Source organism: Chitinilyticum piscinae (assembly GCF_015223195.1).
GTDB lineage: Bacteria > Pseudomonadota > Gammaproteobacteria > Burkholderiales > Chitinibacteraceae > Chitinilyticum > Chitinilyticum piscinae.
In genome coordinates, this window is the sequence record NZ_JADFUA010000002.1 from 1 (window position 1) to 112,892 (window position 112,892).

Annotated in this window: 114 protein-coding genes and 2 tRNA genes (1 of these 116 running past the window's edge); 75 read left to right on the top strand and 41 right to left on the bottom strand. The window is 59.9% G+C overall.

From position 1 onward, the window contains the following. Positions 1-100: 100 nt before the first annotated feature. Positions 101-799, bottom strand: a complete 699-nt coding sequence (locus tag INR99_RS03820; protein ID WP_194114987.1) for a pirin family protein — start codon at positions 797-799, stop codon at positions 101-103. Positions 800-910: 111 nt separating this feature from the next. On the opposite strand from INR99_RS03820, the gene INR99_RS03825 reads away from it, so the two are divergent. Beyond that, a complete protein-coding gene (locus tag INR99_RS03825) occupies positions 911-1,819 on the top strand; it encodes a LysR family transcriptional regulator (protein WP_194114988.1) in 909 nt (302 codons plus the stop codon). After that, entirely contained in the window at positions 1,819-2,247 is a 429-nt protein-coding gene (locus INR99_RS03830) for a hypothetical protein (RefSeq protein WP_194114989.1), read from the top strand. The genes INR99_RS03825 and INR99_RS03830 overlap by 1 nt, the downstream gene beginning before the upstream one ends. A gap of 104 nt (positions 2,248-2,351) precedes the next feature. On the opposite strand, the gene INR99_RS03835 is transcribed toward INR99_RS03830, so the two are convergent. The 3 genes from INR99_RS03835 to INR99_RS03845 form a co-directional block, all read right to left on the bottom strand. After that, positions 2,352-2,924: a YceI family protein gene (locus INR99_RS03835; RefSeq protein WP_194114990.1), complete on the bottom strand. Its 573-nt coding sequence runs from the start codon at positions 2,922-2,924 to the stop codon at positions 2,352-2,354. A 76-nt stretch (positions 2,925-3,000) separates the two neighbouring features. Continuing rightward, positions 3,001-3,558 (bottom strand): YceI family protein, encoded by a 558-nt coding sequence (locus tag INR99_RS03840; protein WP_194114991.1) that lies wholly within the window; start codon positions 3,556-3,558, stop codon positions 3,001-3,003. A gap of 65 nt (positions 3,559-3,623) precedes the next feature. Continuing rightward, complete coding sequence (locus INR99_RS03845; protein ID WP_194114992.1) at positions 3,624-4,181, bottom strand: cytochrome b; 558 nt, start codon at positions 4,179-4,181, stop codon at positions 3,624-3,626. A 266-nt stretch (positions 4,182-4,447) separates the two neighbouring features. Here INR99_RS03845 and INR99_RS03850 point away from each other — a divergent pair, with 266 nt between their 5' ends. Continuing rightward, positions 4,448-5,092 carry a carbonic anhydrase gene (locus INR99_RS03850; RefSeq protein WP_194114993.1) on the top strand — a complete coding sequence of 215 codons (645 nt, stop codon included), beginning with the start codon at positions 4,448-4,450 and terminating at the stop codon, positions 5,090-5,092. Between the two features lie 167 nt (positions 5,093-5,259). Here INR99_RS03850 and INR99_RS03855 read toward each other — a convergent pair whose 3' ends face one another. The 6 genes from INR99_RS03855 to pstS all read right to left on the bottom strand — a co-directional run bounded on the left by INR99_RS03855 (position 5,260) and on the right by pstS (position 11,858). After that, positions 5,260-6,066: a Cof-type HAD-IIB family hydrolase gene (locus INR99_RS03855; protein WP_194114994.1), complete on the bottom strand. Its 807-nt coding sequence runs from the start codon at positions 6,064-6,066 to the stop codon at positions 5,260-5,262. Between the two features lie 175 nt (positions 6,067-6,241). Continuing rightward, positions 6,242-7,861, bottom strand: coding sequence for a methyl-accepting chemotaxis protein (locus INR99_RS03860; RefSeq protein WP_194114995.1), 1,620 nt, complete (start codon positions 7,859-7,861; stop codon positions 6,242-6,244). A gap of 95 nt (positions 7,862-7,956) precedes the next feature. After that, a complete protein-coding gene (gene pstB, locus INR99_RS03865) occupies positions 7,957-8,724 on the bottom strand; it encodes a phosphate ABC transporter ATP-binding protein PstB (RefSeq protein WP_194114996.1) in 768 nt (255 codons plus the stop codon). Positions 8,725-8,751: 27 nt separating this feature from the next. Continuing rightward, positions 8,752-9,591 carry a phosphate ABC transporter permease PstA gene (gene pstA, locus INR99_RS03870; RefSeq protein ID WP_194114997.1) on the bottom strand — a complete coding sequence of 280 codons (840 nt, stop codon included), beginning with the start codon at positions 9,589-9,591 and terminating at the stop codon, positions 8,752-8,754. 19 nt (positions 9,592-9,610) lie between these two features. Continuing rightward, on the bottom strand, positions 9,611-10,714 hold the full coding sequence (locus INR99_RS03875) for an ABC transporter permease subunit (RefSeq protein WP_194114998.1): 1,104 nt from the start codon (positions 10,712-10,714) through the stop codon (positions 9,611-9,613). A gap of 106 nt (positions 10,715-10,820) precedes the next feature. After that, positions 10,821-11,858, bottom strand: coding sequence for a phosphate ABC transporter substrate-binding protein PstS (gene pstS, locus INR99_RS03880; RefSeq protein ID WP_194114999.1), 1,038 nt, complete (start codon positions 11,856-11,858; stop codon positions 10,821-10,823). 194 nt (positions 11,859-12,052) lie between these two features. On the opposite strand from pstS, the gene tpiA reads away from it, so the two are divergent. From tpiA to INR99_RS04015, 27 genes are all read left to right on the top strand, one after another. Beyond that, positions 12,053-12,763 (top strand): triose-phosphate isomerase, encoded by a 711-nt coding sequence (tpiA, locus tag INR99_RS03885; protein ID WP_194115000.1) that lies wholly within the window; start codon positions 12,053-12,055, stop codon positions 12,761-12,763. Positions 12,764-12,799: 36 nt separating this feature from the next. Beyond that, the gene (secG, locus tag INR99_RS03890) at positions 12,800-13,141 is read left to right on the top strand and encodes a preprotein translocase subunit SecG (RefSeq protein WP_194115001.1); all 342 of its coding nucleotides are present in this window, start codon (positions 12,800-12,802) and stop codon (positions 13,139-13,141) included. Positions 13,142-13,173: 32 nt separating this feature from the next. Further along, positions 13,174-13,259: transfer RNA gene (locus INR99_RS03895), tRNA-Leu, on the top strand. 159 nt (positions 13,260-13,418) lie between these two features. Further along, positions 13,419-13,787 carry an NADH-quinone oxidoreductase subunit A gene (gene ndhC, locus INR99_RS03900; RefSeq protein ID WP_194115002.1) on the top strand — a complete coding sequence of 123 codons (369 nt, stop codon included), beginning with the start codon at positions 13,419-13,421 and terminating at the stop codon, positions 13,785-13,787. Positions 13,788-13,790: 3 nt separating this feature from the next. Continuing rightward, positions 13,791-14,267 carry a NuoB/complex I 20 kDa subunit family protein gene (locus INR99_RS03905; protein ID WP_194115003.1) on the top strand — a complete coding sequence of 159 codons (477 nt, stop codon included), beginning with the start codon at positions 13,791-13,793 and terminating at the stop codon, positions 14,265-14,267. Positions 14,268-14,275: 8 nt separating this feature from the next. Beyond that, positions 14,276-14,875, top strand: coding sequence for an NADH-quinone oxidoreductase subunit C (locus INR99_RS03910; RefSeq protein ID WP_194115004.1), 600 nt, complete (start codon positions 14,276-14,278; stop codon positions 14,873-14,875). After that, a complete protein-coding gene (locus INR99_RS03915) occupies positions 14,865-16,121 on the top strand; it encodes an NADH-quinone oxidoreductase subunit D (RefSeq protein ID WP_194115005.1) in 1,257 nt (418 codons plus the stop codon). The genes INR99_RS03910 and INR99_RS03915 overlap by 11 nt, the downstream gene beginning before the upstream one ends. Beyond that, a complete protein-coding gene (gene nuoE / locus INR99_RS03920) occupies positions 16,121-16,594 on the top strand; it encodes an NADH-quinone oxidoreductase subunit NuoE (protein WP_194115006.1) in 474 nt (157 codons plus the stop codon). The genes INR99_RS03915 and nuoE overlap by 1 nt, the downstream gene beginning before the upstream one ends. Position 16,595: 1 nt before the next feature. Beyond that, the gene (gene nuoF, locus INR99_RS03925) at positions 16,596-17,888 is read left to right on the top strand and encodes an NADH-quinone oxidoreductase subunit NuoF (RefSeq protein ID WP_194115007.1); all 1,293 of its coding nucleotides are present in this window, start codon (positions 16,596-16,598) and stop codon (positions 17,886-17,888) included. A gap of 41 nt (positions 17,889-17,929) precedes the next feature. Further along, a complete protein-coding gene (nuoG, locus tag INR99_RS03930; protein ID WP_194115008.1) occupies positions 17,930-20,239 on the top strand; it encodes an NADH-quinone oxidoreductase subunit NuoG in 2,310 nt (769 codons plus the stop codon). A gap of 15 nt (positions 20,240-20,254) precedes the next feature. Beyond that, positions 20,255-21,322, top strand: a complete 1,068-nt coding sequence (gene nuoH, locus INR99_RS03935; RefSeq protein ID WP_444542133.1) for an NADH-quinone oxidoreductase subunit NuoH — start codon at positions 20,255-20,257, stop codon at positions 21,320-21,322. 21 nt (positions 21,323-21,343) lie between these two features. After that, a complete protein-coding gene (nuoI, locus tag INR99_RS03940; RefSeq protein WP_194115009.1) occupies positions 21,344-21,832 on the top strand; it encodes an NADH-quinone oxidoreductase subunit NuoI in 489 nt (162 codons plus the stop codon). Positions 21,833-21,841: 9 nt separating this feature from the next. After that, positions 21,842-22,474 (top strand): NADH-quinone oxidoreductase subunit J, encoded by a 633-nt coding sequence (locus INR99_RS03945; protein ID WP_194115010.1) that lies wholly within the window; start codon positions 21,842-21,844, stop codon positions 22,472-22,474. A 20-nt stretch (positions 22,475-22,494) separates the two neighbouring features. Beyond that, the gene (nuoK, locus tag INR99_RS03950; protein WP_194115011.1) at positions 22,495-22,800 is read left to right on the top strand and encodes an NADH-quinone oxidoreductase subunit NuoK; all 306 of its coding nucleotides are present in this window, start codon (positions 22,495-22,497) and stop codon (positions 22,798-22,800) included. Positions 22,801-22,840: 40 nt separating this feature from the next. Then, positions 22,841-24,907 (top strand): NADH-quinone oxidoreductase subunit L, encoded by a 2,067-nt coding sequence (nuoL, locus tag INR99_RS03955; RefSeq protein WP_194115012.1) that lies wholly within the window; start codon positions 22,841-22,843, stop codon positions 24,905-24,907. 51 nt (positions 24,908-24,958) lie between these two features. Beyond that, positions 24,959-26,452 (top strand): NADH-quinone oxidoreductase subunit M, encoded by a 1,494-nt coding sequence (locus INR99_RS03960; RefSeq protein WP_194115013.1) that lies wholly within the window; start codon positions 24,959-24,961, stop codon positions 26,450-26,452. 33 nt (positions 26,453-26,485) lie between these two features. Continuing rightward, complete coding sequence (gene nuoN, locus INR99_RS03965) at positions 26,486-27,991, top strand: NADH-quinone oxidoreductase subunit NuoN (protein ID WP_194115014.1); 1,506 nt, start codon at positions 26,486-26,488, stop codon at positions 27,989-27,991. After that, positions 27,991-28,293, top strand: a complete 303-nt coding sequence (locus tag INR99_RS03970) for a DUF2818 family protein (protein ID WP_194115015.1) — start codon at positions 27,991-27,993, stop codon at positions 28,291-28,293. Before nuoN ends, INR99_RS03970 begins: the two co-directional genes overlap by 1 nt. 51 nt (positions 28,294-28,344) lie before the next feature. After that, positions 28,345-28,421 (top strand) — tRNA-Val (locus INR99_RS03975). 166 nt (positions 28,422-28,587) lie between these two features. Next, complete coding sequence (gene thrS, locus INR99_RS03980) at positions 28,588-30,492, top strand: threonine--tRNA ligase (RefSeq protein WP_194115016.1); 1,905 nt, start codon at positions 28,588-28,590, stop codon at positions 30,490-30,492. Positions 30,493-30,537: 45 nt separating this feature from the next. Continuing rightward, on the top strand, positions 30,538-31,062 hold the full coding sequence (gene infC / locus INR99_RS03985; protein WP_194115388.1) for a translation initiation factor IF-3: 525 nt from the start codon (positions 30,538-30,540) through the stop codon (positions 31,060-31,062). Between the two features lie 147 nt (positions 31,063-31,209). Further along, positions 31,210-31,407: a 50S ribosomal protein L35 gene (gene rpmI / locus INR99_RS03990; protein WP_028452289.1), complete on the top strand. Its 198-nt coding sequence runs from the start codon at positions 31,210-31,212 to the stop codon at positions 31,405-31,407. A 16-nt stretch (positions 31,408-31,423) separates the two neighbouring features. Then, a complete protein-coding gene (gene rplT, locus INR99_RS03995) occupies positions 31,424-31,780 on the top strand; it encodes a 50S ribosomal protein L20 (RefSeq protein ID WP_194115017.1) in 357 nt (118 codons plus the stop codon). A gap of 187 nt (positions 31,781-31,967) precedes the next feature. After that, positions 31,968-32,963 (top strand): phenylalanine--tRNA ligase subunit alpha, encoded by a 996-nt coding sequence (gene pheS, locus INR99_RS04000; protein ID WP_194115019.1) that lies wholly within the window; start codon positions 31,968-31,970, stop codon positions 32,961-32,963. A gap of 19 nt (positions 32,964-32,982) precedes the next feature. Next, entirely contained in the window at positions 32,983-35,337 is a 2,355-nt protein-coding gene (gene pheT, locus INR99_RS04005; RefSeq protein ID WP_194115020.1) for a phenylalanine--tRNA ligase subunit beta, read from the top strand. Positions 35,338-35,346: 9 nt separating this feature from the next. Then, a complete protein-coding gene (locus INR99_RS04010; protein ID WP_194115021.1) occupies positions 35,347-35,682 on the top strand; it encodes an integration host factor subunit alpha in 336 nt (111 codons plus the stop codon). Positions 35,683-35,686: 4 nt separating this feature from the next. After that, a complete protein-coding gene (locus INR99_RS04015; protein ID WP_228098080.1) occupies positions 35,687-36,028 on the top strand; it encodes a MerR family transcriptional regulator in 342 nt (113 codons plus the stop codon). A gap of 213 nt (positions 36,029-36,241) precedes the next feature. Here INR99_RS04015 and xseA read toward each other — a convergent pair whose 3' ends face one another. Next, positions 36,242-37,627 (bottom strand): exodeoxyribonuclease VII large subunit, encoded by a 1,386-nt coding sequence (gene xseA, locus INR99_RS04020; RefSeq protein WP_308431438.1) that lies wholly within the window; start codon positions 37,625-37,627, stop codon positions 36,242-36,244. A 315-nt stretch (positions 37,628-37,942) separates the two neighbouring features. Between xseA and INR99_RS04025 the strand changes: the two genes are divergently transcribed. The 11 genes from INR99_RS04025 (at position 37,943) to INR99_RS04075 (ending at position 45,575) form a co-directional block, all read left to right on the top strand. Continuing rightward, positions 37,943-38,560, top strand: a complete 618-nt coding sequence (locus tag INR99_RS04025) for a MotA/TolQ/ExbB proton channel family protein (protein ID WP_308431439.1) — start codon at positions 37,943-37,945, stop codon at positions 38,558-38,560. A 13-nt stretch (positions 38,561-38,573) separates the two neighbouring features. Beyond that, positions 38,574-38,996, top strand: coding sequence for an ExbD/TolR family protein (locus INR99_RS04030; protein WP_194115025.1), 423 nt, complete (start codon positions 38,574-38,576; stop codon positions 38,994-38,996). Positions 38,997-39,057: 61 nt separating this feature from the next. Continuing rightward, complete coding sequence (locus INR99_RS04035) at positions 39,058-39,459, top strand: hypothetical protein (RefSeq protein ID WP_194115026.1); 402 nt, start codon at positions 39,058-39,060, stop codon at positions 39,457-39,459. Positions 39,460-39,569: 110 nt separating this feature from the next. Next, the gene (gene lpxK / locus INR99_RS04040) at positions 39,570-40,592 is read left to right on the top strand and encodes a tetraacyldisaccharide 4'-kinase (RefSeq protein ID WP_308431440.1); all 1,023 of its coding nucleotides are present in this window, start codon (positions 39,570-39,572) and stop codon (positions 40,590-40,592) included. 123 nt (positions 40,593-40,715) lie between these two features. After that, a complete protein-coding gene (locus INR99_RS04045) occupies positions 40,716-40,895 on the top strand; it encodes a Trm112 family protein (protein ID WP_194115027.1) in 180 nt (59 codons plus the stop codon). A 2-nt stretch (positions 40,896-40,897) separates the two neighbouring features. Then, positions 40,898-41,683 (top strand): 3-deoxy-manno-octulosonate cytidylyltransferase, encoded by a 786-nt coding sequence (kdsB, locus tag INR99_RS04050; protein ID WP_194115028.1) that lies wholly within the window; start codon positions 40,898-40,900, stop codon positions 41,681-41,683. A 61-nt stretch (positions 41,684-41,744) separates the two neighbouring features. After that, a complete protein-coding gene (gene adk / locus INR99_RS04055) occupies positions 41,745-42,401 on the top strand; it encodes an adenylate kinase (RefSeq protein ID WP_194115029.1) in 657 nt (218 codons plus the stop codon). A gap of 126 nt (positions 42,402-42,527) precedes the next feature. Then, positions 42,528-43,412, top strand: coding sequence for a hypothetical protein (locus tag INR99_RS04060; protein ID WP_194115030.1), 885 nt, complete (start codon positions 42,528-42,530; stop codon positions 43,410-43,412). Positions 43,413-43,500: 88 nt separating this feature from the next. Continuing rightward, the gene (gene ypfJ / locus INR99_RS04065; protein ID WP_194115031.1) at positions 43,501-44,400 is read left to right on the top strand and encodes a KPN_02809 family neutral zinc metallopeptidase; all 900 of its coding nucleotides are present in this window, start codon (positions 43,501-43,503) and stop codon (positions 44,398-44,400) included. Between the two features lie 10 nt (positions 44,401-44,410). Next, positions 44,411-44,767 (top strand): hypothetical protein, encoded by a 357-nt coding sequence (locus INR99_RS04070; protein ID WP_194115032.1) that lies wholly within the window; start codon positions 44,411-44,413, stop codon positions 44,765-44,767. 16 nt (positions 44,768-44,783) lie between these two features. Further along, complete coding sequence (locus tag INR99_RS04075) at positions 44,784-45,575, top strand: phytanoyl-CoA dioxygenase family protein (protein ID WP_194115033.1); 792 nt, start codon at positions 44,784-44,786, stop codon at positions 45,573-45,575. Between the two features lie 7 nt (positions 45,576-45,582). Here INR99_RS04075 and INR99_RS04080 read toward each other — a convergent pair whose 3' ends face one another. The 7 genes from INR99_RS04080 to INR99_RS04110 form a co-directional block, all read right to left on the bottom strand. Further along, a complete protein-coding gene (locus tag INR99_RS04080; RefSeq protein WP_194115034.1) occupies positions 45,583-46,032 on the bottom strand; it encodes a BLUF domain-containing protein in 450 nt (149 codons plus the stop codon). A 41-nt stretch (positions 46,033-46,073) separates the two neighbouring features. Continuing rightward, positions 46,074-46,679, bottom strand: coding sequence for a hypothetical protein (locus tag INR99_RS04085; protein ID WP_194115035.1), 606 nt, complete (start codon positions 46,677-46,679; stop codon positions 46,074-46,076). A 38-nt stretch (positions 46,680-46,717) separates the two neighbouring features. Then, positions 46,718-47,497, bottom strand: a complete 780-nt coding sequence (locus INR99_RS04090) for a hypothetical protein (RefSeq protein WP_194115036.1) — start codon at positions 47,495-47,497, stop codon at positions 46,718-46,720. Positions 47,498-47,568: 71 nt separating this feature from the next. Further along, positions 47,569-49,023 (bottom strand): methyl-accepting chemotaxis protein, encoded by a 1,455-nt coding sequence (locus INR99_RS04095; RefSeq protein ID WP_194115037.1) that lies wholly within the window; start codon positions 49,021-49,023, stop codon positions 47,569-47,571. Next, positions 48,998-49,516, bottom strand: coding sequence for a PAS domain-containing protein (locus INR99_RS04100; protein ID WP_194115038.1), 519 nt, complete (start codon positions 49,514-49,516; stop codon positions 48,998-49,000). The genes INR99_RS04095 and INR99_RS04100 overlap by 26 nt, the downstream gene beginning before the upstream one ends. Next, positions 49,513-50,847 carry an HD domain-containing phosphohydrolase gene (locus tag INR99_RS04105; RefSeq protein WP_194115039.1) on the bottom strand — a complete coding sequence of 445 codons (1,335 nt, stop codon included), beginning with the start codon at positions 50,845-50,847 and terminating at the stop codon, positions 49,513-49,515. The genes INR99_RS04100 and INR99_RS04105 overlap by 4 nt, the downstream gene beginning before the upstream one ends. Before the next feature lie 102 nt (positions 50,848-50,949). Continuing rightward, entirely contained in the window at positions 50,950-51,543 is a 594-nt protein-coding gene (locus INR99_RS04110; RefSeq protein WP_194115040.1) for a superoxide dismutase, read from the bottom strand. Between the two features lie 194 nt (positions 51,544-51,737). Here INR99_RS04110 and INR99_RS04115 point away from each other — a divergent pair, with 194 nt between their 5' ends. Together INR99_RS04115 and INR99_RS04120 are read left to right on the top strand one after the other, a co-directional pair. Next, positions 51,738-52,658, top strand: a complete 921-nt coding sequence (locus INR99_RS04115; protein ID WP_194115041.1) for a CobD/CbiB family protein — start codon at positions 51,738-51,740, stop codon at positions 52,656-52,658. A 9-nt stretch (positions 52,659-52,667) separates the two neighbouring features. Further along, entirely contained in the window at positions 52,668-53,318 is a 651-nt protein-coding gene (locus INR99_RS04120; protein ID WP_194115042.1) for a fumarylacetoacetate hydrolase family protein, read from the top strand. A gap of 107 nt (positions 53,319-53,425) precedes the next feature. On the opposite strand, the gene tsaD is transcribed toward INR99_RS04120, so the two are convergent. Continuing rightward, positions 53,426-54,439, bottom strand: coding sequence for a tRNA (adenosine(37)-N6)-threonylcarbamoyltransferase complex transferase subunit TsaD (tsaD, locus tag INR99_RS04125; RefSeq protein WP_194115043.1), 1,014 nt, complete (start codon positions 54,437-54,439; stop codon positions 53,426-53,428). 165 nt (positions 54,440-54,604) lie between these two features. On the opposite strand from tsaD, the gene rpsU reads away from it, so the two are divergent. The 14 genes from rpsU (at position 54,605) to chrA (ending at position 69,595) form a co-directional block, all read left to right on the top strand. Next, on the top strand, positions 54,605-54,817 hold the full coding sequence (gene rpsU, locus INR99_RS04130; RefSeq protein ID WP_028453256.1) for a 30S ribosomal protein S21: 213 nt from the start codon (positions 54,605-54,607) through the stop codon (positions 54,815-54,817). An 81-nt stretch (positions 54,818-54,898) separates the two neighbouring features. Next, positions 54,899-55,339, top strand: coding sequence for a GatB/YqeY domain-containing protein (locus INR99_RS04135; RefSeq protein WP_308431441.1), 441 nt, complete (start codon positions 54,899-54,901; stop codon positions 55,337-55,339). A gap of 22 nt (positions 55,340-55,361) precedes the next feature. After that, positions 55,362-57,335, top strand: a complete 1,974-nt coding sequence (dnaG, locus tag INR99_RS04140; protein WP_194115045.1) for a DNA primase — start codon at positions 55,362-55,364, stop codon at positions 57,333-57,335. 99 nt (positions 57,336-57,434) lie between these two features. Beyond that, positions 57,435-59,375, top strand: coding sequence for an RNA polymerase sigma factor RpoD (gene rpoD / locus INR99_RS04145; protein WP_194115046.1), 1,941 nt, complete (start codon positions 57,435-57,437; stop codon positions 59,373-59,375). A 282-nt stretch (positions 59,376-59,657) separates the two neighbouring features. After that, the gene (locus INR99_RS04150) at positions 59,658-60,659 is read left to right on the top strand and encodes a sulfate ABC transporter substrate-binding protein (RefSeq protein ID WP_194115047.1); all 1,002 of its coding nucleotides are present in this window, start codon (positions 59,658-59,660) and stop codon (positions 60,657-60,659) included. 26 nt (positions 60,660-60,685) lie between these two features. Continuing rightward, complete coding sequence (locus INR99_RS04155) at positions 60,686-61,537, top strand: EAL domain-containing protein (RefSeq protein ID WP_194115048.1); 852 nt, start codon at positions 60,686-60,688, stop codon at positions 61,535-61,537. Next, a complete protein-coding gene (locus INR99_RS04160; protein ID WP_228098081.1) occupies positions 61,534-62,139 on the top strand; it encodes an RBBP9/YdeN family alpha/beta hydrolase in 606 nt (201 codons plus the stop codon). The genes INR99_RS04155 and INR99_RS04160 overlap by 4 nt, the downstream gene beginning before the upstream one ends. Positions 62,140-62,227: 88 nt before the next feature. Further along, positions 62,228-62,983 carry an oligogalacturonate-specific porin KdgM family protein gene (locus tag INR99_RS04165; protein WP_194115049.1) on the top strand — a complete coding sequence of 252 codons (756 nt, stop codon included), beginning with the start codon at positions 62,228-62,230 and terminating at the stop codon, positions 62,981-62,983. A 166-nt stretch (positions 62,984-63,149) separates the two neighbouring features. After that, complete coding sequence (locus INR99_RS04170; RefSeq protein ID WP_194115050.1) at positions 63,150-64,151, top strand: sulfate ABC transporter substrate-binding protein; 1,002 nt, start codon at positions 63,150-63,152, stop codon at positions 64,149-64,151. 65 nt (positions 64,152-64,216) lie between these two features. Further along, positions 64,217-65,080, top strand: a complete 864-nt coding sequence (cysT, locus tag INR99_RS04175) for a sulfate ABC transporter permease subunit CysT (RefSeq protein WP_194115051.1) — start codon at positions 64,217-64,219, stop codon at positions 65,078-65,080. 1 nt (position 65,081) lies between these two features. Beyond that, positions 65,082-65,957 carry a sulfate ABC transporter permease subunit CysW gene (gene cysW / locus INR99_RS04180; protein ID WP_194115052.1) on the top strand — a complete coding sequence of 292 codons (876 nt, stop codon included), beginning with the start codon at positions 65,082-65,084 and terminating at the stop codon, positions 65,955-65,957. Positions 65,958-65,968: 11 nt separating this feature from the next. Further along, complete coding sequence (locus INR99_RS04185; RefSeq protein WP_194115053.1) at positions 65,969-67,018, top strand: sulfate/molybdate ABC transporter ATP-binding protein; 1,050 nt, start codon at positions 65,969-65,971, stop codon at positions 67,016-67,018. Positions 67,019-67,061: 43 nt separating this feature from the next. Continuing rightward, the gene (locus INR99_RS04190; RefSeq protein WP_194115054.1) at positions 67,062-68,192 is read left to right on the top strand and encodes a MalY/PatB family protein; all 1,131 of its coding nucleotides are present in this window, start codon (positions 67,062-67,064) and stop codon (positions 68,190-68,192) included. Between the two features lie 59 nt (positions 68,193-68,251). Next, on the top strand, positions 68,252-69,595 hold the full coding sequence (chrA, locus tag INR99_RS04195) for a chromate efflux transporter (protein ID WP_194115055.1): 1,344 nt from the start codon (positions 68,252-68,254) through the stop codon (positions 69,593-69,595). 50 nt (positions 69,596-69,645) lie between these two features. On the opposite strand, the gene INR99_RS04200 is transcribed toward chrA, so the two are convergent. From INR99_RS04200 to INR99_RS04225, 6 genes are all read right to left on the bottom strand, one after another. Next, complete coding sequence (locus INR99_RS04200; protein ID WP_194115056.1) at positions 69,646-71,139, bottom strand: hypothetical protein; 1,494 nt, start codon at positions 71,137-71,139, stop codon at positions 69,646-69,648. Next, positions 71,136-73,265 carry a TonB-dependent receptor family protein gene (locus INR99_RS04205; protein WP_194115057.1) on the bottom strand — a complete coding sequence of 710 codons (2,130 nt, stop codon included), beginning with the start codon at positions 73,263-73,265 and terminating at the stop codon, positions 71,136-71,138. Before INR99_RS04205 ends, INR99_RS04200 begins: the two co-directional genes overlap by 4 nt. A gap of 93 nt (positions 73,266-73,358) precedes the next feature. Then, entirely contained in the window at positions 73,359-73,745 is a 387-nt protein-coding gene (locus INR99_RS04210; protein ID WP_194115058.1) for a DUF2946 domain-containing protein, read from the bottom strand. Between the two features lie 209 nt (positions 73,746-73,954). After that, positions 73,955-75,532 (bottom strand): lytic polysaccharide monooxygenase, encoded by a 1,578-nt coding sequence (locus INR99_RS04215; RefSeq protein ID WP_194115059.1) that lies wholly within the window; start codon positions 75,530-75,532, stop codon positions 73,955-73,957. A 176-nt stretch (positions 75,533-75,708) separates the two neighbouring features. After that, entirely contained in the window at positions 75,709-76,425 is a 717-nt protein-coding gene (rph, locus tag INR99_RS04220; protein ID WP_194115060.1) for a ribonuclease PH, read from the bottom strand. Positions 76,426-76,576: 151 nt separating this feature from the next. Further along, positions 76,577-77,245: a serine/threonine protein kinase gene (locus INR99_RS04225; RefSeq protein ID WP_194115061.1), complete on the bottom strand. Its 669-nt coding sequence runs from the start codon at positions 77,243-77,245 to the stop codon at positions 76,577-76,579. 89 nt (positions 77,246-77,334) lie between these two features. Between INR99_RS04225 and hisC the strand changes: the two genes are divergently transcribed. Beyond that, positions 77,335-78,396, top strand: a complete 1,062-nt coding sequence (gene hisC, locus INR99_RS04230) for a histidinol-phosphate transaminase (protein ID WP_194115062.1) — start codon at positions 77,335-77,337, stop codon at positions 78,394-78,396. Continuing rightward, the gene (locus tag INR99_RS04235; RefSeq protein WP_194115063.1) at positions 78,393-79,124 is read left to right on the top strand and encodes a pyridoxine 5'-phosphate synthase; all 732 of its coding nucleotides are present in this window, start codon (positions 78,393-78,395) and stop codon (positions 79,122-79,124) included. The genes hisC and INR99_RS04235 overlap by 4 nt, the downstream gene beginning before the upstream one ends. Here the strand turns inward: INR99_RS04235 and INR99_RS04240 are convergent. From INR99_RS04240 to INR99_RS04250, 3 genes are all read right to left on the bottom strand, one after another. Continuing rightward, positions 79,091-81,400, bottom strand: a complete 2,310-nt coding sequence (locus INR99_RS04240; RefSeq protein WP_194115064.1) for an ATP-binding protein — start codon at positions 81,398-81,400, stop codon at positions 79,091-79,093. The two genes, INR99_RS04235 and INR99_RS04240, sit on opposite strands and share 34 nt — an antisense overlap. Before the next feature lie 58 nt (positions 81,401-81,458). Next, positions 81,459-81,728 carry a hypothetical protein gene (locus tag INR99_RS04245; protein ID WP_194115065.1) on the bottom strand — a complete coding sequence of 90 codons (270 nt, stop codon included), beginning with the start codon at positions 81,726-81,728 and terminating at the stop codon, positions 81,459-81,461. A gap of 92 nt (positions 81,729-81,820) precedes the next feature. Then, positions 81,821-82,774, bottom strand: a complete 954-nt coding sequence (locus INR99_RS04250; RefSeq protein WP_194115066.1) for a DMT family transporter — start codon at positions 82,772-82,774, stop codon at positions 81,821-81,823. Positions 82,775-82,901: 127 nt separating this feature from the next. Here INR99_RS04250 and INR99_RS04255 point away from each other — a divergent pair, with 127 nt between their 5' ends. Then, positions 82,902-83,399, top strand: coding sequence for a hypothetical protein (locus INR99_RS04255; RefSeq protein WP_194115067.1), 498 nt, complete (start codon positions 82,902-82,904; stop codon positions 83,397-83,399). 64 nt (positions 83,400-83,463) lie between these two features. On the opposite strand, the gene INR99_RS04260 is transcribed toward INR99_RS04255, so the two are convergent. From INR99_RS04260 to INR99_RS04275, 4 genes are all read right to left on the bottom strand, one after another. Then, complete coding sequence (locus INR99_RS04260) at positions 83,464-84,264, bottom strand: amino acid ABC transporter permease (protein ID WP_194115068.1); 801 nt, start codon at positions 84,262-84,264, stop codon at positions 83,464-83,466. A 71-nt stretch (positions 84,265-84,335) separates the two neighbouring features. Beyond that, a complete protein-coding gene (locus INR99_RS04265) occupies positions 84,336-85,079 on the bottom strand; it encodes a basic amino acid ABC transporter substrate-binding protein (protein WP_194115069.1) in 744 nt (247 codons plus the stop codon). A gap of 105 nt (positions 85,080-85,184) precedes the next feature. Further along, complete coding sequence (locus INR99_RS04270; RefSeq protein WP_194115070.1) at positions 85,185-86,000, bottom strand: HDOD domain-containing protein; 816 nt, start codon at positions 85,998-86,000, stop codon at positions 85,185-85,187. Between the two features lie 114 nt (positions 86,001-86,114). Beyond that, positions 86,115-89,105, bottom strand: coding sequence for an Rne/Rng family ribonuclease (locus INR99_RS04275; RefSeq protein ID WP_194115071.1), 2,991 nt, complete (start codon positions 89,103-89,105; stop codon positions 86,115-86,117). Between the two features lie 616 nt (positions 89,106-89,721). Between INR99_RS04275 and INR99_RS04280 the strand changes: the two genes are divergently transcribed. The 9 genes from INR99_RS04280 (at position 89,722) to INR99_RS04320 (ending at position 97,293) form a co-directional block, all read left to right on the top strand. Beyond that, a complete protein-coding gene (locus INR99_RS04280) occupies positions 89,722-90,681 on the top strand; it encodes an RluA family pseudouridine synthase (RefSeq protein WP_194115072.1) in 960 nt (319 codons plus the stop codon). Positions 90,682-90,793: 112 nt separating this feature from the next. Next, a complete protein-coding gene (locus tag INR99_RS04285) occupies positions 90,794-91,450 on the top strand; it encodes an HAD-IA family hydrolase (protein ID WP_194115073.1) in 657 nt (218 codons plus the stop codon). Next, on the top strand, positions 91,443-91,796 hold the full coding sequence (locus INR99_RS04290; protein WP_194115074.1) for a Rieske (2Fe-2S) protein: 354 nt from the start codon (positions 91,443-91,445) through the stop codon (positions 91,794-91,796). Before INR99_RS04285 ends, INR99_RS04290 begins: the two co-directional genes overlap by 8 nt. Then, positions 91,793-92,734: a S49 family peptidase gene (locus INR99_RS04295; protein WP_194115075.1), complete on the top strand. Its 942-nt coding sequence runs from the start codon at positions 91,793-91,795 to the stop codon at positions 92,732-92,734. Before INR99_RS04290 ends, INR99_RS04295 begins: the two co-directional genes overlap by 4 nt. A gap of 24 nt (positions 92,735-92,758) precedes the next feature. Further along, positions 92,759-93,559 carry a flagellar motor protein MotD gene (motD, locus tag INR99_RS04300; protein ID WP_194115076.1) on the top strand — a complete coding sequence of 267 codons (801 nt, stop codon included), beginning with the start codon at positions 92,759-92,761 and terminating at the stop codon, positions 93,557-93,559. A 9-nt stretch (positions 93,560-93,568) separates the two neighbouring features. Then, the gene (locus tag INR99_RS04305) at positions 93,569-93,802 is read left to right on the top strand and encodes a hypothetical protein (protein ID WP_194115077.1); all 234 of its coding nucleotides are present in this window, start codon (positions 93,569-93,571) and stop codon (positions 93,800-93,802) included. A 578-nt stretch (positions 93,803-94,380) separates the two neighbouring features. Beyond that, a complete protein-coding gene (locus INR99_RS04310; protein WP_194115078.1) occupies positions 94,381-96,480 on the top strand; it encodes a Cache 3/Cache 2 fusion domain-containing protein in 2,100 nt (699 codons plus the stop codon). Then, complete coding sequence (locus INR99_RS04315; protein WP_194115079.1) at positions 96,477-96,842, top strand: response regulator transcription factor; 366 nt, start codon at positions 96,477-96,479, stop codon at positions 96,840-96,842. Before INR99_RS04310 ends, INR99_RS04315 begins: the two co-directional genes overlap by 4 nt. Positions 96,843-96,846: 4 nt before the next feature. After that, the gene (locus tag INR99_RS04320) at positions 96,847-97,293 is read left to right on the top strand and encodes a chemotaxis protein CheX (RefSeq protein ID WP_194115080.1); all 447 of its coding nucleotides are present in this window, start codon (positions 96,847-96,849) and stop codon (positions 97,291-97,293) included. Positions 97,294-97,308: 15 nt separating this feature from the next. On the opposite strand, the gene INR99_RS04325 is transcribed toward INR99_RS04320, so the two are convergent. Beyond that, positions 97,309-98,160, bottom strand: a complete 852-nt coding sequence (locus tag INR99_RS04325; RefSeq protein WP_194115081.1) for a carbohydrate ABC transporter permease — start codon at positions 98,158-98,160, stop codon at positions 97,309-97,311. Continuing rightward, positions 98,157-99,053 (bottom strand): carbohydrate ABC transporter permease, encoded by an 897-nt coding sequence (locus tag INR99_RS04330; RefSeq protein WP_194115082.1) that lies wholly within the window; start codon positions 99,051-99,053, stop codon positions 98,157-98,159. The genes INR99_RS04325 and INR99_RS04330 overlap by 4 nt, the downstream gene beginning before the upstream one ends. Positions 99,054-99,239: 186 nt before the next feature. Between INR99_RS04330 and INR99_RS04335 the strand changes: the two genes are divergently transcribed. Next, a complete protein-coding gene (locus tag INR99_RS04335) occupies positions 99,240-100,112 on the top strand; it encodes a polysaccharide deacetylase family protein (protein WP_194115083.1) in 873 nt (290 codons plus the stop codon). A gap of 148 nt (positions 100,113-100,260) precedes the next feature. Here INR99_RS04335 and INR99_RS04340 read toward each other — a convergent pair whose 3' ends face one another. From INR99_RS04340 to INR99_RS04350, 3 genes are all read right to left on the bottom strand, one after another. Continuing rightward, complete coding sequence (locus INR99_RS04340) at positions 100,261-100,476, bottom strand: hypothetical protein (protein ID WP_194115084.1); 216 nt, start codon at positions 100,474-100,476, stop codon at positions 100,261-100,263. 246 nt (positions 100,477-100,722) lie between these two features. Further along, entirely contained in the window at positions 100,723-101,568 is an 846-nt protein-coding gene (locus INR99_RS04345; protein WP_194115085.1) for a 23S rRNA (adenine(2030)-N(6))-methyltransferase RlmJ, read from the bottom strand. A gap of 158 nt (positions 101,569-101,726) precedes the next feature. Then, the gene (locus tag INR99_RS04350) at positions 101,727-104,534 is read right to left on the bottom strand and encodes a M16 family metallopeptidase (protein ID WP_194115086.1); all 2,808 of its coding nucleotides are present in this window, start codon (positions 104,532-104,534) and stop codon (positions 101,727-101,729) included. A 113-nt stretch (positions 104,535-104,647) separates the two neighbouring features. Here INR99_RS04350 and INR99_RS04355 point away from each other — a divergent pair, with 113 nt between their 5' ends. Then, positions 104,648-105,523, top strand: coding sequence for a LysR family transcriptional regulator (locus tag INR99_RS04355; RefSeq protein ID WP_194115087.1), 876 nt, complete (start codon positions 104,648-104,650; stop codon positions 105,521-105,523). A 3-nt stretch (positions 105,524-105,526) separates the two neighbouring features. On the opposite strand, the gene INR99_RS04360 is transcribed toward INR99_RS04355, so the two are convergent. The 4 genes from INR99_RS04360 to INR99_RS04375 form a co-directional block, all read right to left on the bottom strand. Further along, positions 105,527-106,531: a cytochrome d ubiquinol oxidase subunit II gene (locus tag INR99_RS04360; protein ID WP_194115088.1), complete on the bottom strand. Its 1,005-nt coding sequence runs from the start codon at positions 106,529-106,531 to the stop codon at positions 105,527-105,529. 1 nt (position 106,532) lies between these two features. Continuing rightward, entirely contained in the window at positions 106,533-107,852 is a 1,320-nt protein-coding gene (locus INR99_RS04365) for a cytochrome ubiquinol oxidase subunit I (RefSeq protein ID WP_194115089.1), read from the bottom strand. Position 107,853: 1 nt separating this feature from the next. Next, positions 107,854-108,405 (bottom strand): GbsR/MarR family transcriptional regulator, encoded by a 552-nt coding sequence (locus tag INR99_RS04370; protein ID WP_194115090.1) that lies wholly within the window; start codon positions 108,403-108,405, stop codon positions 107,854-107,856. 583 nt (positions 108,406-108,988) lie between these two features. Further along, positions 108,989-109,231 carry a hypothetical protein gene (locus INR99_RS04375; protein ID WP_194115091.1) on the bottom strand — a complete coding sequence of 81 codons (243 nt, stop codon included), beginning with the start codon at positions 109,229-109,231 and terminating at the stop codon, positions 108,989-108,991. Positions 109,232-109,418: 187 nt separating this feature from the next. Between INR99_RS04375 and INR99_RS04380 the strand changes: the two genes are divergently transcribed. The 4 genes in view from INR99_RS04380 to INR99_RS04395 are tightly spaced (at most 36 nt apart) and all read left to right on the top strand, a layout consistent with a single transcriptional unit that may run on beyond the window. After that, positions 109,419-110,168, top strand: coding sequence for a response regulator (locus INR99_RS04380; protein ID WP_194115092.1), 750 nt, complete (start codon positions 109,419-109,421; stop codon positions 110,166-110,168). A 36-nt stretch (positions 110,169-110,204) separates the two neighbouring features. Continuing rightward, a complete protein-coding gene (locus tag INR99_RS04385; protein WP_194115093.1) occupies positions 110,205-110,564 on the top strand; it encodes a response regulator transcription factor in 360 nt (119 codons plus the stop codon). Between the two features lie 12 nt (positions 110,565-110,576). After that, entirely contained in the window at positions 110,577-111,053 is a 477-nt protein-coding gene (locus INR99_RS04390) for a chemotaxis protein CheW (RefSeq protein ID WP_194115094.1), read from the top strand. Positions 111,054-111,065: 12 nt separating this feature from the next. Then, positions 111,066-112,892, top strand: the 5' portion of a protein-coding gene (locus tag INR99_RS04395; RefSeq protein WP_194115095.1) for a methyl-accepting chemotaxis protein. The gene runs 285 nt beyond the window's last position; 1,827 of the gene's 2,112 nt are visible here — the first part of the coding sequence; its start codon is at positions 111,066-111,068; its stop codon lies beyond the right edge, outside the window.

Below are 112,892 nucleotides of genomic sequence, written 5' to 3' on the forward strand. Positions count from 1 at the left end.
TCAGCGCAACCCAACACCTCCACGACAATTTTGGCCTGGTGCTGCGGCAGTAGCGGCACGGCCAGTATTGGCAAACGGGTCAGCGTGACTCGATAAACGCTCACGCCAAATCAAATACCAGTACTTCCGCATTCACCCCATTGGCCAACTGGAGCAAGGCTTCGTCCTTCAGCATCAGCGCATCGCCCCCGGCAAGCCTTTCACCGTTGACGGTGAGCTCGCCGCGCGCGAGGTGGACGTAGATTTTCCGGCCCGCCGCGAACGCGTGCTCAACGGTTTCCGAACCGTCGAACAAGCCCAGATACAGGCGGGCATCCTGATGGATGGTGACACTGCCATCGGCGCCATCCGGGCTGGCGGCGAGCCGTAGTCGACCGCGCTTTTCGCTTTCCGGAAATTCGGCTTCCTCGTAGCTCGGCGTCACGTTTTTCACGTTCGGCATGATCCAGATCTGCAGCAGGTGGGTATCTGCATCGTTCTGCGGATTGAATTCGCTATGCAGAATGCCGGTGCCGGCGCTCATTCTCTGTACATTGCCGGGGCGGATGGTTGAGCCATTGCCCATGCTGTCCTGATGCGCGATCGCACCGTCGAGCACGTAGGTGATGATTTCCATGTCGCGGTGCGGGTGCATCGGGAAGCCGGCACCTGCGGCGATGCGGTCGTCGTTGATGACGCGCAATGCGCCGAAATGCATGTGTGCCGGATCGTAGTATTCGGCAAAGGAAAAGCTGAAGCGACTATCGAGCCAGCCGTGGTTGGCGTGGCCGCGTTCGTTGGCAGGGCGGCGGATCAGCATGGCGGTCTCCTTGCAAAAAATTGAACTGATGGACAAATCATAAGGGTTGCCAAGCCGCTAGCCAGCGAAATATATTGATCTTCATCGTCAAAAAAATTGCAGGCTACCTTGATGCTGCGCCTCAATCTTGATTCACTGGAAGTGATCGATGCCATCGCGCGCCGCGGCAGTTTTGCGGCAGCCGCCGAAGAAGTGCATCGCGTGCCTTCGGCTGTGACCTATCTGGTGCGCAAGCTTGAGGATGACCTTGGTGTGCAGCTCTTCGATCGCAGCGGACACCGCGCCAGGCTGACCCCGGCCGGTGCCGCGCTGCTGGAAGACGGCCGCCGGCTGCTGCGGGCGGCCGGTGAACTGGAATGCCGGGTGAAGCGGGTCGCGACCGGCTGGGAAACCGAGCTGCTGATTGCCGTGGATGTCATCCTGCCACTGGAACCCCTGTATCCCCTGATTGCCGAATTCGATGCACTGGGGAGTGGTACGCGGCTGCGACTCAGTCGCGAATCGCTGGGTGGCAGCTGGGATGCGCTGCACGAGCGGCGCGCCGATCTGCTGATCGGTGCCACACAGGACGGTGCCGCCAGCGGCGGCTACATCAGCCGGCCACTTGGTGAGATACCGATGGTGTTTGCCGTGGCACCGCGCCATCCGCTGGCGGCGCATGCCGAGCCGATCCCGGCATCCGTGGTGCAGCAGTACCGGGCGGTCGTGGTCAGCGACAGTTCGCGCAGCCTGTTGCCACGTACGGTCGGTTTGCTTGATGGGCAGGAAAAGCTGAATGTGCCCGACATGCCGGCCAAACTCGCCGCGCAGATTGCCGGGCTGGGCTGCGGCAATTTGCCGTTGCCGCTGGCACGGGCGGCGCTGCAATCCGGCCAGCTGGTGCAAAAGCAGCTTGAATCCCCGCTGGGCCCCGCCCGCAGCTGTCTGGCCTGGCGCAATGATGGCGCCGGGCAGGCCTTGCAGTGGTGGATCCGGCGGCTGGAACAGTTCGAAGGCTACCGCTGCTGGATGGTGAGCTGATGCGAACCTGGGGATTGCTGCTGGTGACGCAGTTGAGCGCCTGCCATCCGGCAGAAACGCCGGTGCAGGAGCCCGCCGGCATCGAGTTGCGCTGGCTGCCGGGCGATCACGGTGCCGTCATCGACCTGGCGCCGCTGGGAGGCACGGCACGCATCGTGACGCTTACCCTGGGGAGAACGGATGAACGCGGGCAGTTCCATGGCTGGCGTGCCGAGGGGATTGCGGGATGCTCCGCTGCCGCTGCGGGGGCAGTCCGCGGCCTGAGGTATGGTGAAGCGGCGGCCTGCCTGCGCACCATTCAGCTGGATCCGTGGCGGCCGGATGCGGACTGGCAGCTGGACGTGCAGTACGACGTCGAGCCCGGCGTGCGCCCGGCAATGATTCGCCGCTGTCCCGATGTGGCCGCCTGTCCGCAGCTCGGGTTCTGATACTGCCGGGTATCTGCCAAAAGCACTGAATAAATCGATATCCCGTGCATATACCCCATTAGAAAGCCGGCTTGCGCCGGCTTTCTAATGAGGGTCGGTGCGGCTTATTTGCCACCCATCGCTTCGATCTGGATGGTCAGCTTCACCTCGTCGCCCACCGCCGGTACGTAGGTCTTCATGCCGAACTCGCTGCGCTTGATGGTGGCTGTGGCGTCGGCGCCGCACCATGGCTTCTTGGCCATCGGGTGGGAGTCCACGCACTTGAAGTTGTTCACGGTCAGCGTGAGCGGCTTGGTCACGCCCAGCAGGGTGAAGTCACCGGAAACAGCGACCAGCTTGTCGCCATCGAACTTCAGATTTTTGCTCTTGAAGGTCATGGCCGGGTACTTGGCGACGTTGAAGAAGTCTTCACTCTTCAGGTGGGCATCGCGCTTTTCCCAGCCGGTATCGATGCTGCCGGTGTCGATGCTGATGTCAATATTCCCGCTTTTGGCCGCCAGATCGAGCACGATGCTGCCGGTGGTCTTGTCGAAACGGCCGTGCTGGGTTGAGAAACCCAGGTGGTCCACTTCGAATTGCGGGAAGGTATGCGACTGGTCGATGGTGTAGCTCATCGGTGCGGCGGTGGCGAATGCGCTTGCGCCCAGCAGGGCTGCGATCAGCAGGGTGTGCTTCATGAGAGTGTCTCCGGGTATGAGTCTGCGCCTGTCAGTCACAACGGGCTGCGCAGTCTGCCCGCTGCCATCGAAATAATTAATCGGCCTTGCCGATGAGTACCAGCTTGTAGCGGATGGTGACGTCGTCACCGACTGTGTCCGTGTCTGCCCAGGCCCCTTCGCCGAGCTGGAAGGCCAGGCGTTTGACGGCTACGCTGCCCTTGAGTTCGAGCTGGTCGCCGCTTTGGGTCGCCGTCAACGGGCCACCAACGTCGCGGCTGATACCCTTAATGGTGAGCTTGCCTTTCACGTCGAATTTGCCGCTGCCCAGTGCCTTCACGCTGGTGGCGGTAAAGGTGGCCTTTGGAAAGGCCGCGACGTTGAACCAGGCTTTCTTCTTGGCCTCGGCATTGCCGTCAGCTCCGCCAACATCGATCGTATTGAGGTCAACCTCGAGCTGTGCCTGCGCTTTCTCCGGTTTGGCCGGGTCAAAGTTGATCTTGCCGGTGTAGCCCTTGAAATTGCCGTCGACCTTGCCGCCCATCTGACTGAACGTGAATTCAAGGCTGCTCTTTCCGGGGGCAAGTGTCTGTGCCGCGGCGGACGTACCGGCCGCACCCAGCAATAGCGTGGCCAGAACAAGTGGTTTGATCATGGTGATTCTCCAGTGTTTGTGCGCTTCACCGGACTGACCGGTGAGCTCGCTGTTTTCGGTTTTGCTCAGGATGTCTTGCGGCGCAGGAAGGGCAGCATGCGCGCCAGCGTCGTGTCTTTGTCGATGACGTGATGCTTGATGGCCGCGGCGGCGTGCAGTGCAACCAGCACCAGCAGTGTCCAGGCCATCAGTTCATGCGCTTCCTTGAGCAGGTGTCCCAGTGCCTCGTCCTTGCCGACCAGATCCGGCAGCGGGATCTTGCCGAAGAGCACCACGCTGTAACCCTTGGCCGAGCTCATCAGCCAGCCCGCCAGTGGCAGCGCGATCATCAGCAGGTAGAGCAGGTGATGCACGCCGGTGGCCAGTCCGCGTTGCCAGGCCGGCAGGCTGGTGTCAGCGGCCGGCGCGCCCCGGATGCCGCGCCATGCCAGTCGCAGCACAGCCAGTGCCAGTACGGTGATGCCGAGCCATTTGTGCCAGCTGATCAGGCCGAACTTCGCCGGTGACAGTGGCATGTCGTCAAAGATCAGCGCCAGGCTGAATACGCCGGCAATGAGCAGGGCTACGCCCCAGTGCAAGAGGATCTGCAGGCCATCGTAGTGTTCCGGGCGGGTACGGCTCATGCGCAACTCCTTGTCCAAAATTACTGAATATGGTGGGTATTTTATGAGGGAGTTTGCCAGCAAAAAATCGGAATTATTTGCCTGGATCATTCAAAAAAAATGAACGTGCGGTGATCTGCAAATGAACACCCCCGCTGTATTTTTGACCAAAGTCCCCGCTATCCCAAGAAAACGGTAAAATCCCGACTCGACTACAGACGGCATGAAGCCGCAGAAGTTGCGTCGCACATCACGCTGGCGCAGTCCAGCACGGCAGGGAGTGAGCAGTGCAAGAAATCGAAAAATTCATCGGCGGTTTCCGTCGGTTCCAGCACAAGTATTTTGGCGAGCATTCATCCGACCTGTTTGACGAGCTCAAGCGAGGCCAGCATCCGAAAACGCTGGTAATCGGCTGCTCGGATTCCCGCGTTGATCCGGCCTTGCTGACCGACTCCGATCCGGGTGACCTTTTCGTTGTACGCAATGTGGCCAATCTGGTGCCGCCGTACGAAGTGGATGGTGCCTACCACGGGGTTTCGTCCGCAATCGAATATGCCGTGTGCGAACTGCAGGTTCGACATATCGTCATCCTGGGGCACTCCGGTTGTGGCGGTATCGGCGCGCTGATGAAAGGCTACGAGCCCAAGACCGCAGCCAACTTCGTCGGCCGCTGGGTGCAGATTGCCCAGAGTGCCCGTGACCAGATCAAGGCCGAACTGGCGCACAAGAGCGAAGCGCAGCAACTGCGCGCCTGTGAAATGGCATCCATCATTGTCTCGCTGGACAATCTGATGTCCTTCCCCTTCATTGCCCAGCGCGTCGAGGCTGGCAAGCTCAGCCTGATTGGCTGGTATTTCGATATCCAGAAGGGGGCGCTCTACGACTTCAAACAGGACAGCAATGCCTTTCAGCCACTGGTGACCGCGCTGTAAATTGCGTACGGTTCGGTCAAAGAGCGGGAGCCCCGGCTCCCGTTTTGCACGCCTTGTTGAGCTGTCGCGGATCCATGCTGTCGGGAGTGGGCGTGCTGTACGTGTAAACGCATGCAGGTATGTGCCGGTGGATCTGATACGTCAAAGCCTGCAGGGCGATACCCGTATTACATTGCGGGCAAGCCAAACAGTTTGCGCAGCTGCACGGCTACACCATGTTCGGCATTGCTGCCAATGACGGGCATTTCCGGGTGAGCGGCTTTCAGTTTGGGGCTGGCATTGGCCATGATGTAGCCCTGGCCGGCGACTTCCAGCAAGGTGATGTCATTCTGGCCGTCGCCAAAAGCCACGCAATGTTCGCGGTCGACGCGCAGCCGTGCTAGCACTTCGGTCAAGGCATGTCCCTTGGAGACGGTGGGGGCCATCACTTCCAAACAATCGGCCGCCGAGAAGGTCACGTATACCTCATCGCCAAAACGCTCCAGGATCAGCGCCTCGGTCCTGAGCAGGGTCTCATGCTCGGCAATATAGAGCACCTTGGCGACACCTTCGCCGGAGTGATTCTGCAGGTCGGCGACCTGATAGCTGAAGCCGGAATCCTGGTAGTAAACACCGATCAATTCAGGGCATTCGCGTTCGACGAGCCAGCCCTCATCGATATACAGGTTGGCAAGCGTACCGGCAGTGAATTCGGGTTGCAGCAAGGCGCGCACGATGTCTGGCTCGACATTTTCGGCGAAAATCTCCACGTCAGCGCCGTCATGTACCCGTGCGCCGTTGGATGTAATCAGATAGGCATCCACGCCGATGACTTCACGGATGCCGCGTACATCCAGAAAATGTCGCCCGGTAGCGATGATGAACTTGACGCCCTGTGAGCTCAGTTCGCGCAGCGTTTGCTTGGTCGGTTCGGACAGGCTGTGGTCGGCACCGAGCAGGGTGCCGTCCAGATCGGTGGCGATGGCGTGCAGCATGAAGGCAAACTCCGATTTGGATGGCTGGAATGGCAAATTGTACTGCCTCCAGTCTCGCCTGCCTGCGCAATTAATGCCATTGTCAGAACACCGTACCTGCAGCAGTGCTAAATACATTGCTGGGTATGTTGTTCAGACTCATTGCATATATGGGATGTGGGTTGATACATCATGATTAGTGGCTGAGCCGGAAGGCTCGCATCCCGTGCTCAAGCTGGTCGGCCAGTTGCAGCAGGCCGCCCATTTCACTGCGCATGGCCTCACTGTCGCTGGCCGTGATGTGGATGCCGTCAGCCATGCTGCTGACCTGTTCGGCAATACCGGTTGCGGCGGCGGTCTGTTCATCGACGGTGCTGGCGATGGCGGCCATGCGTTCGCTGACGACGCTGATCATGCTGTGAATGCTGCCGATCGCCCGACTGACCGTTTCACCATCGCGATTGCAGGTGGCCAGCAGCTCGCCGACCGTGCTGATGCGAGTGGTGGTGTCGCGGGTAATCGAATGGGTTTCGGCCAGAATCCGCTGAATGTTCTGGGCCGATTCGGCCGTGGTCTGCGAGAGCTTGCGGACTTCATCGGCCACGACTGCAAAGCCACGCCCGGCTTCACCGGCACGGGCAGCCTCGATGGCGGCATTCAGAGCCAGCAGATTGGTCTGGTCAGTGATGTCCTTGATGCTGTCGCTGACCGCGACAATTCGCTGGAAGGCTGCACCGAGTTGCTGCATGCTGGCTTCGACATGCCGGAATTCCTGCGACAGGACGCCAAGGTTACCTGTTGTAGCCTGTCCGGCAGAAAGGGCCGCTCCAGCGGCGTGATTGGCCTCGTTCGAGGCCTGGGAGGTCTGTTCAGCCTGGGTGCCGACATGGGCGATCGCTTCACGCAATGTGCCGCAGGCGGCGCGAATATCGTCGATCTGGATCTGCTGGCGGTGGGCGTATTCGGAGACTTCCCCCGCCAGTCGATTGACACTGCCGGCATCGTCGCGCATGGCTCGGCTGGCCTCGCTGGTGCTGGCGAGAATACTCTCGAGTCGTCCGATGAAGGTGTTGATGGCCTCGCCCAGCGCGCCCAGTTCATCCGCCGGTGTCGGCATGCGGCGGGTCAGATTGCCTTCGCGCAGCCCTTCGACGACAGCGGCCATCTCGCCAAGCTGGCGTCGCAGGCGGCGGGCAAAGCCCAGCTGGGACAGGATGATCAGGACTGCGGCGCCACTGAGCGGGATCAGCACGCCGAGCATGACGTGCGTGATGCGGCGGTCAATTTCCTGATCCAGGCTCTGTGCACGGCGGGTTTCACTGCTGATGATCTGGTCGAATTCAGCCAGCAAGGGGCGCAATTCGCTGCCGTAAATCTGCTCGGGAATCGCCAGTGCATCCTGCGGGCTGGTTTCGGCGATGCTGACCGCAGAGTGGAACTGCTTGAGATAGTTGCTCCAGCGGCCAGTCAGCAATTGCTGCATAGGGGCAAATTGTGCCGCGGGCAGCAATTGCTGCAGCTGTTGTGCATTGCTGCTGACCAGTTGGGCGGTCCGATCGAGTCGCTGAGCCGTTTCAGCCAGAATCGGATCCGCACGGGATACGTCCAGCATCTCGGCCTTCATCGCCAGCAGCAGTCGGGCGCTTTGCTGGCTGGCCCGATAGTCGGAAAAATCGTGTTCGAGCTGATAGAGCTTCCAGCCACCCAGGAGCAGGGCAGTACCGAGGGCGAGAATGCTGGTGATGGTGACGAGCTGTAATTGGCGGGCAATGCGCATTGGCGGGTATTTCAGAAAATGCTGATGACTTGGCAGCATACCCACCGCGGATGACGGATTTGTTGCAACTCCGGCCTTTCAGCCAAGAAAAAGACGGCCTTTCGGGCCGTCTTTTTTGGGGGGGAGGGGGCTGCCTAGCCGAACTTGCCGGTGATGTAGTCTTCAGTCGCTTTCTGGCGCGGTGTTGTGAAGATGGTGTCGGTTTCGCCCACTTCGATCAGCTCGCCCAGATACATATAAGCCGTGAAATCCGATACACGCGCGGCCTGCTGCATGTTGTGGGTCACGATGGCGATGGTGTAGTCCTGCTTGAGTTCATGCACCAGCTCCTCGACATGCGCGGTCGAGATCGGGTCGAGCGCGGAGGTCGGTTCGTCCAGCAGCAGGACTTCGGGCTTTACGGCAACGGCGCGCGCGATGCACAGGCGTTGCTGCTGGCCACCGGAGAGGCCCAGGCCAGACTGGCGCAGCTTGTCTTTCACTTCGTTCCACAGTGCCGCCTTTTTAAGAGCCCATTCGACACGATCATCCATCTCGGATTTGCTCAGGCTTTCGTACAGCTTCACACCGAATGCAATGTTGTCGTAGATCGACATCGGAAACGGGGTCGGCTTCTGGAATACCATGCCCACCTTGGCGCGCAGCATGTTCAGGTCGACGCTGCCTGCCAGGATGTTCTGGCCATTGAGCAGAATTTCACCTTCGGCACGCAGTTTCGGGTACAGGTCGTACATGCGGTTGAACGTGCGCAGCAGGGTCGATTTGCCGCAACCGGACGGGCCGATGAAGGCAGTAACATGGCCTTCCGGGATCTCAAGATTGATGTTTTTCAGGGCGTGGAAATTGCCGTAGTAAAAGTTCAGATTCTTGACGGCAAGTTTGGGCTTCAGTTCGGTGGTCATTGCAGTGTCTCGGATAGCAGTATTCGGTTAGTTCGAGCCTTGCTGGCGGGTCAGGATACGCGCCAGGACATTCAGGCCGAGTACGATCAGGCCGATCAGCAGGGAGCCGGCCCAGGCCAGTGCATGCCAGTCCTCGAAGGGGCTCATTGCATACTGGAAAATCACCATCGGCAGGTTGGCCATCGGCTGGTTGAGGTTCGAGTAGAACTGGTTGTTCAGCGCAGTAAACAGGAGTGGTGCCGTTTCGCCCAGAATCCGCGCCACAGCGAGCAGTACGCCGGTAATCACGCCCGCTTTGGCGGCACGCAGCGTGATGAACAGGGTCATTTTCCATTGCGGGCAGCCCAGTGCGTAGGCGGCCTCACGCATGGCAGTGGGGATCAGCTTTAGCATGTTCTCGGTCGTGCGCAGCACGACCGGAATCACCAGCAGCGCCAGTGCCGCGATGCCGGCCCAGCCGGAAAAGTGCCCCATATGAACGACCACTGCTCCATAGACGAACAGGCCGATCACGATCGACGGCGCTGACAGCAGGATGTCGTTGATGAATCGAGTGGCCGGAGCAACCCAGCCCTTGCTGCCGAATTCAGCCAGATACACGCCGGCCAGAATGCCGATGGGTGTGCCAATCAGTGTGCCGCCCAGAGCCATGGTCAGGCTGCCGATGATGGCGTTGGACAGGCCGCCCTGGCTACCAGGGGCCGGGGTGGTCTTGGTGAACAGGTCCAGGGAGATGGCCGGTGCACCTTCATGCAGCAGGGTGTACAGAATCCAGCATAGCCAGAACAAGCCGAACCCCATGGCAAGGAGCGAGAGTGTCAGGCTGGCCTTGTTGATGATGCGGCGGCGGGTATAAAGCGAAATCATGTGGGAAATCCTATGCCGATCAGGAGTGGGCGCCTTCATTGCGCTGCAGGCGCAGCAGCATGATCTTGGAGGCGACGAGCACGAAGAAAGTGATGACAAACAGCAGCAGACCCAGATAGATCAGCGACGCGATGTGCATCGGATTGGCTGCTTCGGCAAACTCGTTCGCCAGGGTGGCGGCAATCGAGGTGGTCGGATCGAACAGGCTGCCCGGGATACGGTGGGCATTGCCGATGACGAAGGTGACCGCCATGGTTTCGCCCAGTGCGCGACCGAGGCCAAGCATGACGCCGCCAATGATCCCGTTCTTGGTGTAGGGCAGTACCACGTTCCATACCACTTCCCAGGTGGTGGCACCCAGTCCGTAGGCCGATTCTTTCAGCATGGCCGGGGTGACCTCGAACACGTCACGCATCACGGAAGAAATGTAGGGAATGATCATGACCGACAGAATCAGGCTGGCGGTGAAGAGGCCGATGCCCATCGGGGGAGCATTGAAAATCCAGCCGATATAGGGCAGCTCGACAACTTGGCTCCCCATCAGGCTGGAAGGAACGGGCAGCGTGAAGAGCCATGCGATGGCGTAGCCGATCTTGGACAGTACCAGCGCTAGCGGGGCCCACAGGGCTTCACTGCCGAGAATATTGCTCGCGACGGTTTCCGGAATTTGCTCGATGGGCATCATGAACAGGAACTGGATGTTATCGGCAAACCAAGGGGCAAATACGAACAAGCCCCACATCCCGTAGATGATGGAGGGAACGCCGGCCAGCAATTCGATGGCAATGCCGAAGGGGCGGCGCAGCCAGGTCGGGGCCAGTTCGGTCAGAAAAACCGCGATGCCGAAGCTGACCGGCACCGCAATGATTAGCGCAATGAACGACGTAAGCAGCGTGCCGAAAATGGAATCCCAGCCGCCATAGGAGCTGGTTACGGGGTTCCATTCAACGGTAGTGATGAATGGCAGGCCGTAGGTCGTAATGGCAGGCCATGCGCCATAGATCAGCGAGCCGATGATCCCGGCCAGCAAGGCTAAAACCAGCACGGCAAACATGCGGGTCGAGCCGCGAAACAATGCATCCTGCTGTTTCTGCTTTTTCAGGCGTAGTTCTTGCGCAGTCATGGAAAATACTCAGGGTGAAAAAAGTTCAGCAACAGAAGCTTCGCTTCTGTTGCTGTTGCCGCCAGAGGCGGGCAGGATTGTAAAGTTTCCCGCCCGGCTTGGCGAATTACTTCCAGATCGGCGAATTGTTGGTGCCGGTGATCTGCTTCCAGCTGCTGCGGATTTCGTTCTTCACGTTATCCGGCATCGGAACGTAATCCATATCCAGGGCCGTCTTGTCGCCGTTCTTGTAGGCCCAGTCGAAGAACTTCAATACTTCGCTGCCCTGTTCCGGCTTGTCCTGTTTGGCCTGCATCAAGATGAAGGTGGCCCCCGTGATCGGCCAGGCATCCTTGCCGGCTTGGTCGGTCAGAACCACACCGTAGCCAGGAGTTCCCTTCCAGTCAGCCGAAGCAGCGGCCGCCTTGAAGCTGGTGTCGTCCGGGAGTACAAAACTGCCAGCCTTGTTCTGCAGCTGGGTGAAGTCCATCTTGTTCTGCTTGGCGTACGCGTATTCCACGTAACCGATGGAGCCCTTAATGCGGCCAACGTACTGCGATACGCCTTCGTTGCCCTTGCCGCCTACGCCAGTCGGCCATTGTACGGAAGCTTCGTTGCCAACCTTGTCCTTCCATTCGGTCGATACTTTCGACAGATAGTTGGTGAAAATCCAGGTAGTGCCGGAGCCATCTGCACGGTAGACAACGGTAATCGCCTGATCCGGCAGCTTGATGCTCGGGTTCAGGGCGGCGATAGCCGGGTCATTCCACTTCTTGATCTTGCCGAGGTAGATGTCAGCCAGTACCGCCGGGTTCAGCTTCAGTTCACCGCCCTTGACCACATCCAGATTTACAACCGGTACCACGCCGCCCATGACGGTCGGGAATTGCACCAGACCGGACTTGTCCAGTTCGTCCTTCTTCAGCGGCTTGTCGGAGGCGCCGAAATCAACGGTCTTGGCCTGGATCTGCTTGATGCCGCCGCCGGAGCCGATGGATTGGTAGTTCAGACCAACCTTGGAGGCTGCCTTGTACTGTTCCGCCCACTTCGCATACAGAGGGAACGGGAAGGTGGCGCCTGCGCCGGTGATGTCGGCTGCGAATACGTTGGTGAACAGGCCGGCAGACAGACCGACAGTAACAAGCAGTTTGTGACCCAGGGTCATGGTTTTCTCCGTTTGCAGATTGAATGCACCTGGTGCGGTGCGGTTTTTCGATCGGAGGCCATCATAGCGGGCGAGTATTTCCGAAATATTACAACTCCGTCGCAATGCTGCACCAGGTCGGCTTGCCGGTTTGACCCTGCTGGAGGTGGTTGCTAGTATCCGCCTTTACCCTTGAAGAGCCATAGAGTGTGGGCATGCCAAGACAGCTGGTGATTGCGAACTGGAAACTGCACGGCAGTATTGGGCAGGTGAAATCGGTGCTGGGCGAGGTGGCCAAGGCGGATCTGGGTGCGAATGTGGGGGTATGCGTTCCTTTCCCTTATCTGATGCTGGCCAAGCAGATATTACACCCCACCCGTATCCAGTGCGGTGCACAGAATGTCAGTCAGTATCATATCGGCGCCTACACAGGCGAGGTGTCTGCCGGCATGCTGGCCGATGTGGGCTGTGAGCTGGTCATTATTGGCCATTCCGAGCGGCGCAGGCTGTTTGGCGAAACGACGGAAAGTGCAGGCATCAAAATGCGTGCAGCACTGGATGCCGGGTTGATGGGGATCTATTGCGTTGGCGAATCTGCCGATGAGCGTCGGGAGGGGCGCGCTGAGCAGGTGGTGATCGAGCAGTTGCAGGTGCTCAAGGGCTTGCCGTTGGGCTTGTTTGCGGTGGCCTACGAGCCGTCCTGGGCAGTGGGTAGTGGCATGGTGGCGTCGGAAGAGCAGATCGCGCCAATACATGCTCTGATCAAGAATGAGCTGGATCCTCGCGTTCGTGTGCTTTATGGCGGTAGCGTCAAGGCCAACAATGCCGCGTCAATTTTGGCGGTCGAGCATGTGGATGGTGTACTGGTTGGAGGTGCGGCGCTCTCCAGTTTTGAATTTATCGAGATATGCAAAGCAGCGCGCTGATGCTAAAATGTTGGCCGCTGTTTGGATGGGATAACCATGGAACTTTCACCGCTTACCGTATTTGCTCTCGTCATCAATGTGCTGGCTGCTGCGTCCGTGATCGTGCTTGTGCTGCTGCAGCACGGCAAGGGTGCCGACATGGGGGCTGCGTTTGGTAGCGGCTCTGCAGGCAGCCTTTTTGGCTCCGCTGGTTCGGCCAACTTCCTGAGCCGCATGACCGCTGTTTCTGCAACCGTTTTCTTTGCCAGTGCCCTCGCGCTGGTGATGCTGACCTCGCCCGCGAAAAGCGAGCTGGGTGTCATGAAAGATCTGAAGCAAGGCTCGATTACGGTACCGGCTGCGCCGGCCAGCGCCCCAAAGGGCGAAATTTCGAACTGATCGTGTTGACAGTTGCTTAACTGTCAGCTTGTGCCGACATGGTGAAATTGGTAGACACGCTATCTTGAGGGGGTAGTGGCCTTAGGCTGTGTGAGTTCGAGTCTCACTGTCGGCACCACCGGTTTTGATCCGCATTTGTCGCGGGTTCAATAGCACACAAAGCGGCAATGCCGCTTTGTGTGCTATTGAAAATGGGAAAAATAAAAAAATAATAATAAACAAAAGCTTACAGAATTCTGTTTTGACTTTTTGATAACGCACTGAACTGGGGAATCGCATGTTGGAAAGCTATTTCCCCGTACTTCTGTTCCTTGTGGTTGGTGTGCTGGTGGGTGTTGCCCCGCTGGTGCTCGGCTGGGGGGTGGGGAAAGTACTGGGAACCGTTCGTCCTGATCCTGAAAAACTCTCGCCATATGAGTGTGGCTTCGAGCCTTCCGGGGATTCCCGGATGCAGTTCGATGTTCGCTACTATCTGGTGGCCATCCTGTTCATCCTGTTCGACCTGGAAGTTGCCTTCCTGGTTCCCTGGGCTGTTGTGCTCAAGGAAATTGGTCTTTTCGGCTTCATCTCCATGATGATTTTCCTCGCCATTCTGGTTGTGGGTTTTGTCTATGAGTGGATGAAGGGCGCGCTGGAGTGGGAGTAAGGAATGGAAGCGCAATCCCTTGAAAAAGGTTTCATCACCACCTCGATCGATACGGTGGTGAACTGGACCCGTACCGGTTCGCTTTGGCCGATGACCTTTGGTCTGGCCTGTTGTGCGGTGGAAATGATGCAGGCAGGTGCCGCGCGTTATGACCTCGACCGCTTTGGTGTGGTCTTTCGTCCGAGTCCCCGTCAGTCCGATCTGATGATTGTTGCCGGTACCCTGTGCAACAAGATGGCTCCCGCCTTGCGCAAGGTCTATGACCAGATGCCCGAGCCGCGCTGGGTTATCTCGATGGGTTCCTGTGCCAACGGTGGTGGTTATTATCACTACTCCTATTCGGTAGTGCGTGGCTGTGACCGCATTGTTCCGGTGGATGTCTATGTTCCGGGCTGTCCACCGACAGCTGAAGCGCTGCTTTACGGCATCATCCAGCTACAGAACAAGATCAAGCGCACCAATACGATTGCGCGCGGTTGAGGTGAGTCATGGCAAACAAGCTTGAAACCCTGATGGATAGCCTGCGCGTCGCGCTGGGCGATGAGCGCATCGCCAGCATGAAGTGCGAGCTCAACGAAGTAACCATCGAAGTCCCGGCAGCAAAGTGGCATGAAACCGCGCTGCTGCTACGTGATACTCCCGCCCTGCATTTCGAATCCTGTATCGATTGCTGTGGCATGGACTACAGTGCCTACGGCGATGGCGCCTGGCAAGGCCTGCGCTTTGCGGCGGTTTATCACCTGACCTCGTACAAGCACAATATCCGTTTGCGCGTACGCGTGTTCTGCGCTGACGACGATTTCCCGCTGCTTGATTCCGTAGTGGATGTCTGGAATGGCATCAACTGGTTCGAGCGTGAGGCGTTCGACCTGTATGGCATTCTGTTCCAGGGGCACCCGGATCTTCGCCGTATTCTGACTGACTACGGTTTTGTCGGTCATCCCTTCCGCAAGGATTTCCCGCTGTCGGGCTACGTCGAAATGCGTTACGACGCCGAGCAAAAGCGTGTGATCTATCAACCTGTCACCATCGAGCCGCGCGAAATCACTCCGCGCATCATCCGCGAGGAGAATTACGGTGGCTGCTGAAATTCGCAACTACACCCTTAACTTTGGTCCGCAACACCCGGCAGCTCACGGCGTACTTCGTCTGGTACTGGAGCTGGATGGTGAAGTCGTCGAGCGTGCCGACCCGCACATCGGCCTGCTGCATCGCGGCACCGAAAAGCTGGCCGAGAGCAAAACCTTCATCCAGTCGCTGCCGTACATGGATCGTCTCGACTATGTGTCGATGATGGCCAACGAGCACGCATACTGCATGGCGATCGAAAAGATGTTGGGTCTGGAAGTGCCGCTGCGCGCCCAGTACATCCGTGTCATGTTCGATGAAATCACCCGTATCCTGAACCACTTGCTGTGGCTGGGCGCGCACGCGTTGGATTGCGGTGCGATGACCATGTTTCTGTACTGCTTCCGTGAACGTGAAGACCTGATGGATTGTTACGAGGCTGTATCCGGCGCCCGCCTGCATGCCGCGTATTACCGTCCGGGTGGCGTCTATCGCGATTTGCCGGATGCAATGCCGAAGTACGAGGCATCGAAGCTGCGCAATGCCGAAGCCATCAAGAAGATGAACTACAACCGCGAAGGCTCGCTGCTGGACTTCATCGAGGACTTTACCAACCGTTTCCCGACCTATGTCGATGAATACGAAACCCTGCTGACCGACAACCGTGTCTGGAAGCAGCGTACTGTCGGTATTGGTGTGGTGTCCCCGGAGCGCGCGCTGCAGCTGGGCATGACCGGTGCAATGCTGCGTGGCTCGGGTATCGCCTGGGATCTGCGCAAGAAGCAGCCTTACGAAGTCTATGACAAGCTGGATTTCGATATTCCGGTTGGCGTGAATGGTGACTGTTACGACCGTTATCTGGTTCGTATCGAGGAAATGCGCCAGTCCAACCGCATCATCAAGCAGTGCGTGGCGTGGCTGAAGGGCAACAAGGGCCCGGTGATTGTCGACAATCACAAGGTTGCTCCGCCTTCGCGCGAAGCGATGAAGTCGAATATGGAAGAGCTGATTCACCACTTCAAGCTCTTTACCGAAGGCATGCACGTGCCGGCCAGCGAGGCTTATGCTGCTGTCGAGCACCCGAAGGGCGAATTCGGCATCTATCTGGTGAGCGACGGTGCTAACAAGCCGTATCGCCTGAAGATTCGTGCGCCGGGTTATGCGCATCTGTCTTCGCTCGACGAAATGTCGCGTGGCCACATGATCTCCGACGTTGTCGCGATCATCGGTACCCAGGATATTGTATTTGGTGAGGTGGACCGCTAATGCTGTCGCAAGAATCCCTCGCGCAGATTGACCGCGAACTGGCCAAGTATCCCGCTGACCAGCGTCGTTCGGCGATCATGGGCGCACTGCGCATTGCGCAAACCGAGAAGCGCTATCTGACCAATGAACTGATTGAGTTTGTTGCCAGCTATGTGCGCATTCCGCCGGTGGCTGCTTATGAAGTGGCAACCTTCTACAACATGTATGACCGCAAGCCGGTGGGCAAGTACAAACTGACCGTCTGTACCAATCTGCCCTGTGCACTTTCCGGTGGTTATACCACGGCTGATTATCTGAAGCAGAAGCTCGGAATCGGCTTTGGTGAAACAACTGCTGATGGCAAGTTTACCCTGGCGGAAGGGGAGTGCATGGGCGCCTGTGGCTATGCACCGGTGATGCTGGTGAACAACCACAGCATGTGCAATCACATGACCCCGGACGCGATCGACAAGAAACTGGCGGAGCTCGAATAAGATGACGATTTATGCAAAAGGCGTCGTGTTCGAGGGCGTCGATTTCGACAATCCGAATCACTGGCGGCTCGAAGAGTACGTCAAGCGTGGCGGCTATGCTGCGCTGAAGAAAATCCTGAACGAGAAGATCACCCAGGATGAAGTCATTGCCGAGGTGAAAACCTCGTCGCTGCGGGGTCGTGGCGGCGCAGGCTTCCCCACTGGTCTGAAGTGGTCTTTCATGCCGCGTAATTTTCCGGGCCAGAAGTACCTCGTCTGCAATACCGACGAAGGCGAGCCGGGCACCTTCAAGGATCTGGATATCATCGTATCCAATCCGCATGCGCTGATCGAAGGGATGATCATCGGCGGTTACGCCATGGGCATCACTGTTGGCTACAACTACATCCACGGGGAAGTCTTCGAAGCCTACGAGCGCTTTGAAGAGGCTCTGGAAGAGGCCCGCAAGGCTGGCTTCCTGGGTGACAACATCCTCGGTACCGATTTCTGTTTCCAGCTGCACGCCCACCATGGTTATGGCGCGTACATCTGTGGTGAAGAAACTGCACTGCTTGAGTCGCTGGAAGGCAAGAAAGGCCAGCCGCGCTTCAAGCCGCCGTTCCCGGCCTCCTTCGGTCTGTATGGCAAGCCCACAACCATCAACAATACCGAGACGTTTGCCTCCGTACCGTACATCATCCGTGAAGGCGGGCAGAAATTCCTTGAGCTGGGTAAACCCAATAACGGTGGCACCAAGCTCTTCTCGGTCTCCGGTCACGTCAATCGTCCTGGCAACTATGAAATCCCGCTGGGCACCCCGTTCGCAGACCTGCTGGAAATGTGCGGCGGCATGCGTGGCGGCAAGAAACTGAAGGCAGTGATCCCCGGTGGTTCGTCCGCTCCGGTGCTGCCGGCCGAGATCATGATGCAGTGCACGATGGACTATGACTCGATCGCCAAGGCGGGCTCGATGCTCGGTTCCGGCGCCGTGATCGTGATGGACGAAACCGTGTGCATGGTCAGTGCGCTCGAGCGCCTTTCCTATTTCTATCACGAAGAGTCCTGTGGCCAGTGTACGCCGTGCCGTGAAGGTACGGGCTGGTTGTATCGCATCGTGCATCGGATCGCACACGGCGAAGGCCGCCCGGAAGATCTGGAGCTGCTTGCCAGCATCGGCGACAACATTGCCGGCCGCACCATCTGTGCGCTGGGTGATGCTGCCGTGTTCCCGGTGCGCGGAATGCTCAAGCACTTCCGTAGCGAATTCGAATACATGATCGAACACAAGAAGAGCCAGTTCGCTGCGCTGTCCTGAGTGTTGGATCCCAAGAATTAATACATTGAATCGAGTCGATCATGCTGGAAATCGAAATCGACGGCAAAAAACTGACAGTGCCTTCCGGTAGCACCGTGATGGACGCAGCCAATTCGATTGGCGTGCACATCCCGCACTTCTGCTATCACAAGAAGCTGTCCATTGCCGCAAACTGCCGTATGTGCCTCGTTCAGGTCGAAAAGGCTCCCAAGCCGCTGCCGGCCTGTGCCACGCCCGTTACTGACGGGATGAAGGTATTTACCCACTCCGATCAGGCCGTGACTGCCCAGAAGGGCGTCATGGAATTCCTGTTGATCAACCACCCGCTGGACTGCCCGATCTGCGATCAGGGTGGCGAATGCCAGCTGCAGGATCTGGCTGTTGGTTATGGCCAGTCCGGCTCGCGCTATCAGGAAGAGAAGCGCGTGGTGGCCAACAAGGATCTGGGGCCGCTGATCTCCACCGACATGACGCGCTGCATTCACTGCAGTCGTTGCGTGCGCTTTACCGAAGAAATCGCTGGCTACCAGGAACTGGGTATGGCCAACCGCGGTGAATTCACTGAAGTACTGCCGTTTATCGGCAAGACGGTGAATTCGGAAATCTCCGGTAATGTGATTGATCTGTGTCCGGTTGGCGCGCTGACGTCTAAGCCGTTCCGCTACAGCGCCCGTACCTGGGAGCTGTCCCGCCGCAAGAGCGTGAGCCCGCACGATGGTCTGGGCGCCAATCTGGTGGTGCAGGTCAAGAACCACAAGGTCATGCGCGTGCTGCCGCTGGAAAACGAAGCCATCAACGAATGCTGGCTGGCTGACCGCGATCGCTTCTCCTACGAAGCGCTGAACAGCGAAGAGCGCATCACCAAGCCGATGATCAAGCAGGGTGGCGTCTGGCAGGAAGCCGACTGGCAGACTGCGCTGGAATTCGTTGCCAATGGTCTCAAGGGTGTGATCGCCGAGCATGGTCGTGATAGCGTTGCTGCTGTCGCAACTGCCCACAGCACTGTGGAAGAACTGTTCCTGCTGCGCAAGCTGATGTCCGGTCTGGGTGTTGATGCCGTTGAAACCCGCCTGCGTGCTGCTGACTTCTCGCTGAAGACCGCAGGTGCGACCTGGCTGGGTCAGCCGATCGCCGAACTGGCCAGCAATGAAGCCGTACTGCTGATCGGCTCGACACTGCGCAAAGAGCAGCCGCTGCTGGCGCAACGCCTGCGTCAGGGTGTCAAGAAGGGTCTCAAGCTGGCCGCGATCAATCCGCATGCGGATGATCTGCTGACCACCAAGGCCGCCGAACTGGTCGTTCGTCCGGATCAACTGGTCGAAGGTGTACTGCAAGTACTCAAGGCTGTCGCCGAGATCAAGGGTATTGCTCTGCCGACCAATGTGGATGCTGCTTCTATTGATATACCTGCTGAGGCTCGTGCTGTTGCTGCCGTGCTGGATGGCAAGGCAAAGGCTGCAATCCTGCTGGGTAATCTGGCTCAGCAGCATCCGCGTTATGCCGAAGTGTATGCTGCTGCTGCCGCAATTGCGGAGGCGACCGGGGCCAAGCTGGGTGTGCTCGCCGAGGCGGCCAACAGTGTTGGTGCGCAACTGATCGGAACTGATGCCGGTGGCGACGTGTTTGCCAAGCCGCGTCAGGCCTACTTCATGCTGAATACCGAAGCCGAGTTTGATGTGCAGAACGGGGCCCAGGCGCTGGCGGCGGTGCAAAACGCCAAGCTGGTGGTGGCGCTGTCGAGCTTCTCGTCCTGCGCGCTGGAGCATGCCGATGTCATCCTGCCAGTTGCACCGTTCAGCGAAACGTCCGGTACCTTCGTCAATATGGAAGGCCGTGCTCAGAGCTTCAACGGCGTCGTGCGTCCGTTGGGCGACACTCGTCCGGCCTGGAAGGTATTGCGTGTATTAGGCAATCTGCTGGGCTTTGTCGGTTTTGACTACACCTCGTCCGAAGAAATCCGCGACGAAGCACTAGCTGGCGACATCGCTCCGCGCCTGTCGAACGTCCTTGCTGCTCCGGTTGCCGTCAAGGCGCAAGCTGCGAGCGGTTTGGTTCGCTTGGGTGAGGTATCGCTCTATCAGGCTGATATGCTCAGCCGCCGTGCTCCGAGCCTGCAAAAGACCGCCGATGCGGCAGTGGCTGCGCAGTTGCGTGCCAGCGCGGCAACGCTGGCCAAGCTGGGTCTGGCTGTCGGTGATCGTGCCCGCGTCACTCAGGGCAATGGCGTAGCTGAACTGGAAGTGGCTGTGGATGCGGCGTTGCTGGATGAAGTAATCCGTGTATCCGCCAACCACCCGCTGACTCGCGCGCTGGCTGCCCATGTGGGTGCCATCAGCGTGGTCAAGGCATAAGGGGAGGGGAGAGAGATGGCTACCAATGAAACTATCCAGATGATCCCGGATTTCCTCAATGGCCTGCTGGGCAATGAAATCGGATTCGTTGCCTGGACCTTGCTGAAGATCGTCTGCATTGTCGCACCGATCATGGGTGCCGTTGCCTACGCCACGCTCGCCGAGCGTAAGGTGATTGGTTACATGCAGATCCGTATCGGCCCCAACCGTGTTGGTCCGTTCGGTCTGTTGCAGCCGGTTGCCGACGGCGTGAAGCTGCTGCTGAAGGAAATCATTACCCCCTCCGCATCCAGCAAGGGCCTGTTCTTCCTGGCGCCGATCTGGGTGTTAGTGCCGGCCTTGGCCGCATGGGCTGTGGTTCCGTTCTACCCAGGCTTCGTGCTGGCGGATCTGAACGTCGGCCTGCTGTATGTGATGGCAATTACCTCGATTGGCGTTTATGGCGTGATCCTGGCTGGCTGGGCGTCGAACTCCAAGTACGCGTTCCTCGGTGCCATGCGTGCCGCTGCCCAGGTCGTGTCCTACGAACTGGCGATGGGTTTTGCGCTGGTTGGCGTGATGATGGTGTCTTCCAGCCTGAACATGACCGAGATCGTTGCCAAACAGGCAGGTGCTTACGGTCTGGCGAGCTGGAACCTGCTGCCGCTGCTGCCGTTGTTTGTCGTGTACTTCATCTCGGGTGTGGCCGAAACCAACCGTGCCCCGTTCGACGTGGTCGAGGGCGAATCGGAAATCGTTGCCGGTCACATGATTGAATACTCGGGCATGAGCTTCGCGCTGTTCTTCTTGGCCGAATACGCCAACATGTGGCTGATCGCTGCCATGGCCTCGGTCATGTTCCTGGGGGGCTGGCTGTCGCCGTTCCCGGAAACCTGGCCGATCCTCGGCGCGCCCTCCTTCCTGTGGTGGGTGGCCAAGGTTGCCTTCATGATGTTCTGTTTCCTGTGGTTCCGCGCCACCTTCCCGCGCTATCGCTATGACCAGCTGATGCGTCTGGGCTGGAAGATCTTCATCCCGGTTACCCTGGTGTGGATCATCGTCGTGGCTGCCTGGATGCAGACCCCGTTCTCCCTCTGGAACTAAGAGCGACAAGGAATAAAGACCATGGAGAAAATCTCGCAATTCTTCAAGACCTTCCTGCTCGTCGAGCTGGTTAAGGGCTTGATGCTGACTGGACGGTATTTCTTCGCACCGAAGATTACCGTGCAGTTCCCGGAAGAAAAGACCCCGCTCAGCCCGCGTTTCCGCGGTTTGCATGCACAGCGCCGTTACGCCAATGGCGAAGAACGCTGCATTGCCTGCAAACTGTGTGAAGCCGTGTGCCCGGCGATGGCCATCACCATCGAATCCGAGCAGCGCGATGACGGTACGCGTCGTACTACCCGCTATGACATCGATCTGACCAAGTGCATCTTCTGCGGTTTCTGCGAAGAAGCCTGTCCGGTCGACGCCATCGTGGAAACCCACATTTTCGAGTATCACGGCGAAAAGCGTGGCGACCTGTACTACACCAAGCCGATGCTGCTGGCTGTGGGTGACAAATACGAAGCCGAAATTGCCAAGCGCAAGGCGGCTGACGCCAAGTATCGCTAAGGGGGCCACATGACTCTGGCTTTGTTCTACATCTTCGCGGCGGTACTGGTGTTTGGTGCGCTGCGTGTGATCACCGCCAAGAACCCGGTTCACGCCGTGCTCTGGCTGATCCTGTCGTTCTTTACCAGTGCCTGTCTGTGGATTCTGCTGAAGGCAGAATTCCTGGCGGTATCGCTCGTCGTCATCTACGTCGGGGCGGTGATGGTGCTGTTCCTGTTCGTGGTCATGATGCTGGATCTGAACTTCGAAGAGCTCCGCAAGGGGTTCTGGAAGTTCTTCCCGGTGGCCGCCGTGGTGGCAGCCATCATGCTGGTCGAAATGATCCTGGTGCTGACCAATCGCTATGCGCAGATTCCCGGCGCGCAGCTGGTTGAAACCGGTCCGACCGTGCGTGAACTGGGCTTGCAGATCTATACCACTTACTTCCTGCCGTTCCAGCTGTCGGCGGTTCTGCTGCTGGTGGGCATGATAGCCGCCATCGGTCTGACCATCCGCAAGCGCAAGAACACCAAGTACCAGCAGCCGGGCGAGCAGATTGCCGTCAAGGCCGCAGATCGTGTGCGCGTGCTGAAGATGGATGCCGAGGCACGTCTGGAAGCGCCGCAGCCCAAGCCGGCGGATGATCAGCAGGCTCAAGGCTAAGGGCAGGGGAGAGATACGACGTGATTACACTGACTCATTTTCTGGTGCTGGGCGCGATCCTGTTCGCACTGTCCGTATTCGGCATCTTCATGAACCGCAAGAACCTCATCGTCATGCTGATGGCGATCGAGCTGATGTTGCTTGCCGTGAACATGAACTTCATCGCCTTCTCGCAGTTCCTCGGGGACTCGGCTGGGCAGATTTTCGTGTTCTTCATCCTGACGGTCGCAGCCGCCGAATCGGCGATTGGTCTGGCGATCCTCGTGGTGCTGTTCCGTAACCTGCGCTCCATTGCCGTCGAAGACCTCGGCACAATGAAGGGCTAAGGGACCAAACACAGAATCGACAGAGATACGGATATTCGCAATGGACATGAAAACAATCTATCTGCTGATTCCACTGGCGCCCTTGTTCGGGGCGCTGGTGGCCGGCCTGTTTGGCTGGGCGATCGGCCGCAAGGCCGCGCATACCGTCACCATTGGTGGCGTGGCAGCTTCCTTCCTGCTGTCTGCATACGTGCTGCAGTATCTGCTTGGAGGCGGCGAAGCGTATAACGGGAACGTCTATACCTTCATTTCTATCAATGGCGTTGATTTCAACGTCGGCTTCCTGGTCGATACCCTGACCGCGATGATGATGTGCGTAGTGACCTTCGTGTCGCTGATGGTGCACATCTACACCATCGGCTACATGCAGGAAGACCCGGGTTACCAGCGCTTCTTCAGCTACATCTCGCTGTTCACCTTCTCGATGCTGATGCTCGTGATGAGCAACAACTTCGTGCAGCTGTTCTTCGGCTGGGAAGCGGTGGGTCTGGTTTCCTACCTGCTGATCGGCTTCTGGTTCAAGCGTCCGACAGCGACATTTGCCAACCTGAAGGCCTTTCTGGTGAACCGCGTCGGTGACTTCGGCTTCCTGCTGGGTATCGGTCTGGTGCTGTATCACTTCGGTTCGCTGGATTACGCGACCGTCTTTGCCAAGCTCAATGCCGATACGGCTGCCTGGCAAGCCAAGACCATCAGCTTGTTTGCCGGTACCGAGTGGAACTTGCTCGCTGTTACCTGCATTTTGCTGTTTGTTGGTGCGATGGGTAAGTCCGCGCAGTTCCCGCTGCATGTGTGGCTGCCGGATTCCATGGAAGGCCCGACGCCGATTTCCGCACTGATTCACGCCGCAACCATGGTGACCGCCGGTATCTTCATGGTGTCGCGCATGAGCCCGATGTTCGAGCTGTCGGATACTGCGCTGAACTTCGTGATGGTGATCGGTGCGATTACCGCGCTGTTCATGGGTTTCCTCGGCATCATCCAGAACGACATCAAGCGCGTGGTCGCCTATTCCACGCTGTCGCAGCTGGGGTACATGACCGTGGCGCTCGGTGCTTCGGCCTACTCGGTTGCTGTCTTCCACCTGATGACCCACGCCTTCTTCAAGGCGCTGCTGTTCCTGGCTGCAGGTTCGGTCATCATCGGCATGCATCACGATCAGGACATCCGCAACATGGGCGGCCTGAAGAAATACATGCCGATTACCTGGATTACGTCCCTGATCGGTTCGCTGGCTTTGATCGGCACCCCGTTCCTGTCCGGTTTCTATTCCAAGGACTCGATCATTCTGGCGGTCGAGCACAGCAATCTGCCGGGTGCCGGCTTTGCGACCTTCGCGGTGCTGGCTGGTGTGTTTGTAACAGCCTTCTACTCCTTCCGCATGTACTTCCTGGTCTTCCACGGCAAGGAGCGCTGGATGGAGGCAGGTCATGGCGATCATCACGGTGATCATCATGATGAAGAAGAGTCCCATGATCACCATCATGGCCTGGGCCCGAACGACAAGCCGCACGAGTCGCCGTGGGTAGTCACCCTGCCGCTGGTACTGCTGGCCATTCCGTCGGTCGTGATCGGCTTCATCGCCATCGGTCCGATGATTGCAGGCAGCTTCTTCGACAAGGTGATCTTCACCAATCTGGAAGCTCACCCCGCCCTGGAAGCCGTGAAGCACCACGCCCACGATGCCGTGGCCATGGGCCTGCATGCCTTCGCGACCCTGCCGTTCTGGCTGGCAGCAGCCGGTGTTGCCACTGCTTATCTGTTCTACATGGTCAAGCCGCAACTGGCTGATGCCTGCGACCGCTTCTTCACTGCCATCCGCGTGAAGAAGGTGATGGAAGAGAAGTACTACATGGATCATCTCTACATCAACGGTTTTGCTGCTGCCGGTCGTGCAATCGGAACGCTGTTGTGGAAGGTGGGTGACACCCTGCTGATCGATGGGCTGATCGTCAATGGTGCTGCGCGGGTAGTCGGTTTCGTCTCCGGCCTCGTGCGCAAGATCCAGACCGGTTACATCTATCACTACGCGTTTGCGATGATTCTGGGCGCAATCCTCATGCTGAGCATCTGGATCTACTTCCTGAATTTGCACGGTGTGCTCTGAACCTGATGCTCATCGGATAACCGAATCCAATACATTACAAGTAGGTTGACTATGACGGGTAATCTTCTGAACCTCGCGATCTGGGTGCCGATTCTGGCAGGCCTGATCGTGCTGGCCACCGGCGGCGATCAGCGTGCCGGTCTGGCCCGATGGCTGGCTCTTGCCGGCTCACTGGCCGGCTTCCTCGTGACCATTCCGCTGTATACCCAGTTCGATTTGACATCGGCTGGCATGCAGTTCGAAGTGCTTGCTCCCTGGATCGAGAGCTACAACATCAATTACCACCTGGGAGTTGATGGACTGTCGGTGCTGTTCGTGATCCTGAACAGCTTCACCACGCTGCTGGTGGTAATTGCCGGCTGGGAAGTGATCAAGGAGCGTGTTGCGCAATACATGGCTGCATTCCTGATCATGTCCGGCCTGATCAATGGTGCCTTTGCCGCGCTGGATGCGATTCTGTTTTACGTATTCTTCGAAGCGATGCTGATCCCGATGTATCTGATCATCGGTGTCTGGGGGGGGCCGCGCCGCGTGTATGCGTCGATCAAGTTCTTCCTGTATACGCTGATGGGTTCGCTGCTGACGCTGATTGCGTTCATCTACCTGTTCATGCAGACCGGCAGTTTCGAAATTCTGGCCTTCTACCGCGTACCGCTGGGCATGTCCGCACAAGTGCTGCTGCTGGTGGCTTTCTTCTTCGCCTTTGCGGTGAAGGTGCCAATGTGGCCGGTGCATACCTGGTTGCCGGATGCGCACGTTGAGGCGCCGACCGGTGGTTCGATGGTACTGGCTGCGATCACGCTAAAGCTGGGTGCCTACGGTTTCCTGCGATTTGCCTTGCCGATCGCGCCGGATGCATCGCGTGAATATGCGTGGGTATTCGTGCTGCTGTCGCTGGTTGCGGTGGTCTACATTGGTGCGGTGGCGCTGGTACAGAGCGACATGAAGAAACTGGTGGCGTACTCGTCCATCTCCCACATGGGCTTCGTAACGCTGGGCTTCTTCATGTTCGCCAATGGCTATCTGAATCAGTACGCCGTTGTCGGTGCGATTGCCCTCATGGTCAGTCACGGTTTCGTGTCCGCCGCGATGTTCTTCTGTATCGGTGTGATGTATGACCGTGTACATAGCCGCAAGATCGCCGATTACGGTGGCGTGGCAAACAAGATGCCGATTTTTGCGAGCTTCTTCATGCTGTTTGCGATGGCCAATGCCGGCCTGCCGGGTACTGCCGGTTTCGTGGGCGAGTTTTTCGTGGTGCTGGGGGCCGTGCAGGTGAATTTCTGGGTTGCCTTTGCTGCTGCGTCAACGCTGATCTTTGGCGCCGCCTACACCCTGTGGATGTACAAGCGCGTGATCTTCGGTGAAGTGGCCAACGAGAATGTGGCCGAGCTGCAGGATGTGAACAAGCGCGAATTTCTGGTGCTGGCCATTCTGGCGGTTGCGGTGCTCGGCATGGGTCTGTATCCGAAGCCGTTGACCGATGTGACGCTGCAATCGGTGAACCACCTGATCGAACTGGCTGCGCAGACCAAGCTGCAGTAAGACTTCTCGCGAATATCTGACATAGGTTTCATCATGATTCCAACCAGTCTCAATGCATGGGTCGCGACGCCGGAAATCTTCCTGCTTTGCTCCGCGTGTATCGTTCTTCTTTTCGATCTGTTTGTCTCGGAATCGAGAAAGCAGGTTACCTATCTGCTGACGCTGCTGGTGCTGGCACTGACTGCCGTGCTGACCATTCAGAGCCTGCAGCAGGGGCTGATGCTGGCCGCGAATGGTGCTTCGCCGGCTCGCTATGCTTTCAGCAATATGTATGTCGCAGATCCGGTCGCTGATTTTGCCAAGATCGGCATGGTGCTTGGTGTTGCGCTGGTGCTGATTTATGGTCGCGGCTATGCGCAGGAGCGTGGCATCTTCAAGGGCGAACTATTTACCCTGACGCTGTTCTCCTTGCTGGGCATGATGGTGATGGCTTCGGCGACCAACTTCCTCACACTGTATGTGGGTCTGGAGCTGTTGTCGCTGGCGATCTATGCGCTGGTTGCCATGCCGCGCAACAATGTTCGCTCCACTGAAGCCGCGATGAAGTACTTCGTACTTGGCGCGCTGGCGTCCGGCATGCTGCTCTACGGTCTGTCGATGCTCTATGGTGCAACCGGTTCGCTGGATATCTACGAAGTGGCCAGCCGCATCATCCGTGGTGAAGCCAATCCGATGCTGGTGACTTTCGGTACGGTGTTCGTCGTGACCGGTATCGGCTTCAAGCTGGGTGCTGTGCCTTTCCACATGTGGGTGCCGGACGTCTACGAGGGCGCGCCGACTCTGCTGGCCCAGCTGATCGGTTCTGCTCCCAAACTGGCGGCGTTTGTCTTCGTTCTGCGCTTGCTCGGTCATGGTCTGGCTGCGCTGGGTCCGGATTGGGGGGCAATGCTGATCATCATGGCGGTGCTGTCGCTGGTGATTGGCAATCTCGCTGCGATTGCCCAGAAAAACATCAAGCGGATGCTGGCGTATTCCACCATTTCGCACATGGGCTTCGTGCTGCTGGGCTTTCTGGTTTATAACGCAGTGGGTTATGCCGCGTCGTTCTTCTATGTAATGACCTACGTGATCACGGCTGCAGCTTCCTTCGGTCTGCTGATGCTGATGTCCCGCAGCGGTTTCGAATGCGAAAACATCGATGACTTCAAGGGGCTGAACAAGCGTAATCCTTGGTATGCGCTGATGATGCTGATGGTGATGTTCTCGATGGCCGGCATTCCTGCCTTCGTTGGCTTCTTTGCCAAGCTCTCGGTTCTGCGGGCGCTGGTTGGCTCTGGCTTCACGTGGTTGGCCATCGTGGCGGTGGTTTTCTCGTTGATCGGTGCGTTCTACTACCTGCGAGTGGTCAAGGTCATGTATTTCGACGAGCCTGAGGCGGACGCCCCGGTTGCGGTTGGCAATCTGGATGCACAGCTTATCCTGTCGGCAAATTGCCTCTTGCTGCTGGCGCTTGGTGTATTCCCGAACCAATTGCTCACTGCGCTGTCGTATGCGGTGAAACTGTCAATGGCCAGTGCGGCCGGGATGATGCTCCAGTAATGAATGCCGAAGTATTGGTGTTTGGCGGATTGGCGGCGGTAGCCGCCAATTTGCCATTTATGACCGACCGGATTGCCGGTTTTTATTCCTCAGCCAACGGCAGGAAGCCATTTTATTGCCGCTTGCTGGAGTGGTTGCTGCTGTATGTAGTGTTGGGCGGCATTGCCTACTGGCTGGAAGGGCGTACTTCGCCGGTGCATCCGCAGCAATGGCCGTTTTATGTCACGACGCTTTGCCTGTTTCTGGTTTTTGCCTGGCCGGGCTTTGTGTGGCGCTATTTCTGGCGTAAACCGGGAATCTGAACAAAAGCACTTGTCAGCTGCTGCGGATGTAGGTAATATTCGCAGCTCTTCAGGCACGTAGCTCAGCTGGTTAGAGCACCACCTTGACATGGTGGGGGTCGTTGGTTCGAGTCCAATCGTGCCTACCAAACAAATGGAGTCAAGCCCATGTTTCGAACTTGCACAACTACCTGGTGTTAAGCAACCGGTAGCCGTGCATTGGGCTTGATCAGAAAAAGTGCGGCAATTGCCGCACTTTTTTTTTGTCCGGCGCAGCCGGGTCATCGAATTCAAATATTGCAAAGGGCGCATACCATGCCAGTCATTACCCTTCCGGATGGTTCTCAACGACAATTTGATGCCGCGGTAACGGTGGCGGGTGTTGCTGCCAGTATCGGTGCAGGCCTTGCACGGGCTGCTCTGGCCGGCAAGGTGGATGGCAAGCTGGTCGATACCAGTTATCTGATTGACCGCGATGCTCAGCTGGCTATCGTTACCGACAAGGATGCAGATGGGCTGGAGGTAATCCGCCACTCCACCGCCCACTTGCTGGCGTATGCAGTCAAGCAGCTGTTCCCGTCTGCGCAGGTGACAATCGGGCCGGTGATCGACAACGGCTTCTACTACGACTTCAGCTTCGAGCGTCCGTTTACCCCGGAAGATCTACAGCTGATTGAAAAGAAAATGCAGGAACTGGCCAAGGCCGATATTCCCGTCGAACGCTACGAGCTCGAGCGCGACGAAGCGGTGGCCTACTTCAAGGGCATTGGCGAGCACTACAAGGCCGAGATCATCGCCAGTATTCCGAGTAACGAGCCGCTGTCGCTGTACCGCGAGGGCGAGTTCACTGATCTGTGTCGCGGCCCGCACGTACCGTCCACCGGCAAGCTGAAAGTGTTCAAGCTGATGAAGGTGGCTGGCGCCTACTGGCGTGGTGATAGCAATAACGAGATGCTCACCCGGGTATATGGCACTGCGTGGGCGAAGAAGGAGGATATGGAGCAATACCTCCATATGCTCGAAGAGGCCGAAAAGCGCGATCACCGCAAGATTGGCAAGCAGCTTGATCTCTTTCACATGCAGGAAGAAGCGCCGGGCATGGTGTTCTGGCATCCGAAAGGGTGGTCGATCTGGCAAACCATCGAGCAGTACATGCGTCGCCAGCTGTCCAAGCATGGTTACCAGGAGATTCGTACCCCGACCGTGATGGATCGCAGTCTGTGGGAAAAGTCCGGTCACTGGGATAATTACCACGACAATATGTTTACCACCCAGTCGGAAAAGCGCGACTATGCAGTCAAGCCGATGAACTGTCCGGGGCATATCCAGGTATTCAATCAGGGTTTGCGTTCGTATCGCGACCTGCCGCTGCGCTATGCCGAATTCGGTTCCTGTCACCGTAATGAGCCATCCGGTTCGTTGCACGGCATGATGCGTGTGCGTGGCTTTACCCAGGATGATGCGCATATTTTCTGTACCGAAGATCAGGTGCAGGCCGAAGCGGCCGAGTTCATTGATCTGCTGCAGGCGGTGTACAAGGACTTCGGCTTTGACGATATTCAGGTCAAGCTGTCCACCCGTCCCGCCAAGCGTGTAGGTACCGAGGAGAGTTGGGATAAGGCGGAAGGCAGTCTGGCTGCGGCGCTCGATTCCAAGTCGCTGGCATTTGAATACCAGCCGGGCGAGGGGGCCTTCTATGGCCCAAAGATCGAATTTTCGCTCAAGGATTGTCTGGGGCGCGTGTGGCAGTGCGGTACGCTGCAGATTGACCCGAACCTGCCGGAGCGCCTAGGTGCCGAGTATGTCGGTGAGGATAACAGCAAGCATCGCCCGATCATGCTGCACCGTGCCGTCCTGGGTTCCATGGAGCGCTTCATCGGGATTCTGATCGAACACCACGCTGGCGCATTCCCGTTGTGGCTAGCGCCGGTGCAGTTGGTTATTGCGAATATTTCCGACGCGCAGCGTGAATATGTGGAAAGCGTGGCGGCAAAACTGACAGCTGCCGGCTTCCGTGTGCACGCCGACTTGAGAAACGAGAAGATTACCTATAAAATCCGCGAACATAGCTTGCAAAAGGTTCCTTACCAGCTCATCGTGGGCGATAAGGAGCGCGATGCGGGCCTGGTAGCCGTGCGTAGCCGCAGTGGTGAAGATCTGGGGCAGCTCAGCGTGGATGCGCTGATTGAACGCCTCAAGGCGGAGCTCCCGCAGGTCTGATGCGACAGGACGCGCGGTTTTTCTTTTATTGACGGAGATAAGACAATAGCTGCTCAGGAAAAAGAGCCGCGGATCAATGGTGAGATTACCGCGCGCGAAGTTCGTCTGCAGGGCGAGGAAGGTGAACAGCTCGGCGTAGTCAGCCTGCGTGAAGCGCTGGAAAAGGCCGAAGAGCTGGAAGTGGATCTGGTCGAGATTGCGCCCAATGCGCAACCCCCAGTATGCCGCCTGATGGACTATGGCAAGTTCAAGTACCAGAAGTCCAAGAAAGAGCACGCCGCCAAGCTGAAGCAGAAGCAGATCCAGGTCAAGGAAGTGAAGCTGCGTCCGGGGACGGACGAGAATGACTACCAGGTCAAGCTGCGTAATCTGATCCGCTTCCTCGAGGATGGTGACAAGGCCAAAGTGACATTGCGTTTCCGCGGTCGCGAAATGGCTCACCAGGATATCGGCATGGCTCAGCTGAAACGGATTGAAGCCGATCTGGCCGAGTTGGCCGTGGTCGAACAGTTCCCCAAGCTGGAAGGTCGCCAGATGATCATGATGCTGGCGCCGAAAAAGAAGATCTGACCGGTCTCAGGGTTTAAGGGAGTGGCAACCGGCTCCCTGGCAGGGTTTTCCTGCACCGGTTGCACAAGTGGGGTGGCGGGCTTAAGTGCTGCAGGCAACTGCAGCCGCCTGTTGCCGAATCAAAAAGCAAACTTGGAGAGCATTTCAATGCCCAAGATGAAGACCAAGAGCGGCGCAGCCAAGCGCCTGAAAGTGCTTGGTGGCGGTGGTGTTAAGCGCAGCAAAGCGTTCAAGCGCCACATCCTGACCAAGAAGACCACCAAGAACAAGCGCCAACTGCGCGGCACATGCATGGTCGATGCGACCAACATGGGTCACGTACGTGCCATGTTGCCCTACGCTTAATTCAAGGAGATAAGTCATGCCTCGCGTTAAACGTGGTGTAACCGCCCGTGCTCGTCACAAAAAAGTTCTCGCTCTGGCCAAGGGCTATCGCGGTCGTCGTAAAAACGTCTACCGTGTAGCCAAGCAAGCTGTCATGAAGGCTGGTCAATATGCCTACCGTGACCGTCGTCAGCGCAAGCGTCAATTCCGCCAGCTGTGGATCACCCGTATCAACGCCGCTGCGCGTGAACTGGGTCTGGCCTACAGCCGCTTCATGAACGGCCTGAAGAAGGCTGGCATCGAAGTGGACCGCAAGGTACTGGCTGACCTGGCTGTATTCGACAAGCCGGCATTCGCCGCCTTCGTTGAAAAGGCCAAGGCTAGCCTCGCCTAAGCGGAATCGCTGCATGAAAGGGAGGCGCAAGCCTCCCTTTTTTATTCACTCCGCCAATATTGGTGTGGGGTATTTGCGTGAAGCTTGCTTTCTTTATGGTCTACGAGGCAATACACATAGTGGTATTGCGGTGGATGATCCGGAAAGTCAGTTTCCTCCTTATCCAGCCTATAGGCGATAGAAGATCATGGTAGCCAATGTGAACGAACTGCTGGCTGAAGGCATTGCGGCGCTGAACGCCGCGGCCGACAGTCAGGAACTGGAAAACACCAAGGCACGATATGTCGGCAAGGAAGGCGCCATTACCGCGCTGCTGAAGCAACTGGGCAGCCTGCCTCCGGAAGAAAAGAAAACCTTTGGTGCCACGGTCAATCAGGCCAAGCAGGCCTTTGAGGGCGCGCTCAATGCCCGCCGTGAAGCGCTGGCCGCCGAAAAACTGGCGAAGCAGCTGGCCGCCGAAGCGCTGGATATTACCCTTCCCGGTCGTGGACACCGCGGCGGTGGTCTGCATCCGGTGACATTGGTGCAGCAACGCATCGAATCGCTGTTCCGTTCGATCGGTTTTGCCGTGGCCGATGGCCCGGAAATCGAAAACGACTTCCATAACTTCGAAGCGCTGAACATTCCGAAGAATCACCCCGCACGGGCGATGCAGGATACTTTCTACGTCGAATCCGATGGCGAGCCGCTGGTGCTGCGCACCCACACCAGCCCGATCCAGGTGCGCTACATGCTCAACAACGAGCCGCCAATCAAGATCGTCGCCCCCGGCCGCGTGTTTCGCGTCGATTCCGATGCCACGCATTCGCCGATGTTCCACCAGATGGAAGGCCTGTGGGTGGAGGAGGGCGTGTCCTTCGCCGATTTGAAGAGCGTGATTGTTGATTTTCTGCGCCGCTTTTTCGAGCGTGACGACCTGCAAGTGCGCTTCCGTCCGTCCTTCTTTCCGTTTACCGAGCCGTCAGCCGAAATCGATGTGCTGGGCGCGCGAGGCTGGCTGGAGGTCGGAGGCTGCGGCATGGTCCACCCGAATGTGCTGCGCAATGTGAATATCGATCCGGAGAAGTACACCGGCTTTGCCTTCGGCATCGGTCTGGACCGCTTTGCGATGCTGTATTACGGCGTGAATGACCTGCGTCTGTTCTTCGAGAACGACCAGTCCTTCCTGCAGCAATTCCGTTAATCGATCAAAGGGCAAAACCATGCAATTTTCTGAACAGTGGCTGCGCACCTGGGTCAACCCTGCGCTGAATTCTGACGAGCTGGCTCACCTGCTGACCATGGCCGGGCTGGAAGTCGAAGAAAACGAACCCGCCGCACCGGCCTTCAACGACGTGTTTGTTGCCGAAGTACTATCGATTGCCAAACACCCGGATGCGGATCGCCTGAACGTCTGTCAGGTGAACGTCGGCGAAGCCGAGCCGCTGACCATCGTCTGCGGCGCACCCAATGTAGCGCCGGGGCTGAAAGTGCCGTGCGCGCGCATTGGCGCTAATCTGCCAGGCGATTTCAAGATCAAGCGCGCCAAGGTGCGCGGCGTCGAATCCTTCGGCATGCTGTGCTCGGGTGACGAGCTGGGCATTCCCGATGGCGTCGATGGCCTGCTGATCCTGCCGGCGGATGCGCCGGTGGGCACGCCGCTGCGCGACTATCTGCAGCTGGATGATCGCCTGCTGACGCTCAAGCTCACGCCCAACCGTACCGACTGCCTGTCCATCAAGGGTATTGCCCGTGAAGTCGCTGCCCTTGTGGCTTGCGAGCAGACACCCGTTGCTGTATCCGAAGCGGCCGTGAGCACGGACGTGACCCGCGCTGTGGTGCTGGGCGATGCCGCGGCCTGCCCTCGTTACGCCGGCCGCGTGATCCGTGGCGTGAACGCCAGGGCGGCAACGCCGATGTGGATGAAGCAGCGCCTCGAGCGTTCCGGCGTGCGCAGCATTTCGGCGCTGGTTGATGTGACCAACTACGTGCTGCTCGAACAGGGTCAGCCGATGCACGCGTTCGACAACGCCAAGCTGTCCGGCACGATCACGGCACGCATGGCGCAGGCCGGCGAAAAAATCGTGCTGCTCAACGACAAGGAGTTGGCGCTGGACGCCGACATGCTGGTGATTGCCGACGCGCACAAGCCCGTCGCGCTGGCCGGCATCATGGGTGGCGCTGCGACCGCGGTTGATGATGACACGACCGAAATTTTCCTCGAATCCGCCTTCTTTGCGCCAAACGTGATCGCTGGCAAGTCCCGCCGCATCGGCTTTGGTTCGGATTCGAGCTACCGCTTCGAGCGCGGTGTCGATTTCACCGCGACCCGTATTGCGCTGGAACGCGCCACGCAGCTGGTGCTGGAAATCTGCGGCGGTGAAGCTGGCCCGGTGGTCGAGCAGATCGCGGAGCTGCCGGCTCGTCCGGCAGTGAATCTGCGTTTGGCGCGCGTCGCGCGTGTTCTGGGTGTCGATCTGCCGCGCGAGCGTATCATCACTATCCTCGAAAGCCTGGGGCTGGGCGTGGCCGATCAGGGCGAGGTGCTGGCGGTCACGCCGCCGTCCTTCCGCTTCGATATCGAAATCGAGGAAGACCTGATCGAAGAAATCGCCCGCGTTTACGGCTACGACAATGTGCCGGTGGCGCCGTCTGCCGCCAGGCTGGCCATGCTGCCGCAGCCAGGCAATCTGCGCGGCAAGTCCCTGCTGAAAAACCTGCTGGTTGCCCGCGACTATTTCGAGGCGATCAATTACGCTTTCGTTGAAGAACGCTGGGAAAAAGAATTGGCCGGCAATGACCAGCCCGTTCGTCTGATCAACCCGATCGCCAGCCAGTGGAACGTGATGCGCTCCAGCCTGATCGGTGGTCTGGTGAACGCACTGAAGGCCAACCAGAACCGCCGCCAGGATCGCGTGCGCCTCTTCGAGCTGGCGCGCGTGTTCAATGGCACCACGGCCGATACACAGCCCGAGAAGCTGGCCGCACTCGCCTGGGGTGGCCGCCACGCCGAGCAATGGGGGGGCGGCAAGGATGCCGTTGATTTCTTTGATGTCAAAGCCGACGTCGAGGCGCTGCTGGCGCCGCGCTCGGCCGACTTCAAGCGTGCCAGCCATCCCGCGCTGCACCCGGGCCGCTCAGCCGAGGTGTGGCTCGATGGCCGCAGCATCGGAGTGCTGGGTGAACTGCATCCGCGCTGGGTGCAAAGCTACGAGCTTGGCTCGGCGCCGGTGCTCTTCGAGTTGGACGTTGAGGCGCTGCTCAACGTGGCCCGCATCGAGGCGAAGCCGCATGCCAAGTTCCAGCCGGTGCGCCGAGACCTGGCCTTGCTGGTGGATGAGGCTGCCGCAACTGCCGACTTGCTAACGGCCTTTGCCGGCATGAAAAATCCGCTGGTCACCAACATCGAAATCTTTGATGTATATCGTGGCAAGGGCTTGCCGGAAGGAAAAAAGAGCCTTGCATTCAAGGTGTTAATGCAAGATACTGCCAAGACCTTGACCGACGAGGAAGTCGAGGCCGTTATGGCTGGTTTGATCAAGATCGCCGAACAATCCGGCGCCCAATTGCGAGTTTGATAGAAGATCATGCAGTACGGAACTACCACTCTTACCCTGACCAAAGCTGACCTTGCCGACTTGTTGTTCGACAAGGTCGGTTTGAACAAACGCGAAGCCAAGGACATGGTTGAAGCGTTTTTTGACGAGATCCGCGCTTCGCTGGCTGATGGCGACGCCGTTAAATTGTCCGGTTTCGGCAACTTTCAGTTGCGCGACAAGCCACAACGTCCGGGTCGCAACCCGAAAACCGGCGAGGAAATTCCCATTTCCGCACGCCGTGTGGTAACTTTCCATGCTAGTCAGAAGCTGAAGGGCATGGTTGAAGACCAATATGCAAAGCACAGCCAGCGTCATTCCCAGTAGTGAATTGCCTCCCATCCCCGCCAAACGTTACTTCACCATCGGTGAGGTTAGCGAATTGTGCGGGGTGAAACCCCATGTTCTGCGATACTGGGAGCAGGAGTTCACTCAGCTCAAACCGGTCAAGCGCCGCGGTAATCGTCGCTATTACCAGCACCACGAAGTGCTACTGGTTCGTCGTATCAGGGCCTTGTTGTACGAGCAGGGCTTCACCATCAGCGGTGCCCGTAACCAGCTGGCCTCACATGGCGGCGAAGTTGCTGAATTTGCCGGCGAGGGAGTCAGTCTCCAGGAAATCCGGCATGAGCTGGAAGACCTCCTTGTGTGGCTGGAGTCGGATCAGAACTGATTGTCGTTCTACCAATTCCCGATATTTTTCCATCTGTCGTTACGTGTGCGCGTTATGCTGTACAGAACTGCGGCTCAGTCTTTGTTATGCCGTTGGCATGGTTGCATTCATCCTGTTGGGTCGTTTGATGCCTCGATTCTTTCTAGGATTGCTGGCATCAAAGGCTTGTATGCTGCCGGCCAGCTGCGGCCGGCGTAAATCAGCGACCCCGAATCAGAACAACACCCCCTGGTTAGGGGCTGCCGGGTCGACGGTGATGCCGACCTCGCCGTCGGCCAGATGCAACGTCGCGGCGGTGCGTGGCGGCAATTGATCGACGCTGCTGGCAAGCTGGCCGTCGGCCAGTGTCACATAGCCATAACCGCGTGCCAGCACGGCCCGGGGATTGAGCGTGTCCAGCCGGATGCGCGCGTAGTCGAGGCGTTGCTGCTGGCTGGCGAATTGCCGCTGCCCTGCCTGTAGCAGCCGCCCCTGCAGGCGTTCCAGCTGATGCTGTACCGGTGTCAGATCGGGCAGTTGGCGAGTCAGGCGCCGCTCCAGCTGGGCAAGACCTTGCTGCTGGCTTGATACATTGCCATGTATTGCCCTATTCATTCGCATATTCAGTGATTGCAGCTGCATACACTGCATGCGCAGCGTTTCGCCGGGATGGCGCAGGCGGCGGGCGAGGGCGTCAACAGCAAGCATGCGTTGCTGCAGCTGGCGCTGCATGCTGCGCTGCAGTTGCTGTGCCAGCGAATCAAGCCGGCGCAGGTAGCTGCTGCGATCCGGGCTGGCGAGTTCGGCGGCGGCGGTCGGGGTGGGGGCGCGCACATCCGCGACAAAGTCGGCGATGGTGAAATCGGTTTCGTGGCCGACTGCGCTGATGACGGGCATGGGGGCTGCGGCAATGGCGCGAGCCAGCATCTCGTCGTTGAAGGCCCACAGGTCTTCCAGGCTGCCGCCGCCGCGCCCGACGATCAGCACGTCGACCTCATTGCGGGTGCTGGCCGCGCGCACGGCAGCGAGCAATTCTGCCGGAGCCTGAACCCCCTGTACGGCGCTGGGGTAGAGAATGACCTCGATGCCAGGCCAGCGGCGACGCAGCGTGGTGAGCATGTCGCGCAGCGCGGCGCCCGACGCCGAGGTGACGATGCCGATGCGCTGCGCGAAGGCTGGCAGCGGGCGTTTTCTGGCGGGGTCGAACAAGCCTTCGGCGTCGAGCTTTTTCTTCAGCGCCTCGAAAGCCGCAAACAGCGCGCCAGCGCCAGCCGGGCGCATTGCTTCGATGGTGAGCTGATAGTCGCCGCGTGCTTCATACAGGCTGACCACAGCACGCACTTCGACCTGCAGGCCGTCGAGCGGGCGGAAGTCGAGCAGCGCTGCGCGATTGCGGAACATCACACAGCGCACCTGTGCGCCGGCATCTTTCAGCGAGAAATAGCAGTGTCCGGAATCGTAGCGCTTGAAGTTGGAAATTTCGCCTGCGACCCACAGGATGGGCAGGCTGGCTTCCAGTGTCTGGCGCACGGTTTTATTCAGTTCGGTTACAGACACTACAGCTTGTGAAGGGCTTGACAAATGCGCGAACACGGCAATTTTCCGGTGACTAATCCACACAAGCCAGATTTATTGCGCTCTGGCGGCGGATCAGAAAGTTGTAGTTGATGAATGATGCACAAGTTGTTGATTTTTAAAGATTAGCGGTTTGCTGGTCTTTTTTGCGGCAACCTAGAAAAATGCAGTCGGGATGCGGGTTTAGCGCCCATCGGTGGTACTTCTTCACAAAGTTATCCACAGGAATTGTGGGTAAGCAGAAAAAGCCCTTTTGCAACACGGTGTTGCCTTCTGTGCGTGCCAGCGCTTCCACCGTCAGGGCATTCCGTTTAAAGTTACGGGATTCTAAACGATCCCTTTTCCCAGGAAACGTACCCCATGTTGTTGCTTGACATTATCGAGGCTGCTGGCTGGCCGATCTGGCTGATCATCTTCTCGTCGATTGCTACCGTGACCATCGTCATCGAGCGTCTGCTCAGCCTGCGCAAGAAGCTGGTGCTGCCGCACGGCCTGCTTGCTCAGGTCGTGCAAGATTACCGTGCCAACGGCGTGTCGGGCGAGTCGCTGCAGAAGCTCGCCAACAGCAGCCCGCTGGGCCGCGTGTTTGCCGCTGGCCTGAAAAACGTCAAGAGCTCGCGCGAAGTGATGAAGGAGTCGATCGAGGAAGTCGGCAGCGCGGTCGCTCATGATCTGAATCGCTATCTGAATACGCTGGGTACGCTGGCTTCGATTACCCCGCTGCTGGGCCTGCTGGGTACCGTGATCGGGATGATCGAAATCTTCGGCGCACAAACGCCCGCCAGCGGCACCAATCCGGCGCAACTGGCGCACGGTATTTCCGTGGCACTGTACAACACCGCCGGCGGCATTATCGTGGCCGCTCCGGCGCTGTTGTTCTACCGCTACTTCCGCGGCAAGGTGGATGGCTTCATTGTCGAGATGGAGCAGCAGGCCGTGAAGCTGGTCGAGGTTGTTCACGGCGATCGCCACCACTGAGCGGGAGCCTGCCATGAATTTTCGCAAGGGGCGTGACCGCGAAGAGCCGGAAATCAATTTCATCCCGCTCATCGACGTGATTCTCGTCATTCTGATCTTCGTGATGGCGACGACGACGTATTCCAAGTTCGCCGAGCTGAAGATCAACCTGCCCAACGCCGATGCCGAAGCGGCTGCGGATCAGCCCAAGACCATTCAGGTCGCAGTGACGGCCAATGGCCAATATGTCATCAACGGCAAGCCGGCGGCCTTCGTCAGTGCCGAAGCCTTTGCCGTCGAATTGCGCAACGCGGCAGGCAGCGACGACGCTGACCCGATGGTGGTCGTCAACGCTGATGCACAGGCGACGCATCAGAGCGTGGTCAATGTGATGGAGGCGGCGCGCATCGCCAACTACAGCAAGCTAACCTTCGCCACGCAGACGCAGGCGAAGTAAGGCTGATCAGGGAACACGGGGCGCAAGCCCCGTTTCTTTTGCGATTTCTTGGACAGATGTGATGCCTCTCGCGATCCGCTTGCTGTGTTACCTGATGGCGCTGGCCTTGCTGTGGCTGGCAGTGCCTGCCTTATGGCGAGTGGCCTCCGGCGTCGAGTCTGCTGCAAGTAGCTGGGTTCCGTTGTTGTGCCTGCTGATGGTGCTGGGGTTGCTGCGCCGCGTGGCGTGGGGGCGATTTCTGGTTTCCTGCATCAGCGTGCTGTTCGCGCTGCACGTCGCGGCCTGGCTGATTCCGATGGGTGATGATCTGTCAGATGGCGGCCCAATGCTGGAACGTCTGCTGGGTTTTGCCCTGCCGGGCTGGGCATACTGGCTGCTGATCGTCCTGACGGTCACGTTGATTCTTCTGCCAGCACTGGCAATCAGTTGGCGCAAGGCCTGGTTCCGCTCGGCATGGTGGTAAGACCTGGTTGTAAATTACTGGCCAGATGCGATGGGTGATGATGTGAGTATTGGTCTGCAAGCTTTTGAAATACGGCTCTTGGAATATATACCCTTGGAAGGGGTTGACTGGTGAGTGTGCAGGCCTGGGTAGAGTCACGCTGGTATGGCCGCCGCGGTGTTTTTGCTGCGGTCTTGCGCCCTCTGGCCTGGTTGTTCGCCGTGCTGGCGCTGCGGCGCAAGCGTGCCCAGTTACGCAAGGCTGTGCGTTTGCCTGTGCCGGTCGTCGTCGTCGGCAACATCAGCGTCGGCGGCACCGGCAAGACGCCGCTCACCGTTTATCTGGCGCAATCGCTACTCACTCGTGGCTGGCACCCGGGGATTGTTTCCAGGGGGTATGGCGGTTCAGCAACTTTTCCTGTTAGTGTTCGGCCAGATACTGACCCTGGGTATGTGGGCGATGAGCCAGTATTGCTGGCGCGCGCCAGTTCCGTGCCGGTGTTTGTCTGCCGCGACCGTGCCGCAGCCGGCCGCGCCTTGCTGGCGGCGCATCCCGATGTGAATGTGATTTTGTGCGATGACGGCCTGCAGCATTACCGGCTGGCGCGCGATGTCGAAATCGCCGTGATTGACGGTGCACGTGGACTGGGCAATGGCTGTTTGCTGCCGGCGGGCCCGCTGCGCGAGCCGCGCGTCAGATTGGCCGCGTGTTCGGCGGTGGTGGTCAATGGCGGCGGGGCGACTGACTGGCATGCCCGCCAGTACGCCATGACGCTGCAGCCTGGGCTGTGCTACCGGCTGGATGATCCGCAACAGCGCTGTCAGCCAGCCAGCCTGCCGCAGCCACTGATCGCCTTGTGCGGCATCGGTAATCCGCAGCGTTTTTTTGCGACGCTAGAGAGCTTGCAGGCCGAGTTCGCCGAGCGGGTCTTTCCCGATCATCATGCGTTTGCGCGCGCGGATCTGCCAGCGGCAGGAACGGTGATCGTGACCGAAAAGGATGCAGTGAAGCTGGCTGCACTGCCCGATTTGGGGGCGGCCGGTGCTAGAATCTGGGTTTTGCCAGTCCGCGCCGAGCTTGCGCCGGATCTGGCTGCATGGTGCGATGCACATTTGAAAGAACAGGGCTTTCTCCCGTCAACACGCAACGGGTAAAGCCCGTTGCCGGCGAAGGCCTGCTGAATCAATGCGTTGTGTCGGTTTTCGTACTTTTTTAGCGGTGTTGCCGCTGAAAACGAATCACAGGCTGCTTGAAGCTGCCTGTTTGTGAGGAATTGCATGGACGCCAAATTGCTGGAAATTCTGGTCTGCCCGGTCTGCAAGGGGCCGCTGGCCTATGACAAGGCCAAACAGGAGTTGATCTGCAAGGCGGATCGGCTGGCTTACCCGATCAAGGATGGCATCCCGGTCATGCTGGAAGGCGAGGCTCGCCAACTGGCAGCTGACGAAGAGGTGTAAGCATGGGATTCACAGCCATCATCCCCGCGCGCCTGCAATCGACGCGCCTGCCCAACAAGCCGCTGGCCGACATCCACGGCAAACCCATGGTGGTGCGGGTGGTCGAGCGCGCGCTGGAATCATCGGCGGACATGGTGGTGGTGGCCTGTGATGATCTGCTGATCCAGGATGCGGTCGTGGCACACGATTACGCCTGCATCCTGACCAGCAAGGGGCATCCCTCCGGTACCGACCGGCTGGCTGAGGCGGTGGATCGTCTGCAGCTGCCTGACGAGGCCATCGTGGTGAATGTGCAGGGTGACGAGCCACTGATTGATCCGATGCTGATTGACGCTGTCGCGGGGCTGCTGGAAGCCCATCCGGAGTGGGCGATGGCCACGGCCAGCCACGTGATTGACGATGTGGCTGACTTCTTCAGTCCCAATGTGGTCAAAGTGGTCACGGCGGCCGATGGTCGCGCGCTGTATTTCAGCCGTGCGCCGATTCCCTGGGACCGCGACGGCTTTGCCGATGACAACGAAGACCGCGACTGGGTGCTGGCCGAAGCGCTGGATGCGCAGCGCCACATCGGTCTGTACGCCTACCGGGCCGGTTTTCTGCGAGCCTATTCGCAGCTGGCACCATCGAAACTGGAAGACATCGAAAAACTCGAACAGCTGCGTGTGCTGTGGCACGGCTATGCCATCGGCGTGCATCGCAGCGAACAGATACCGGCACCCGGCGTCGATACGCCGGAAGATCTGGAAAAGGCGCGTGCCACCTTCGCTGCGCGAGCAGCGGGCCAGTAACAAAGACCTGCCATGCGGCAGGGGCTGGAATACCTAACACCTAACCCACAGGAAAGAGACGATGCGTTTGATTCTTCTTGGCGCTCCGGGCGCCGGCAAGGGCACCCAGGCCAACTTCATCAAGGAAAAGTTCAACATTCCGCAGATTTCCACTGGCGACATGCTGCGTGCGGCCGTCAAGGCTGGCACCCCGCTGGGGCTGGAAGCCAAGGCCATCATGGATGCGGGCGGTCTGGTTCGCGACGACATCATCATCGGTCTGGTGAAGGAGCGCATCGCTGAAGCCGACTGTGCCAACGGTTTCCTGTTTGATGGTTTCCCGCGCACCATTCCGCAAGCTGAAGCGATGATCGCCGCTGGCGTGGACATCGATTACGTCGTGGAAATCGACGTTCCGGATGCCGCAATCGTCGAGCGCATGGCTGGTCGTCGCGTGCACGTTGCTTCGGGGCGTACCTACCACATCAAGTTCAACCCGCCCAAGGTCGAGGGGCGTGATGATGAAACCGGCGAAGAGCTGATTCAGCGCGCTGATGACGAAGAGGCTACCGTACTCAAGCGTCTGGCCGTGTATCACGAGCAAACTGAAGTGCTGGTTGGCTTCTACGGCCAGCGTGCTGCGAGCGGCGATGCCAAGGCTCCGAAATACGTGAAGATCGACGGTACCCGTGCCGTGGATGTGGTGCGTGACGATGTGCTCAAGGCGCTGGGCGCCTGAGCGGATTGACCGCCCGCGAACCCCGCCAGCGGCGGGGTTCTTTTTTGCCCGGAGCAGGGCTGGACAAATGCGCGACGCCGCAGGCGCGTATGCTGCGGCTGCTTGGAATATTCAGGGAAACAAACAATGAAACTGCAGATGATCGCTGCCAGCCTGGTGCTGGCCTGTGCCAGTGCGCAAGCTGCCGATACCACCATGAATGCTGCGTTGACCGGCGGCTGGATTCCGGATTTCAATCTGGATTCCGGGGGCAAGGCCTCCGCGACGCTGTGGCAGGCTTCCGTCAGCGGTAGCAAGCAGCTGGATGCCAGCCAGCGTCTGGGTGTGGCCATCAGTTTTGGCCAACAATCGTGGTCGTTCGACCAGGCTCAGGCCTGGGGGGGCAGCGAGCCCTGGGGTACGCTTGGACGCGCCAGCTTCAGCCTGCCCTACAGCTATGCTTCGCAGGATGGCTGGTTGTATTCGCTGGCCCCGGGCATTGAATATGCGGCCGAGCAAGGGGCAGATCAGGGCGATGCACTGAGTTATGGTGCCAGCGCGTTTGTGGCGCACTATTTTGCGCCCAACAAGATGATCGGGCTGGGGGTGGCGGTCTGGCAGCGCCTGGAAGACGTGCAGGCTTTCCCCTTCCTGGTGGTGAACTGGCAGCTCGGCGAGCAGTGGCGCATCGCCAATCCATTTGCCGTCAGCCCGGTGGGCCCGGCAGGGCTGGAACTGGTGTGGGCGCCGGATCAGCGTTTCGAGCTGGGCCTGGGGGGAACCTGGCGCAGTTATGAATACCGGCTGGCCAAGGATAACAGCGTGGCTGCGGGAGGCGTTCTCAAGGACAGCAGTGTTCCGGTGTTCGTGCGTGCCGGATATGCCTTCAATCCGTCCCTGCGGCTGGATGCATATGCCGGGGTCGGGCTGGGGGGAGAATTTGTCATCCAGAACAGCAATGGCGATGATCAGGTGACCGAGCAGCACAGTGCCATGCCGATCATGGGACTGAGCTTGTCCGGGCGCTTCTGAGCGGAGTGCCGCAGGCCAGCCATCCGGCTGGCCTTTTTGCTGTCTGATCGATTAAGCTTCAGTCCGGATCAATCGGGAGAGGTAGGCCATGCGTTGGGATGAAATGCGCGAAAGCAGCAATGTTGACGATCGTCGCAACGAGATTGGCGGTGGCGGCGGAGGCCTCGGTGGTGGCATTTTCCTGCTGTTGAATTTTCTGGGTTTCAGGAAAGTGATCGTACTGATCGTCGCCGTGGTTGGTATCGGGATGCTGATGGGTAAAAGTCCGATCGACATGCTTCGCATGCTCGGGCTGGTAGGGCCCGCCGGACACCGTCCCGCGGAATACCAGGCCGGCCCGCGCGGCGCGACGGACAATGAGCAGTACAAGAAGATGACCGCGCATGTGCTGGGTGATACCGAGGATGCGTGGGGGCGTCTCTTTCAGCAGAACGGCAAGACCTACCAGCAGCCCTCGCTGGTATTGTTCCGTGATCAGGTACGCTCCGGTTGCGGCGGTGCCAGTTCGGCGGTCGGCCCCTTCTACTGCCCGGCGGACAACAAGGTTTATCTGGATCTGAGCTTTTTTGATGAACTGCATCGCCGTTTCGGTGCGCCGGGTGATTTTGCGCAAGCCTATGTGATTGCGCATGAGGTCGGTCATCATGTGCAGAATCTGCTGGGCACCTCCGGCAAAGTGCATGAACGCCAGCAGCAACTCCCCAAGGCGCAGGCCAATGCCCTGTCGGTGAAGCTGGAGCTGCAGGCGGATTGTTACGCCGGTGTCTGGGGCCATAGCGCGCAACAGCGCGGGCTGCTGGATGCCGGTGATCTCGAGGAGGCCCTCAAGGCGGCGCACGCTATCGGCGACGACACCTTGCAGAAACATGCCGGGGGCGCGGTTGTGCCCGATTCATTCACGCACGGGTCCTCCGAGCAACGGAAATACTGGTTCAAGCGCGGCTTTGATTCGGGTGATCCGGGGCAGTGCAATACATTCGCGGCGTGAGTGTCTAGGCATGAAGTGGCCATCAAGCGGTGTGCTGCGTGACATCGGACTGCTGCTTGGCGCGACAACCTTGCTTTGCCTGGCATGCAATTCCGCGGTGCTCTGTGAGCCATTAATCGTTGCCGCTTTCGTATTAACCCGTAAGCAGGTTCTGCGCTTGCGCTTCTGTTTGCCGATGCTCACCGTAGCCTACTGGGCTGTGCTGGTGACGGCATACCTGGTGGCTGAACTGCTTGGCTGGTTTCGAGCCGATTTCCCCGGTATGGGCGGCGCTTTGTTGTTTGCTGGCCTAGTGCTTCCCCTCTTGGGAATCGGGGGCTTGTTCGGGCATCTGCTCGCCTTTTTTACGACGCTTCGCGAAGGGTGATGCGTTACAATCCGGCATGCTTGCCGAATTTCTTCCCCCGCATTCCGATCTGACGGCCATTACGGCGGCGTTTGCCCGTGATGGTGTCGTTATCCTGCGCGGCTTTGCTCCGCCACAACGCCTGCTGGCAATCCGCGACGCGGCCATGCGCGAGCTGGAACTGCGCATTGCCCCCTTCGAGCTGGAAGCCGAGCTTGGCTATCCCGGCGCCCCCGGAGCCGGAGAGGAGGGCGCAGCAACCATCCGCCGTCTGCGCAATATGGCGGCGCGGGGCGAGGTGTTTGCGAGCTGGGCAGGCGATTCCCGGTTGCTGGCGTTGATCGGCGCCATGCTGGCCACGCAGGAAGTCACGCTGACCCAGGCGCACCACAATAGCCTGATGACCAAACAACCCAGTTTTTCCAGTGATACGCGCTGGCATCGCGATCTGCGCTACTGGCGTTTCAGTCGTCCAGAACTGGTGTCGGTGTGGCTGGCGCTGGGCGAGGAATATCCGGATAACGGCGCGCTGGGGTTTATCCCGGGCTCGCACCGGGCTGATTTGCCCGAGGCGGCTTTCGATGCACTGGAGTTTCTCGATGCCCGCCATCCTGCCGCGGCGCCGCTGGTGGCCAGCGCCGCGTTCCCCAGCCTGCAGCCCGGCGATGTTGTGCTGTTCGATGCGCGCACCTTCCACGCGGCCAGTCGCAACCGCACGGCCCAGACCAAGTACTCCTTGGTGTTCAGTTATCACGCCACCAGCAATCTGCCCGTGCCGGAAACGCGCTCTGCCAGTTTGCCCGGCGTGCACTATCACCTGCCCGGATGAAGCTGCGTTAGGGGTGTGCCGTGTGCTGCCAGTCATGGATGGCAGCGATGAAGACTCGCGCCAGCTCCGGATTGTTTTCCAGCGCCTCGAGGTTGTGGCCCAGCGTGATCAGCTCGCCGTGGCTGGGCAGCAGGTGCGGGTACAGGAAGTCATAATCGCGATAGAACATCATCCAGTCGGGAAAACGGCGCTCGGAAATCAGTTCGTCCCAGAGCAATTTGACGTCATGATGGCGCCGGTCGCGCTGGATGCGCTGGAACAGCGCGCGCACTACCGGCTCGGGCCCTTCCAGATACTGCCTGAACAAGCGGTTCTGGTAGGTGAGCAAGCCGGTGATGCCCAGTGCCGCATTGGAGAGCTGGCAGTCACGCATCAATTGCATGCGCATTTCTTCCGTCCAGAACTCGTCGGCCTGACTGGTATAGACCACGGCGTAGATCATCGGGGGCGTCCTCATGGTGCTATGTGCATGTCTGTTTCATAGCATGCCAGGTCGCCTTACGGTGCGGAATGTGGTGTGGACGCTGCAGGGGTGCGTGGCCATTCGGGCAGTGCATGCCCTTCCCCCCTGCCATGCAGCAGCGCGACCGTGCTGCCTCCCATGAAGACTTCGCTCATATCCAGCGAAATGACCAGCATCAGCCGGAATTCGGTATGGCTTGCCTTGTACAGCAAGGGATAGCGCAGATAGCTGCCGACGTGCGGCCTGATCCCGGGCCTTTCCCCGCTGAGCTGTTGCGGGCAGCGGCCTTGCTGTTTGCATTGCAGATCGATGTTTCCGGCGATCGCGAGCGCATCCTGTCGCGCGCGCTCCCAACTGGTCTGCAGTAGTGCAAACAGCAGCGCCAGCAGTGTGAGTGTCAGTAGCGGCCTGATCCAGCGCAGCGGCTGGCTGCGCCAGCGAAACAGCCGGATCAGGAGCAGGAAGCTGGCGGGGATGAACAGAAGGCCGGCTATTCCGAGCCACAAAAAATTGGCGCCTGGCCCATTATTGCCGTCCTGATTGAAAAGTTCATTCAGGGGTAGCAGTAGCAGCAAAGCGGGTGGCAACAGCTGGGAAAGCCAGAAGCGTATTTTTGGGTTGGGTATCAGTCTGGCAATCATTGTAGTCAATGCATTTGTCTGTATAGGGTTGTGGGTATTCAGGCTCGCACGGTCAGGCCTGGATTACCTGGTTCGGTGTTGTCGGCCTTGGCCAGATCGACATAGCGCGGCCCGCCGGGCAGGTCCAGCAGTTTCAGGGCAAGGTCGCCCAGCAGTTGCAAGGGCTCGGAATTGTCCTGCGGCATGCTCATGCTGAAGGGCTGGCGTGCCGGCTCGGCGCTGAGCGCCGCCAGCAGGTCACTGGCGATGCCGGCAAACTGGCTGCGCAGGTCATTGAGCGCTGCGGGTGTGGCGGTGCCGGATTCGGCGGGTGGTTTGCGGTCTTCGGCCCCGTCGTTCTTCAGGAGCTGCTGCTGGCTGCTGGTGAACGCGGCTTCCTGCACGGATTGATAGCGGACTTCGATCTCAAATTCGAATACCTTGCCATCCGCCGTGGTCAACTTGCCGCGCCCGCTAAAGCTGCTGGCGTCTTCGAGCCTGAACGCGGCGGCCGAGGTGCTGCCGTGGCTGCTGCGTGACTGGTAGGCGGCAGCGCTGGCAGTCGATTCGGCCGAAAGGGAAAAGCTGTCGAATTCGACTTTCATCCCCTTGGCCGCGTCCCCAAACAGGCTTTCAGCGAACTTGCCGAGCAGGTTCTGCGCCAGATCGACGGTGTTGCGTCCGAGCTGGCTCACGCGCTGGGCGAGCGGGCTGCTGGCCTGAGCCGCTTTGGTGGACGGCTGGGCTGCAGCGGATTCCCTGGCTCCGCTCGGGGCGGCCGGGGTTGGGTTCGCTTGCCAGGGGGTAGTGGCTAAGCCGAGTGCAGGCAGGTTGGTCATGGCGCTTCTCCGGGTATGAGGACGCTATCGGCAGCCGCCGGCCCTGCTTGAGCCAGACTGGCTGCCGCCGGTCAGTCCTTGCCGTGGTGGCGCTGCGCGACCAGCTTGTCCAGCAGCGCAAACGTCTCGGCGCTGGCTGCTTCCATCTGGCGGAATTCACCGATGATCTGTTGTTGTAGTGCCGGATTATCCTGCCAGGGCTGTGCGGCGAGGGCGAGGGCCTGCTGCAGTCGCTGGAAAACCTGCGGGTGGCTGTGCCCGAGCTGGCGCAGTGCATCGAGTGTGCGGTACTGGTTATCTTCGCCCAGCGTATGCTGCCACTGGCCAAAGCGGGTGTCGCCGGCGCTGGCCGGTAGCGCGCTGGCGGACGTCTTGCTGTCGCTGATGCAGATGTAGCCATTTTGCTTGCAGAACAGGATCTCCGCCTTGGCCTCCGAGCTGTGGCAGACGTCGCGCACGAAAGCGATCCGCTGCAGGGCCTGCTGCGCGCGCTGTTCGCTGGTCATGAAGCGCTGCTCGATCCCTGCAATGTGCTCGCCTGACTCGTGGGCCATATCGCGCATGCTGGCCGAAACATGGCGGATGTTGCCTGCGTTGTCATGCAGTTCATGCAGGATGGCCGCAATGTCGGCGGACGCATTCTTGCTGCGTTCGGCGAGTTTGCGTACTTCGTCGGCGACGACGGCAAACCCGCGGCCCTGCTCGCCGGCGCGCGCGGCTTCGATCGCCGCGTTCAGTGCCAGCAGATTGGTCTGATCCGACAGTTCGGCAATCATGGTGACCGAGCTGCTGACGCGTTCGGCCAGCCCGCTGAAGCTGTCGACCTTGCTGGTGGTGCTGTCGATGTGCCGGATGATGGCGAGCAGCGAGGCGATGATCTGCCCGACCTGTTCGCGGCTGTGGCCTGCATCGTCGGCGGTCTGTTGCGACAGGCGGGTCAGCTCGTCCGTGGCGCTGGCGATGCCCTGCATGTCGGTTTGCATGGTGGCCAGATTATCCAGCAGGCTGCGGGTATTCAGTTCGCCCAGTTGCGAAAGCAGAGCGTTGCGTTTTTCCTGCTCGGCATTGCGCTGCAGCACCGCGAGCGAGGCATTGGTTCGATCCAGTGCGGCCCGGAACTCGCCGTGCAGCCCGACCCCCTGCGCCGGGCGGAAGAATTTCCCCGCCCCAGCCATTTGCAGGGTGGTCTGCTGTTCGCGAAAGCACGCTTCCAGCTGGTCGAGCATGTCGTTGATGGCCCAGCTGATGCGGCCGAATTCATCCTCATGCGCAATGTTGACGATTCGCCCGGTCAGCTTGCCGGCGGCAACCTCGCTTGAGCGGTGTTCGATCTGCTGCAGCAGGCGCAAGTCGGAACGGCTGCGCAGTACGTAAAAATGGCCGCCCAGCATCGCAGCCAGCAGCATGCCCAGCAGCACCCCATCGAAACGGTAGTTCCACCATACCCACAGGAATGCGCAGCCGATCAGGCTGCACAGCAGCAGGACAACCAGGGTCACCCTAGAGTGAAAAGACAAGTTCTTCATAGGATTTACCGTGCTGTTTCAGGACGGAGCCCAGCAGGGCCAGCGAGGCCTCACAGGCATCCCTGGGGCCGGCCCGTTGTTCTTCCGTCAGCATGAGCTGATATAAACCCTCACAAGTATCTACCGCAGATCTTTTTGGGTAGCGGCGTACCGAGAGATACCCGATGATGTTGCCGCTTGCATCGTAGTCCGGTGTGACATTGGCAAATACCCAGTAAAAACTGCCGTCCTTGGCCATGTTCTTCACATAGGCAAACACCTCATTGCCGCCGGCAATGGTGTCCCACAGAAACTTGAACACTCCGCGTGGCATGTCGGGGTGGCGGATGATGTTGTGCTGGGCTCCTAGCAGTTCCTGCTCGCTGTAGCCGGAAAACTCGATGAAGATGCGGTTCCCGTAGGTGATGCGACCCCTGGTGTCGGTTTTGGAAACGATGAAATCGTTCTCGCGCATCAGTTTTTCCCGCGCAATCGGCTGGATGCGGTTTTTCATGGTGCTGTGTCCGGATGGTTCGCGCTGTGGGGATGCAGTGCCAGCTGCCAGAAATGCTCGAGTTCCAGTCCTTCTTCGATCTGGGCTTGCGCGCGTTTTTGCTCGATTTCCTCGATGTGTCTGCTTAGCGTGGTGTACACCAGATCGTCCAGTTTGCCGCGCTGAACTTCATCGGCAAGGGTGGCCAGTGCAGTTTCGCGGCTCATTCCGTCACGATACGGCCGATCTTCGCTCAGTGCGGTATACACATCGGCGACGGCCATGATTCGTGCGCCCAGCGGCAAATCCGCGGCTCCCAGGTGGTAGGGGTACCCAGAGCCATCCAGTCGTTCGTGATGGAATGCGGCCCACTGGGCGACGTCTTCCATTCCCCGGATGTGGCCGAGGATGTCGTAGGTGATGTAGCTGTGGCTGCGGATCCGTGCCCGTTCGACGGGCTCCAGTCCGCCGTGGCGCTCGATGTACTCGCTGGGAATGGCCAGTTTGCCCAGGTCGTGCAGATAGCCGGCCATGCGGATTTTGGTGCATTCCAGTTCGCTCATGCCCAGATGCATGGCGATGGCCTCGGCGGTGCAGGCAACACCGGCCGAATGCGTCGCCGTGAAGTGGCTGCGCGAGTCGATGACCAGGGCAAAAAAGCGGGCGAAGCGCAGCATGTGTTCGAGATCGAGGTTGATGTTTTCGAACGGGGCAATGGCCATCAGGGTGCGGTCGAGATTGCTGGAAAACAGGTCCAGCCAGAAACTTTCCTTGGGCGAGAGGGTGAGAAAGGCCTCGACGAAAAGCGGATGGAACTTATGGCCCGCAGCCCCGGCGATTTGCTGCTCGATATGCCCGATTTCGGCAAGCAGGTTGTCCTGGTGCTGCTGGGCCAGAATCTCGATGCGGTCTGCCAGATAGAGCAGATGGCTGAGTAGGGGTACGGCTTCGCCTTCGTGGGTGGCACCTTCCCCGTGCTGCCATTGCACATGATGGTGGCGCACCAAACTGGCGTAGCTTTCAAAGCCCGGAAAACGCGACAACAGCAGTGCTCCAAGCTGTGCGTGCTGATGGGCATCGTGTTCTTCGAATTCGAGCATGGCCAGCCGCTGCTGCAGGCCGATGGCGCCGATGTCATGGAAAATGGCAGCGCCGAACAGCTCCTGATAGTCCCTTCCCGCGATGTTCAGGCAGCGGGCGATCTGTGCAGCAATCAGGCAAGTGCGCTTCTGGTGCGACCCCAGTGCCGGATCAAGCAGGTCCAGCGCCGTCGAAAGCGCACTGGTCATGTCAAACAGGCTGACGCTGAAGCTGTTGCCGCGTTCATTGTGCCGGGAGGATTGCAGAGTCATAACGAAGCTGCTGGTGAAGATCTCATTTGCGTTATAGCCGGCTTTGGCTGCGGGCATGAAAAAAGGACGGCTGTTGCCGTCCTTTTTGCCGGGTTTTTGCGTTTACGCAGCGAAGCGTGTGGCAACCACATTCCAGTCAACCAGCTTCCAGAAGCCTTCGAGGTAGTTCGGGCGGCTGTTGCGGTAGTCGATGTAGTAGGCGTGTTCCCAGACGTCACAGGTCAGCAGCGCCACGTCGCTGGTGGTCAGCGGGGTGCCGGCGGCGCCGGTGTTGACGATGTCGAGCGAGCCGTCAGCCTTTTTCACCAGCCAGGTCCAGCCAGAGCCGAAGTTGCCGGCGGCGGAGGTGTTGAACGCTTTCTTGAATTCGTCGAAGGAGCCCCACTTGGCGTTGATGGCGTCAGCCAGGCTGCCAGCCGGAGCACGATCGGCACCTTCGGCGTTAGGCGCAAAGCCCAGCCAGAAGAAGGTGTGGTTCCAGGTTTGTGCAGCGTTGTTGTACAGGCCACCGGCCGGAGCGGTCTTCACGATCTCTTCCAGGCTCTTCGACTCGTTGTCGGTGCCCTTGATCAGGTTGTTCAGGTTGGTGATGTAGGTCTGGTGATGCTTGCCGTAGTGATAGGACAGGGTTTCGGCGCTCATGTAGGGGGCCAGTGCGTCCTGGGCGTACGGCAGTTCGGGCAGCTTGTGTTCCATTCTTGGTATCTCCGGGGGTGGGTTGTGCAGAACAGCACGAAGATAGGGGGCGGGGCGGGCTTTTTCAAGAGGCGTCGGAAATCTGCCGCATATCTTTGGCGTGCAGGCGGGCTGCGGTTTGGGGGTGGCGGCGGCGTATGGTATCGTGCAGGCATGTGTCCCGCAGCGGATGCCCCGTTTTTCCGGAAAGTCCCATGAGTCTTCTCATCCTGATTCTTGCCCTGGCGCTGGAGCAAGTGCGCCCGATCAGTAGTCGCAACCCGCTCTATCTGGCTTTCGTGCGCGGTGCCAACGGCCTTGAGCGCAATCTGAATGCCGGTGAATACCGTAATGGCGTGTATGCCTGGCTGATTGCCGTATTGCCGCTCTTGCTGGTGACCACGCTGGGTTATTGGCTGTTGTCCATGGTCAGTACTGCGATGGCGGTGGGCTGGAGTGTGCTGGTGCTGTATGTGAACATGGGTTTCCGCCAGTTCAGCCACGCCTTTACCGGGATTTCCAAGGCACTGCAGGAAGATGATCTTGCTGAAGCGCGTGCCCTGCTGGCTGACTGGACTGGCCAGCCAGCCTCCGAAATGACGCCGGATGAGGTGGCGCGCGTGGCAATCGAGCAGGGGGTGCTGGATTCCTTCCGCTTTGTGTTTGCTACGGTATTCTGGTTTCTGGCGCTTTCCTGGATTGCCGGCCCGGCCGGGGCGGTACTTTACCGTGCCGCTAGCCTCCTGCAGCAGCGCTGGGGGCGCCGTGACGACGGATTCGGTTATTTTGCCAACGGCGTGCTCGAGGTGCTGGACTATATCCCGGTGCGCCTGACGGCAGTGGGCTACGCCATCATGGGCAATTTCGAAGATGCCGTGTACTGCTGGCGCACGCAGGCTCGCCACTGGGCGCATTACAGCAGTGGCATTCTGCTGGCCGCCGCCGGTGGTGCGCTGGGCGTGAAGCTGGGTGAGGCACTGCATCAGGACCACACCATCAAGCTGCGGCCTGAAATCGGTGTCGGCGAGCCGGCCAGTGTCGACTATCTGCCCAGCGCCGTCGGGCTGGTGTGGCGCACCATTTTATTGTGGGTGGCGGTGGTGCTGCTGTACTCACTCGGCCAGTGGCTGGCGTAAGGTGTGGTGATGCCCGATATCCGCATTGCTGATCGCGAGCTGCGCGTTGCCAATATTTTCTGTGTTGGCCGGAATTACCTTGAGCATGCCAAAGAAATGGGCTCGAGCATCGGCGCCGAGCCGATGGTGTTTCTCAAACCCAGTTCGGCGTTGGTGCAAGGTGAGGCGCCGCTGGTCTTGCCCCAGTGGTCGAGCGAAGTCCATCACGAGACCGAGCTGGTTGTGGCAATCGGTCGTGGCGGGCGTGATATTCCGGTCGAGGAGGCCTTGAGCCATGTGGCCGGGTATGCGCTCGGTCTGGATCTGACTGCCCGCGATGTTCAGGCCGCGGCAAAAAAGGCTGGCAATCCCTGGACGCTGGCGAAGGGCTTTGCCGGTGCAGCGCCAGTATCGGACTTCATTGCTGCGGATACGATCCGCGACCCGCAGGCGCTGGAATTCACGCTGCAGCGCAACGGTGAGCTGAAGCAGCATGCGCAGACGGCCGACATGGCGTTTGGCATTGCTACCCTGATTGCCTGGATATCGGCACGCTTTGGCTTGCAGGAGGGGGATCTGATCTTCACCGGTACGCCCGAAGGGGTCGGCCCGATTGTCAGTGGCGATGTGCTGGAACTGAGCCTGCCCGGCCTGATCCAAAAGACTTTCCGGGTCGCCTGAGTTCTTGTGGCGGGCAAAAAAAGACCGGCAGAGCCGGTCTTTTTTATTGGGTATTGCGCTGTAGCCATTTTGAATGGCGTGCATTGGGCTTGATAGGGTGGTGGGTGTCATGCCGCGGGCAGCGTTGACAGATCCCAGCGTGGCTGCACGGCGAAGCTGCCAGCGCTGCTGGCGTGTTGCAGGCGCTGCGCCCCGGCAAATGCGATCATCGCACCGTTGTCGGTACACAGGTGCAGGGGCGGATAGAAGACCTGCCAGTTACGGCGGCGACAGACTTCATCAAGTCCGGCGCGCAGCTGGCGGTTGGCTCCCACGCCGCCGGCAATCACCAGCCGCTGCATGCCGGTCTGCTTCATGGCCTTGATGCATTTCTTGCTGAGCACCTCGACGATGGCCTCCTGAAAAGCCGCGCAAATGTCGGCGCGAGTCTGCTCGTTGAGTGGTTGTTCTGCCTTGACCAGATTCAGTACCGCGGTTTTCAGTCCCGAGAAGCTGAAATCCAGATCGCCCGAGTTGAGCATCGGCCGTGGCAGCGTAAAACGGGCCGGGTCGCCCTGATCGGCCAGTTTGGAGAGGGCCGGGCCGCCAGGGTAGCCAAGGCCGAGCAGTTTGGCTGATTTGTCGAAGGCTTCGCCTGCGGCATCATCCACCGTTTCGCCTAGCAGCTCGTAGCGCCCAACGCCATGCACAGCCATCAGCTGCGTATGTCCTCCGGATACAAGCAGTGCGATAAAGGGGAATACGGGCGCCGGATCGGCCAGCAGCGGGGAGAGCAGGTGCCCTTCCAGGTGATGCACGGCAACGGTCGGCTTGTTCAGGGCAAAGGCCATCGCATTGGCGACGCTGGCGCCAACCAGCAGTGCGCCGGAAAGCCCGGGGCCGGCGGTGTAGGCTATGGCGTCGATGTCGGTGAGGCTGCGACCTGCGTCTGCCAGGCAAGCTTCCGTCAGCGGCAGCACGCGGCGGATGTGATCGCGCGAGGCGAGTTCCGGCACGACTCCTCCGTATTCGGCATGCATGGCGATTTGCGAGTGCAGCTGATGCGCGAGCAGCCCGGCGGAAGTGTCGTATAATGCGACGCCGGTTTCGTCGCAGGAGGATTCGATGCCCAGTACCAGCATGGCGTTGTGTTCTTCGTGTGGCTCAAGCCAAAACCGAATGGTAGCTGCAGGATTGCAACAGGGGAAGAGAGCCCTTTGACAGGGGTGAATCTTTCGTGGATAATCCGCTGCTTTCATCCATGCAGCCGTCCGCGGCTCATCTGCAAAGACAACAGGATTCGATCCATGCCTTCTGTACGCGTAAAAGAGAACGAACCGTTTGAAGTAGCGATGCGCCGCTTCAAGCGTTCCGTAGAAAAGACTGGTCTGCTGACCGAACTTCGCGCTCGCGAGTTCTACGAAAAGCCGACTGCTGAACGCAAGCGCAAGCTCGCAGCTGCCGTAAAGCGCCACTACAAGCGCCTGCGCAGCCAGCAACTGCCGCCGAAGCTGTACTAATCAGCTGCGTCGCATGAAAAGGTCGCCGATGGCGGCCTTTTGTCGTTTATGCTTATCCCTTTTACCGCTCCAGGAATGACCATGTCGCTGAAAGCCCGCATCACCGAAGACATGAAAGCCGCCATGAAAGCGCGCGAAACCGATCGTCTGGCCACCATCCGCCTGCTGCAGGCAGCGATCAAACAGAAGGAAGTCGACGAGCGCATCGAGCTGGATGACGTAGCCGTCAGTGCTGTTATCGAGAAAATGGTCAAGCAGCGTCGTGACAGCATTGCCCAGTATCAGGCAGCACAGCGTCAGGATCTGGCGGATAAGGAACAGGCTGAGATCGTCATCCTGCAGGATTACATGCCGCAGCAGCTGTCTGTCGAGGAGATTGCCGCAGCAGTGGATGCCGCGCTGGCAACGCACGGTGCCACGCCGGCCGCCATGGGCAAAATCATGGGCGAGCTGAAGGCGAAGCTGACCGGTCGTGCCGATATGGCCGAAGTGAACAAGCTGGTGAAGGCCCGTCTGGGCTGATCCGTAGCGACAGGGCGGTAGCTTGGCGCGCATTCCCGAGTCCTTTATCCAGGACGTACTCAATCGTGTCGATATCGTCGACGTGGTTGAGAAATATCTGCCGCTGAAAAAGGCAGGGCAGAACTATCAGGCGTGTTGCCCTTTCCACAAGGAAAAATCCCCCTCGTTTACCGTTAGTCCATCCAAGCAGTTTTACCACTGCTTCGGTTGTGGTGCGCACGGCTCGGCCATCGGCTTTGTCATGGAATACGAGGGTCTGAACTATCCCGAGGCAATCCGCAAGCTCGCCGAAGGACTGGGCATGGTCGTGCCGGTCGAAGAGGCCGGGGCAGCTCCGGCCGAGAAAGCGGCGCCCGGCATTTTCGAGGTGCTGAAGGCGGCCTTCGACTTCTATCGTGCGGCGCTCAAGAAATCCCCCGAGGCGATTGCCTATTTTCGCAAGCGTGGGGTCGAGGGAAAGACTGCAGCTCGTTTTGGTCTTGGGTATGCGCCTGGAGGTGATGACTGGCAGGCGCTCAAGGTTATATACCCTGATTACGACTGGAACAAGCTGCTTACCGAGGCCGGCTTGGTCATCGAGAAGGAGGACACCAAGCGCCGCTATGACCGTTTCCGTGACCGGGTCATGTTCCCGATCTTCAATCAGCGCGGCGCGGTGATCGGTTTTGGTGGCCGTGTGCTGGGGCAGGGCGAGCCGAAGTACCTCAACTCGCCGGAAACCCCCGTATTCGAGAAGGGGCGGGAGCTCTACGGGCTGACGCAGGCGCGCGCGGTGATCCGCGAGCGCAACCGTGTGCTGGTGACCGAGGGCTATATGGATGTCGTCATGCTGCACCAGCATGGCGTCGAGTATGCTGTCGCCAGCCTGGGGACCGCGTGCACCCCGGAACATGTCAAAAAGTTGCTCAAACTCGCCGATGAGGTCGTGTTCGGCTTTGATGGCGACAAGGCGGGTCGCCGCGCAGCCTGGCGCGCGCTGGAAAATGCCATGCCGCTGGTGCGAGACGGCAAGGAAGTGCGCTTTCTCTTCCTGCCGCCCGAGCATGATCCGGATTCCTATGTACAGGAATTTGGCCGCGAAGCATTCGAGCGCCTGATTGATGAAGAGGCATTGCCGCTGTCGCAATACCTGCTGCGAGAGTTGTCGCTGCAGGTTGATCTGACTGCGGAGGAGGGGCGTGCCAAGCTCTGGCATATTGCGCACCCCTATCTCGATCAGTTGCAGGAGGCGCCCGTGTTGCGCCTGCTGGTCCAGAAGCGGCTCGGTGAGTTGTGCCAGCTCTCCCAGGCCGACATGTCGCAACTGCAGGCGCCGCGCGGCGGCAGTGTTGTGTCTGCGCAGTCGCATTACGATGATGGCGAACAAGTGCGTCATTACGAGGATGAGTATTCTTCGCTGCAGGAGGCGGCTGGTTCCTTCCGGGGGGGCGGCAGGAAATCCGGGCGTGCGGCTCGCTCGGCTGCCGGAGCGGGTGCTGTGCGCCGCAGCGGCGACTGGCGGGCGCAGCGTGAGCAGGAAGAACGCGAGGCCAAGGGGTTGGTGGCGCCGCCGCCGGCGCAGCGGGCCCAGCTTGATCCAATGCTCATGCTGTTCCAGCTGGTGCTGTGCGATCCCGGGGCGGTTGCCGGGCTGGATCCGGTCGAATCGCGCTGGCCACAGGAGGGGCGGCTGGCGTTGCTGGCCGAATTGCTGACTCTGGCGCGCAGCCAGCCTCAGCAGCCTGGTAGCCTGCTGCTTGAATTCTGGCGGGAGCGCCCCGAGTTCAGTTATCTCGAGCAATGTTTGCGGGAGGGGCTCCAGCTTTATGGGCGCTTTCCTCGCGAGGATCGCGAGCAGGAATTGCGCGATACCTGCCTGTTGCTGGAGCGTCTGATCATTGCGCCGCAACGTGTGCGTCGCCGCCAGGAGCTGGACGTGCGCCGCGAAAACGGCGGGCTGACCGAGTTGGAAAAGCAGGAATACCTGCAGCTGTTGCAGGCTGCGGCTGGCAAGTGAACTGTTACGCCCTGTTAGTAATGCCGCTTGGGCGGGAAGGGCGCTGAATTTTCTGTTATAATTTCACGTTTTGCACGATACGCTGAGCGTTGTACCGACATGGCGACTGATAAAGATTTCGATAAACAAGATGTCAATCCTCGCGCCCAGGGTGAAGAGGCTAGCCTCGATCCCGAGGTCCGCAAGGCGAAGTTCAAGCTGCTGATTGTGCAGGGTAAGGAACGCGGTTACCTGACCTACGCGGAAATCAACGACCACCTCCCCGAAGACATGCTCGACGCCGAGCAGATCGAGGGCGTGATCAGCATGATCAGCAATATGGGCATCCAGGTGTATGACGAAGCACCGGACGCTGAAGATCTGCTGATGTCCGACGCCACCCCTGCGGTAGCGGACGAGGATGCGGTTGAAGAGGCCGAAGCTGCGCTGTCATCGGTGGATTCCGAATTTGGCCGCACCACTGACCCAGTGCGCATGTACATGCGTGAAATGGGAACTGTGGAGCTCCTGACCCGTGAAGGCGAAATCGAAATCGCCAAGCGGATCGAGGAAGGCCTCAAGCACATGATCCTGGCCATTTCGGCCTGCCCGACTACCATCCAGACCATTCTCGATCTGGTGGACAAGGGCCTGAACGACGAAATCCGCATCGACGAAGTCATTGATGGCTTCATTGATCCGAATGCTCCTGAAGAAGAGGAGGCGCCGGCTCCGGAGCTCTCCGACGAAGAGCTCGAAGAGGACGATGCCGAGGACGAAGAGGACGAAGATGGTGACGGAGGTGGTGCTGCTGCCGCTGCCGCCAATCTGGCCTTGCTGAAGGAAGAGGCGGCGCAGCATTTCGACGTGATCCGCAAGCTCTTCGACAAGATGGTCAAGGCGCTGGCCAAGGAAGGCCATCAAGGCAAGACTTACCTCGCCCAGCAGGCCGCCATTGCCGAAGAATTCCAGAAGATCCGTTTCTCGGCGCGTCAGGTGGAAAACCTGTGTGACCAGCTGCGCAGCATGGTCGACGACATTCGCAGCCACGAGCGCGAGATCATGGACATCTGCCTGCAGAAAGTCCGTATGCCGCGCGATCACTTCATCAAGACCTTTCCGGGCCGCGAATGCGATACCAGCTGGGTGCAGGAAGAGATCGCCTCTGGCAAGGGTTATTCCGAGATTCTCGGTCGTTACCAGCACGCGCTGATGGAAAAGCAGGAAAAGCTCGGCATCCTGCAGGAAACCGCGATGCTTCCGATCAAGGAGCTCAAGGAAATCAACCGCCAGATGTCGACCGGTGAGGCCAAAGCTCGTCGCGCCAAGCGCGAAATGATCGAGGCCAACCTGCGTCTGGTGATCTCGATTGCCAAGAAATACACCAACCGTGGTCTGCAGTTCCTCGACCTGATTCAGGAAGGCAATATCGGCCTGATGAAGGCGGTGGATAAGTTCGAATACCGCCGCGGCTACAAGTTCTCGACCTACGCCACCTGGTGGATCCGTCAGGCCATCACCCGCTCGATTGCCGATCAGGCCCGCACCATCCGTATTCCGGTGCACATGATCGAAACCATCAACAAGATGAACCGCATCCAGCGCCAGATCCTGCAGGAAACCGGTAATGAACCGACTCCGGATATCCTGGCAGAAAAGATGGAAATGCCGGAAGACAAGATCCGCAAGATCCTCAAGATCGCCAAGGAGCCGATCTCGATGGAAACGCCGATCGGGGATGACGACGATTCACACCTGGGTGACTTCATCGAAGACCAGAACAACATGGCGCCGGCCGATGCTGCCGTCTATGCCGGTCTGCGTGAAGCCACCAAGGAAGTCCTGGATACCCTCACGCCGAGGGAAGCCAAGGTGCTGCGCATGCGCTTCGGTATCGACATGAATACCGACCATACCCTGGAAGAAGTCGGCAAGCAGTTCGACGTAACCCGCGAGCGGATCCGTCAGATCGAAGCCAAGGCGCTGCGCAAGCTGCGCCACCCGACCCGTTCGGAACGCCTGAAGAGCTTTGTCGAAAGCAATAGCAACTCGGAAACCTGAACGTCCTGATTCCGGGAAAAGACCACAGCAGAGATGCTGTGGTTTTTTTTTGAAGGCCGCCACGACGAGCCACGCAATCGAGTGGGGGGATCTGACTGTAGTTTGGGATCTTATTGTGCGTGCAGTTTTGGTGCAGTGCTAGATTTGTGGTGATGTTCAGACGGCTGTCGTCACTGCATGGCTTTATATTCCGTTGTGATATAAAAAAATTACATATAAGTATTTCCGGTGATATTGATCTGGCTGTCATGATGCACTCCATCAACTACACGGAGTGTCATCATGTCGATCAAAACCCGCCTTTCCGCAATCGCTCTGGCTCTGCTGGCCGGCTCATCGTTTGCTGCCAGTGTCGAGCTGCTGAACGTTTCGTACGACCCGACCCGTGAGCTCTATCAGGACTACAACAAGGCCTTTGCCGCGCACTGGAAAAAAACCACTGGCGATGACGTGACCATCAAGCAGTCGCATGGCGGTTCGGGCAAGCAGGCGCGTGCGGTCCTCGACGGGCTGGACGCCGACGTGGTGACACTGGCGCTGGCCTATGACATCGACGAGCTGGCTGACAAGGGTCAGCTACTCAAGCCCGACTGGCAGAAAAAGCTGCCGGACAACGCCTCGCCGTATACCTCGACCATCCTGTTTCTGGTGAAAAAGGGCAACCCGAAAAACATCCGTGACTGGAACGATCTGGTGCGCTCTGATGTAAAAGTGATCACCCCGAATCCGAAAACCTCCGGTGGTGCGCGCTGGAACTACCTCGCGGCCTGGGGCTGGGCGAAGAAGACCTACGGTTCGGACGACAAGGCCCGGGAATTCGTGCAGAAGCTGTATCAGAACGTGCCGGTGCTGGATACCGGTGCACGCGGCTCGACCGTGACATTTACCCAGCGGGGTATTGGTGATGTGCTGATTACCTGGGAAAACGAAGCCGAGCTGGTGTTCCGTGAGCTGGGGCGCGACAAGTTCGAAATCGTTGCGCCTCCCTACACGATCAAGGCCGAGCCGCCGGTGGCTGTCGTTGACAAGAATGTCGACAAGAAGGGTACCCGCAAGGTGGCCGAGGCGTATCTGAAATACCTGTACTCGAAGGAAGGCCAGGAGATCATCGCGCAGAACTACTACCGTCCGCTGGACAAGGACATCGCTGCCAAGTACGCGAGCCAGTTCCCCAAGGTACAACTGTTCGACATCGACGATGTGTTTGGTGGCTGGCAAAAAGCGCAGAAGACGCACTTCAGCGATGGTGGCGTATTCGATCAGATCTACAAGGTCTCGAAGTAAGCACGGCACGGAAAGAGGGGATCAGTATGAACAGTCCATCTTTTCCAGAGTTGCTGCAGCTGTGGATCACTGAACGGGGGGACCCCCTTGATGGCGGCTGGTCCCGGGTGGAGTGGGTTCGTGCCGAGGCGCGCAGTTTGATCGCACGGACGCTGGGGCTGACGTTGGGCAGTGTGTTCCAGCCCCTGTTTGATCGCAATGGACAGCTGTCCGGTCACGAAGCTTTGCTGCGCACCAGTGCGCGTGGCAGGCCTGTGGCACCACTACGGGCATTCTCGATCGCCGCACTCCAAGGCGAACTGGTGACCTTTGACCGCCTGTGCCGGGTTCTGCACCTGGTGAATTATCTGCAGCTTGATGGTCCCAGCTTGCCGCTGTCGCTGAATGTGCATCCGACGCATCTGCTGGAGATCAATGAACGGCATGGCGCTTTCTTTGGACATGTCCGCGAGCGCCTGGGGGCGGCCCGCTTGCCGATCACTCTGGAAGTTACCGAGGAGAACATCAGCAGCAACCAGTCTGCCGTATTGCGCAATGCCATTCGCAATTATCGTGAGCAGGGTTTCCAGATCGCGGTCGATGACTTTGGTGCCGGCTCCGCCAATATCGACCGGATCTGGCAACTGGAACCGGACTATGTGAAGCTTGATCGGCAATTCATTGCCCGTGCCGAGCAGGATGAACGTACTCGCCGTGCTCTACCCAGAGTGGTAGCCCTGATGCACGAACTGGGTAGTCGCGTGGTCATCGAGGGTATCGAAAATCCCTTGCAATATCGTATGGCACTGGATGCCGGTGCCAATCTGTTGCAGGGCTACTGGCTGGGGCGTCCCGCTCCGCAGCCGTTGCCCGCTCCGCCGGTCGAGGTAGCCGCATGAGTCAGATCACGCACTGGCTGGCCGCTGGTAATCGTGTGTTGCTGGTGCCGGGCTGGCAGGGCTCTGGGCCGAATCACTGGCAAAGCCGCTGGCAACAACGCTATCCCGACATTGAACGTGTCGAGCAGGATGACTGGCTTCATCCGGATGTTACGCAGTGGGGTATGCGGCTGGATGAGACGATACGCAAGAGCTCCAGGCCAATACTACTGGTTGCCCACAGTCTTGGCTGTCTGACTGTTGCGTATTGGGCCAATCGCTACCGCTTCAGCCGTTCGCGGGTCAGGGCTGCCTTGCTGGTAGCGCCTGCAGATAGCGAGCGCAGTCAGGTGCCTTGGGAGGGGCAGGGCTTTGCGCCTCGCCGCCGTGAACGCCTGCCGTTTCCTTCGCTACTGGTCGCTAGCGACAACGATTATGCCTGTACGTCACAGGTGGCGCACACCATGGCGCAGGAGTGGGGATCTGCGTTTGTGCTGCTGTCCAGTGTCGGGCATATCAACGCCGATTCCGGGCTGGGTGACTGGCCGTATGGGCTAGGTCTGGCAGGAGACTTGCTGGCACGCCCCATGCCGGATTGTCGTCACGCTCAGCTGGCGCTGTAACACCTTCACTGTGCCAGCGGCCCGTTCGGCAGTGTTGGCACCAAGATACCGATTTCTCCAATCACATCAACACCACAAAGGAAAAACCATGAAGCTTCGCCTCATCACATCCCTGCTGCTTGTTGCGGCCGCTACCGGCGCCAGTGCGGCCAGTATCGACTATCGCCTGCAGTACCGCTCCGGCGCGGAGCAATATCAGAACCGGGTGCTGCTGGCGCATGATTTTGCCAATGGCATCGGTGGCAGTGTCGAATACACCGTACGCAACAGCTCTGCTCCAGGTGAGGGCTTTGATGCCTGGCACTGGAATGACACCGAATACGGGCTCTGGTACAAGTACAAGCTGAATGACAGCCTGACCATCATCCCGCTGTTCTACTACGACGTTGCCCATGACAAGAATGAAGGCAAGGATGACATCATCAAGCCGGGTGTGCAGCTCAACTGGGCACTGGCACCGGGCTGGCGCCTGGATGGCCGGTTCCGCTATGAGGCCAAGCTGGCCGAGAGCAAGGATCTGAAGGGGCGTCTGGACAATGACAACACCACCCGTACCGATCTGTGGTTGCGCAAATCCTTCGAGAACCAGCTGGATGCGTATTACAACTTCCGCTGGGATCACAAGCTGAACGATTACGAATACAACGCGAGCAGCAGCGAAGCCAGCAGCAACTACTTCGAGAACAATATCGGGCTGGGCTACAAGTTCACCAAGGAAGTCCGTGCCTATACCGAGCTGGGGTATCTCGGCAAGACCAAGGATCCGGACGACAAGCGCAGCAAGAACTACGACACGGTCGCCGATTGGCGCCTGCGTGTCGGGGTGTCCTACACCTTCTTCTAAGCCTGGCGGCCGACGTCCGACGCCGCGCCATCGGTGTAATGCCGGTGGCGCGGCGTTGTTTTTATATATGTAAAAGTGCGACTAAAAGCACTTGTAATTATTTTGCGAGCTATGTGCTTTCGGGTACAGTTTCTGCAGAACCACTGATCTGGAGATCGTTCGCATCATGTCTATCCCCCGTTATCTGGCCGCACTGCTGGCCGCCATCAGTCTGGGCGCCCATGCCGACACCACCCTGCTGAATGTGTCGTATGACGTCATGCGCGACTTCTACAAAGACTACAACCCGGCCTTCAAGAAGTATTACGACGCCAAATTCAAGGATAACCTTACCGTCCAGCAATCGCACGGCGGCTCGAGCAAGCAGGCGCTGTCAGTGATCAGCGGGCTGGAAGCCGATGTGGTGACGATGAACCAGTCGACCGATATCGACGCGATTGCCGAGAAGGGCAAGCTGTTGCCCGCCGACTGGGCCAAACGCCTGCCTGACAGTTCCGCGCCGTTCTCTTCGCTGCAGGTACTGATCGTGCGCAAGGGCAATCCCAAGGGGATCAAGGACTGGAATGATCTGGTGAAGCCCGGTGTGCAAGTCATCGTTCCCAATCCCAAGACGAGCGGCAATGGTCGCTATACCTATCTGGCAGCCTGGGGCTATGCGCTGAAACAGCCCGGCGGCAATGACCAGAAGGCGCAGGAATTTGTGGCCGGCGTATTCCGCAATGTGCCGGTGCTGGATGCGGGGGGGCGGGCCGCGACGACGACCTTCATGCAGCGCAAGATCGGTGACGTGCTGGTGACCTTCGAGAACGAAGCCGAAATGATTGCCCGCGAGTTTGGCCGGGGCGAGTTCGAGGTGGTCTACCCGAGCATTTCCATCGATGCCGACCTGCCGGTGGCAGTGGTCGACAAGGTGGTCGACAAGAAGGGCACCCGCAAGGCCGCGGAAGAATACCTGAAGTACCTGTGGAGCCCGGAAGGCCAGGAAATCGCTGCGCAGAACTACCTGCGTCCGCGTGACAAGGGCGTTGCCGCCAAGTACGCGAAACAGTTCCCGGCCGTGAAGCTCTTCGGCGTCGAGGAACTGGGCGGCTGGCAAGTGATCCAGAAGCGCCATTTCAACGATGGCGGCGTGTATGACCAGATCGCCGCGAGCATCGCCAAAAAGTAACACCGCTGCACCTCTGCGAGGGGGGGCTTGCCCCCCGTTTTTTTGCCTGAGAATCGGATCTACCCATGGCTTTCAAACAAGCAAGCGTGTTGCCGGGCTTCAATTTGTCGTTCGGCTACACGATCTTCTGGCTGTCTCTGATCGTGATCTTGCCGCTCACCGCGCTGGTGGTCAAAACCACCGGACTGGACTGGGCGCATTTCTGGTCAACCGTCTCCGACCCGCGCGTCGTCGCGACCTACAAGGTCACCTTTGGTGCATCCCTGCTGGCCGCGGTTATCAATCTCTTTACCGGCCTCCTGGTGGCCTGGGTGCTGGTGCGCTATCCCTTCCCGGGCAAGCGCCTGATCGACGCCCTGGTCGATCTCCCCTTTGCCCTGCCCACCGCCGTCGCCGGCATTGCACTGGCCACCCTGTATGCACCCAATGGCTGGATCGGCCAATGGTTTGCCGCCGGTACCCCCTTGGGTAACCTGTTCGGGCCGGAAGGGTTGCCGCTGGCATTCCAGCCCATCGGCATCGTCATCGCGCTGACCTTCGTGACGCTGCCCTTTGTGGTGCGCACGGTGCAGCCGGTGCTGGCCGACATCGAGCAGGAGCTCGAAGAAGCCGCCTCCAGCCTGGGCGCCACACGCTGGCAGATTTTCCGGCTGGTGATCCTGCCGACCCTGTGGCCCGCACTGCTGACCGGCTTCTCGCTGGCCTTTGCCCGCGCCATTGGCGAATACGGTTCGGTGATCTTCATCGCCGGCAACATGCCGTTCAAGTCGGAAATCACCCCGCTGATGATCATCAGCAAGCTTGAACAATACGATTATCTCGGCGCCACCGCGATTGCTGTGGTGATGCTGGTGGTGTCCTTCGCACTGCTGCTGGCGATCAATGGCCTGCAGTGGTGGAGTGCCCGCCGTCTGGGTAGGAGAAACTGATATGGCCGCATCCATGACCGCCAGCCGCAGTGCGGCAACCACCGAAGCACGCTGGGTACGCTGGCTGCTCACCGGGCTGGCGCTGACATTTATCGGACTATTCCTGATCGTGCCGCTGATCTCGGTGTTTTTCGAGGCACTGCGGCAGGGCTGGGGCCTGTTTGCCGCCTCCTTCACCGACCCGGATGCGCTCTCCGCGATCAAGCTGACCCTGATCACGGCCGCGATTGCCGTACCGCTGAATCTGGTCTTCGGCGTCGCTGCAGCCTGGGCGATTGCCCGCTTCCAGTTCCGTGGGCGTAGCGTACTGATCACGCTGATCGGCTTGCCGTTTGCCGTGTCACCGGTGGTCGCCGGCCTGATCTACGTGCTGCTGTTCGGGGCACAGGGCTGGTTCGGCCCCTGGCTGGCAGAACACGACATCAAGATCATCTTTGCCATTCCGGGCATCGTGCTGGCAACCGTGTTCGTCACCTTTCCCTTTGTTGCTCGCGAGCTGATTCCGCTGATGGAAGCACAGGGCAGCGACGAAGAGCAGGCCGCGCTGGTGCTGGGCGCCTCGGGCTGGCAGACCTTCTGGCGCGTGACGCTGCCCAACATCAAATGGGGGCTGCTGTATGGCGTGATCCTGGCCAATGCCCGTGCGATGGGCGAGTTCGGCGCGGTATCGGTGGTCTCCGGCCACATCCGCGGCATGACCAACACCATCCCGCTGCACGTCGAGATTCTCTACAACGAGTACAACTTCGTCGGCGCCTTCGCCTGCGCCTCGCTGCTGGCGCTGCTGGCCCTGGTGACGCTGGCGGTGAAGAGCTTTATCGAATGGCGCTCGGCCCGCCTCGCCGAAGAAGACCGCCGCCACGCCACCGAAGAATAAGGAAACGCACCATGAGCATCGATATCCGCAACATTTCCAAGCGCTTCGGCAACTTCGTGGCGCTGGACAACATCAACCTCGACATCGCCTCGGGCGAACTGCTGGCCCTGCTGGGCCCGTCCGGCTGCGGCAAGACCACCCTGTTGCGCATCATCGCCGGGCTGGAAACCGCCGATGCCGGCCAGATCCTGTTTCACGGTGAAGATACCACCGACAAGCATGTCAGCGAACGCCAAGTGGGCTTTGTGTTCCAGCATTACGCGCTGTTCCGCCACATGACCGTATTCGAGAACGTGGCCTTCGGCCTGCGCGTGCGCCCCAAACAAACCCGTCCCAGCGAGAGCGAGATCAAACGCAAGGTGCATGAACTGCTGGAACTGGTACAACTGGACTGGCTGGCTGATCGCTACCCGGCACAACTCTCCGGTGGCCAGCGGCAGCGCATTGCCCTGGCGCGCGCGCTGGCGGTCGAACCGAAGGTGCTGCTGCTGGACGAACCGTTCGGCGCGCTGGACACCAAGGTGCGCAAGGAACTGCGCCGCTGGCTGCGCCGCCTGCATGACGAAGTACACCTGACCAGCATTTTTGTGACGCACGATCAGGAAGAAGCGCTGGAAGTGGCCGACCGCGTCGTGGTGCTGAACAAAGGTCACATCGAACAGGTGGGTACTCCGGAGCAGGTGTACGATACCCCGGCGAGCCCCTTTGTGTACCAGTTCCTTGGCGACGTGAACCTGTTCCACAGCCGCGTGCATCAAGGCTGGGCAGAAGTGGGCAAGGGACGGATTGCCGCACCGGGCGCGCCCGATGCGCCGGCGATCATCTACGTGCGCCCGCACGAAATCGACCTGTCGCGTGTGGCCTCTGGTGACGCGCTGCACGGGGAAATCAACCACATTCGCATTCTGGGGGCGACCATCCGGCTGGAAGTGGACGTCGAAGGGCATGATGCGGTGGAAGTCGAGCTGAGCCGCGAGCGTTACAGCGAAGGGGGCTGGCAGGTGGGGGAAACGGTGTTCCTGACGCCGCGTACGGTGCAGGTCTACACCCCTCAGGCCTGAGTCCGCGTGCTAAGCTCCGCCGGTTTCCCTGCAGGTGCCACTGATGACTGATGCTGCCTTTGCCTACCCTGACCGCCGTGATACCGCCAGCCTGAAATGGGACAAGTATCGTGGCCGCGACATCATTCCGCTGTGGGTGGCCGACATGGATTTTGCCGCCCCGCCTGCGGTGTTGGCCGCGATCTCGGCACGCCTGCAGCATGGCGTGCTGGGCTACAGTCATGCGCCGGAATCGCTGACCCGGGCTGTGCAGGACTATGCGCATGTGCATTACGACTGGGACATCGACGCAAGCTGGATCGTCTGGTTGCCCGGTCTGGTGCAGGGCTTGAATCTGGCCTGTCGTGCAGCGGGAGAACCCGGTGATGCGGTGCTGACCGCTACGCCTGTCTATCCGCCATTTCTGCAGGCGCCGGGACTGGCCGGGCGTGAGCTGCAGAGTGTGGCGCTGATTGATGAGGGTAGCCAGTGGGGCTGGGATTTTGCCGCGCTGGAAAGTGCCATTACCCCGCGCACGCGACTGCTGCTGCTGTGCCACCCCCATAATCCGGTAGGGCGCGCATGGAGTCGTTCAGAGCTTGATACCCTATTGGGTATTGCGAAGCGGCACGATTTGCTGGTGTGTTCGGATGAAATCCACTGCGATTTGCTGCTGGATGAAGGTCTGCGGCATACCCCGTTTGCCCGGCTGGATGCGGCGTTCGCCCGCAACACCATCACCCTGCTGGCGCCGTCGAAAACCTGGAATATCCCGGGTCTGGGCTGTGCCCTGGCGGTCATTCCCGACCCGGCGCTGCGTGCCCGGTTTCGTCGCGAAATGGCGGGGCTGGTTCCGGCGGTGAATGTGCTGGGCTACGCCGGTGCCGAGGCCGCCTACCGTGACACGGGAGACTGGCATGCCGGCCTGCTGGCGGTACTGCGGACCAATCGTGCCTTGCTGGCCGAAGCCTTTGCCGGTAGCCGGCTAAAGCTGACCGTCCCGCAGGCAACCTATCTGGCATGGATTGACGCACGCAGCGTTGATGCAACAAATCCGCTGCCAAAGTTCGAGGCGCTGGGTATCGGGTTGTCGGACGGGCGCGATTTCGGCATGCCGGGTTTTGTGCGGCTGAATTTTGGCTGCGCAACCGAGTTGCTGCAGGAGGCACTGCGGCGTCTGCAACCCTTGCTATAGATACGCAAGCAATACCGAGCCGGCAGCATAAGCCGGCCGTCATTCCGGGAGAGATCACCATGGAGCAGCACCGCGAGGCGCCACCGGCGCCGGTTTCGTTCTGGCAGGCCTTCTGCTTCTGGCTGAAGCTCGGTTTTATCAGCTTTGGCGGGCCGGCCGGGCAGATTGCCATCATGCATGAAGAGCTGGTCGAGCGCCGGCGCTGGATTTCCGAGCGCCGTTTCCTGCATGCACTCAATTACTGCATGGTCTTGCCCGGCCCCGAGGCGCAGCAGCTGGCGACCTACATTGGCTGGCTGATGCATCGTACCCTTGGGGGTATTGTTGCTGGCGTGCTGTTTGTATTGCCTTCGCTGTTGATACTCATCGTGCTTTCCTGGCTGTATCTGGCCTGGGGGCAGCAACCGCTTCTGGCCGGGATTTTTTATGGCATCAAGCCCGCGGTGACGGCCATCGTGCTGCAGGCCGCGCACCGCATCGGCAGTCGCGCGCTGAAAAATGGCTGGCTGTGGGCACTTGCTGCGGCGGCTTTTGTTGCGATCTTTGCCGGCAATGTGCCCTTTCCGCTGATTGTGCTGGCGGCGGCAATGATCGGCTATCTGGCCGGCCGGCGCTGGCCGCAGCTGTTTGCCGCCGGTGGGGGGCACGGCAAAGCCGGCAAGGATTATGGGGCTGCGCTGATTGACGATGCCACGCCGCTGCCTGAGCACGCGCGTTTTCGTGTCGGCCGGCTGGCCTTGCTGCTGGTGATTGGCGCGCTGCTCTGGGCCGCGCCGATGTTGGTACTGACACTCAGTCTGGGCTGGTCGCACACGCTAACGCAAATGGGCTGGTTCTTTACCAAGGCCGCGCTCTTGACCTTCGGCGGGGCCTACGCGGTACTGCCGTATGTGTATCAGGGGGCGGTGACGCATTATGGCTGGTTGTCGCCCACACAAATGATCGATGGGCTGGCGCTGGGTGAAACCACGCCCGGGCCACTGATCATGGTGGTAGCGTTTGTCGGTTTTGTTGGTGCCTATGTACCGGCGTTATTCGGGGCTGAATGGCGTTTTACCGCGGGTGCGCTGGCCGCGGCTCTGGTCACCTGGTTTACCTTTCTGCCGTCGTTTGTCTTCATTCTGGCTGGCGGGCCGCTGGTCGAGGCCACGCGGGACGAGCTGCGCCTGACTGCGCCACTGACTGCCATTACCGCTGCGGTCGTCGGGGTGATCGTCAATCTGGCGCTGTTTTTCGGCTACCACGTGTTCTGGCCGCAGGGCTGGGCTGGGGCGCCGGATTATCCGGCGCTGCTGATTGCCGGTGCTGCCGCGCTGGCGCTGTTTCGCTGGCGGATCAGTGTGCCCAGGGTGATTGCCGGGGCGGCACTTGCCGGGGTGCTGTTGCGAATTTCTGGGGTATAGCCATCAAGTTCACTTTTAGAAGGTTACTTGTGGCTATACCCTGTTGAGTATTAGACGGCTGGCTGGTTTCCGTGGGGTGCTGTGCGCTGCTTGCGTCGCCACAGCAGCAATCCCAGCATGGCCAGCAGCACATTGGCTCCCGCCGCACTGGCCAGCAGGATGTCGCGCACCGGCCTGCCCAGCGGGTCAAGCCAGTGCCACTTGTGCAGGTAGGCAAACACCCAGCCCTCCAGCCGGTCGCCGCGATCGATCCGGGTCGAGAAGGCGCCGGTGGCCGGCTCGATATACCAGCTGCTGGCCGCTTCATCGCCCAGATCAATCCGGTAGACCGGTAGCCGTTTCTGGAAAAAGCCGTATTCGCCTGCAAACTGGCGCACCAGCACCACGTTTGCCGGCGCTTGTCTTACCGTGCCGTGACTGACCTGCTGCAGAAGTGCGGTAGCGTGTCGTTCGGCCACGCCGGCCTGCGGGATACCTCGGCTGTCGAGGTACTGCGGCAGCTGTCCTGCGGCGGATGGCGGTGCGTGGTGCTGATGTTCGCCACCCGGCGCGGCTGGCTCGGCTAGCTGCAGCCAGTAGAGACTATCCTGCACCTTCACGGCAATCAGTTCGCGGCTGCCGGCCGGAATGGCTGCCAGTGCCGGCGCCGCAGGCAGAGCGGCCGGCGCCGCAGCGGCATAGGGCGGGTGCTGCAGCCACAGATGCGCAAGCCCGGAAGTCGCCAACACGATGCCGGCAGCGCCGATCGTGATCCCCAGCGTGCGATGCCAGCGTCGCAGCGGAGCCTGGCCTGGCTTCAGCGTGCCCCGGCGGGCGCGCAGCACGTACTGCGCGATGCCACCGGCACTGCTGGCCAGCACCAGCAACAGCAGTGCCGTCATCCCGAGCTGCTTGACCGGATCGCTGGCCCAGCTCCAGGTGTGCAAGCTGGCAAACATCGGCATCAGCAGGCGCTTGCGCGAGTCCGACAGGCTGGCCAGGCGGGCACCTTCGGTATCAACAAAGGCGACCAGCCCGTCTTCACGGGCAAACTCCACGCGCCAGACCGGCAGGATCTTGTTGATGGCTGGGTAGCCGCGGCTGAATTGCGTGACCGGTGTGATGTGCCGGACAGGCGAGCTGGCATCGCCCGCGAGTGCGCGCGCCAGCCGCTCGGCTTCCTGCCGGTCGGTGGCAGGTAGCGCGCTGCCGCTGCGCGCGTCGAACCACTGTCCTTCGGGACTGCCACGCAACCCGAGTCGCCAGGCGGGTGTGTCGCCCAGCATGCGCAGGCGCAACGATTGCAGTTTTCCCTCGGAGGCGGCAATGCCGGCGGCGGCCGGTAGTACGGGGGTGAGCCCGGCAGGCAGAGCAGGCGCTGGCGGCAGTGGCTGTGCCGTCGGGCTGAGCGCACTCATCAAGGGATGCAGCATGCCACTCAGGCCCCAAAGCAGAACTGCTGCTGCGGCCGGCCAGGCCAGCCGGCGATGCCAGCGCTGCAGCCAGCCCAGTGCGCTGGCTCGGCTGCGCTGCGGGCTCAGCAGGATTTCGGGTTCGCGTTTCATTGCGCCCCCTTCGGACCGGCAAAGCGGTAGGCAAGGCCGATAAAGACACTGCGCGGAGCGCCCGGCGTGTAGCTGTCCTGTGTATCCCCGTCATGTGCACCCATGCCCTTGTAGCTGCTGGCTGCCATCTCGGCGTAATGCACGTTGCCGAGATTGAGTGCCTGCGCCCAGAGGGTCCAGTTGTGCCACTGAAATTCGCTGCGCAGATTCAAGAGGGTATGCCCTGCATAGCTAACCATATTGCGGTTGTCCATCCAGTACTTGCCAAGGTATGCAGTTTCCAGCGCGATCCTCAGCTGCGCGCTCGGGCGGTAGGCCAGTTCGAATGTTCCCTGCCAGCGCGGTGCCGCCGGAATATCCTTGCCGGCATAGTTTTCCACTGCGGAAGGCTGGTACTCAAGGTAGATGTGGCGGGCGTACTGACCAGCCAGTGCCGCGCTGAAGGATTCGGCAAACTGCCAGTTCACGCCCAGCTCGAGCCCCTCGTGGCGGGTGCGACCGGCGTTTCGCGGTTCGGAGCGCCCCGGTGCCAATGAATAGTTCACCAGTTCATCCTGGCCCTCGAGGCGGTAAATGGCCGCATCCAGCTTCAGGCCTGCCAGCGGCTGCAGGCGTAAACCCAATTCCAGCTGGTCAAAGGTGGCTGATTGCAGATCGGGTCGAACGGCACTGCCAAACAGGCTGCTGATTTCGGGTGGGGTAAAGCCGCGGCTGTAGCCTCCGTAGACAAACGCGGCCTTGCTGGCGGCCCAGGTGAAGCCGAACTTGGGCGAGGTCTGCGCGAAGGACTGGGTTTGCGAGGGCGCGCCGGTAGTGGCCGACGCTGGCAATGCGTTGGTGTAGTCGTAGCTGACACGATCGTAGCGCGCACCGGCATTGATGCCGAAATCCGGACTGATCTGGTAGCCGAAATCGGCATACAGGGCCGCGTTACCCAGATCGACGTGGTAGTCACGGCGCACGGCGCCGGTCTGATAATCCAGGTATTTGCCGGTCAACGGGTCACGCCGGATGTTCAGATTGGTTTCGCTCTGATCGTTGGGGCTGCGTTCAAGCAGCGTGCCGAGCGTGGCTCTGAAATTCCCCCACTGCTGGCGATGAAAGGCCGACAGGCCCAGCGACTGGAAGCGGTTTTCCGTGGTGCGCCCGCGCGCGCTGTCCGGCCCGGTGTTGAAGATCAGATAGCTCGGCAGCTGGTCGGTGCGGTTGTTACGCACATACAGCGTCGCACTGCTGTATCCCTGAGGATTGAATTCACCCTCCAGTGTCGTGCTGGCGCGCAGTGCCGCGACATCGCGATAGGTAAAGCTCTGGTAGGAATAGCCCGGGCGGCTGTTGTAATCCGTTTCGTTTAGGCTGCCCGGCATATCGGTATCCAGCGCCGAATAGCTCAGCAGGTTTTTCCAGAGGATGGTGTCGCTGATCCAGTGATCGGCGCGCAAGGTCAGTGCGGATTTGTCCATGCTGCTGTAGTCCTGCCAGCTGTTGCCGCGATGGGCGACGTAGCCGGCAATCCGCAGGCCGCTGTCATCCCGACTATTGCTCGCCGTGACATCCAGCCGGCGGTATCCCTGATTGCTGCCCTGGAAGCTGGACTCGAACAGCGGTGTGGTGGTGGGAGCCGCACTGGTGAAGTTGACTGCACCACCAACCGCGTTGCTGCCGTAAAGGCTGGATGCCGGCCCGCGCAGCACCTCGATGCCGCCAGCTGAGGGCAGATTGATTTCATAAAGCGCGTTGTGATTGAAGATACCCACCGGCCGGATCGGAATGCCATCTTCCAGATACTGGTAGACCGCCGAATAACTCATCGGCTGGCGGATGGACATGTTGTGCTGCTCGTTCCCCAGATCGGGCATGTGCACCCCGGGGATTTTGTCGAGCACCTGGCCGATAAAGGTTGGCTTGATTTCTATGATGGTTTTTTCGCTGATCAAACCGATCGAGATGGGGGCGGTCGCCAGCGGACCAGCTTCACGGGTAGCGGTGACGACTACTTCATCCAGAACGGTGGTGGGGTCTGCTTGCGCCAGCAGGGGTAGAGCTGCGAGAAATGCGCCATACAACGGGCGCAGGCCAAGGATTGCCGGGCGATGGGGGCGGCGGAAAAGAGTAGTGCAAGTCATGGTGACGGGGATTCCGGTTCTGGCCGCGAATAAGCGCGGCTAGCCTGCTGTATGGCAGGCAAAGGCAGTGGCGCTAACGTTGCGCCGGATGGGTCAGGCCGGAATCAGGGCTGGCGGGCCACGCGGAGGTGGCCGCACATGCGGCAAGCCTGCCGCTGCGGATACCTGCGGGGCAAGCGCAATATCCACCGTGCTGCAGGACAGACAGACAGGCAGCAGAGAGGCTGGAGGGGGCGCCGTAGCGTGGCTGGCCAATATCGCGCAGAGCGGGCACGGCAGCATTCCCTTTGCGGGAGACGGTTGAGCGGGCGCCGCTAGGCTGCCGGTATCGTCCCCCGACTTTGCCGTCGTACACCACGCCGGTGATACCGGACGCGCCATTGCTGCGGCATGCGCAAACGGCAGCAGCACGTGCAGCAGCATGGCCAGCATGGCCAGCCAGGCACGCGGGCGCAGCAAGGTGGGTGATGGACGAAGCATGGAGCGGCAATTAGTGAAAACCGGCCGCATGATACGGAACTATGACATGGGCAACAAATGCAACAAGCGGAATTGGCCTCACGCGCTTGTTCTTTGCCTGTTGCAATGGCTTTGTTAATGGTATGGACACTCCCTTCTAAACCGGCGTAGCCGGATCCAGACTGAAAGCCCGGTGCAATGCACCGGGCTGGATCTGGTTGTTATGCGGATTACTTGCAGCTGCCCAGGTCTTTCCACGGTCCCCACTGACCGGAGTCGGCGGGGTTGTCGCCAGTGATCCACCACTTGTTCTGGTAGTTGCGACCGTTGTAGGACACGGTAGTGCCCGCGCTGGCATACACCGTTTTGGCATCCCAGGCGGCGGCGCAGCTGCTGCTAGCCGGTGTTGGTGTTACTACCGGTGTTGCCGTTACAACTGGCGTTGCAGTCACCGCGGGCGTTGGTGTGGCGCTGGGTTTGACGGTCGGCATCGCGCTCGGCTGCAGGGTGGCCGTCGGCTGTGGCGTGCTGCTCGGGGCCGGTGTCACGGTCGGTGAGCTCGCGCAGGTTCCGACTTGTTTCCAGGCCCCCCATTGCTGGCTGCCCGGAACTTCCCCGCGCACCCACCAGCTGGCCTGCCAGATCTTGCCGTTATAGCTGGCCTGGCTGCCACCAGTGTAATCCTTGCCGGCATCCCAGGCGGCCGGGCAGCTGCCGGCGGGAGTTGGTGTTACCAGCGGAGTTGGGGTGCCGGTAACGACCGGTGTGGGCGTCGGGGTAATGGCTGGCGTCGGCGTGACGGTCGGTGTGGTGCTGGGCTTGGTAGTCGGTGTTGGTGTGCTGGCAACCGGGCCCTGAATGTCGACCCGGAAGGTGTAGCTTGCCCCATTGCGGCTGTAAACGTGATTGTCCTGTGCATTTTGCACGGCGATCACGCTGCCATTGCCTTGCAGCAGGCCGATGCTGACGTAGCGTGATGTGCCATTGATTTTCTGTGCGAGGAAATACGGCCAGTTGACTGCCAGAGCGGTGTTCTGGCCGGTCTGGTTGTCAAAGCCGACGGTCAGCTCGGTGCTTTCCAGGTCGACCCCCTGGGCATCGAACAGGCGGAAAATCACTTTGCTGTTCTCGGTGAGATCCTGGAAGGCACGAATTTGCCCCAGATCCTTGAAGGTGGATACCGCACCGGAGAAGTTCACGTCCGAACAGGAATAGAAGGCTTCGGCACTGTCGCTACGCTGCCAGGTGGCATAGATGATGTGCTGGCCGGATTTCTTCGGCAGCGGGCAGGTCAGCTTGTAGGTCTTGTCGGCATTGACCGGGATATTGCCCAGTGTGCAGAAGCGTTCCAGGTCGGACCATTTCAGTGGCTGGGTCGGATTCCAGCCATCACGGGTCACATACAGTGCCCATTCCTTGGTCTGGTGGGGCGCTGGTGCCTTGAAGATGAAGTCGTACTGGCCGTTGGCGTTGGGCGCAATTGGCGTAGTCGGCCAGTCGGTACGGGCCTGATTCAGGCCGGCATAGTTCGATTTGCCGCCGGCGCAAAGCTGGCCATCGGGAACAAAGGCCTGATGGTCACCGTTGGGTAGCTGGTTGACCCCCGACCAGTCATACAGCATCTGCGGGCCGGATTGGGCCACTGCTGCTTGGCAGGCGGCGGATTTGGGGGCTTCGGGGCCTTCGTTGAAGCATTGCAAGATACGGCTGATCGGGTCAGCCATGGTGCCGTGCGCCAGTGCGGCGCCGGACCAGGTCAAGGCAAGTGCGCCACCCAGCAGGGCGGTGCGGATCGGATTGCTCCTCATCATTCACTCCAGTCGTTGTGGTGTTGGCCGTGGCTGCGCACCATCCCGGTCTTGGCCGGTTCGCACCCGCCTGGGGCGGGCTGCTGCAGTCTTCGCTGCGCTGGCGAATGTAGCATTGCCAGCGCAGCGAATTCAAGCAATTGTCATTGAAAATGAATGATTTAGAGAAGGCTGATTTAGCTGGCGAGAGCCGCCTGCTGCTGGGCGAGCAGCTCGCGGATACCCGCCTCGGCCAGATCGAGCAGGGCGTTGAGCTCCTGCCGCGAGAACGGGGCGCCTTCGGCGGTGCCCTGGACTTCGACGATGCCGCCTGACGCGGTCATCACCACGTTCATGTCGGTGTCGCAGGCCGAGTCTTCCGGGTAGTCCAGATCCAGCACCGGGGTGCCTTCGAACACGCCCACCGAAATGGCGGCAACGGCTTCGCGGATTGGCGATTCGGTCAGTTTGCCGGCGGCGATCAGGCCGCTGATCGCATCGCAAAGTGCGACAAAGGCGCCGGTAATGCTGGCGGTGCGGGTTCCGCCGTCGGCCTGGATGACATCGCAATCAATGACGATCTGGCGTTCGCCGAGTTTTTCCAGGTCGACCACGGCACGCAGCGAACGGCCGATCAGGCGCTGGATTTCCTGTGTGCGGCCGGATTGCTTGCCGCTGGCGGCTTCGCGCTTCATGCGGCTGCCGGTCGAGCGCGGCAGCATGCCGTATTCGGCGGTTACCCAGCCCTGACCCTTGCCCTTGAGAAAGCCCGGTACGTTTTCTTCGACACTGGCGGTGCAGATGACCTTGGTATCACCGAATTCGACCAGCACACTGCCTTCGGCATGACGGGTGTAATGGCGGGTAAGGCGGACGGGGCGCAATTGCGCAGGCTGGCGGCCGGATGGGCGCATGGGTAACTCCAGGTCAGTGAATGCGGCGATTATAGGCGCAGGCAGGCGGTTTGCGCGGCCTGCTCAATGATCGGTCTGTATACATTGGCAGGTATGTCGCTATAGCCCTTTTTACGAATTATTCCTGAGTGTATACCCATGCGTTGATCGGCTAGCGCTGGTGGCCAAATAGCTTGCGGAGCTTGCGGTAGCCCCGACGCAGGGTGTTGAGCAGCCAGAGCGGTAGCGGCACCGGGTCATCGAGCAGCAGTGGGGCGTACAACCAGTCGTAAACCTTGCGGAAGTCGCTCCAGCGCTGGCATTCACCGTTCTTGTAGAAGTCCGAGATATCGACGATGTAACCGCGGCCATCACGCTGCATTACGTTCTTGGCATGCACGTCGTGCGGGTTGAGTTGGCGCTCGCTCGCCCAGGTCAGTGCTGCATCGATGTCGGCGACACACTGGCGGGTGATCGGGGTGCCATCCAGGCAGCACTGCCACAGCGTTTTGCCGTAAATGCGGCGCAGTACCAGATAGTCCGCACCGACATGATAGGCCCGCGAATATGCCGGATGCTCGCCCAGCCGGGCGTAGACACCGGCTTCTTCCGCCAGGCCGGGGCGACCCGGGGCGTAGCGCTTGACGACGAAATCCGGGTAATCCGGGTGGGTGACAACCGCCGCGTAGTTGCCGCAACCCAGCAGCTGCCATGGTGCCGGTAGCGCAGTCACCTGCACCGGTTCGTGCTCGTCGAGGCTGTGCAGTCGCCAGGCCGGCAGCAGCGTGGTGTCGATCAATGCCAGGAAACCTGCGGGCAGTGGGGGCGGGGATTCGATCATATGTAAGCGTATGTGCCGGGGATGCCGGCGGGGTGGGCTTTCTTGTTAAGATTGGGGCTGATTCTAACCCCAAGCCGCGAGAGCCGCCCATGAGCCAGTTCTGGAGCAAGATCGTACACACGCTGACACCGTATGTGCCTGGCGAACAGCCCAAGCTGACCAATCTGATCAAGCTGAACACCAACGAAAACCCCTACGGCCCGTCGCCGAAAGCGCTGGCCGCCATGCAGGCGCAGATTGCGGACACACTCAAATTGTATCCGGATGCCGCCAGCACGCCGCTGCTGCAGACCATTGCGCAGCATTACGGGGTGCCGGTGGATCATGTGTTCGTGGGCAATGGCTCGGATGAAGTCCTGGCCTTGCTGTTCCCGGCGCTCTTGAAACACGATGCACCGCTGCTGTTCCCCGACATTACCTACAGCTTCTACCCGGTGTATTGCGGGCTGTATGAGATCAATTACCAGACCGTGCCACTGAATGCACGCTTCGAAATTGATGTGGCCGATTATGACCGGCCCTGCGGTGGCATCATCTTCCCGAATCCGAACGCACCGACCGGCGTTGGCTTGCCGCTGGCCACCATCGAGGAATTTCTCAAGCGCCATGCCGATTGCGTGGTGGTGGTGGACGAAGCCTATATCGACTTCGGTGGCGAGACGGCCGTCAGCCTGGTAGCGCAGTACCCGAACCTGCTGGTGGTGCAGACGCTGTCCAAGTCGCGCTCGCTGGCCGGCCTGCGTGTCGGTCTGGCCATCGGTCAACCGCACCTCATCGAGGCGCTGGTGCGCGTGAAGGACAGCTTCAACTCCTATCCGCTGGATCGTGTGGCGCAGGCCGGTGCGGTGGCGGCCTTCGAGGACGTGGCTTACTTTGACGACACCCGTAGCAAGGTGATCGCCACGCGCGAGTGGTTCACCGCTGAGCTGGCGCAACTGGGCTTCGAAACCTTGCCGTCGCAGGCCAATTTCGTGTTTACCCGCCACCCGCAGCACGCCGCCGCCGAGCTGGCCACCGCCTTGCGCGAGCGCAGCATCATCGTGCGCCATTTCAAGCGCCCCGAGCGTATCGCACAATTCCTGCGCATCACCATCGGCACGCCGGAAGAGTGCGCGGCACTGGTCACTGCGCTGAAGGAGATCCTGGCATGAGCGATTGCAAGCTGTCGGTGAACATCAACAAGATCGCCACGTTGCGCAATGCGCGTGGTGGGGACAATCCGAATGTGGTCGAGGCGGCCATCCGCATCCAGCAATTCGGCGCGCAGGGCATCACTGTGCATCCGCGCCCGGACGAGCGCCACATCAAGTACGCCGACGTGCGCGAACTGCGCCCGGTGGTGAATACCGAGTTCAATATCGAGGGTTATCCAAACGAGGAGTTCATCGCGCTGGTGCTGGAGGTGCGGCCGGAGCAGGTGACGCTGGTGCCCGATCCGCCCGAGGCGCTGACCAGCAATACCGGCTGGGATTGCGTGACGCATCAGGCCTATCTGCAGCAGGTGATTGCGCGCTTCAAGGCGGCCGGCATTCGCACCTCGATCTTTCTGAATGCAGAGGTGGTGCAGGTATACGCAGCCAGGCAAACAGGTACGGATCGTATCGAGCTATACACCGAGCCGTATGCCGCGCATTACGCGGAAGATCGCGTCGCGGCCATCGCGCCCTTTGTTGCCGCCGCGCGCGCTGCGCAGGAAGTGGGGCTGGCGCTCAACGCCGGCCATGACCTGAGCCTGGAAAACCTTGCCTATTTCGCGCAACAAGTGCCTGGGCTGAAGGAGGTGTCGATCGGGCACGCGCTGATTGCCGATGCACTGTATCTGGGTCTGGAAGAAACGGTGCGCCGCTATCGCGCGGCGCTGGCGGTCGAAACGGTCTGAGTGCCGGGTTGATGTCGGGGCAGGGTCAGTGTGAAGCAGGCCCCGCCACCGGCCAGATTGTGTGCCAGTAGCGAGCCGCTGTGTGCTGCGGCGATTTCGCGGCAGATCGCCAGTCCCAGCCCTGTGCCGCCGTAGTGGTGTTGGTCGGACTGGTAGAAGGGTTCGAAAATCTTCGGCAGATCGGCTTCCGGAATGCCGGTGCCGTGGTCAATGACGCTGAGGGTCAGGGTCACATCGCTATCCTGCAATTGAACCTGGATGGCGCCATTTTTCTGGCTGAACTTGATGGCATTGGACAGCAGGTTGCGGATGATCTGCTCGATTCGTCCGCCATCGCAATCAAGCAGGCTGTCAGAACAACGGTTGAGAAGGTCGATGCTGATCTGCCGGTTGCGCGCCAGTGCAGTGATTTCGCTGCAGACGACTTCGCAGAGTTGTGCCAGATCGTGTCGGGAAAAACTGAAGCTCATTTTGCCGGCGCTGACCTTGGTGATGTCGAGCAGGTCGTTGACCTGCTCCAGCATGCGCTGGCCGGATTCGACAATATTGCTGAAGTAGCGGTTGAGTTGTTCCTGGCTGGCAAATGCCAGTTTGTCCTGTCCCAGCCGGGCAAAGCTGAGAATCGCGTGCATCGGCGTGCGCAGTTCGTGCGAAACGCGGGAAATGAACTGGGTCTTGGCCTGATTGGCCGCTTCGGCATGGTCGCGGGCTTCTTCCAGTTCACGGGTTTTCTGGTTCAGCGCGGCCTGCAGGCGGCGCTGTTCCAGAATGCCCAGCGCGCGCAGCGTGATGATGCCGACCTGATTGGCGTACTGTACTTCTTCCAGCAACCAGTTGTGCTGGCGCTGGACGTGTTCGAACAGCAACATCCCCAGGCGTGCCCCGTTCTGCTGCAAGGGGATGATCAGCAGCGATTTGATGCCCAGTGGCGCCAGGTGCTCGGCATAGACCGGCTGCAGCGCGAGATGATGCGCCGCAGTATGCGCGACGAGTGCACTGCCACTGGCCAGCAGGGTATTGAGCTCGGCGCTTGATCTGATATCCCAGTCCGGCAGCCGGAAGCGCGCTGGCGGACTGCGCAGCTGGCAACTCATTTGCTCGCGATGCGGGTCATTGAGCCAGAGCGATACCGCGTTGCAGGGGACAATTTCGCGGGCGCGCCGGCACAGCAGCTGGGCAATGTCGGTCATTTCACCCTGGAACAGCATCGGTTCCGCCGCCAGCTGCAGCAGGCGCCGTTCGGGGCTGATGCGAATGCCTGCCAGGTCTTCCAGCGCGCGCAGATCCCAGGGATTGCCGCTGTGGTGACTGATGGCCTGTTCGAGTTGTGTCGCCTGCCGTTCGCTGGCCAGAGCCTGCGCATATTGCCCGTCGGCTTCGGCCAGTTCGGCAATCAGGCGGTGACAGGCCAGCTCCACATGGCGCGCTCCCGCGCGCAGTGCGCTGGCCAGGCCTTCTTCGGCGTGTCGCCGTGCGGCACTGCTGTCTCCGCAGTGCTTGGCCATGCGGGCCTGATTGATGTGCACATTGGCCAGCCCCCACCAGTGCGCCGCACTGTGGCACAGCCGCTGCGCATCGGCCAGACCTTGCCGCGCAGCATCCAGCAGTCCTTCCTGCAGATCGACTTCGGCCAGCCGGAAGAGTGCTTCACCTTCGTCATCGCGATGCTCCAGCTGCCTGCTCAGCAGCAGGGCCTGCTGGTAATTGCTGCGCGCCTCCCCGAGCCGCCCGAGGCGGTACTGGCTGTAGCCGAGGTTGAGCTGCATGTTCAGCTGCAGCTCGGGGTCGGCCAGATCGGCGGCGCGCCGGCTGGCTTCCTCATGCAGGGTGCAGGCGGTGGCGTGGTCGCCGAGGCCGTCGTAAATCTGGGCGATCCCCGCATCGATGTGCGCCCAGCTGAGGCGATCACCGCACTGGATCGCGCATTCACGTGCCAGAATCCAGGACTGCAGGGCATTGCGGTACTCGGCGCGGGTGTAATAGGCGCGGCCGATCACATGCAGCAGTGCAGCCTGCTCGTGCAGCTGCAGGCGTTCCTGGGCGAGCTGCAGTCCTTCATGCAGCAGGTCAATATCGCTGTCGGGGTAGCCGCGCTGATCGATCAGGCGGGCATACAGCACGGTTAGTGCAATAAAAGCCGCATCGTCGCCACTGCCCCGGGCCTGTTCCAGTGCGGCCAGGCAGTGCTCGTAGGCAAGCCCCCGCTGCTGGTGGGCGAGCTCGCTGATCTGGTCGATCTGATCGCGCAGCGAAGGAAGGGGAGCATTATCGGACATGGCGATGGCATAAGAATCCTGCTGCAAGCATAGCAGGCTTGCCCCGCCGGTGGGCGGCTCAGAAGCGGACCGAGCGGGTCCAGGCCTTCAGTACGGCTCGTGCCAGCCGGTCATCGCTGTAGCAGACCAGGGTGTCCGCTTCCTGCTCCGGCTGGTAGCGACGGATTTCGCTGATGCACCAGTCACGCTGGGCGGTATCCATCGGTGCGAGTGCGTGCAGGGGGCTGGCGTAATGCCGCACGCCGATTTCGGCATCGCTGCAGACGCAGGGGGCGCAGCTTTTGCGGGCGTGACAGCTAAGTCCAAGGAGGGAGAAGGGATCACTCATGAACACAGTGTGCCGTGTCTGCATGCAGGGCGGGTCGATCTGCATCAAGCTGCTGCACGATGTGAGCGTTGATACCGGGTATATGTCGCTATCTATTTTTCTATCTGGTTGTCACTTGCATAGGGGGCTTGGTATTTTGCCTGCCGAGTGCTGCTGGAGGTGCGCCGCAGCAACGGGCTGCCATGCTCGGCAAACCAGACGCCGGCGACAATCAGCGCCGCACCAAGCAGTGCCAGTGGCGTGATCTGCTCGCGCAGGATGATGGCCGCGGTGAGCATGGTGATCGCCGGAATCAGGTAAATGTAATTGCTGGCCTTGACCGCGCCGATCAGTTGGACGGCATTATTCCAGACTACATAACACAATGCCGAGGCGATCAGTCCGAGGAACAGCAGTTGCGGCCAGACCTGATGGAGCAGGATGGTCGGCAGCGCGGCGGTGTAGCCGGTCAGCCAGAGTGCCGGCAGCATGGTCAGCAGTCCGTAGCCGAAAATCCGCCGCGTTAGATGCAGCAGGCCATGCGGCTTGCTGACCCGCTTGAGTAGCGTCGAATAGAGCGCCCACATCCCGCCGGCGCTGAGCGCCAGCAGGTCGCCCAGCGGATTGAGCTGCAGTACCACGCTGCCGTTGAACATTACCAGCGCCACCCCGGCAAAGGCGATCAGGCTGCCGATGACCAGCGGGCGCGACAGCCCCTCGTCGGTGCTGAAGAAGTGTGCGAGCAACGCGGTCAACAATGGCGCAGACGATACCAGCAAGCCGACATTGCTGGCCTGGGTAAACTGCAGCGCATAGTTTTCGGTCAGGAAATACAGCGTGACGCCAGTGGCGCCCATGGCCGCATAGTGTAGCTCCTGCTTCCAGCCTTCCCAGCCGCGCCAGACCGGATGCAGCAGCCACAATACCAGCCAGGCCAGCAGAAAGCGGTCGAACAGGATCTGTACCGGGCTGAGGTGCTGCAACAGCAGCTTGGTCGAGACAAAAGTCGTTCCCCAGACAGAAACGGCAAACAGGGCCAGCAGGTGGCCGCGCAGGGTGGCTGACATGTATTCCTCCAGAGCCCGGATTCTACGTGATGCTCGGGGTGCTCACCGTTCCGCGCTTGCGCATGCGCAAGCACGGTGAAAGCGCCATAATGGCGCGCCGGTCCAGCCCCCGGCAGGGAGATATGCTGTGAAGTACTGGTTTCTGAGTACGGTGTTGCTGCTGCCACTGGTGGCGCAGGCCGCCGACCCGGATGAGGTCAGGTTCAAGGCCGAACTGCGCAAGCGCAATGTGGTCATCAGCGAGCGGCAGATGGCCAGCATCTGGAATTATGTGCAGACGCCCGAGGGGGCGAATCCGCTCAAGGGACGTGAGCTCTACCAGCAGCTTTGCGATTACAAGGCCTATTACGACCAGAAATTGATGAGCTACTGCCATATTGCGCTGCAGGAGAGCTTTCGCGCACAGTATCCGCTGGCGTTTCTGGCGGACTACCAGCCTCAGGCTGAATTGCGGCGCTACGATCTGGCCGACGGGCTGGCTTATGTGGTGGATATTACCGGCAAGGTCAAGGATCGGGCCAAGCATGTGCCTGCGGTGCTGCGAGTGAGGCTGGAGCAGCAGAGTGGGGCTAGCCGGGATTTCGTGCTGTTGTGGTTTGACGGCTACTGGGCGTTCGTGCTTTAAACCATGCTGGGTATTGCCGGATGTAATCTGAGGAAAGATCGTTTCACGGCAATACCCTTGGGTTTTAATGAATGCCGCCGCTGGCTTTGAAGCGTTTTTCCAGGTGGTTGACGCCGGCTGCCAGCACCAGGGTCAGTACCAGATAGATCAGCGAGATCGTCAGGTAGGGCTCCCAGTAGCGCGAATAGGCGCCGGCCACGGTGCGTGCGGCGTAGGCAATTTCTGCCAGGCCGATGGCGGACACCAGCGAACTGTCCTTCACCAGCATGATGGCTTCATTGCCCAGGGGCGGCAACATGCGACGGAAGGCTTGCGGCACCACGATAAAGCGCATGGTCTGGCCGTAGGTCATCCCCAGCGAGCGCGATGCCTCGAATTGCCCCTTGTGGATGGACTGGATGCCGGCCCGGAAAATTTCGGTGATGTAGGCACCGGCATTGAGTGTCAGTGCCACTAGCCCGGACATGAAGGCGCCATATTCCGAGCGCAGTTCGCCGGCGTAGTCACCGCTGATCAACCAGCCGCCTTCCGGGTGTACCAGCAGCGGCATCACGGCAAAGTGGGTGAGCAGAATTTGCACGAACAACGGCGTGCCGCGGAAGAAGGTGACATAGGCGGTGACCGGCCAGCGTACCAGTAGCATCACCGGATATTTCCACGGGCCGTGCTTGACTTCGGCCAGTCGCGCCATGCCACCAAACAGGCCAATCAGCGTGCCCAGCACCACCGCGATCAGGGTGATGCCGACGGTCATCTTCATGCCGGAGATGAACAGGTCACGATATTCCCAGACAATCTGCAGCTGGAAATTTTCGAGAAGCGGCACCGCTTGCTGTGCGGATTGCCAGAATGCGTTGAAATCCATGGACTAGGCTCGGACAGGGCAAAATAAAGCGCAAACGGCTAGCCGTTTGCGCCCGAGTCAGCAGCTCCGGCTTACTTGCCGAAGTACTTCTGGTGAATCTTGTCGTAGGAGCCATCGGCCTTGATGGCCGCCAGACCCTTGTTCAGCTTGTCGAGCAGTTCCTTGTTGCCCTTCTTCACGGCGATGCCGTAGTACTCCTTGGCAAAGGAATTGTCGTCGATGGTCTTGAGCTTGCTGTCCTTGTTGTTGGCGATGAAGTTGATCACCACGCCGTTGTCGGCAACCACGGCATCGACGCCTCCGCTGAGTAGTTCCTTCAGAGCCAGCGGGGTGGATTCAAAGCGCTTGATGTTCGGGTTGGTCTTGCCCAGCAGTTTCTGCACAACTTCGTCGCCAGTGGTGCCAGTCTGTACGCCGACCTTCTTGGTCTTCAGTTCGCTGAACTTGGTCAGCTTGCTGTTGGCGCCGACAGCAATCAGCTGCTTGGCTTCAAAATACGGATCGGAGAAATCCATGGTCTGTTTGCGCTCAGGGGTGATGGTCACCGCTGAAATCACGATATCGCGTTCGCCATTGGCCAGCGTGGCGAAAATGCCTTCCCACGGGGTGTTCACGAACTTCACCTGGATGCCGGCCTTGGCAGCAACCGCATTCAGCACGTCCATGTCAAAGCCCACGATTTCTTTCTTTTCGTTCACGGATTCGAACGGGGCGTAGGCGGCATCGGTGCCCACCTGATAGACCTTGGCGGCGCTTGCGCCGGTGCTCAACATCAGGCCACTCATCAGTGTGGCAACCATCCATGCTGCTTTCATTTTGCGCTCCTCGTCATTTTTATGGGTGGGCATAAAACCCGCACGTGCGATCTTAAACGTAGATCGTTTGGTGATTAATCAGGGATATCCCGTAAGCTTGCGGTGTCAGCCAACCAGTTCGTCAAGTCCGCCACGCAGGTCCAGCAGTTCCGGTAGTTTCTCGGTTAGTTTTTCCCGGTCTAGTCCAGCCTGTGCAAGCAGATCGTCGCTGGTTTCAGTCAGGGCGGCAGCAAGGGAGTCCTGGTCGTGTGCCTGCTGCTGCAGACGGATGGCCAAATTGAGGATGGCGCTGAGGGCGTCCGGGGGTACCTGCCCAGATGGATCATCCTGGTGCCGCAAGGCGTCCACGATCAGGGCAGGGAAATTCCAGCGTCGAACCAGCTCAACGCTGGCATCGACAAAATCGAATTCCGGGGCTGAATCGCCGGACTTGGCGGGGTCGGCGTGATGCTTTTCGATTTGGGTGGCTGTCTCGGGAGAAACCACGTGAACCAGCATCTCGCCGATGTTGTGCAGGATGCCACAGGTAAAGGCCATTTCCGGAGAGACGCGCGCCTGGGTGGCCAGCCAGCGGGCATCCGATGAAACCGTGAGGCTTTTATGCCAGAAGTGCTTGCGATCGAAGCCGGGTGTTGCGATGAACGCACCGGTGATGCCGGAGGCAATTACCAGGGTGCGTACCGTGTTGAAGCCCAGTACCACCATGGCCTCATTGACTGTGCCGATACGCCGGGTTGCGCCGAAGTGGACTGAATTGGCCAGGCGCAACACCTTGGCGGTGATGACCTGATCCAGTGAAATCTTCTGGGCAATGCGCCCGATATCGATCGAATCGTCGTTAAAGCTGTCGATCAGTTCCTGAACCACTTTGGGGATGGTGGGCAGGCGGTGCGTTTGCTCGAACACCTCTTCCAGTTTCATTGCGCACTCCCGATGTTTCTTGTCGTTTTATCTTAGAGTAGGGGGCGGACTGTCACCAGTCCGGAGCAAATAAAAAGAACTCCGCCCTGGGGCGGAGTTCTCTGGGGGGGGGGCTTACTGCCCGGATTCGCTGTTGCCGCCCGTGCTGACCTGGGCCAGTGTTTCGGGGGCAGCACTCGGCGCAGCTTGAGGCTGACTGCGCTGGTCGCTTCGGCGGCGGCGCTTGGGCGCCTCGACGATGATTTCTTCCGCGGCCGGGTTGCTGGCGCTGGTCTGAACCAGTTGCAGCTCGACTTGCTCGCTTGCCGCTGCCGCCTGACCTTCCTTGCGGATGTCGCTGCGGCGGCGGCGAGTCGGTGCGGCCGCTTCGCTGGCGTGATCGCTGCTAGCGGCGCTGGTGCTGACAAGAACCAGGCCTGCTTGTGCTGCCAGCTCGGCGGCATCGACCTGCGGTTCGCTGTCGATGGTTGCCTCGGCGCCGGGTGCTGCTGCAGCCTTTTCTGCAGGGGCTGCTGCGGCGGCCGGCGCTTCCGCATTGAATACCAGGCTGGCTTGCGCCGGAACGGATTCAGTTTGCGGGATCGGTGTGCTGGCTTCAGTCGCCACTGCGGGCGCGGCTTCTGCTGTTGCATCAGGGGCTGTTTCGCTGGCGGTGGCGGGTTGATCGGCAGTTGCCGCCGAAGTATCAGCTGCTTCTGCTGCAGGTGCGCTTGCTACCTCGCTAACCACTGCGATGACTGGAGCCGCGTTGGCCTGCGCTGCATCGCTGATGGCTGTTACCGGAATGGTGCTGGCTTCTTCGGATGTAACGGCATCTGCTGCTTCAGTGGTGACTTCCGCTGCTGCATTGCGTTCGCCACGGCGCTCACCGCCACGACGGCCGCGACGGCGGCGGCTGCGGCCTTCGCTGGCTTCACCAGCAGGAGCGGCGCTATTCGCATCGATCTGTTCGCTGGTATTGTCGTTGCCGGTGGCTGTGCTGCTGGTTTCCAGCAGTTCTTCCTGCTTCGGAGCCGTGTTGCGCTCGCCACGCGGCTGGCGTTCACTGCGCGGCTGGCGCTCGCGACGCCCTTCCTGCTTGGCTGGGGCTTCTGCTGGTGCGGTTGCCGTGCTGGCCAGCGCAGCCGTTTCACGGCTGTCATTGCCATTGTTGCGTTCGCGGTTACGCTCGCCACGGCCTTCGCGTGCCGGTTTCTGGTCTTCTTCGATGCGCGGCTTGCCGCTGCGGCGATTCTCGTCGTTGCCGCGATTGCCGCGTTCGGCGCGCTGCTCGTTGCGCTCGCCACGCTCATTGCGCTCGTTGCGCTCACCATTGCGCTCGCCACGACGGCGGCTGTCGTTGCGGCGGCCACTGTTGCGCGCAGCCGGTTTGGTTTCTTCGACAGCAGGCTCGCCCTTGAACCAGCTGACAATACGGCTCCACAGCGATGTGCCGGATTGTTCCTGTGCGGCTGCCGGCTTTTTCGCCGGGCGTGGTTCGGCGGAGACCGGGGCCGGTTGTGCCGGAGTGATGCCTTTGACGGCGGCTTCCTGGCGTTTGGCCTGTTCTTCCTTGGCCTTCAGCGGCTGGTAGCCCTGTTCCGGCGGGGTTTCGACCATGCGGTAGGACGGGCGGCCGTCGTCGAACTGGTTCAGTTCGTCATGGCGCAGGCGGGAGACGCTGTAATCCGGCGTTTCCATGTGCATGTTCGGGATCAGCACGATGCTGACCTTGAGCCGTGCTTCGAGCGCGAACAGTTCGTGGCGCTTTTCGTTCAGCAGGAAGGTGGCAACGTCGACCGGCACTTGCGCGTGAATGGCGCCGGTATTGTCCTTCATGGCATCTTCCTGAATGATGCGCAGGATGTGCAGGGCGGACGATTCGGTGCCGCGAATGAAGCCGGTCCCGTGGCAGCGCGGGCAGGCGATGTGGGTGGTTTCTTCCAGCGAGGGCTGCAGGCGCTGGCGGGAAAGCTCCATCAGGCCGAAGCGGCTGATCTTGCCGGTCTGTACGCGGGCGCGGTCATGGTGCAGCGCTTCACGCAGGCGGTTCTCGACATCGCGCTGGCTCTTGGGATTCTCCATGTCGATGAAGTCGATGACGATCAGGCCGCCGACGTCGCGCAGGCGCATCTGGCGGGCGATTTCGTCGGCTGCTTCGAGGTTGGTGCGCAGCGCGGTTTCCTCGATGTCGCTGCCCTTGGTGGCGCGCGCCGAGTTCACGTCGATCGAGTAGAGCGCTTCGGTCTTGTCGATCACGATGGCGCCGCCTGACGGCAGGGAGACTTCGCGGGCAAAGGCGGTTTCGATCTGGTGTTCGATCTGGAAGCGCGAGAACAGCGGAACGTCATCCTGATACAGCTTGACGCGGTTCACGTTGCCCGGCATGACGTGGCTCATGAACTGGCGGGCCTGTTCGAAAATGTCGGACTTGTCGATCAGGATTTCGCCGATTTCCGGCTGGAAATAATCGCGGATGGCGCGAATGACCAGGCTGGATTCCTGGTAGATCAGGAATGCACCGGTCTGCGAAGTGGCGGCACCTTCAATGGCGCGCCACAGTTGCAGCAGGTACTGGAAGTCCCATTGCAGCTCTTCAACGGCGCGGCCGATGGCTGCGGTGCGGGCGATCAGGCTCATGCCGGACGGAGTGTCCAGCTGATCCATGGCAGCGCGCAACTCGTTGCGCTCTTCGCCTTCGATGCGACGGGAGACGCCGCCGCCGCGCGGGTTGTTCGGCATCAGCACCAGATAGCGTCCGGCAAGGCTGATGTAGGTGGTTAGTGCCGCGCCCTTGTTGCCGCGCTCGTCCTTTTCGACCTGGACGATCAATTCCTGGCCTTCCTTCAGCGAGTCGAGCACGCGGCCGCGGCCGCCGCCTTCGCCGTCGCCCAGGTAGGCGCGGGAGATTTCCTTGAACGGCAGGAAGCCATGGCGATCACAGCCGTAATCGACAAAACAGGCTTCCAGCGAGGGTTCGATGCGGGTGATGACACCCTTGTAGATGTTGGACTTGCGCTGTTCCTTGCCGACAGTCTCGATGTCGAGGTCGATAAGTTTCTGGCCGTCAACGATGGCAACGCGCAGCTCTTCGGCCTGCGTTGCATTGAACAACATGCGTTTCATGTTTAAAGGGGCTCCTGCGAACGCATTGCAGGGTCTCCGCGGCAAACCACTGGGGCTTCCGCCAGTTCCGGTGATCGGGGCTGGGCACGACCGCGCACCACGCAGGGCGCGGCGGTGGATCAATTCAGGCGATGTCAGTCCGGCTTAGCGAAATACGTTACGGCTCCAGTGTCCTTGTGTCAGATGATGAGGTTTGCGGTGTACTAACCACCCCCGCAAGGCTTGTCGGGCGGGGCTGGCGCGGAAATCCGGGAAGTGCGCTAACAAAGTAAATCAATTACCATCGCTGCTTTCGCGCCTTGCGCTGCGGTGAGCGTCATTAACCGCTTCCCGGCGTCTGTGTCGATCAGGTCTGTGGGGTGAGTCCCGCGCGCTGCATCCGCAAAACGAGCGGACAGTGACCCGATGGTCACGGCGGGTTGTTCATCACCTGAACGGCCTGGCAGACAAAGAGCGGGAAAATGGGACAGGCCGGTCAGGCCTGTCACGGCGAACCGCTGCGGTGTGCCCGTTTGGCATGCAGCATGTGGTCCGCGCGAGCCTGCGTAAATCGATGCAGGCCGGCATTCATTGACTGCAGCATCTGGCTGCAGTGCAACAGCGAGTATATGTCAAGATGTCGCAAACAAGCAAAGCATCCGTGGAATGGGTGACAGTCGGAGAGGAAGACGCCGGGCAGCGCCTGGACAATTTCCTGCTCAAGCGCCTCAAAGGGGTGCCCAAAAGCCACGTATACCGCATCGTGCGGGCCGGGGAGGTGCGGGTAAACAAGGGCAGGGCCGATGTTACCCGCCGCCTGGAAGCCGGGGACGTGGTTCGTGTGCCGCCGGTGCGGGTGGCCGCTGTGCCGTCGCAGGCTCCGGCGCAGGCGGCAAGCCAGCGCATCGAGCTGGAGGTGCTGTTCGAAGATGATGCGCTGCTGATCGTCAACAAGCCGGCAGGGATCGCCGTGCATGGTGGCTCCGGGGTGTCTTTTGGTGTGATCGAGCTCTTGCGAGCGCAGCGTCCGCAGGCCAGATATCTGGAGCTGGTGCACCGGCTGGATCGCGAAACCTCGGGCATTCTGCTGGTGGCTAAAAAGCGCAGCGCGCTGGTCAAGCTGCACGAGATGTTCCGTGATCACCACCGGCTGGACAAGCGCTATCTGGCGCTGGTGCAGGATGTGTGGCCCGAGCCGCGCAGCCATGTGCGCCTCAAGCTCTTCAAGTACACGACCCCGGATGGCGAGCGGCGCGTGCGAGTGACCGCAGACGGCACCGATGCGCACACGGTAGTCAATCGCCTGAAGCAGTGGCAGGATTGCTCCTTGCTGGAGTGCGAGCTGAAAACCGGCCGCACGCACCAGATCCGCGTGCATCTGGCCTCCAGTGGTCACCCTATTCTGGGAGACGAGAAGTACGGCGACTTTGCGCTGAACAAGGCGCTGCAGCGTGATGGTCTGAAGCGCATGTTCCTGCATGCCTGGAAGCTGGCATTCAAGCATCCGCTCACCGATGTGCCGCTGGCCATTGAGGCACCGCTGCCTGATGAATTGCAGGCGTATGTCGCTGCGCTGGGTGAGCCCTTGGTGCGGTAAATACACGGGTATTGCCCTGCAATCATTTCAATCAAACAAGTACAGGCATATGGGGTCTGATGTATGCCTGCTTGAACCTTGCCCTTGCGGCAAAGCAAACGGATTCGCTTCAATGAGCAAACGCTTTGACCTGCTGGTGTTCGACTGGGATGGCACCCTGATGGACTCCACCGCAACGATTACCTACGCCATCCGCCAGGCCTTCGAGGATATTGGCTTGCCGGTGCCCACCGAGCGCGAAGCGCGTTACGTTATCGGCTACGGCCTGACGGAGGCAATGCAGCATCTGGCCCCTCGGGCGGATGACGGCCAGATCCGGAAGGTGGTTGATGCCTACCGGCATTATTACCTCGCCCGAGACCAGCAACTGGTGCTGTTCGACGGTGTGCGCGAGGCACTGGTGCAATTTGCCGAGGCGGGATTCACACTCTGCGTCGCCACCGGTAAATCCCGTGCCGGTCTGGATCGCGTGCTGGAGGCCACTGGTCTCGGGGCGCATTTTCTGGCGACGCGCACGGCGGACGAAGCGTTTTCCAAACCGCATCCGGCGATGCTGGAGTACCTGATCGACTTTGCCGGTGTCGAGCCGGAGCGCACGCTGATGATCGGTGACACCACTCACGACCTGCAACTGGCGATCAATGCCGGCACTCACAGCGCGGCGCTCACCTACGGTGCACACGATACGGATGCGCTGGCGGCACTGCAGCCATTGGGCATTTTCGATGATTTTCCGGCGCTGACCGAGTGGATCCTGGCGCATGGCTGAACGCTGTCTGGGCGAGACCGCGCAGCTGGCCGAGCGCGGGCTGGCGCTACGCTTTACCGTAACCGATACGCATGGGCTGACACGCAATGCCTTTGCGCTGCGCTTTGGTGGCAGGGTCTATGCTTACCTGAACGAATGCGCACATATTCCCATCGAGCTGGATTTCAACCCCGGGGATGTGCTGGACATCAGCCGTGAATACCTTGTGTGTTCCACCCATGGCGCTTACTATCGACCGCAGACTGGCGAATGCCTTGGCGGCCCCTGTCCGGGGCGCAGGCTGGTGGCCTTGCCGGTAGTCGAACATGATGGGCAGCTCTGGCTGCAGGAAGGACATTATCAATGAGTGAATCTTGGGAACGCGATGCGCTGCAGGATCTGCTGACGGCATCGCTGAAAGAGCAGCGTCGTGCGCGGCGCTGGGGGATTTTCTTCAAGCTGCTAACCTTTGCCTATGCCACCGGTTTTATCCTGATGGTGTTCGGCCTGATCCATGCCAGCCAAAGCGAAGTCATCAGCACCGAGCCGCATACTGCCCTGGTCCGGCTGCAGGGCGTGATTGCCCCGGGGCGGGAAGGTACCGACAGCAGCATGCTGGTTGACGGACTGAAAGCAGCCTTTGATGACAAGAATACCCGCGCGGTGATTCTGCAGGCCAATAGCCCCGGTGGCAGTCCCGTGCAGTCCGGAATTGTCTATGACGAGATCCAGCGGCTGCGCAAGGCGCATCCCAAGGTGCCCCTCTATGTAGTGGTCGAGGATGTCTGCGCTTCGGGCTGCTATTACATTGCGGCGGCTGCCGACAAGATTTATGCGGACAAGGCTTCGATCGTCGGTTCGATCGGCGTGCTCATGGACGGTTTCGGTTTTACGGGGGCCATGGACAAGCTGGGGGTGCAGCGCCGCCTGCTGACAGCTGGCAGCAACAAGGGGTTTCTGGACCCGTTTTCACCGCTGGACGAAGGACAGAAGGCCAAGGCGCAGGTGATGCTGGATGAAATCCACCAGCAATTCATCACGGCTGTGAAGCAGGGGCGTGGCAAACGCCTGCAGGATGGCAATCCGGATCTCTTCTCCGGGATGGTCTGGAGTGGTGCGACGGGCAAGCAGCTCGGGCTGGTGGACGAGCTGGGTTCGGTTGATAGCGTGGCTCGTGATGTGATCAAGGTGGAGAAACTGGTGGATTTCACTCCACAGGACAGTCTGGCAGACCGGCTGGCCCGCCAGATCGGGGTCAGTGCGGCTACCCAGCTTTCTACCCATCTGCAACCGCAATTGCGTTGATCCGGTACAGCAGGGGAGGCGAGCATGTCCCGTCGCAAGCATCTGCGTCATGATGATCATGACAACCACGAGCGCTGGCTGGTGTCTTATGCCGACTTCATTACCCTGCTGTTTGCCTTTTTTGTGGTGATGTATGCCATTTCCTCGGTGAACGAGGGCAAATATCGCGTGCTGTCCGATTCGCTGGTTACCGCGTTCAAGCAGCCACCCACTTCGACCAAGGTCATCCAGCTGGGCAATCAGACCGTGATGGGGGCCCCTCCGAAGGCAGTGGCATTACCAGCGCCACCCGTGCCAAATCAGGCGACGGCCGAGCAGGCGCGCAAGATGCAGGAGATGGCCAGCAAGGTGAAATCCTCGCTGGATACGCTGATTGACCAAGGCAAGGTAAAGGTCACCCAGTCCAAGCGCGGCATTGCCGTAGAAATCAGTGATTCGATCCTGTTTGATACTGGCCGCGCCGAGTTGCAGGCGCCATCAATTGATGCGCTGACCAAACTGGCGCTGCTGGTGAAGGATACCGACAATCTGATCCAGATCGAGGGGCATACCGACAATGCTCCGATCAATTCCCCGCAGTTCCCGTCGAACTGGGAGCTCTCGGGCGCGCGGGCGGCCAGCGTGGTACGGGTGTTTGCCGCTGCAGGGGTCGCGCCGCAACGCATGGTCGCGATCGGCTACGGCGAATACCGGCCGATGGATTCGAATGACAGCCCTGAGAGCCGTGCGCGAAACCGAAGGGTAACGCTCAATATCCTGGCGGATAACAAGGATGAGGTCGCTGTGTTGCCAGTGGATGACTCCGCCAAACCGGCCGGTCAGTAGCTCGCCGCGATGATGACCGCCGCCGGCTACCAGCGGATCGAACGCCTTTGCCGCTGCACGATGCACCTTCCCTTGCTGGTGGCATGGGGCTGCCTGATCTGGCGGCCCGTATTCTGGCTCGGGCTAGGAGGCTTCGTGTTCAGTTTCCTGCCCTACCTGTTGGTCTATAACACGCTGGTGCGTGGCTACCTGTATCGGCGTATTCAGCCCCCGCCCGACGACAGTGCTTCCGGCCGACACTGAGCCGCCTCCTCTGCCGCCGAATGCAGGTGCGCAGGGCCGCCTCGTTTGGCGGCGGCTTGGCGGTCTATCTGTGCCTGAAATTGGTGGCGGCATTCATCGCAATCTGTGATCACTCCGGTCCGAAGGGATCGCTGATGCCGCCTGGCAGACTATCGGGTGGTTACCGGGCAAAAACAGGCCATACGAGTGTCTTTTGCCTGCAGGAACATTCGGCCGGGTTGGTGCAGATTTGCGGATCAATCCTGGCGAGAATGATTTGGCAGCCAGTTACTTCTGGACTCGGCCTTTAATAGTCGAGCTGCTTTTGCACGAGCACCGTGTACTTTCGTGTCCTTGCGTGGTGACTGACGACCGCTGGTCGCTTTCACGCTAGCTGGCTGCCCGACGCAGATCCATGAGGTGGCTCCTGTTTATATGGGCTCGGACGCGATTTGCTTGCGCATTGCTGTCAGCCAGACGAGTGGTTGTGCAAACTAGCTTGTCAGTTGTTCATTAGTGATCTCTTATGCGATTAAGGCAGGAGTATGGCTTCGGTATTTTGGCCGGTAGCGCTGCCTGAATCTGTTCTGGAGATCGCGATGAAACGCTTCAGCTTGCATTCCACAGCAACCCGTTTGCTGCTGGCCTCCTGTGTGGTCGCGGTACTGGTTGTGACCACGATTGTCTTGTTCGTCAAACTCGCACTGATTCCGCAACTGACCGAGCAAGCACTGAAAAATCAGACTTATGCACTGGCCTATTCGCTCAAAAATGCTTTTTCAAGCCCTGAGCAATGGACCGAAGCCAATCTGTCCCAGCAGAACGGCTTGCTGGATGGTTACAGTAACGAAGGCAAGGGAACGGCCACGCTGTTCCTGTTCAAGAACGGTGAATACACCCGGATGTCGACGACGCTGCTCAAGGAAGATGGTACGCGGGCGGTGGGCACCATTCTCAAGCCGGAATCTCCGGCTGCTCAGGCGCTGAAAGCCGGCAAGACTTATGTTGGCCCGATCGAGCTCTTCGGCAGGCCGCACATGGCTACCTATCTGCCGGTACAGTTTGCCAATGGCGTCAAAGGTTCGGTGTATATCGGCGTGGATTACCAGTCAGCAGACCCGATGGTGGCACTGTCCAGGCAGATGGACTGGATGGTGCTGGGGGTCGGTGGCACTTGTGTACTCCTGCTGGTGCTGGGTTTCGGCTTCGCAATGCGGGTCGAGCAGAATAGCCGTGAAATTGAAGACATCATGCGCACCATGCAGGAAGGCCTGTTCCTGCTGGATGGCGAACTGCGGGTGGGGCGGCAGACCACGCAGGCATTGTCGGAAATTCTGGGGTTTGCCGTGCAGCCAGGCGCCTACTTTCTCGATTTGCTCAAGCCTTTTGTTTCGCCGAAAACCTTTGCGACCGCCAAGGATTACATTGAGCTGCTGCTGCGCCACGATGTGAAGGAAAAGCTGGTCACCAGCCTCAATCCGCTTGATTGCATCGAGATTAGCACCATGCGGCCGAATGGCGAAATGGAGGTCCGCTATCTGAATGTGCGTTTCAACCGGGTCGTCAAAGGCAGCGAAGTGACCCATCTGCTGGTGACCGCCAAGGACATTACCCGCCAGGTGCGGCTGGAGCGCGCACTGCAGGATAGCGAACGGCGCGTGCAGGGGCAGATGGCGATGCTGATCAAGATTTTGCAGGCGGATGCATCCTTGCTGCAGGACTTCATCAACCGCGCCCTGCAGCAACTGGAGGGCATGAACGAATCGATGCGTACCACGCAGGCCCGGGTGGGGCTGAGCAATCAGCAGATTGTCGACATGCTCAAAGGTCTGCACCGCCTCAAGGGGGATGCTGCATCCCTGCAGCTGGACGAGGTGGTGAAGGACATTCACGAGATCGAGTCAGCCTTTCAGTGCCTGCAGGAGCAGCCTGAACGCAAGGGCGAATCCCTGCTGCCGGTGACCGTCCGGATGAAGCAGCTCTTCGTCGATCTGGGCAGCATTCGCGAGATTTGCGCCCAGCTCAGTCAGTATGGGGCGGCGGTGGCGGTAGAACCGTCCCGTCACGAGGGCGATCCCCGCTCGGGGCTGCATCCGCTGGTACGGCAATGGCGGGCATTCACCCAGCAACTCGCGCAGAAGCAGCACAAATTTGCAGATCTGAGTTATCGCGGCATGAGCCCGGATGCGCTGGCAGCCCCACTGCGCGAGGCGGTGAACAGCATGGTGAACCAGTTTATCCGCAACGCGCTGGTGCATGGCGTGGAGATGCCGGCCGAGCGACGTGTGCGCGGCAAGGATGAGACGGCACATCTGTCGGTCTATCTGTCCGATCTTGGTGATGGCACGGTCGAGCTGAGTTTTCGTGATGACGGACGTGGCATCCTGCTGGATGAGCTGCGCCAGGCGGCCATCCGCGCCGGGCGACTTGCTGCCGAAGAGGCTGCCGCACTCGATTCCCGCCAGCTGACCATGCTGATTTTTGAATCCGGCTTTTCCACTCGCAAGAAAGCCGATGAGGATGCCGGCCGCGGCGTCGGTCTCGATGCCGTCAAGGACATGATTGTCCGGCTGGGCGGTCGTATCCGCGTCGGCACGACGGCCGGCGAGTACTGTCATTTTCGCGTGAGGCTGCCGCTGCAGCTGGTGGCCAGCCCGGCGGAACACACCGATCTTTCACGCATGGAGGCCAGCAAATGAGTACCAAGCTGATGATCGTGGATGATTCGAACATCATCCGCAGCAAGATCAGCCGCACCTTGTCCCGGCATGATCTGGAAGTGGTGGCGACTGCCTGCAATGGCGAGGAAGCGGTCAGCCTGTTCATGTCGACCCGCCCCGATGTGGTGACCATGGATCTGACCATGCCGATGATGGATGGCCTGGAATGCATCCGCGCACTGCGTCGGCTCAATGACAAGGTGCGGATCCTGGTGGTGTCGGCGCTGGCCGACAAGAGTACGGCCATTCAGGCACTGATGGAGGGTGCGCAGGGCTTTCTGTGCAAGCCCTTCACCGAGGATGAGCTGACTGATTCAATCGATGAGCTGCTGCGGGGGTGACATCATGGACGAACACGAACTGCATGTCTTTATCGACATCGTCAGCCAGTATTTTTCGCGGCAGACCGGGCGCGAACCGGAGATCGGCACGCCGTATCTGGGTGAGCCGGCTGCCTTGCCCGTGCATGATCTGACCGGGGTGATTGGCATTTCCGGCGTGCGCAAGGGCTGTGTCTACTTTACCGCGCCCAAGGACATGCTGCGCAACCTGCTGCTGCAGGGGGGCGAAATGGATGTCAGTGACGACAATCTGTCGGATATGGCCGGTGAAATCGCCAATACCATTTCCGGCAATGCCCGCAAGCATTTTGGCGGTGATTTCCTGATTTCCGTGCCGGTGGTGGTTGCCGGTTGCCCCGACAGCATCCAGATGCCGCGCACGGTCAAGGCCTATATCCTGCCGCTGCGCTGGCACAAGCACGAGGCTGTATTGGTAGTGAGCCTGCAGTAAAACAGCCCGGAGCGTCTAGTTGTCGCCGATGGCGGAGCGCTGCGCGGCGGCGCTTTCGTCACCACCCAGAAAATAGCGCTGAGTGCAGGCAAACGCGATCAGTACCGGCAGCGCCGCGACGATAATGGCGGCCATGACCATGCTGGTTGAGGTCGAGAAAGGGCCGGTCAAGTCGTTGAAGATGCCGACCGACAACGGTACTTTCAGCCGGTCTTTCAGGATCACTGCCGGCCACAGGTAGTCATTCCAGCTCTGCACGAAGGAAAAGATGGCCAGTGCGCTGACCATGGCCCGGCACTGGGGCAGCGCGACCCGCCAGAGCAGTTGCCATTCGCTGGCACCGTCAACGCGCGCAGCATCGAGAATATCCTGCGGCAGATCCTGAAAGGCCTGGCGCATCAGGAATGCGCCAAACGCGCTGGCGAGTCCTGGCAGCACCACAGCGACATAACTGTCGACCAGCCCCAGGCGGGAGAAGGTCAGGAAGTTCGGAATGATGGCCAGCTCGCTGGGCAGCATCAGCGTCAGCAAGAGCAGCATGAAGAGCGCATTGCTGCCGCGAAACGGAATTTGTGACAGTGCATACCCACAGGGTATGGCCAGCAAGGTGCTGAAAATTGTGATTCCCAGCGATATACCCAATGAATTGAACAAATAGCGGCCAATCGGGATTTCTGCTTGGACGCGGCTGAACCACATCAGTCCCGGCTCATGTGGCCAGAGGGATTGCGGAAAATGCCACATGTGCGACGGATCTTCGGAGATCGCTACCGAGAAGGTCCACAGCAAGGGGAAGGCTGCGACCAGTACAAACGGCAGCAGGGCAGCGTACTGCCCGAGAGCGGGAAGCCAGTCCCGGCGTTTCATCGCACACCGCCGTGGCGTAGCAGGCCGTTCTCACCCAGCCAGCGTAGCTGTACGCGTGCCAGCAGCAGGCAGAATAGCGTCAGCAAAAAGGCAACGGCACCGGCGGCACCGAAATTCTGTCCGTAAAAACCGACGTAATACGCATACACCAGCAGTGTACTGGTGCCGGCACCGCCGCCAGTCAGCACGACGATTTCCTGAAACGCCTTCAGCGCCGCAATGGTCGCCAGCAGCGTCGCCAGCAGGATCACCGGCTGCAGAGCGGGCAGGGTGATGTGACGCAAGCGAGCCCAGGCACCGGCGCCATCGAGCATGGCGGCTTCCAGCTGTGCGCGAGGCACATTCTGGAGGCCGGCCAGATACAGCACCATGTAATACCCGGCGTATTTCCAGCAGTAGAACACCAGCGTCGCAGCCAGCGCATAGCGCGGATCGTTCAGCCAGTCGGGTAGCGTGTGTTGCGGCAATCCGGCCAGGCTGGCAAGCAGCCAGTTGACCAGTCCGTCCGGCTGCAATAGCTGCTGCCAGACTACCGCACCGATGGTGACAGACAGAATCACCGGTGAATAGAACAGCGCTCGGAACATGCCGATGCCGGGGCGGTTGACTCGCAGCAGCAGTGCCATTCCGAGTGCAACCAGCTGCAACACGGGCACGACCAGCAGAAAGACCAGCGTGTGCAGCAGGGCAGGATGAAAATACTGCTCGTCTTCAGCCAGAAACACGAAGTTGGCCAGCCCATTCCATGCCGTCGCGCCGCTGGCGATAAAGTAGTCGTGAAACGCCAGCCAGCCGTTAAAGAGCAGCGGCCACAGCGTAAACAGGGCAAACAGCAACAGGAAGGGCAGCATGAATAGCCAGGCCGTGCTGGCATGAACGCCGGGGCGAGCCATGATGCAATCTCCGTGGCGAGTGATGTTTCATTCTGGAAGCTGCGTTTGCGCTGCGTTTGTCATTGCTTGCGAATCTGCACTCGGTTGCAAAGCGCAAGTGAGGACAAACGTCGTCTTCAGTCCTGGGCGATGCTGGTAGCAGGGTACCAGCCGCGTGCGCCGGTGGCCTGTTGCTGGAGAAAGACAATGCCTGCGAAGAACCGAACCCCGGGACGAGCACTGCTGCTTGGCGGGCTGCTGCTGCTGCTTCTGGCCTGGATCAGCTGGGAATGGTGGCCACGCCAGCCACCGACTGCCAGCGGCGTGGTCGCCACTACCGCCAAGGGCGCACCACGGGTCTACACTCCCTATCTGCCGAATTGGGATCAGGTCGAGCAGGCACGCATGGAGCAGCAGGGTGCGCACTTTCCCGGGCAGGTCTGGCTGGAAGGCCCGACGCATCGGCGCCTGATTGCACTGACTTTCGATGATGGCCCCAGTGAATACACCAGTAGCCTGCTCGACGTGCTGGACAAGCACCACGCCCGGGCGACCTTTTTCTGGCTGGGACAGAACCTGGACGGACGCAAGGAGATCGCGCAGCGTGCCTTGCGGGCGGGCCACACGCTGGGCAACCATACCTGGAGTCATCCGGACATGGTCGATACCGCCGAGAGTTACTGGTGGGACGAGGAACTGGCCCGCACCCAGGTGGTGTACCAGCGCATGCTGGGTATCGAGCCGTTGCTGATGCGTCCGCCCTACGGTCGTATCAGTGATGCGCAGATTACCCGCCTGCAGGCTCGCGGCATGAAAGTGATTCTCTGGTCACTCGACACGCAGGACTGGAATCGCAACCGCATGCTGTTCGGCGCGCACGCTATCGAGCGTGGCCTGCAGGATTATGTGCACGAGGAAGCCATCGTGCTGATGCACGACGGCGGCGGCAAGCGCGGCAAGACCGTCGAAGCCGTGGATGCGCTGATTCCCTGGCTGCGCGCTGGCGGTTATGAGCTGGTGACGGTGGACGAGCTGCTGGGTGTCCCGGCTTACCGTGCAGCCGGGCAGTCCGGCCGTTAGTGTTGCTGATACCACTGCGGGTATATTGCTGGGTTATTTTAATTTAAGGCTTTTTCTTGGTATACCCAAGTTATTGTTGATGTGCGGCACAGCAAAGTCTGTCTTGCTTGGGCGAGGTGAGGAGGCTCCGCCATGCTTGCGATCAGGTTCAGCTCAGTAGCAACTGAAAGCGCAGCGACTCGGCAAAGCGGCCGAATGCCCTGGCGAGCCATACCTGCCCGGCCGTATCGATGTGCAGCTGATCCGGAGAAAACACCAGCTCGATATGTCGCAGCAGTTGCGTGATCCGCGCATGCAGTTCGGCTTCGGGCAGCTGCCTTGGATCAGGCAGGCCAAGCAGTTCGGCAACCGTCTGCGACTGCACAAAGCGCAGTTGCCCCAGATCGATGCCGTCGATGCGCAGGCCATGACACCAGATCTCTGCGCACCGGATTGGCCAATGTCAGCCGGATGATCTTTCCCGCTGCCTGTGGGGCAACTGAGCTGGAACTGGATTGCATGGCAGCGATCTCCGGGAGCGGCAACTGTAATCCTGTCAGTATGCCCTGTTGCTGTTGCAGGGGCATGACGCTGGCTTAAGCGGCTGCGAGAAATCAGCGCACGATGCAGGTCAGTTACTGTGATGTTCCAGTACGAACCTGGCCCCGGCGTCTTCGCCCAGCAACTCGACCAGCTCGGGCAGCAGGCTTTGCAGCGTGCCGGCCAGTGTCCAGGGCGGGTTCAGGATGAACATGCCGCTGCCGTGCATGCCGAAACCGTCCCGCGCCGGCGTGCGTACCTGCAACTCGGCGCGCAGCCAGCCGTTGGCCGGCAGCTTTTTCAGCTTTTCCGGCATTTCGCGGGTTTCTGTGCGCCCCAGCAGGGGGTACCACACGGCGTAGATGCCGGTGGCAAAGCGCTTGAGGGCGTCGTCCAGTGCCGCCGGAACGCGCCGATAGTCATCCTTGACCTCGTACGGCGGATCGATCAGGGTCAATGCACGGCGTGGTTGCGGCGGCAGCACGCTTTTCAGGCTGTTGAAACCGTCAGCCTTGGCCATCTGCGCCCGGCGTCCCACATGCTCGAAATTGCCGGCGAGCAGCTCATGGTCACTCGGGTGCAGTTCGAACAGCTTGAGCCGGTCATCTTCGCGTGCGCATTGCAGAGCAAACCACGGTGAGCCCGGGTAGTGGCGCAGCTCGCTGCCCGGATTCATTGCGCGCACGGCGGAGACATAGCGCTGCAGCGGCTCGGATAGATTTTCGGCCTGCCACAGCCTGCCGATGCCGGTATTGAATTCGGCGTTTTTTGCCGCGAAGCCTTCGGTCAGCGCGTACAGTCCGGCACCAGCATGGCTGTCGATATACCACCAGGGCTTGTCCTTCTGGTTCAGGTAGTCGAGCAGCAGCAGCTCAATGCAGTGCTTGAGGACATCGGCGTGATTGCCGGCGTGAAAGGCGTGGCGGTAGCTGAGCATGACGGAAGCGGGGCTTGCAAAACAGCTATTTTAACGGAGCCGCGCCGCAACGGTGCGCTGATGTTTGGCAGAGGCAAGGTTTGACTTCTATGGCGGCTATCCCGGAGCAAGTGCTGCACGGCAATGACGCCGTGCAGCAGGTCATACGGTGGCGAATACTAGCTCGCGCCAGCACTCCACAGCGTGGCGAAGTCGATGGGCACGTCCGTATTGCAACCATACAGTGCAATGAACGCCGACTCGGTTTGCAACCAGCGCGCTGCGGCCTGATCCAGTGCCGGCTTGTTCAGAATCCGTTCGGGATGCGGGGGCAGACTGTGATTGTTTTTGCCATATAACCAGTGAAAGGACAGCGCGCGGGCGTATTCCAATGGCCTGTTGCCACGCTCATCGACCAGTTTGCGGCTCAGCTGCACGCTGGCTTCGACTTCAGCTTCAGTGACGCCCTCGCTGCGCAGCTGGTTCAGCGCTTGTGCTGTTTCCCGGGCCATTTTCGGGCACTGGTTTGGCGGACCGTTATAGGAGAACATCAGCACCGCGCCCTGACCCGACCCCAGATCGTAGCTGCTGTCCACACTGTAGCTCTGCCCGTTTTCAAAGCGCAGTACCTTGAGCAGCCGCTCGCGCACGATGCCCGAGAGCGCCTCCAGCAAATAGGCGTCGCTGGAATCGACGGATTGCGGGGTCACGATGCGCCAGTTCACATTGGCTTCTGTTCCACGTGAGAACAGCAGTCGCTCATCAGCGTTGGTATTCAGCGGCATCGGCTGAATGGTCTGTAGAACCGGACGGTGTGCCTGCAGCTTTAGCCCCCCCAGGTAGCGTTCGACCAGTGGCCGGGTCGCTTGCGGATCTGCCACGCCGGTCAACACCAGCCGTAGCCGCGACGGATCGCCAAACAATGCCTGTTGAGCCTGCTGCACCTCCCCCATCCACAGGGTGTTTTCTTCGCCGCGCAGACAACGCCACGGCCAGATTGGTTGCGCCAGTGATGCCAGTCTTGAGCCTAGTGCAGCACTGCCGCAATTATATTGCCCTAGTGCTGCAATTGGCTTTGCGTAAGGCGCCCAGTCCTGCGCCAGTGGTTGCAGGTTCAGGTACAACATCTGCAGCGCGGTTTCCAGATCGGCTGGGTTGGCGCGGCCGAAAAAGCCCGAGCTATCGGGCCAGACCGTGTATTGCAGTTGCACATCGTGGCCGGTCATCGCGTCGCGGAACTGGTTGAGCGGCATCGCTCCGGGCGAATTTTCCCAGTAATAGTGCCCCAGAGCCATTCCTGCCACGCGCAGGCGCTCTGGCAAAGCCAGCAGGCTGCCGGGTTCGCGCAGCGCGATCCCGATGTCTTCAGCGGGTTTGACGGGCTTTTGCCAGAGCACCTGCACGCCGTTGTCCAGTGTCCAGATGCCGCCATTGGCGACGTCTGTGCTGGCCACGATGTGGCCTGGCTCCGGCAGCGTGGGTAGCAGGATGGCTTTCGTGCTGGCCAGTTGCTGCGGTTCAAGCTTGGCCTCTTTGACTACCTTGCTGATACGCCGGACATCGTTGTCGTTGATGTAGCCGAAGTTGGCTGTACCCTTGCTGTCCACTTCAGCCAGCTGGCCGGGCGTCGTCATCAGCTCGTCCAGCGCCTGCTGCAGGCTGGCCGGGGTCAGTTTGGGCTGGTTTTCTTCCCAGTGCGCCAGCCACTGCTGCGGCGTCCAGCGCATTGCGCCCAGCATCGCCTCGTTGACCAGGATGGTGGCCCATTCTTCCCGACCTTGCGGTTTGCGTGCGAAGGCCTGCTGATTGGCCGTCATGATGCGCAGCTGTTCGTCGACTTCGGACTGGGTAAAGCCGAAACGGCGTGCCCGCTCCGCTTCGGTCAGGATAGCCTGCAGCGTATTCTCGGCCTGCCGTGATTTCGGTGTGGCCATCAGAGTCCAGCGTTGCACGGGGCGTGCTGCGGTATCCTGGCCGCTGAATATCTGCTCATAGCTGCGTAGCTCGGTATTGGCCGCTTCCAGTCGGCGCTGCACGATGGCGAGAGCCGCGGTGCGTTGCATGTCACGCAATCGACCCTGTTCGGTGCTGACGCCATCCCAGCGCTCCAGCCAGCTCCAGCTGACCACAGGGAGATTCATGCGACTGATCTCGTGATAGTTCGCAAATAGCGCCTGTTCCTGAAGATCCCGCAAGGCGGGGCGGGGCGCTGCAGCCGGGCCGGCAGGGATGGCAGCAAACTGCGTGCTAATCTGCTGGCTGACCAATTCCGGGTCAACATCACCGACGACGATCACCGTCATGCGCGGGGCCAGGTAGTTGCGCTGGTAAAAGCCCTGAATATCCTCGGCTTTGGCCGTTTCCAGAATGCCGATCTGTCCCGCGGGATTGTGTTCGCTCATGACCCGTCTGGCAAACAGGCTGTCGAGATACGTGTCCCAGTAATGCATGGCTTGCTGCCGCATGCGCCACTCGTCGATCACGATCTTGCGCTCGGCATCGACGCCAGCCTGGGTAATGCCGATGCCCCCAGCCCAGTCGGCCAGCAGTAACAGCGAGCGATCCAGATCAGCCGTTCTGGCGCGGAAGTGATACAGCGTTTCGAACTGCGAGGTGAAGGCATTGCTGTCCTGACCCCAGCGCATGCCCTGATTGTTCAGGTAGTCGATCACCAGGCCGTCCGGGAAGTGCCGGCTATTGCGAAACGCCATGTGTTCGAGAAAATGTGCCAGCCCGCGCTCGTTTGGTTGCTCGTCGAGCGAACCGGCTTTGACGAGAAGGCGGAATTCGGTAATGCCGGGGTCGGCCTCAACGCGCTTGATGACGTAATGCAGGCCATTGGCGAGTGTACCTTCGCGCAGGCTCTGATCTGTGTCCGCAGCGCTGGCGTTGCTGCTAGACAGCAGCAGGCCGAGCGCCAGCAGCGCGCAGTGAAATGCGTTCCCAAGCCGCCATGCGGCAGTGTGTTTGCCTAACAATTCGGCCATGTATGTTTCCTCAATGCAAAGGATGTGTAACAGGAGTCATGCTAGCCGAGCTTTACAGCAGCAAACATAAAGCTTACTGTGATTGATTATAAAGTTTTCTGGAATGGTCGGCGATGAATTACCGGCATCTGCATTATTTCTGGATGGTCGCAATGGAAGGGGGCATCAGTGCCGCCGCGCGCAAGCTGGGCATGACACCGCAGGCCATCAGCAGCCAGATCAGTACGCTGGAACAACAGGTGGGGCAGGTGCTGTTTACCCAGGTTGGGCGCAAGCTGGAGCTGACCGAGGCAGGACGCACCGCGCTGCATTATGCCGAGCGGATTTTCCAGCTGGGCGAGGAGTTGCAGCATGCGCTGGAGCAGGGCGGGGCCAGCCGCTCGCGGTTGAATGTGGGGGTGTCGGATGCGATTCCGAAAACGATCGCCCAGCAACTGCTCGCTCCGTTGGGGTCGGTGGCTACCCGGCTGGTGTGTGTCGATGGGGACAGGGATGAACTGATCGCCCGGCTGGCGCTGCATCAGCTGGATCTGGTGCTGTGCGATCGTGCGGGCAGCACCACCGAAGCCTTGAAATTGCAGAGCAAGCTACTGGTGTTTGCGCCCATCATGCTGCTGGGCACTGCTGAACTGGTCGCGCAATACCGCGATGGCTTTCCGCACAATCTGTCGGGTGCGCCCTTGTTGCTGCCTACCCGCAATGCGGCGCTGCGCGCGCAGATCGATGTGTGGATGGCAGAAAATCGCATCGTTCCGGATATTGTGGGTGAGTTTTCCGACAGTGCCCTGATGAGCGCATTCGCGCAGAGCGGAGCCGGCTTTTTCCCCAGCCCGGTGCTCGCTGCCGAACCGGCGACCACGGCCGGGCTGGTGTCATTGGGGCACCTGCCCGGCGTGATCGGGCACTATCACGTCATTTTCAGTGCCCGCAAAATCATGCATCCGGCGCTGGCGCGCTTGCTGGAGCTGGAGTCTGAAGCGGTCGCCTGATGGCTAACCATAGTGCAGCTCGCTGGCCTTGCCGCGGAACACGCGGTAGGCAAAGATCGTGTAGGTCGCAATCACGGGCAGCACCAGCACTGCGCCGTAGAAAATCACCTTGAGTGCCGCGGTGCTTGCGGCGGCCTGCCACAGCGTGAGCCGGTCGATCACCAGATAGGGGAAGACGCTGTAGCTCAGGCCATAGAAGGCGAGCAGCACGATGCCGACGACCAGCAGCAGCGGCAGGTGGCTCAGGCGCTCGCGTGCAGCGGCTTCACGTCTGGCCAGTCGCGGCAGCAGCAGCCACAGTGTGGCAAACAGCGCCGCGGTTGCGAGCGGCACCAGCGCCAGCAGAAAGACTGTCGGTAGCGCAAACCAGCGCTCGGCGATGCGTGCGCTTGCGAGCGGCGTGGCGATGGACACCAGGATGACCGCCGCGCCGGCTGCGTAGAGGCTGCGGCGAGCCCAGGCGATGGCGCGCAGCTGTAGCTGGCCTTCGGTTTTCAGGATTAGCCAGCATGCCCCAAGGAGTATATAGCCACCAGCCAGTGCCAATCCTGCAATTAGCGCCATACCCCATGCCATCGCACCGGGTGCAAAACCGGTGACAAAGCGGCCCAGCATCACGCCCTGTGCCAGCGCGGCCAGCAGCGATCCGGCGGCAAAGGCCTTGTTCCATGCGGACTGGTGTTCGTCGCGCGCCTTCACGCGGAAGTCGAAGGCCACGCCGCGCAGGATCAACCCCAGCAGCATGATTGCCACCGGCAGATACAGCTCGCCCAGAATGATGCCGTGCGCTGTTGGAAAGGCGACCAGCAGGAGGCCCACACCCAGCACCAGCCAGGTTTCGTTGGCATCCCAGAACGGGCCGATGCTGGCGATCATCGTGTCCTTTTCCGCCGCATCACCCAGCGGCAGCAAGAGGCCGACGCCAAGGTCATAGCCGTCCAGAATCACATACACCAGCATCGCCAGCGCCATCAGCGCGGCAAAAATCACGGGTAACCAGAATTCCATGTCACTCTCCCTGTGTGCTGGCAGTAATGGCCTTGCCGGCCATGTGGAACACGACGCTCACATACGCTGCCAGCAGCAATGCGTAGAGCAGCAGATACATGAGCAGTGTGCTGGCGACCATGCCGCCGGGCACCTTCGTCACCGCGTCGGCCGTGCGCAGCACACCCTGTACCAGCCAGGGCTGGCGGCCGATTTCGGCGACATACCAGCCGGCCACCGTGGCGATCCAGCCGCTGAAGGTCATCCAGACCAGTGCCCGAGCCAGCAGGGGGGGAAGCACGCGACGGCGGCAGAATTGCCACGCGCCCAGTATGCCGACCAGCATCATTGCGAGCCCGACACCGACCATGATCCGGAAGCTCCAGAACACCTTGGCGACCGGCGGGTGATCGTTGCCAAATTCATTCAAGCCACGGATTTCACCATTCAGCTCGTGCGTGAGGATGAGGCTGGCCAGCTTCGGGATGGCGATGCTGTAATCGTTACTGCGGGTTTCGCCGTTGGGCAGCGCAAACAGCTGCAGCGGCGCGCCACGCTCGGTGTGCCAGACGCCTTCGATGGCAGCGATCTTGGCTGGCTGGTGTTTGAGCGTATTCAACCCGTGCAGGTCGCCGAGAAAAGCCTGCAGCGGCGCCAGCACGGCGGCAATGATCAGCGCCGTTTTCAGTGCCGCCTTCACCCCCGCGGACTGGTCACCCTTGCCCCAGCGCCAGGCCGAGATGCCGGCAACCAGAAAGGCTACGGTGAGCGCCGAGGCCAGCAGCATGTGGCTCAAGCGATAGGGCATGGACGGATTGAAGATCACCGCCAGCCAGTCGGTCACTACCGCGCGGCCGTGGATCATCTCGAAACCGGCCGGCGTCTGCATCCAGGAGTTCAGTACGATGATCCAGAATGCGGATGCCGTGGTGCCGGCGGCGACCAGGAAGGTGGCGAAGGTATGCATGCGCTCTCCGACCTTCTGCCGGCCGAACAGCATGATGCCGAGGAAGGTTGCCTCCAGGAAAAAAGCGGTGAGTACTTCATACGCCAGCAGCGGGCCGGCAATGTCGCCGACCGTCTGCATGAAGCCAGGCCAGTTGGTGCCGAACTGGAAGCTCATGGTGATGCCGCTGACCACGCCGAGGGCAAAAGTCAGCGCAAACACTTTTACCCAGAAATAATAGGCATCGAGCCAGCCTGTATCGCCGCTGCGGCGGTAGGCTGTCTTGAACCACAGCAGCACCCAGCCCAGTGCGATGCTGATGGTGGGAAACAGGATGTGGAAGGTGATGTTTGCACCGAACTGGATGCGCGAGAGCGTCAGGACATCGAAATCCATGTCAGTCCTCCTTGCTGCGGCCAAGCCGGCTGGCTGCATCGACAAAACGGGTGACCTGCGTACCCAGCTTCAGCAGGCGCTCCAGCATCGCCGGGTCGAGTCGCTGCACCTCGCCAAACCAGGTCGTCAGCAGCTCGATGAGCTCGTGCATCTCGCGCATGCGGCGCTGCGCGTGTTCCTCGGCCGCGTCCTGCGGCTCCTGCAGCAGTGCTTCGCGCAGCAGCGACAGCGTCGGGTCGACCTCGCGCTTGCGTTTTTCCTCGGCCAGCGTGCGGAAGATTTCCCACACGTCGTCCGGCGTCGTGAAATAGTCGCGGCGGTCGCCCGGCAGGTGTACCAGGCGCACCAGCCGCCAGCTCTGCAATTCCTTCAGACCGATGCTGACGTTGGAGCGCGACATGCCCAGCTGCTCGACGATGTCGTCGGCGTTCAGCGGCTGCGGGCTGATGAACAGCAGGGCGTAAATCTGGCCCACCGTGCGGTTGACCCCCCAGCGGCTGCCCATCTCGCCAAAGTGCAGCACAAAGCGTTCATTCAGTGGTGTGAGATTCATGGCTTTCCAGTGTTTTTGTAATTTCAAGAATTTTTGAAAATACTAAACCTGAAGTTTGATCTCGCGCAAATTCTTTCGCTTGCTCGCAGCGTCACCAGTGGCTTGAACTTTGAAGGTGTGAATGTATTGCCTTGTATATTTTGAATTGCCTGGTTTACATGGCTATAGGTACATATGTATGCGGGGTAAGTGGGGGCGCTGTAAGTGTGGATGTTGCCATGGCGCCTGTACGAAGCAATGCCTGCAAAGGAATGAAGACTCCCTCTTCGGTCGGTCGCGGCGCATCTCGTACCGTGAATCCAGCTGCTGGCAGTTTTATTCTGCCGTGGCTGGCCACTGGCCACTGGCCACTGGCCACTGGCCACTTCGCGCTAGCGGCCAGGTAGGGGTAAAACCTTACACAGCTGTTTTGTTGTTTCCTGAATACATATTGTGACAATTCAGTTAAATAACTGCTCGGGTAATTATTACATAAGCATATGGCAATGTACTGGCGCGCCTGGGTTGTTAAGGCTGGCACAAAGTGGTATCTCGATTGGTATATGTATATAACCATACGAAATATAGAAATTTTGAGTAAGCATTATGTTGGGCATATTTGTTCTCTGATTACTCGCTTTGCTATGTCAGGAAGGCGCAATGACAGGCGGCTGGTCTTGAATTGCAGGCCGATATGACTCTGTAATAATCTCGCATTCAATATGAATATTTGGGCAAAAGCCCTGTGCGCAAGCGGGATGTTGTTGTCAAGTTGTTGAAATAAAAACAAAAATAACTTGGCTTTGTTGCGGTGTCCTGCATCGGTTTTCTTGGCCGATATTTTCATGCTGAGTTCTGGTGTTATTGCTGGTCGACTTTAAGGCCGGTTGGCGAACTGACAGCGTGAAGCTGACGGCTGCAACATGCTGTGCGCAGGGTGGCCATTGAACAGAATGCATCAGCGTCGATCATTTGCAATAACCTTACTTGGTCTTGGCGAGGCGGAAGTGCGCCTTGTGCGGAGCATCTGTGCCTTGACGGCAAGCCGCCAGCGCAGCTTCCGGGTTCTGGATGATCTGCAGAAGAGGGCGGACATCTTTATCGCGAATGCCGAATCCGCGGCCGTGCTGGATATCCTGCGCAGGCTCAACCGCCATAACCGCGTTCCGGTCATTTATGTTGCGCGCAACGAAATCGATCTGGGCGACTACCAGCTCAAGCGGCCAATGCTGCCTACGGCACTGCTGAAAATGCTGGAAACGGTAACGATCGCCGCACACAACTTCACGCCGGAGCTGGATCGCATTGGTGCTGCAGAGTTGCAGGGCAACGATCCGGAGAGCAACCAGCTGATCAATCAGGTGTTGTCCAGCAATTCGGCCAAGCAATTTTTCCGCGCGCTGATCATTGATGACAGTCCGACGGTGCGCAAGCAGCTTGAGCTCTTCCTCAAGCTGCTGGGTGGCGAGATCGACTGCGCCGAAACCGGTGAGGCAGGCATCTACCTTGCCTGCAACAACGATTACGACATGATTTTTCTCGATGTCGTCCTGCCGAATGTCGATGGGTATCAGGTCTGCAAGACCATCCGCAAGAACCGCGCAACTCGTGAGACGCCCATCATCATGCTCACCAGCAAGAGTTCGCCCTTTGATCGTGTGCGGGGCACGCTGGCCGGCTGCAGCACCTACCTGACCAAACCGGTCGACAGCACCCTCTTCAAGGAGGTAGTGCAGAAATACCTGCCACTGGCCGTCAATAACGATGCCTTCCTGCCGGCCTAGTGAGCACAAAGTGAATTTATACCTGAGGGTCAAACCATGAAAAAAGTACTTGTTGTTGATGATTCCCCGGCTGATCTGGCCAATCTGCGTACCATTTTTACCGACGTCGGCTGCCTGGTTTCCACCGCATCCACCGGCAGCGAAGCGGTCAAGAAAGCGCGCGCCGACAAGCCGAACATCATTTTTCTGGACATCGTGATGCCGGACATGGATGGCTATGAAGCGTGTCGCCTGCTCAGTGAAGAGCCGGCAACCAAGGATATCCCCGTGGTGTTTGTCACCAGCAAGGGGCAGAAGGCCGATCGTGTGTGGGGGCAGATGCAGGGGGCCAAGGGCTATGTGGTCAAGCCGTATTCCGCTGATCAGCTGATTGATCAGCTGAAAGCGCTGGCGTAAGCAATCATGGGAATGCCAGCTACGCTCCTGACCGGAAAGGCTCCCCAGCCTGCACCGGAGTCCGTCGTGCGCCGCTACGGCGTGATTACCGGGGGGCTGCACCTGTTACTGCCGCAGGAAGTGCCTTCGGAGTTGCTGCATGAGCAGGCGGTCAACCGCATCTTGCTGGCTCAGCCTGCCTTGCGCGGGGTCACCAATGTCCGTGGTGCCCTGTTGCCGGTGTTCGACCTTGCCCGGCTGCTGGCCATTCCCGATTCCAGCGCAGACAAGATTCTGATGCTGGGCAAACTTCCCGATGCCTTGGGATTGTTTGTTCATGATTTCCCGCATGCACTGACAGGATTGCAGCGCTGCGTTGATCCGGTCGTACCCCCGCTGTTACAGCCTTACCTGCAAGGCGCCTGGCTGCTTGACCGGGTGCAGTGGCTCGAAATCGATCTGCTGCAACTGTTCCGTGATCTGGCAAGACATGCCGCGCACAAAGAGTAAAGGACTCAAGTGATGAATTTGTACAAAAAACTGGTGCAGCGCCTTGATGCTGCACTGAATGAGCGCTCGGTTGCCTGGCGTACCCAGACCCTGTCCCGTGGAATCGTGGGTGGCTTTGCCGCACTGGGTGCCATTTACGTAGGCACCTTTGCTCTGGGCCAATATGCCGAGCATCGTCTGGAGCAGGTGAACCGCTTCGAGTTGTCGCTGAAATCCGCCGAAACCGAATACGTATTGACACGGCGTAATGAAAAAAACTTCTATCTGCCGTTCAAGACTGACAAGCCGCGCTATCTGAAGCAGCATGATGAGCAGACCGCCAAGTTGCGCAAGTCCATCGAGCAGGTGCTCGCCATGTCGCCTGACGAGGCCAGCGCCGAAAAAGCCCGTGAAATGTTGCAGGCGGTAAAGCTGTACAAGGATAAATTTGATATTTCCGCACGCAAGATGATCGAAGCGGGTTACTCCCCGGAGACCGGTCTGCACAAGCAGATGCGTGAAGCGATCAATACGCTGGAAGACAAGCTCGGTGACAATTCTGCTGAGCTGACCATTTCCAAGCTGCAACTGCGCCGTCACGAAAAGGACTTTATCCAGCGTGACGAACTGAAGTACAAGGAACAACACGTTGCCGAGCGTGCTGTTTTCATGGCAGCACTGGCGCGCTCAGCTCAGCCCAACAAGGAAGAAATTGGCCAGTTGTTCAACCAGTATGTAGTTGCATTTGATGCCTACGTTGAGGCTCAGTTGGCCGCGCGAGCTGCAGAAAAAGAGGCTAACAAGGCGTCGGATATTCCGGAGGAAGTACTGGAAAATCTGACCAAGGTGGCGCAATCTGCGATTGCCTCGCAAAAGGCGACAGGTAACCTGCTGTCGACCATTTCGCTGTCGGTATTTACCGTTGTTCTGGCCATCATTGCAGCGATGCTGACGCTGATGGTTACACTGATTGCCAAGGGGATTCGCCTGCCGGTGGAGCATCTGCACAATACCGTGGAGGCGCTGGCCAAGGGTGAGGATGTCCGTGCCGATATGGATCATCCGGATGAATTCGGTGAACTGGGCCGCTCGTTTGACCGCATGATTGAAGATCGTAATGCCGTACAGCGCGCGATCGTTGAGGAAAACGAACAGCTCAACGATGCCGTGTTGAATCTGCTGCAGGCCGTGGCAGTATTGGCCCGCAAGGATCTGACCCACAAGGTGCCGGTAACCGAAGATGTAACCGGCCCGGTTGCCGATGCGTTGAACCTACTGGCGTCCGAAACGGCGAAAGTATTGCAGCGCGTTTCCGATCTGTCCGCCGATGTGAGCCAGGCATCGCTGCTGGTGAAGGAACACAGTGACGAGGTGGTGGAAGTCGCCGAGAAGGAACGCGAGGAAGTCGAAAAGGCCGCCAAGGCGCTGACGCTGGCTGCGGAGTCGATGACCAAGATTGCCGCCGTCGCCCGCAGTGCCAACCAGTCGGCCGAGCAGGCAATGAAAACGACACGACAGGCGCTGGAAACGGTAAACACCACGGTTAGCGGCATTAACAATACCCGCGAAACCATCCGTGAAACCGAAAAGCGCATCAAGCGCTTGGGTGAGCGTTCGCAGGAAATTTCGCTGGCAGTAAACCTGATCAACTCGATCTCGGAACGTACCCACATCCTGGCGCTGAACGCTTCGATGCACGCCGCGTCCGCGGGTGAAGCGGGGCGCGGCTTTGCTGTGGTTGCCGATGAGGTTCAGCGTCTGGCGGAAAATGCCCGTCAGGCGACCCAGCAGATTTCATCGCTGGTGCATAACATCCAGGCAGATACCGCTGAAACGGTCAGTGCCATGAACCAGGCCATC

Bases quoted from the DNA above. Each gene is read 5' to 3' on its own strand.
- INR99_RS03820 (WP_194114987.1), bottom strand. From the start codon at position 799: ATGCTGATCCGCCGCCCTGCCAACGAACGCGGCCACGCCAACCACGGC.
- INR99_RS03825 (WP_194114988.1), top strand. From the start codon at position 911: ATGCTGCGCCTCAATCTTGATTCACTGGAAGTGATCGATGCCATCGCG.
- INR99_RS03830 (WP_194114989.1), top strand. From the start codon at position 1,819: ATGCGAACCTGGGGATTGCTGCTGGTGACGCAGTTGAGCGCCTGCCAT.
- INR99_RS03835 (WP_194114990.1), bottom strand. From the start codon at position 2,924: ATGAAGCACACCCTGCTGATCGCAGCCCTGCTGGGCGCAAGCGCATTC.
- INR99_RS03840 (WP_194114991.1), bottom strand. From the start codon at position 3,558: ATGATCAAACCACTTGTTCTGGCCACGCTATTGCTGGGTGCGGCCGGT.
- INR99_RS03845 (WP_194114992.1), bottom strand. From the start codon at position 4,181: ATGAGCCGTACCCGCCCGGAACACTACGATGGCCTGCAGATCCTCTTG.
- INR99_RS03855 (WP_194114994.1), bottom strand. From the start codon at position 6,066: ATGCTGCACGCCATCGCCACCGATCTGGACGGCACCCTGCTCGGTGCC.
- INR99_RS03860 (WP_194114995.1), bottom strand. From the start codon at position 7,861: ATGCTGCCAAGTCATCAGCATTTTCTGAAATACCCGCCAATGCGCATT.
- pstB (WP_194114996.1), bottom strand. From the start codon at position 8,724: ATGACCACCGAACTGAAGCCCAAACTTGCCGTCAAGAATCTGAACTTT.
- pstA (WP_194114997.1), bottom strand. From the start codon at position 9,591: ATGATTTCGCTTTATACCCGCCGCCGCATCATCAACAAGGCCAGCCTG.
- INR99_RS03875 (WP_194114998.1), bottom strand. From the start codon at position 10,714: ATGACTGCGCAAGAACTACGCCTGAAAAAGCAGAAACAGCAGGATGCA.
- pstS (WP_194114999.1), bottom strand. From the start codon at position 11,858: ATGACCCTGGGTCACAAACTGCTTGTTACTGTCGGTCTGTCTGCCGGC.
- tpiA (WP_194115000.1), top strand. From the start codon at position 12,053: ATGCCAAGACAGCTGGTGATTGCGAACTGGAAACTGCACGGCAGTATT.
- secG (WP_194115001.1), top strand. From the start codon at position 12,800: ATGGAACTTTCACCGCTTACCGTATTTGCTCTCGTCATCAATGTGCTG.
- ndhC (WP_194115002.1), top strand. From the start codon at position 13,419: ATGTTGGAAAGCTATTTCCCCGTACTTCTGTTCCTTGTGGTTGGTGTG.
- INR99_RS03905 (WP_194115003.1), top strand. From the start codon at position 13,791: ATGGAAGCGCAATCCCTTGAAAAAGGTTTCATCACCACCTCGATCGAT.
- INR99_RS03910 (WP_194115004.1), top strand. From the start codon at position 14,276: ATGGCAAACAAGCTTGAAACCCTGATGGATAGCCTGCGCGTCGCGCTG.
- nuoE (WP_194115006.1), top strand. From the start codon at position 16,121: ATGCTGTCGCAAGAATCCCTCGCGCAGATTGACCGCGAACTGGCCAAG.
- nuoF (WP_194115007.1), top strand. From the start codon at position 16,596: ATGACGATTTATGCAAAAGGCGTCGTGTTCGAGGGCGTCGATTTCGAC.
- nuoG (WP_194115008.1), top strand. From the start codon at position 17,930: ATGCTGGAAATCGAAATCGACGGCAAAAAACTGACAGTGCCTTCCGGT.
- nuoH (WP_444542133.1), top strand. From the start codon at position 20,255: ATGGCTACCAATGAAACTATCCAGATGATCCCGGATTTCCTCAATGGC.
- nuoI (WP_194115009.1), top strand. From the start codon at position 21,344: ATGGAGAAAATCTCGCAATTCTTCAAGACCTTCCTGCTCGTCGAGCTG.
- INR99_RS03945 (WP_194115010.1), top strand. From the start codon at position 21,842: ATGACTCTGGCTTTGTTCTACATCTTCGCGGCGGTACTGGTGTTTGGT.
- nuoL (WP_194115012.1), top strand. From the start codon at position 22,841: ATGGACATGAAAACAATCTATCTGCTGATTCCACTGGCGCCCTTGTTC.
- INR99_RS03960 (WP_194115013.1), top strand. From the start codon at position 24,959: ATGACGGGTAATCTTCTGAACCTCGCGATCTGGGTGCCGATTCTGGCA.
- nuoN (WP_194115014.1), top strand. From the start codon at position 26,486: ATGATTCCAACCAGTCTCAATGCATGGGTCGCGACGCCGGAAATCTTC.
- INR99_RS03970 (WP_194115015.1), top strand. From the start codon at position 27,991: ATGAATGCCGAAGTATTGGTGTTTGGCGGATTGGCGGCGGTAGCCGCC.
- thrS (WP_194115016.1), top strand. From the start codon at position 28,588: ATGCCAGTCATTACCCTTCCGGATGGTTCTCAACGACAATTTGATGCC.
- rpmI (WP_028452289.1), top strand. From the start codon at position 31,210: ATGCCCAAGATGAAGACCAAGAGCGGCGCAGCCAAGCGCCTGAAAGTG.
- rplT (WP_194115017.1), top strand. From the start codon at position 31,424: ATGCCTCGCGTTAAACGTGGTGTAACCGCCCGTGCTCGTCACAAAAAA.
- pheS (WP_194115019.1), top strand. From the start codon at position 31,968: ATGGTAGCCAATGTGAACGAACTGCTGGCTGAAGGCATTGCGGCGCTG.
- pheT (WP_194115020.1), top strand. From the start codon at position 32,983: ATGCAATTTTCTGAACAGTGGCTGCGCACCTGGGTCAACCCTGCGCTG.
- INR99_RS04010 (WP_194115021.1), top strand. From the start codon at position 35,347: ATGCAGTACGGAACTACCACTCTTACCCTGACCAAAGCTGACCTTGCC.
- INR99_RS04025 (WP_308431439.1), top strand. From the start codon at position 37,943: ATGTTGTTGCTTGACATTATCGAGGCTGCTGGCTGGCCGATCTGGCTG.
- INR99_RS04030 (WP_194115025.1), top strand. From the start codon at position 38,574: ATGAATTTTCGCAAGGGGCGTGACCGCGAAGAGCCGGAAATCAATTTC.
- INR99_RS04035 (WP_194115026.1), top strand. From the start codon at position 39,058: ATGCCTCTCGCGATCCGCTTGCTGTGTTACCTGATGGCGCTGGCCTTG.
- INR99_RS04045 (WP_194115027.1), top strand. From the start codon at position 40,716: ATGGACGCCAAATTGCTGGAAATTCTGGTCTGCCCGGTCTGCAAGGGG.
- kdsB (WP_194115028.1), top strand. From the start codon at position 40,898: ATGGGATTCACAGCCATCATCCCCGCGCGCCTGCAATCGACGCGCCTG.
- adk (WP_194115029.1), top strand. From the start codon at position 41,745: ATGCGTTTGATTCTTCTTGGCGCTCCGGGCGCCGGCAAGGGCACCCAG.
- INR99_RS04060 (WP_194115030.1), top strand. From the start codon at position 42,528: ATGAAACTGCAGATGATCGCTGCCAGCCTGGTGCTGGCCTGTGCCAGT.
- ypfJ (WP_194115031.1), top strand. From the start codon at position 43,501: ATGCGTTGGGATGAAATGCGCGAAAGCAGCAATGTTGACGATCGTCGC.
- INR99_RS04070 (WP_194115032.1), top strand. From the start codon at position 44,411: ATGAAGTGGCCATCAAGCGGTGTGCTGCGTGACATCGGACTGCTGCTT.
- INR99_RS04075 (WP_194115033.1), top strand. From the start codon at position 44,784: ATGCTTGCCGAATTTCTTCCCCCGCATTCCGATCTGACGGCCATTACG.
- INR99_RS04080 (WP_194115034.1), bottom strand. From the start codon at position 46,032: ATGAGGACGCCCCCGATGATCTACGCCGTGGTCTATACCAGTCAGGCC.
- INR99_RS04085 (WP_194115035.1), bottom strand. From the start codon at position 46,679: ATGATTGCCAGACTGATACCCAACCCAAAAATACGCTTCTGGCTTTCC.
- INR99_RS04090 (WP_194115036.1), bottom strand. From the start codon at position 47,497: ATGACCAACCTGCCTGCACTCGGCTTAGCCACTACCCCCTGGCAAGCG.
- INR99_RS04095 (WP_194115037.1), bottom strand. From the start codon at position 49,023: ATGAAGAACTTGTCTTTTCACTCTAGGGTGACCCTGGTTGTCCTGCTG.
- INR99_RS04100 (WP_194115038.1), bottom strand. From the start codon at position 49,516: ATGAAAAACCGCATCCAGCCGATTGCGCGGGAAAAACTGATGCGCGAG.
- INR99_RS04105 (WP_194115039.1), bottom strand. From the start codon at position 50,847: ATGACTCTGCAATCCTCCCGGCACAATGAACGCGGCAACAGCTTCAGC.
- INR99_RS04110 (WP_194115040.1), bottom strand. From the start codon at position 51,543: ATGGAACACAAGCTGCCCGAACTGCCGTACGCCCAGGACGCACTGGCC.
- INR99_RS04115 (WP_194115041.1), top strand. From the start codon at position 51,738: ATGAGTCTTCTCATCCTGATTCTTGCCCTGGCGCTGGAGCAAGTGCGC.
- INR99_RS04120 (WP_194115042.1), top strand. From the start codon at position 52,668: ATGCCCGATATCCGCATTGCTGATCGCGAGCTGCGCGTTGCCAATATT.
- tsaD (WP_194115043.1), bottom strand. From the start codon at position 54,439: ATGCTGGTACTGGGCATCGAATCCTCCTGCGACGAAACCGGCGTCGCA.
- rpsU (WP_028453256.1), top strand. From the start codon at position 54,605: ATGCCTTCTGTACGCGTAAAAGAGAACGAACCGTTTGAAGTAGCGATG.
- INR99_RS04135 (WP_308431441.1), top strand. From the start codon at position 54,899: ATGTCGCTGAAAGCCCGCATCACCGAAGACATGAAAGCCGCCATGAAA.
- rpoD (WP_194115046.1), top strand. From the start codon at position 57,435: ATGGCGACTGATAAAGATTTCGATAAACAAGATGTCAATCCTCGCGCC.
- INR99_RS04150 (WP_194115047.1), top strand. From the start codon at position 59,658: ATGTCGATCAAAACCCGCCTTTCCGCAATCGCTCTGGCTCTGCTGGCC.
- INR99_RS04155 (WP_194115048.1), top strand. From the start codon at position 60,686: ATGAACAGTCCATCTTTTCCAGAGTTGCTGCAGCTGTGGATCACTGAA.
- INR99_RS04160 (WP_228098081.1), top strand. From the start codon at position 61,534: ATGAGTCAGATCACGCACTGGCTGGCCGCTGGTAATCGTGTGTTGCTG.
- INR99_RS04165 (WP_194115049.1), top strand. From the start codon at position 62,228: ATGAAGCTTCGCCTCATCACATCCCTGCTGCTTGTTGCGGCCGCTACC.
- INR99_RS04170 (WP_194115050.1), top strand. From the start codon at position 63,150: ATGTCTATCCCCCGTTATCTGGCCGCACTGCTGGCCGCCATCAGTCTG.
- cysT (WP_194115051.1), top strand. From the start codon at position 64,217: ATGGCTTTCAAACAAGCAAGCGTGTTGCCGGGCTTCAATTTGTCGTTC.
- cysW (WP_194115052.1), top strand. From the start codon at position 65,082: ATGGCCGCATCCATGACCGCCAGCCGCAGTGCGGCAACCACCGAAGCA.
- INR99_RS04185 (WP_194115053.1), top strand. From the start codon at position 65,969: ATGAGCATCGATATCCGCAACATTTCCAAGCGCTTCGGCAACTTCGTG.
- INR99_RS04190 (WP_194115054.1), top strand. From the start codon at position 67,062: ATGACTGATGCTGCCTTTGCCTACCCTGACCGCCGTGATACCGCCAGC.
- chrA (WP_194115055.1), top strand. From the start codon at position 68,252: ATGGAGCAGCACCGCGAGGCGCCACCGGCGCCGGTTTCGTTCTGGCAG.
- INR99_RS04200 (WP_194115056.1), bottom strand. From the start codon at position 71,139: ATGAAACGCGAACCCGAAATCCTGCTGAGCCCGCAGCGCAGCCGAGCC.
- INR99_RS04205 (WP_194115057.1), bottom strand. From the start codon at position 73,265: ATGACTTGCACTACTCTTTTCCGCCGCCCCCATCGCCCGGCAATCCTT.
- INR99_RS04210 (WP_194115058.1), bottom strand. From the start codon at position 73,745: ATGCTTCGTCCATCACCCACCTTGCTGCGCCCGCGTGCCTGGCTGGCC.
- INR99_RS04215 (WP_194115059.1), bottom strand. From the start codon at position 75,532: ATGAGGAGCAATCCGATCCGCACCGCCCTGCTGGGTGGCGCACTTGCC.
- rph (WP_194115060.1), bottom strand. From the start codon at position 76,425: ATGCGCCCATCCGGCCGCCAGCCTGCGCAATTGCGCCCCGTCCGCCTT.
- INR99_RS04225 (WP_194115061.1), bottom strand. From the start codon at position 77,245: ATGATCGAATCCCCGCCCCCACTGCCCGCAGGTTTCCTGGCATTGATC.
- hisC (WP_194115062.1), top strand. From the start codon at position 77,335: ATGAGCCAGTTCTGGAGCAAGATCGTACACACGCTGACACCGTATGTG.
- INR99_RS04235 (WP_194115063.1), top strand. From the start codon at position 78,393: ATGAGCGATTGCAAGCTGTCGGTGAACATCAACAAGATCGCCACGTTG.
- INR99_RS04240 (WP_194115064.1), bottom strand. From the start codon at position 81,400: ATGTCCGATAATGCTCCCCTTCCTTCGCTGCGCGATCAGATCGACCAG.
- INR99_RS04245 (WP_194115065.1), bottom strand. From the start codon at position 81,728: ATGAGTGATCCCTTCTCCCTCCTTGGACTTAGCTGTCACGCCCGCAAA.
- INR99_RS04250 (WP_194115066.1), bottom strand. From the start codon at position 82,774: ATGTCAGCCACCCTGCGCGGCCACCTGCTGGCCCTGTTTGCCGTTTCT.
- INR99_RS04260 (WP_194115068.1), bottom strand. From the start codon at position 84,264: ATGGATTTCAACGCATTCTGGCAATCCGCACAGCAAGCGGTGCCGCTT.
- INR99_RS04265 (WP_194115069.1), bottom strand. From the start codon at position 85,079: ATGAAAGCAGCATGGATGGTTGCCACACTGATGAGTGGCCTGATGTTG.
- INR99_RS04270 (WP_194115070.1), bottom strand. From the start codon at position 86,000: ATGAAACTGGAAGAGGTGTTCGAGCAAACGCACCGCCTGCCCACCATC.
- INR99_RS04275 (WP_194115071.1), bottom strand. From the start codon at position 89,105: ATGAAACGCATGTTGTTCAATGCAACGCAGGCCGAAGAGCTGCGCGTT.
- INR99_RS04280 (WP_194115072.1), top strand. From the start codon at position 89,722: ATGTCGCAAACAAGCAAAGCATCCGTGGAATGGGTGACAGTCGGAGAG.
- INR99_RS04285 (WP_194115073.1), top strand. From the start codon at position 90,794: ATGAGCAAACGCTTTGACCTGCTGGTGTTCGACTGGGATGGCACCCTG.
- INR99_RS04290 (WP_194115074.1), top strand. From the start codon at position 91,443: ATGGCTGAACGCTGTCTGGGCGAGACCGCGCAGCTGGCCGAGCGCGGG.
- INR99_RS04295 (WP_194115075.1), top strand. From the start codon at position 91,793: ATGAGTGAATCTTGGGAACGCGATGCGCTGCAGGATCTGCTGACGGCA.
- motD (WP_194115076.1), top strand. From the start codon at position 92,759: ATGTCCCGTCGCAAGCATCTGCGTCATGATGATCATGACAACCACGAG.
- INR99_RS04305 (WP_194115077.1), top strand. From the start codon at position 93,569: ATGATGACCGCCGCCGGCTACCAGCGGATCGAACGCCTTTGCCGCTGC.
- INR99_RS04310 (WP_194115078.1), top strand. From the start codon at position 94,381: ATGAAACGCTTCAGCTTGCATTCCACAGCAACCCGTTTGCTGCTGGCC.
- INR99_RS04315 (WP_194115079.1), top strand. From the start codon at position 96,477: ATGAGTACCAAGCTGATGATCGTGGATGATTCGAACATCATCCGCAGC.
- INR99_RS04320 (WP_194115080.1), top strand. From the start codon at position 96,847: ATGGACGAACACGAACTGCATGTCTTTATCGACATCGTCAGCCAGTAT.
- INR99_RS04325 (WP_194115081.1), bottom strand. From the start codon at position 98,160: ATGAAACGCCGGGACTGGCTTCCCGCTCTCGGGCAGTACGCTGCCCTG.
- INR99_RS04330 (WP_194115082.1), bottom strand. From the start codon at position 99,053: ATGGCTCGCCCCGGCGTTCATGCCAGCACGGCCTGGCTATTCATGCTG.
- INR99_RS04335 (WP_194115083.1), top strand. From the start codon at position 99,240: ATGCCTGCGAAGAACCGAACCCCGGGACGAGCACTGCTGCTTGGCGGG.
- INR99_RS04345 (WP_194115085.1), bottom strand. From the start codon at position 101,568: ATGCTCAGCTACCGCCACGCCTTTCACGCCGGCAATCACGCCGATGTC.
- INR99_RS04350 (WP_194115086.1), bottom strand. From the start codon at position 104,534: ATGGCCGAATTGTTAGGCAAACACACTGCCGCATGGCGGCTTGGGAAC.
- INR99_RS04355 (WP_194115087.1), top strand. From the start codon at position 104,648: ATGAATTACCGGCATCTGCATTATTTCTGGATGGTCGCAATGGAAGGG.
- INR99_RS04360 (WP_194115088.1), bottom strand. From the start codon at position 106,531: ATGGAATTCTGGTTACCCGTGATTTTTGCCGCGCTGATGGCGCTGGCG.
- INR99_RS04365 (WP_194115089.1), bottom strand. From the start codon at position 107,852: ATGGATTTCGATGTCCTGACGCTCTCGCGCATCCAGTTCGGTGCAAAC.
- INR99_RS04370 (WP_194115090.1), bottom strand. From the start codon at position 108,405: ATGAATCTCACACCACTGAATGAACGCTTTGTGCTGCACTTTGGCGAG.
- INR99_RS04375 (WP_194115091.1), bottom strand. From the start codon at position 109,231: ATGAAAATATCGGCCAAGAAAACCGATGCAGGACACCGCAACAAAGCC.
- INR99_RS04385 (WP_194115093.1), top strand. From the start codon at position 110,205: ATGAAAAAAGTACTTGTTGTTGATGATTCCCCGGCTGATCTGGCCAAT.
- INR99_RS04390 (WP_194115094.1), top strand. From the start codon at position 110,577: ATGCCAGCTACGCTCCTGACCGGAAAGGCTCCCCAGCCTGCACCGGAG.